Source organism: Lentzea alba (assembly GCF_047445655.1).
Lineage (GTDB): Bacteria > Actinomycetota > Actinomycetes > Mycobacteriales > Pseudonocardiaceae > Lentzea > Lentzea alba_A.
In genome coordinates, this window is sequence record NZ_JAJAEG010000040.1 from 1 (window position 1) to 81689 (window position 81689).

General features: G+C 68.6%; 80 protein-coding genes, 1 tRNA gene and 2 pseudogenes. 39 read left to right on the forward strand and 44 right to left on the reverse strand.

From position 1 onward, the window contains the following. Window positions 1–385: 385 nt before the first annotated feature. The gene (locus tag LFM09_RS42945) at window positions 386–1468 is read right to left on the reverse strand and encodes a nucleotide disphospho-sugar-binding domain-containing protein (protein WP_414102383.1); all 1083 of its coding nucleotides are present in this window, start codon (window positions 1466–1468) and stop codon (window positions 386–388) included. A gap of 97 nt (window positions 1469–1565) precedes the next feature. Between LFM09_RS42945 and LFM09_RS42950 the strand changes: the two genes are divergently transcribed. From LFM09_RS42950 to LFM09_RS42960, 3 genes are read left to right on the forward strand one after another with little or no spacing between them, the layout of a single operon-like run. Continuing rightward, window positions 1566–3473, forward strand: coding sequence for a PEP/pyruvate-binding domain-containing protein (locus LFM09_RS42950; RefSeq protein WP_414102384.1), 1908 nt, complete (start codon window positions 1566–1568; stop codon window positions 3471–3473). Then, window positions 3470–4639, forward strand: coding sequence for an MFS transporter (locus LFM09_RS42955; protein WP_414102385.1), 1170 nt, complete (start codon window positions 3470–3472; stop codon window positions 4637–4639). The genes LFM09_RS42950 and LFM09_RS42955 overlap by 4 nt, the downstream gene beginning before the upstream one ends. After that, complete coding sequence (locus tag LFM09_RS42960) at window positions 4636–5997, forward strand: ATP-grasp domain-containing protein (RefSeq protein ID WP_414102386.1); 1362 nt, start codon at window positions 4636–4638, stop codon at window positions 5995–5997. Before LFM09_RS42955 ends, LFM09_RS42960 begins: the two co-directional genes overlap by 4 nt. A 16-nt stretch (window positions 5998–6013) precedes the next feature. On the opposite strand, the gene LFM09_RS42965 is transcribed toward LFM09_RS42960, so the two are convergent. Next, window positions 6014–6763: a hypothetical protein gene (locus LFM09_RS42965; RefSeq protein WP_414102387.1), complete on the reverse strand. Its 750-nt coding sequence runs from the start codon at window positions 6761–6763 to the stop codon at window positions 6014–6016. A 24-nt stretch (window positions 6764–6787) separates the two neighbouring features. Further along, the gene (locus LFM09_RS42970) at window positions 6788–7912 is read right to left on the reverse strand and encodes a GAF domain-containing protein (protein ID WP_414102388.1); all 1125 of its coding nucleotides are present in this window, start codon (window positions 7910–7912) and stop codon (window positions 6788–6790) included. 118 nt (window positions 7913–8030) lie between these two features. Here LFM09_RS42970 and adh point away from each other — a divergent pair, with 118 nt between their 5' ends. The 4 genes from adh to LFM09_RS42990 are packed head-to-tail and all read left to right on the forward strand — an operon-like array spanning window position 8031 to window position 11601. Beyond that, window positions 8031–9554, forward strand: a complete 1524-nt coding sequence (adh, locus tag LFM09_RS42975) for an aldehyde dehydrogenase (protein ID WP_414102458.1) — start codon at window positions 8031–8033, stop codon at window positions 9552–9554. After that, window positions 9554–9904 carry a DUF779 domain-containing protein gene (locus tag LFM09_RS42980; RefSeq protein WP_414102389.1) on the forward strand — a complete coding sequence of 117 codons (351 nt, stop codon included), beginning with the start codon at window positions 9554–9556 and terminating at the stop codon, window positions 9902–9904. The genes adh and LFM09_RS42980 overlap by 1 nt, the downstream gene beginning before the upstream one ends. 9 nt (window positions 9905–9913) lie before the next feature. Next, window positions 9914–10768 (forward strand): hypothetical protein, encoded by an 855-nt coding sequence (locus LFM09_RS42985; RefSeq protein WP_414102390.1) that lies wholly within the window; start codon window positions 9914–9916, stop codon window positions 10766–10768. After that, on the forward strand, window positions 10765–11601 hold the full coding sequence (locus LFM09_RS42990) for a hypothetical protein (RefSeq protein ID WP_414102391.1): 837 nt from the start codon (window positions 10765–10767) through the stop codon (window positions 11599–11601). Before LFM09_RS42985 ends, LFM09_RS42990 begins: the two co-directional genes overlap by 4 nt. Here the strand turns inward: LFM09_RS42990 and LFM09_RS42995 are convergent. Together LFM09_RS42995 and LFM09_RS43000 are read right to left on the reverse strand one after the other, a co-directional pair. Beyond that, a complete protein-coding gene (locus tag LFM09_RS42995; protein WP_414102392.1) occupies window positions 11589–12170 on the reverse strand; it encodes an acetoacetate decarboxylase family protein in 582 nt (193 codons plus the stop codon). The genes LFM09_RS42990 and LFM09_RS42995 overlap by 13 nt on opposite strands. Before the next feature lie 20 nt (window positions 12171–12190). After that, window positions 12191–12727 carry an RICIN domain-containing protein gene (locus tag LFM09_RS43000; protein ID WP_414102393.1) on the reverse strand — a complete coding sequence of 179 codons (537 nt, stop codon included), beginning with the start codon at window positions 12725–12727 and terminating at the stop codon, window positions 12191–12193. A 188-nt stretch (window positions 12728–12915) separates the two neighbouring features. Here LFM09_RS43000 and LFM09_RS43005 point away from each other — a divergent pair, with 188 nt between their 5' ends. Both LFM09_RS43005 and LFM09_RS43010 read left to right on the forward strand, forming a co-directional pair. After that, window positions 12916–13539, forward strand: coding sequence for a response regulator transcription factor (locus LFM09_RS43005; RefSeq protein ID WP_414102394.1), 624 nt, complete (start codon window positions 12916–12918; stop codon window positions 13537–13539). 38 nt (window positions 13540–13577) lie between these two features. Next, on the forward strand, window positions 13578–14852 hold the full coding sequence (locus LFM09_RS43010) for an alpha/beta hydrolase family protein (protein ID WP_414102395.1): 1275 nt from the start codon (window positions 13578–13580) through the stop codon (window positions 14850–14852). A 69-nt stretch (window positions 14853–14921) separates the two neighbouring features. On the opposite strand, the gene LFM09_RS43015 is transcribed toward LFM09_RS43010, so the two are convergent. Then, entirely contained in the window at window positions 14922–15731 is an 810-nt protein-coding gene (locus LFM09_RS43015; protein WP_414102396.1) for an alpha/beta fold hydrolase, read from the reverse strand. A 58-nt stretch (window positions 15732–15789) separates the two neighbouring features. On the opposite strand from LFM09_RS43015, the gene LFM09_RS43020 reads away from it, so the two are divergent. After that, entirely contained in the window at window positions 15790–16173 is a 384-nt protein-coding gene (locus LFM09_RS43020) for an SgcJ/EcaC family oxidoreductase (protein WP_414102397.1), read from the forward strand. 102 nt (window positions 16174–16275) lie between these two features. Here the strand turns inward: LFM09_RS43020 and LFM09_RS43025 are convergent, their stop codons facing one another. Next, a complete protein-coding gene (locus tag LFM09_RS43025; protein ID WP_414102398.1) occupies window positions 16276–17304 on the reverse strand; it encodes a chitinase in 1029 nt (342 codons plus the stop codon). Window positions 17305–17438: 134 nt separating this feature from the next. On the opposite strand from LFM09_RS43025, the gene LFM09_RS43030 reads away from it, so the two are divergent. After that, window positions 17439–17774: an effector-associated constant component EACC1 gene (locus tag LFM09_RS43030; protein WP_414102399.1), complete on the forward strand. Its 336-nt coding sequence runs from the start codon at window positions 17439–17441 to the stop codon at window positions 17772–17774. Window position 17775: 1 nt separating this feature from the next. Then, window positions 17776–19614 (forward strand): caspase, EACC1-associated type, encoded by a 1839-nt coding sequence (locus LFM09_RS43035; protein WP_414102400.1) that lies wholly within the window; start codon window positions 17776–17778, stop codon window positions 19612–19614. Here the strand turns inward: LFM09_RS43035 and LFM09_RS43040 are convergent. Beyond that, window positions 19611–20552 (reverse strand): SDR family NAD(P)-dependent oxidoreductase, encoded by a 942-nt coding sequence (locus tag LFM09_RS43040; RefSeq protein WP_414102401.1) that lies wholly within the window; start codon window positions 20550–20552, stop codon window positions 19611–19613. The genes LFM09_RS43035 and LFM09_RS43040 overlap by 4 nt on opposite strands. After that, complete coding sequence (locus tag LFM09_RS43045) at window positions 20549–21502, reverse strand: SDR family NAD(P)-dependent oxidoreductase (protein WP_414102402.1); 954 nt, start codon at window positions 21500–21502, stop codon at window positions 20549–20551. Before LFM09_RS43045 ends, LFM09_RS43040 begins: the two co-directional genes overlap by 4 nt. A gap of 113 nt (window positions 21503–21615) precedes the next feature. On the opposite strand from LFM09_RS43045, the gene LFM09_RS43050 reads away from it, so the two are divergent. Beyond that, window positions 21616–22176 (forward strand): TetR/AcrR family transcriptional regulator, encoded by a 561-nt coding sequence (locus tag LFM09_RS43050; protein WP_414102403.1) that lies wholly within the window; start codon window positions 21616–21618, stop codon window positions 22174–22176. On the opposite strand, the gene LFM09_RS43055 is transcribed toward LFM09_RS43050, so the two are convergent. Further along, the gene (locus LFM09_RS43055; RefSeq protein WP_414102404.1) at window positions 22103–22615 is read right to left on the reverse strand and encodes a GbsR/MarR family transcriptional regulator; all 513 of its coding nucleotides are present in this window, start codon (window positions 22613–22615) and stop codon (window positions 22103–22105) included. The two genes, LFM09_RS43050 and LFM09_RS43055, sit on opposite strands and share 74 nt — an antisense overlap. 70 nt (window positions 22616–22685) lie before the next feature. Between LFM09_RS43055 and LFM09_RS43060 the strand changes: the two genes are divergently transcribed. The 3 genes from LFM09_RS43060 to LFM09_RS43070 are packed head-to-tail and all read left to right on the forward strand — an operon-like array spanning window position 22686 to window position 25845. Further along, complete coding sequence (locus LFM09_RS43060) at window positions 22686–23219, forward strand: FAD-dependent oxidoreductase (RefSeq protein ID WP_414102405.1); 534 nt, start codon at window positions 22686–22688, stop codon at window positions 23217–23219. Between the two features lie 11 nt (window positions 23220–23230). Next, window positions 23231–24745 carry an alkaline phosphatase D family protein gene (locus LFM09_RS43065; RefSeq protein WP_414102406.1) on the forward strand — a complete coding sequence of 505 codons (1515 nt, stop codon included), beginning with the start codon at window positions 23231–23233 and terminating at the stop codon, window positions 24743–24745. Continuing rightward, a complete protein-coding gene (locus tag LFM09_RS43070) occupies window positions 24742–25845 on the forward strand; it encodes a hypothetical protein (protein ID WP_414102407.1) in 1104 nt (367 codons plus the stop codon). The genes LFM09_RS43065 and LFM09_RS43070 overlap by 4 nt, the downstream gene beginning before the upstream one ends. A 112-nt stretch (window positions 25846–25957) precedes the next feature. On the opposite strand, the gene LFM09_RS43075 is transcribed toward LFM09_RS43070, so the two are convergent. From LFM09_RS43075 to LFM09_RS43085, 3 genes are all read right to left on the reverse strand, one after another. After that, the gene (locus LFM09_RS43075; protein ID WP_414102459.1) at window positions 25958–26992 is read right to left on the reverse strand and encodes an aldo/keto reductase; all 1035 of its coding nucleotides are present in this window, start codon (window positions 26990–26992) and stop codon (window positions 25958–25960) included. A gap of 34 nt (window positions 26993–27026) precedes the next feature. Further along, window positions 27027–27800 carry a hypothetical protein gene (locus LFM09_RS43080; protein ID WP_414102408.1) on the reverse strand — a complete coding sequence of 258 codons (774 nt, stop codon included), beginning with the start codon at window positions 27798–27800 and terminating at the stop codon, window positions 27027–27029. A gap of 70 nt (window positions 27801–27870) precedes the next feature. Further along, window positions 27871–28284, reverse strand: coding sequence for a hypothetical protein (locus tag LFM09_RS43085; RefSeq protein WP_414102409.1), 414 nt, complete (start codon window positions 28282–28284; stop codon window positions 27871–27873). Window positions 28285–28374: 90 nt separating this feature from the next. Between LFM09_RS43085 and LFM09_RS43090 the strand changes: the two genes are divergently transcribed. Both LFM09_RS43090 and LFM09_RS43095 read left to right on the forward strand, forming a co-directional pair. Next, window positions 28375–28764: a MerR family transcriptional regulator gene (locus LFM09_RS43090; RefSeq protein WP_414102410.1), complete on the forward strand. Its 390-nt coding sequence runs from the start codon at window positions 28375–28377 to the stop codon at window positions 28762–28764. 10 nt (window positions 28765–28774) lie between these two features. Beyond that, a complete protein-coding gene (locus LFM09_RS43095) occupies window positions 28775–29458 on the forward strand; it encodes an MOSC domain-containing protein (RefSeq protein WP_414102411.1) in 684 nt (227 codons plus the stop codon). Here LFM09_RS43095 and LFM09_RS43100 read toward each other — a convergent pair. Then, window positions 29455–29898: a nitroreductase family deazaflavin-dependent oxidoreductase gene (locus tag LFM09_RS43100; protein ID WP_414102412.1), complete on the reverse strand. Its 444-nt coding sequence runs from the start codon at window positions 29896–29898 to the stop codon at window positions 29455–29457. The genes LFM09_RS43095 and LFM09_RS43100 overlap by 4 nt on opposite strands. Window positions 29899–29912: 14 nt before the next feature. Further along, entirely contained in the window at window positions 29913–30362 is a 450-nt protein-coding gene (locus LFM09_RS43105; protein ID WP_414102460.1) for a protein-tyrosine phosphatase family protein, read from the reverse strand. A gap of 112 nt (window positions 30363–30474) precedes the next feature. Between LFM09_RS43105 and LFM09_RS43110 the strand changes: the two genes are divergently transcribed. From LFM09_RS43110 to LFM09_RS43120, 3 genes are read left to right on the forward strand one after another with little or no spacing between them, the layout of a single operon-like run. Next, window positions 30475–30684 (forward strand): hypothetical protein, encoded by a 210-nt coding sequence (locus tag LFM09_RS43110; RefSeq protein WP_414102413.1) that lies wholly within the window; start codon window positions 30475–30477, stop codon window positions 30682–30684. A 7-nt stretch (window positions 30685–30691) separates the two neighbouring features. Continuing rightward, a complete protein-coding gene (locus LFM09_RS43115) occupies window positions 30692–33226 on the forward strand; it encodes a histidine kinase (protein WP_414102414.1) in 2535 nt (844 codons plus the stop codon). Beyond that, a complete protein-coding gene (locus tag LFM09_RS43120) occupies window positions 33223–33876 on the forward strand; it encodes a response regulator (protein WP_414102415.1) in 654 nt (217 codons plus the stop codon). The genes LFM09_RS43115 and LFM09_RS43120 overlap by 4 nt, the downstream gene beginning before the upstream one ends. 383 nt (window positions 33877–34259) lie before the next feature. Here LFM09_RS43120 and LFM09_RS43125 read toward each other — a convergent pair whose 3' ends face one another. Then, window positions 34260–34649: a DUF1304 family protein gene (locus tag LFM09_RS43125; protein WP_414102416.1), complete on the reverse strand. Its 390-nt coding sequence runs from the start codon at window positions 34647–34649 to the stop codon at window positions 34260–34262. Continuing rightward, window positions 34646–35035 (reverse strand): cupin domain-containing protein, encoded by a 390-nt coding sequence (locus tag LFM09_RS43130; RefSeq protein ID WP_414102417.1) that lies wholly within the window; start codon window positions 35033–35035, stop codon window positions 34646–34648. The genes LFM09_RS43125 and LFM09_RS43130 overlap by 4 nt, the downstream gene beginning before the upstream one ends. A gap of 89 nt (window positions 35036–35124) precedes the next feature. Here LFM09_RS43130 and LFM09_RS43135 point away from each other — a divergent pair, with 89 nt between their 5' ends. Further along, on the forward strand, window positions 35125–36126 hold the full coding sequence (locus LFM09_RS43135; protein WP_414102418.1) for a response regulator transcription factor: 1002 nt from the start codon (window positions 35125–35127) through the stop codon (window positions 36124–36126). Window positions 36127–36169: 43 nt separating this feature from the next. Continuing rightward, on the forward strand, window positions 36170–37549 hold the full coding sequence (locus LFM09_RS43140) for an FAD-dependent oxidoreductase (RefSeq protein ID WP_414102419.1): 1380 nt from the start codon (window positions 36170–36172) through the stop codon (window positions 37547–37549). On the opposite strand, the gene LFM09_RS43145 is transcribed toward LFM09_RS43140, so the two are convergent. The 5 genes from LFM09_RS43145 to LFM09_RS43165 all read right to left on the reverse strand — a co-directional run bounded on the left by LFM09_RS43145 (window position 37515) and on the right by LFM09_RS43165 (window position 41025). Continuing rightward, entirely contained in the window at window positions 37515–37985 is a 471-nt protein-coding gene (locus tag LFM09_RS43145) for a hypothetical protein (RefSeq protein ID WP_414102420.1), read from the reverse strand. The two genes, LFM09_RS43140 and LFM09_RS43145, sit on opposite strands and share 35 nt — an antisense overlap. A gap of 182 nt (window positions 37986–38167) precedes the next feature. Further along, the gene (locus LFM09_RS43150; RefSeq protein ID WP_414102421.1) at window positions 38168–39271 is read right to left on the reverse strand and encodes a carboxyl transferase domain-containing protein; all 1104 of its coding nucleotides are present in this window, start codon (window positions 39269–39271) and stop codon (window positions 38168–38170) included. Window positions 39272–39359: 88 nt separating this feature from the next. Next, on the reverse strand, window positions 39360–39929 hold the full coding sequence (locus tag LFM09_RS43155) for a sigma-70 family RNA polymerase sigma factor (RefSeq protein ID WP_414102422.1): 570 nt from the start codon (window positions 39927–39929) through the stop codon (window positions 39360–39362). 149 nt (window positions 39930–40078) lie between these two features. Beyond that, a complete protein-coding gene (locus LFM09_RS43160) occupies window positions 40079–40480 on the reverse strand; it encodes a response regulator transcription factor (protein WP_414102461.1) in 402 nt (133 codons plus the stop codon). A gap of 110 nt (window positions 40481–40590) precedes the next feature. Next, window positions 40591–41025, reverse strand: coding sequence for a VOC family protein (locus tag LFM09_RS43165; protein WP_414102423.1), 435 nt, complete (start codon window positions 41023–41025; stop codon window positions 40591–40593). Between the two features lie 105 nt (window positions 41026–41130). Here LFM09_RS43165 and LFM09_RS43170 point away from each other — a divergent pair, with 105 nt between their 5' ends. Next, a complete protein-coding gene (locus LFM09_RS43170; RefSeq protein WP_414102424.1) occupies window positions 41131–42099 on the forward strand; it encodes a helix-turn-helix transcriptional regulator in 969 nt (322 codons plus the stop codon). Here LFM09_RS43170 and LFM09_RS43175 read toward each other — a convergent pair. Then, a complete protein-coding gene (locus LFM09_RS43175; protein ID WP_414102425.1) occupies window positions 42053–42718 on the reverse strand; it encodes a Clp protease N-terminal domain-containing protein in 666 nt (221 codons plus the stop codon). The two genes, LFM09_RS43170 and LFM09_RS43175, sit on opposite strands and share 47 nt — an antisense overlap. Window positions 42719–42810: 92 nt before the next feature. Between LFM09_RS43175 and LFM09_RS43180 the strand changes: the two genes are divergently transcribed. The 3 genes from LFM09_RS43180 to LFM09_RS43190 all read left to right on the forward strand — a co-directional run bounded on the left by LFM09_RS43180 (window position 42811) and on the right by LFM09_RS43190 (window position 46779). Next, window positions 42811–44571: a serine/threonine-protein kinase gene (locus LFM09_RS43180; protein WP_414102426.1), complete on the forward strand. Its 1761-nt coding sequence runs from the start codon at window positions 42811–42813 to the stop codon at window positions 44569–44571. Then, window positions 44571–45302, forward strand: coding sequence for an SDR family NAD(P)-dependent oxidoreductase (locus tag LFM09_RS43185; protein ID WP_414102427.1), 732 nt, complete (start codon window positions 44571–44573; stop codon window positions 45300–45302). Before LFM09_RS43180 ends, LFM09_RS43185 begins: the two co-directional genes overlap by 1 nt. Window positions 45303–45441: 139 nt before the next feature. After that, a complete protein-coding gene (locus LFM09_RS43190) occupies window positions 45442–46779 on the forward strand; it encodes a glycosyl hydrolase family 18 protein (protein WP_414102428.1) in 1338 nt (445 codons plus the stop codon). Here the strand turns inward: LFM09_RS43190 and LFM09_RS43195 are convergent. Both LFM09_RS43195 and LFM09_RS43200 read right to left on the reverse strand, forming a co-directional pair. Beyond that, window positions 46672–47079 carry a DMT family transporter gene (locus LFM09_RS43195; RefSeq protein ID WP_414102429.1) on the reverse strand — a complete coding sequence of 136 codons (408 nt, stop codon included), beginning with the start codon at window positions 47077–47079 and terminating at the stop codon, window positions 46672–46674. The genes LFM09_RS43190 and LFM09_RS43195 overlap by 108 nt on opposite strands. Then, complete coding sequence (locus LFM09_RS43200; RefSeq protein WP_414102430.1) at window positions 47080–47394, reverse strand: DMT family transporter; 315 nt, start codon at window positions 47392–47394, stop codon at window positions 47080–47082. Between the two features lie 41 nt (window positions 47395–47435). On the opposite strand from LFM09_RS43200, the gene LFM09_RS43205 reads away from it, so the two are divergent. Next, window positions 47436–48326, forward strand: coding sequence for a 5'-nucleotidase (locus tag LFM09_RS43205; protein ID WP_414102431.1), 891 nt, complete (start codon window positions 47436–47438; stop codon window positions 48324–48326). On the opposite strand, the gene LFM09_RS43210 is transcribed toward LFM09_RS43205, so the two are convergent. The 5 genes from LFM09_RS43210 to LFM09_RS43230 all read right to left on the reverse strand — a co-directional run bounded on the left by LFM09_RS43210 (window position 48295) and on the right by LFM09_RS43230 (window position 55875). Next, window positions 48295–48765 carry a hypothetical protein gene (locus tag LFM09_RS43210; RefSeq protein WP_414102432.1) on the reverse strand — a complete coding sequence of 157 codons (471 nt, stop codon included), beginning with the start codon at window positions 48763–48765 and terminating at the stop codon, window positions 48295–48297. The genes LFM09_RS43205 and LFM09_RS43210 overlap by 32 nt on opposite strands. A 3-nt stretch (window positions 48766–48768) precedes the next feature. Then, on the reverse strand, window positions 48769–49485 hold the full coding sequence (locus LFM09_RS43215; protein WP_414102433.1) for a DUF2625 family protein: 717 nt from the start codon (window positions 49483–49485) through the stop codon (window positions 48769–48771). 62 nt (window positions 49486–49547) lie between these two features. Then, window positions 49548–55013, reverse strand: a complete 5466-nt coding sequence (locus tag LFM09_RS43220; protein ID WP_414102434.1) for a carboxyl transferase domain-containing protein — start codon at window positions 55011–55013, stop codon at window positions 49548–49550. 209 nt (window positions 55014–55222) lie between these two features. Further along, window positions 55223–55714 (reverse strand): Gmad2 immunoglobulin-like domain-containing protein, encoded by a 492-nt coding sequence (locus LFM09_RS43225; RefSeq protein WP_414102435.1) that lies wholly within the window; start codon window positions 55712–55714, stop codon window positions 55223–55225. Window positions 55715–55791: 77 nt separating this feature from the next. Continuing rightward, window positions 55792–55875 (reverse strand) — tRNA-Tyr (locus tag LFM09_RS43230). Window positions 55876–56006: 131 nt separating this feature from the next. On the opposite strand from LFM09_RS43230, the gene LFM09_RS43235 reads away from it, so the two are divergent. Both LFM09_RS43235 and LFM09_RS43240 read left to right on the forward strand, forming a co-directional pair. Beyond that, a complete protein-coding gene (locus tag LFM09_RS43235; RefSeq protein WP_414102436.1) occupies window positions 56007–58568 on the forward strand; it encodes an ATP-binding protein in 2562 nt (853 codons plus the stop codon). 51 nt (window positions 58569–58619) lie between these two features. After that, entirely contained in the window at window positions 58620–58898 is a 279-nt protein-coding gene (locus LFM09_RS43240) for a hypothetical protein (RefSeq protein WP_414102437.1), read from the forward strand. On the opposite strand, the gene LFM09_RS43245 is transcribed toward LFM09_RS43240, so the two are convergent. From LFM09_RS43245 to lnt, 3 genes are read right to left on the reverse strand one after another with little or no spacing between them, the layout of a single operon-like run. Then, window positions 58891–59166 (reverse strand): hypothetical protein, encoded by a 276-nt coding sequence (locus LFM09_RS43245; protein WP_414102438.1) that lies wholly within the window; start codon window positions 59164–59166, stop codon window positions 58891–58893. The genes LFM09_RS43240 and LFM09_RS43245 overlap by 8 nt on opposite strands. A 57-nt stretch (window positions 59167–59223) precedes the next feature. Continuing rightward, window positions 59224–59991, reverse strand: coding sequence for a polyprenol monophosphomannose synthase (locus tag LFM09_RS43250; protein WP_414102439.1), 768 nt, complete (start codon window positions 59989–59991; stop codon window positions 59224–59226). Then, window positions 59975–61522, reverse strand: a complete 1548-nt coding sequence (gene lnt / locus LFM09_RS43255; protein WP_414102440.1) for an apolipoprotein N-acyltransferase — start codon at window positions 61520–61522, stop codon at window positions 59975–59977. Before lnt ends, LFM09_RS43250 begins: the two co-directional genes overlap by 17 nt. 37 nt (window positions 61523–61559) lie before the next feature. Between lnt and LFM09_RS43260 the strand changes: the two genes are divergently transcribed. Together LFM09_RS43260 and LFM09_RS43265 are read left to right on the forward strand one after the other, a co-directional pair. Beyond that, window positions 61560–62942 (forward strand): class I adenylate-forming enzyme family protein, encoded by a 1383-nt coding sequence (locus LFM09_RS43260; protein WP_414102441.1) that lies wholly within the window; start codon window positions 61560–61562, stop codon window positions 62940–62942. 27 nt (window positions 62943–62969) lie between these two features. After that, a complete protein-coding gene (locus tag LFM09_RS43265) occupies window positions 62970–63575 on the forward strand; it encodes a TetR/AcrR family transcriptional regulator (RefSeq protein ID WP_414102442.1) in 606 nt (201 codons plus the stop codon). Here LFM09_RS43265 and LFM09_RS43270 read toward each other — a convergent pair. Further along, a complete protein-coding gene (locus tag LFM09_RS43270; RefSeq protein WP_414102443.1) occupies window positions 63479–64732 on the reverse strand; it encodes a hypothetical protein in 1254 nt (417 codons plus the stop codon). The two genes, LFM09_RS43265 and LFM09_RS43270, sit on opposite strands and share 97 nt — an antisense overlap. A 134-nt stretch (window positions 64733–64866) precedes the next feature. On the opposite strand from LFM09_RS43270, the gene LFM09_RS43275 reads away from it, so the two are divergent. Beyond that, complete coding sequence (locus tag LFM09_RS43275) at window positions 64867–65061, forward strand: PspC domain-containing protein (protein WP_414102444.1); 195 nt, start codon at window positions 64867–64869, stop codon at window positions 65059–65061. Window positions 65062–65124: 63 nt separating this feature from the next. Here the strand turns inward: LFM09_RS43275 and LFM09_RS43280 are convergent, their stop codons facing one another. The 5 genes from LFM09_RS43280 to LFM09_RS43300 all read right to left on the reverse strand — a co-directional run bounded on the left by LFM09_RS43280 (window position 65125) and on the right by LFM09_RS43300 (window position 70034). Next, a complete protein-coding gene (locus tag LFM09_RS43280; protein WP_414102445.1) occupies window positions 65125–65286 on the reverse strand; it encodes a hypothetical protein in 162 nt (53 codons plus the stop codon). A gap of 177 nt (window positions 65287–65463) precedes the next feature. Next, window positions 65464–66678: a DUF2201 family putative metallopeptidase gene (locus LFM09_RS43285; protein WP_414102446.1), complete on the reverse strand. Its 1215-nt coding sequence runs from the start codon at window positions 66676–66678 to the stop codon at window positions 65464–65466. Beyond that, window positions 66675–67895 (reverse strand): AAA family ATPase, encoded by a 1221-nt coding sequence (locus LFM09_RS43290; protein ID WP_414102447.1) that lies wholly within the window; start codon window positions 67893–67895, stop codon window positions 66675–66677. Before LFM09_RS43290 ends, LFM09_RS43285 begins: the two co-directional genes overlap by 4 nt. A gap of 29 nt (window positions 67896–67924) precedes the next feature. Further along, window positions 67925–69172: a hypothetical protein gene (locus LFM09_RS43295; RefSeq protein WP_414102448.1), complete on the reverse strand. Its 1248-nt coding sequence runs from the start codon at window positions 69170–69172 to the stop codon at window positions 67925–67927. A gap of 82 nt (window positions 69173–69254) precedes the next feature. Further along, complete coding sequence (locus LFM09_RS43300; protein ID WP_414102449.1) at window positions 69255–70034, reverse strand: hypothetical protein; 780 nt, start codon at window positions 70032–70034, stop codon at window positions 69255–69257. Between the two features lie 266 nt (window positions 70035–70300). Between LFM09_RS43300 and LFM09_RS43305 the strand changes: the two genes are divergently transcribed. From LFM09_RS43305 to LFM09_RS43325, 5 genes are all read left to right on the forward strand, one after another. Continuing rightward, the gene (locus LFM09_RS43305) at window positions 70301–72364 is read left to right on the forward strand and encodes a hypothetical protein (protein WP_414102450.1); all 2064 of its coding nucleotides are present in this window, start codon (window positions 70301–70303) and stop codon (window positions 72362–72364) included. Between the two features lie 74 nt (window positions 72365–72438). Further along, window positions 72439–72993 (forward strand): EF-hand domain-containing protein, encoded by a 555-nt coding sequence (locus LFM09_RS43310; protein ID WP_414102451.1) that lies wholly within the window; start codon window positions 72439–72441, stop codon window positions 72991–72993. Window position 72994: 1 nt separating this feature from the next. Continuing rightward, window positions 72995–73711 carry a GNAT family N-acetyltransferase gene (locus tag LFM09_RS43315; RefSeq protein ID WP_414102452.1) on the forward strand — a complete coding sequence of 239 codons (717 nt, stop codon included), beginning with the start codon at window positions 72995–72997 and terminating at the stop codon, window positions 73709–73711. Window positions 73712–73764: 53 nt separating this feature from the next. Next, window positions 73765–76161 (forward strand): ATP-binding cassette domain-containing protein, encoded by a 2397-nt coding sequence (locus LFM09_RS43320; RefSeq protein WP_414102453.1) that lies wholly within the window; start codon window positions 73765–73767, stop codon window positions 76159–76161. Window positions 76162–76177: 16 nt separating this feature from the next. Continuing rightward, window positions 76178–76735, forward strand: a complete 558-nt coding sequence (locus LFM09_RS43325) for an EF-hand domain-containing protein (protein ID WP_414102454.1) — start codon at window positions 76178–76180, stop codon at window positions 76733–76735. On the opposite strand, the gene LFM09_RS43330 is transcribed toward LFM09_RS43325, so the two are convergent. Further along, window positions 76678–77280, reverse strand: coding sequence for a DUF1062 domain-containing protein (locus LFM09_RS43330; RefSeq protein WP_414102455.1), 603 nt, complete (start codon window positions 77278–77280; stop codon window positions 76678–76680). The two genes, LFM09_RS43325 and LFM09_RS43330, sit on opposite strands and share 58 nt — an antisense overlap. 205 nt (window positions 77281–77485) lie before the next feature. Beyond that, the gene (locus LFM09_RS43335) at window positions 77486–78616 is read right to left on the reverse strand and encodes a Glu/Leu/Phe/Val dehydrogenase dimerization domain-containing protein (RefSeq protein WP_414102456.1); all 1131 of its coding nucleotides are present in this window, start codon (window positions 78614–78616) and stop codon (window positions 77486–77488) included. Between the two features lie 91 nt (window positions 78617–78707). On the opposite strand from LFM09_RS43335, the gene LFM09_RS43340 reads away from it, so the two are divergent. Beyond that, window positions 78708–80204 (forward strand): APC family permease, encoded by a 1497-nt coding sequence (locus LFM09_RS43340; RefSeq protein ID WP_414102457.1) that lies wholly within the window; start codon window positions 78708–78710, stop codon window positions 80202–80204. On the opposite strand, the gene LFM09_RS43345 is transcribed toward LFM09_RS43340, so the two are convergent. From LFM09_RS43345 to LFM09_RS43355, 3 genes and pseudogenes are all read right to left on the reverse strand, one after another. Further along, the gene (locus LFM09_RS43345; protein WP_414102462.1) at window positions 80185–80637 is read right to left on the reverse strand and encodes an RNA-guided endonuclease TnpB family protein; all 453 of its coding nucleotides are present in this window, start codon (window positions 80635–80637) and stop codon (window positions 80185–80187) included. The genes LFM09_RS43340 and LFM09_RS43345 overlap by 20 nt on opposite strands. A 3-nt stretch (window positions 80638–80640) precedes the next feature. Next, window positions 80641–80850: pseudogene (locus LFM09_RS43350) on the reverse strand (transposase); the annotation flags it as partial. Then, window positions 80837–81583 (reverse strand): annotated as a pseudogene (locus LFM09_RS43355) (RNA-guided endonuclease InsQ/TnpB family protein); the annotation flags it as partial. The pseudogenes LFM09_RS43355 and LFM09_RS43350, both read right to left, overlap by 14 nt. Window positions 81584–81689: the final 106 nt, after the last annotated feature.

The following is an 81689-nucleotide window of genomic DNA, read 5'->3' on the forward strand; positions in this document are numbered from 1 at the left end:
TAGTTTCCTTCAACCCGAGTTACACCGCTCGTTTGACACACCCCTTCCCGAACGGGCCGGGTGGGGTGGTCCCGTCACCAAACTACGCAACCGCAAGCCGCCCAACGCAACAGGCGTGCCATCAACCCGCGCATGGCGCTGGCCGGTCTTTGATCAGATTGGCGGGGTCCGGGGCGGAGCCCCGATCTTTGAACAGGACTCGCCGCCCGCAAGGTGACCACCCGCATGGTCGCGTCCCGCAAGACGCGTCCCGCAAGGCGACCACCCGCCCGCCCGCGTCCCACAACCCCGACCATCCGCCGCAACAAAACCACCTACGGACAACAACCCGCCGCCCGCCAACGAAACAGGGGGACGAGCCACGCAAAGAGCGCGCCACCCAACCTCACACCAGCCCCTCCAACCGCCCCACCACAGCAGCCGCATCCGGCATCCCAGCGATCTCCACCGCCACCTCCCCGGCAGCCTCCCGCAACCCTGCATCCGCCAACAGCCGCAAGATCAACGACGCATCCACATCCGCCCCAGAAGCAGAGATCCCAGCCCCACGCCGATCCACAGCCTCAGCCGCAGCAAACCGATCCGACCCGTCCGGCAACACCAACTGCGGCACCCCACAAGCCAACGCCGCCAACGCCGTCCCAGCCCCACCGTGATGAATCACCGCATCGGACGTCCGCACCAACGCATCCCAAGGCATCCACCCACAAGCCGTGACGTTAGAAGGCAACCCACCCAGCGAACTGATGTCCAGATCCCCCATCACCAACACAAACTCCGCCTCAACCGAAGAAGCAGCAGCAACCACCCGATCCAACGTCGACAGCCCACCAACCTTCGGCGGAACCGTCCCCAACGTCACCGCCACCCGAGGCCCAGTACGAGGCGGCACCACCCCAGTCCCGGTGTAGGCACCAGCCCGCAAAGGCCAGCCGCGAGAAAACCCGCCAACCATCGAAGGCGGCGCCACATCCAACGACAGCACCTCCCCCATCGGCACCGACATGTGCTTGGCCATCACCGCATGCAACGGCGCAATCTCGGTGAACCCCAGGTCGTGCCGCACCGCAGGCACACCCAGCAAAGTCGCAGCAGCGGCTGCCGCAGGAAACAGGTACTCGTAGACCACCACGTCCGGCCGCCACGACGACGCGAACGCCGCGAAACTCTCCGCCACCTGATCGTTGACCAGCGCCGCCAGCGCCACAAAGGCCTCGCGGTCCGCAGAGTTCGTGGAAACCGTGCGCTCCATCTCCGCAGGCAGCCGGGAAGCCCCGAGCGAACGGATCGTGCTGCGCCAGTCCACGCCCGGCGCCGGACACGCGAACGGGAGGCCGGCCACCAGCGACTCGGCACCGTCCAGTGAGGCGAAGACGACCTCGTGGCCGAGCGCGCGGGCCGCGCGCGCCAGTGGGATCAGGGGAAAGAGATGGCCGGCGGCGGGAACTCCGCCGAACAAGACGCGCATGACACGGATTGTCACTTCTTGACAGGAAAGAGACAAGGAAAGCGGCCAGCTGAGACGATCTGGTCACGCCACGGAACGCGCGGGTATCTTTCGACGCGTGCAGGAACCCGCGCTCGTCGGTGAACGGCTCACCCTGTCGGCATTCACGCAGCTGTCCGGAACATTGGGCGGCTATCCGTTCGTGAAGGTCGTGGTCGACCGGGAGACCGGACTGACCCACTTCATGGACAGCCGGGAGAACCTCTTTCACGTCAAGTACATCGCGGCGCACGTCCTGCACATGCCGCCCGACGAGCTGGAACGCCGGCTCGACGAGATGAACTTCGAGGTCTACCACCGCGAGGACCGGCGGTTCTGCCTGGGGATCCTCGCCCTCCACGACAGGTTCTTCTCGCTCGAAACGGTCGAAGCGGACACGATGACCGGCGAGATGCTCCAGTTCTTCTACGACGAGGTGCGCAAGAACGTCGACCAGAGCGTGCCGATCCTGCTGAAACCGGCCAACCACCTGCAGGAAAGTCACGTGGCAAAAATCCCCAAAGACACCCTGCCACGCATCCTCAGTTATGAGCTGTTCTCAACTAATGAGTTCGTACCGCTCAACCCCGGCACCGCCGAAGGAAGACTCCGACTCTTTCACACCGACGAGGATTACCAGAACAGCCAGCTCGCGTGGCACGACATCATCGTCATGGCGAAAGTGCCGGATGACATTCCACGTTTGACAGGGGTTGTCAACGCCGAGCACACCACGCCGCTGTCGCACACGAACGTCCTGGCCAGCGGCTGGGGCATCCCGAACGCCATCCAGCTCGGCGCCCTCGAAGACCTCGCGCACCTCAACGGTCGCTGGGTCCGCTACACCGTCGACCCGGACCGGACGAAGATCGGCATCGAGCCGATCGAACGCCCGCACACCGAAGAGCCCTCCTGGCTCTCCACCCGCATCACCATGGACGAGCCGAACCTCAAAGACGACCGGATCGCCAGCCTCGAAGACCTGCGGTGGCGCGACAGCACCAGCTACGGCACGAAGGCAGCGAACCTCGGCGAGCTCAACGAGGTCGCGAAGAACGGCTCCACCCGCTGGCTCGGCTTCTACCGGATCCCGCGCCCGCCCCGCGAGAACCTCCTCCCCTACCTGAAAGCCCTGCTCGGCACCGAGGACCTGGACCAGGGCGCCAGAAACCTGTTCCAGCAACACATCCGCATCCCGCGCGGCATCGCGCTGCCGTTCAGCCTGCACCAGCGGTTCCTGGAGGCGAACCCGCGCATCCAGCAGGCGATCGGCAAGCTCAAGTTCGCCCTCGAGCTCGACGCGCGGCAGACCGACGCCCAGTGCGTCGAGCTGCAGCACCTCATCCGCACCGCGAAGTTCCCGGACGCGCTGATCCGCGAGATCGACGCGGCGATCATCAAGGACCTCGCCGGCGTCGGCACGTTCGTCGTCCGCAGCTCGTCCAACGCCGAGGACCTGGCCGGGTTCTCCGCCGCGGGCATCTACGAGTCGGTCACGCACGTCAGCGACGCACGCGGAATCCTCAGCGGCATCAAGGAGGTCTGGGCGAGCCTCGTCAACACCCGCAGCACGAAGCTGCGCAAGGAGGCCGGCATCAGCCTCGACGACGCCTACATGGGCGTGATCATCCAGGAACAGGTCCCGGCCACCAGCGGCGGCGTCATGGTCACGACCAACCCGTTGAACCGCAAGGACTTCCGCAACGTCTACATCAACGTCGCCACCGAGGTCACCGACGTGGTCGAGGGCGAGGCGCAGCCGTCCCAGTACCTGTTCAACACGGTCGAGGGCGGCGGCCGGACCGTCGCACTGGGACAGTCCGATGCGGATGACAAAGCAAAGGACCAGCTCCAGCGGCTCGCGATCGCCGGACGCCTGCTGCAGTCGCACTTCTCCCCCGACTACACCTTCGGCCAGCCGGTCGACATCGAGTGGGCCGCCGACAGCGACCACGTGCACCTGCTGCAGCTGCGCCCGTACGCATGACGGTCATTCGCCTGTACAAGGGCTATCAGCTGTTCAACGGCCTGCTGCTTTGGCTGCCGATCTTCTACCTGTACCAGCGCGACATCGGGCTCACCGACCAGCAGATCTTCGGCATCCAGGCCATCTACTACGTCGCCTTCTGCCTGCTCGACGTGCCCACCGGCGTGCTCGCGGACCGCTTCGACTACCGCCGGTTCCTGCAGCTCGGCGCCATCACGCTCACCACGGCCAACCTGATCCCGGTCTTCGTGCAGAACTACTGGGGCTTCCTCGCCCACTTCCTGCTGATCGCGCTCGCCTACTCGTTCACCTCCGGCGCCGGCAGCGCGTATCTCTACGAGTACCTGCAACGCACCGGCCACGAAGACCTCTACAAGCAGGCGGAAGGCGGCGCCCGCGCCTACAGCCTGGCGGGCCGGGTCGCCGCCCTCCCCGCCGCCGGTGTGCTGATGCAGTGGCAGTTCACCTCGCCGTACTGGCTCTCCGCCGTCGCAACACTCGTCGCGCTCGGGATCGCCCTCAAGCTTCCGCCACTGCCACCCGGCGAGCACCACCACAAGGAAATCGCCCTCAAGAGAGCCGTCAAAGCCCTCCGAGCCTCCCGCTACCTGGTTCTCCTGATGGTCCAGGGCGTCGCGATCTTCACCCTGGTCCGCATCCTGCAGGCCAACCTGTTCCAGCCCGTCCTCGACGCGAAACACCTGCCGGTGGCGGCGTTCGGCGTGCTCATGGCCGTCACGACGTTGTTCGAGGCACTCGGCGCTGCCCGCCCGAACCTGATCCGCAGAGCCATGTCCGACCTGCGCGCGGTCTTCGTGCTCACCACCGTGATGGCGTTGTGCCTCGCGCTCCTCGCACCGTCCGGGCTCGTGGTCACCGTGGTGTGCCTGTGCGTGTTCTCGCTGGCGACCGGCCTGTCGTTCCCCGTCCAGCGGCAGCTCGTCAACGACGCCATCACGGACCCGCGCAGCCGCGCCACGTTGCTGTCCATCGAGTCGCTGATCGACCGCGCGGTGTGCGCGCTGGTGATCTTCGTGCTCGGCGGCTACCTGGCCAGGGGCGCGATGAACGAGTTCCTGCTCCACGCGGCGGCAGGCACGGTCCTGCTGATGGTCGTCGTCGCGCTGTCGATCCACTTCGTCCGCACGAAGGAGCGCTCCCAGTGACCAAAGCGGCGAGCAAGATCCTCTACCTGTACGTCAAGGGCGGCCCGCCGCCGGAGCACTCCTTCCCGCGCATCGCCGCCCGAGCCGAGCTGCACGTCCTGGCGCTCATGCCGGTTCCCGAACCAGCCCGGGCTTCGTGCACCAGCATCGTCGACGCGCCGGGCGCACCACGCGGCGAGGAACTCGTGGAGTTCGTGGCACAGCACGCGAAGGCGATCGGCGCGGACGCGATCATCACGCTCTCCGAGTTCGGCGTGCTGCTGGTGGCCCACGTCGCGGACCGCCTCGGCCTCGCCGGCGCGGGCCCGAACCTGGTGCGCGCCCGCGACAAACGGCTGATGCGCGAGACGTGGCGGCGAAAAGGCGTGCCGATCCCGGACTTCCGCCGCGTTGAGTCCGAAGTGGACCTCAGCGAGGCGCTCGCCGAGCTGACCCCGCCCGTGCTCCTCAAACCGGCCTGGGGCGCGGGTTCCGTGGCGCAGCTCGTGCTGAACGACCAGAGCGACGTACCGGCAGCATGGGCGGAGGTGGCCGAGGCGCTCAAGCTGGGCAGCCAGGTGGGCATGAACGAGCTCTACGCCCAGGACACCGACGGCGACCTGCTCGTCGAGGAGATCTTCAGCGGCACCACCGACGGCTGGTACCCCGAGCCGGGTCACGGTGACTACGTGAGCGTCGAGGGCATCGTCGCGAACGGCGTCTACCACCCGTTGTGCATCACCGCCCGGCTGCCCGCGATCCCACCGTTCACCGAGGTCGCCAGCACCGCGCCGTGCACCCTCCCGGAACACCTGCAGCGCCGGATCGAGGACGTCTCCAGGGACGCCGTCGACGCCCTGCAGCTCGACACCTGCGGCACCCACACGGAGATCAAGCTCGGCGCGGACGGCTCGCTCACGTTGATCGAGACGGGCGCGCGGTTCGGTGGCGTGATGATCACCAGGGAGATCGAGGAGGTCTTCGGCATCGACCCGATCGCGATGCTCGTCGACCAGCTGCTGGGCCGTGAGGTCTTCTACCCCGCCCAGATGCTCACCACGGCAGGCCGTGCAGCGGCGTCGGTCGCGGTCATCCCCACGAACGCGGCAGGTACTCCTTGGCGCACCCGGCCGTTCTGGCGCCCCAACGACGTCGACTGGGCGAGCATCGTCAGCCCCGGCACCAAGGTCGAGGAGATCCCCGCGTTCTCGATGCCGGTCGGCGAAGAGGTGCCCTCCTACGACCCCAGCGGCGGATCCAGGAACTGGCTGGGACTGTTCGTGGTCACCGCACCCGACGCACGCCGGCTCCACGAAGACTGCAACGCGATTCTGGACGGCCTGGAAGCTGCGCTCAACGCGGTGGACTGCGACGAATGACGGCCTGGCGGAAGCCTCAACTCCGCGGATATCCGTCGGTGACGTCGAGCCCCTCCGGCAGCACGGCGAACAGGTCGACCGGCATCCGCTGCGACACCATCTCGGTGCGGTGCAGGCGTTTCAACCGGTCCTTGGCCACCGCGACCTCCTGCCCGGCCCCCTTCAGCACGAGCACCGGCACGGCGCCCAGCTCGACGTGCCCGCGCACCCGGTCCGCGGTGCCGCGCCCGAACTTCAGCACCTTCCCGTACCGCACCAGGTAAAGCAGGGTCTCCTCGCCGCGAGCACGTTTGAGCAGCTGCACCTCACCGGTCTCGGTGTTGCGCCCCCACGTGCCGTGCGACTTCGTCAACCACCGGAACCCGGTCCACGGCAAGCCGTGCACGTCCGTGGCGAGCACGGTCCAGCCCGGCTGGAAGTACTTCGCGAGCCGGATCTTCACGGTCGTCGCGGCGATGAACTCCGAGTTCTCCCGCCACGTCCCGTCGAGCTCCAGCCGGCGCGCGATCTTCTGCACCGCCGGGTCCGGCACCGACCGTTCGTCCAGGCACACCAGGCACCTCGTGCGCGAGCCGAGCCCGCACGACCGCGCGGTCCCGCACCAGCCGCACTGGTAGATCTGCACCTCGGCGCCACCGGGCCGGTCGTGCAACAGCTTCATCTGATCTGCCACGACCTGCTGGCACGGTGCGCACAGGGCACACCACGCGATCTCGGCGACCTCCTTGCGCGGCAACCGAGTCATGCAGTTGATGCACTGCTTCACGTTGTCCCTCCCCCGTGGGGAAGCCTATTCCAGGGCCCTCCGCAGACGCGAGGAGACGAGGGCCTGACGGGGATCTGTGGCCGGAAGTAGCAGGTGCAGCCGTTCGAGCACCTCGGCGTCCTCACCGCTGTCCGCGAAGGTCAGCAGCGCTTCGACGTCGCCGCGATCCAGCACGCCCTTGCGCACGGCAGCGGCCAGGTCCACCCGTTCCTCCCGGATCACCGGTGCGTCCGAACGGGGCAGCAACTCGCCGCTGTAGTGCCGGGTCGCCCTGCCCGCGTCACCGGCTCTCAGCGCGGTGCGGACGTCGAGGAAATCGCCGCGCACCACCGCGTCCAGCCGATAGGGCCGGGTCAGCAGCACACCACCCAGCTGCGCACGCAGCCGATGCAGCTCCGCGCGGACCGTGGTCGGGTTCCCACGTTCACCATAGAGCAGCAATGCAAGCTGTTCGGCGGTGAGTCCCTTGGGATGCAGCGCAAGCGCGGTCAGCACCTCGGCGTTGCGCAACGTCAACAGCAACGGCCGCCCGTCCAGCTCCGCGTGCAGACCGCCGAGGAAGTTCAACGTCAGCACGTGTCCGCGGGGCACGAGATGCTGCTGCAGGTGGTGTTCGGCGAGCCTGGCCGCGGCCGACACGAGCTGCACGACGGCCGGGTGCATGGTCTTCAACGGCCCGCTGACGTCGACGACCCCCAGCAGCAACCCCGTGTGCGGGTCGTGGATCGGGCTCGCCGCGCACGTCCAGCCGTGATAGGTGCGGACCAGGTGCTCTCGCGAGTGCACCGTGACGGGCTTGTCGGTGGCGAGCGCGGTACCCATCGCGTTCGTGCCGATGACCTCCTCGCTCCACTGCGAGCCCTCGGTGAGGTGGACGCGTTCGGCGCGGTGCCGCACCCCGTTGTCGCCCTCGCACCACATGATGTGCCCGCGCGTGTCCGTGACGATCATGATCGTGTCGTCCATCGCGAGGGTGTGCTTGAGCAGCGGCACGGCCGCTGCCAACGGGTGCGTGCCGCGCAGATCAGCGATCTCGTCTGGCGCGTACACCACCGGTGCCTCGTGCCGGTCCGGGTCGACGCGCGCCGCGAGGGACCGCCGCCACGACTCGGCGATCACCGGCCGTGTTGCTTCGCCGAGGTCCGTCACCACTCCAGGATGACGGTCCTTCTGCCCCAGACCGTTACTCCTTTCGGATGCAACGTCGGTGAAACGTTGCACTACTTAGCGTCGCCATCAGTTCGCAACGATGCGGGAGGGCGAGACGATGGTGCAGTACGCGGCTCCAGGACAACCCGGCAGCGTGGTGACGTACCGCGACCGGTACGACCACTTCATCGGAGGCGAGTACGTCCCGCCCGCCAAGGGCGAGTACTTCGCCAACCCGACCCCGGTCACAGGTGAGGAGTTCACCGAGATCGCCCGCGGCACCGCAGAGGACGTGGACCGCGCGCTGGACGCGGCCCACGGCGCCGCCCGCGCGTGGGGCAGGACCTCCCCCGCCGAGCGCGCAAACGTGCTGAACAAGATCGCCGACCGCATCGAGGCCAACCTCGAAACCCTGGCCGTCGCCGAGACGTGGGAGAACGGCAAGCCGATCCGCGAGACCCTGGCCGCCGATCTGCCGCTCGCGGTCGACCACTTCCGCTACTTCGCGGGCGTGATCCGCGCGCAGGAGGGCGGCATCTCGCAGATCGACGAAGACCTTGTGGCGTACCACTTCCAGGAACCGCTCGGCGTCGTCGGCCAGATCATCCCGTGGAACTTCCCGTTGCTCATGGCCGTGTGGAAGCTCGCCCCGGCGCTGGCAGCGGGCAACGCGGTCGTCCTGAAGCCCGCCGAGCAGACCCCGGCGTCGATCCACGTGCTCATCGAGCTGATCGCCGATCTGATCCCGCCGGGCGTGCTCAACGTGGTCAACGGTTTCGGCGTCGAGGCGGGCAAACCGCTCGCGTCGTCGCGCCGGGTCGCGAAGGTGGCGTTCACCGGCGAGACGACCACCGGCCGGCTGATCATGCAGTACGCCAGCGAGAACATCATCCCGGTGACTCTGGAACTCGGCGGGAAGTCGCCGAACGTGTTCTTCTCCGACGTGGCCGCGGAGCGGGATGCCTTCTACGACAAGGCACTCGAAGGCTTCACGATGTTCGCGTTGAACCAGGGCGAGGTCTGCACGTGCCCGTCGCGGGCGTTGATCCAGTCGTCGATCTACGACCAGTTCCTGGGCGACGCCGTGGAACGGACCCGCGCGGTCAAGCAGGGCCACCCGCTCGACACCGAGACGATGATCGGCGCACAGGCGTCCAACGACCAGTTGGAGAAGATCCTGTCGTACATCGACATCGGCAAGCAGGAAGGCGCCCGCGTCCTCACCGGCGGCGAACGCGCGGACCTCGGCGGCGAGCTGTCCGGCGGTTACTACGTGACGCCAACGGTCTTCGAGGGCGACAACAAGATGCGGATCTTCCAGGAGGAGATCTTCGGCCCGGTCGTCGCCGTGACGTCGTTCGACTCCTACGACGACGCCATGAAGACCGCCAACGACACCCTCTACGGCCTGGGCGCCGGCGTCTGGTCCCGCGACGGCTCCGTGGCCTACCGCGCCGGGCGCGACATCCAGGCGGGCCGCGTGTGGGTGAACAACTACCACGCCTACCCGGCACACGCGGCGTTCGGCGGCTACAAGCAGTCCGGCATCGGCCGCGAGAACCACCGCGTCATGCTCGACCACTACCAGCAGACCAAGAACCTGCTCGTCAGCTACTCCCAGAACGCCCAGGGCTTCTTCTGATGCCCCGCGTGGCACTGACCCCGGAGGCGGCGGAGGTTCTCCGCCGCCTCCGGGCTTCGCACGGCGACCTGATGTTCCACCAGTCCGGCGGCTGCTGCGACGGCTCGGCCCCCATGTGCTACCCCGCCGGGGAGTTCCGCACCGGCTCGTCGGACGTGCATCTCGGGGACCTGGCGGTGGACTCGTTCGTGGTCCCCGTCTGGATGTCCGCGGCTCAGTTCGAGTACTGGAGCCACACGCACCTGACGATCGACGTGGTACCCGGTCGTGGCAGCGGGTTCTCCCTGGAGGCACCCATGGGGGTACGTTTTCTGGTGCGTTCACGTTTGCTGAACGAGGAAGAGCTTTAGCATCTGCGCATGACCGTCCAATGCGGATGCTGCGGAGCCGACATCACGTCTACGGACCGCATCGACTACCGGTTGAACCGCCCGGAGCCGCTCATCGGCGTGCCCAGCGAGCAGCTCGGCGCCCCGACAGGCGGGCTGCTGGTCGGACCGGACGGCGACTCGTACCTCCGTTGTCTCCTGCCGGTTGCGCTGACCGGAGGAACGGAGCTGGTCTTCGGCGCCTGGATGCAGATCAGCAAAGTCGACGCGATGTACGCGCACGCGGTCTGGGACAACGACTCCGAGTACGCGAACTTCCGGGTGTCCGGCACGTTCGCGAACGTCATCCTGCCGTGGGACCTGCTCGGCACCCCGGTCGAGGCCGCCGTGCTCAACGCGGACGAGCTGCCGTACTACACGTCGCACCCGTTGCTGGAGCGCGAGTGGGACCGCGACGAGGTGCTGAGCTGCATCCGGCAGCCCCTGCCGATCCCGGTCAGGGAGACCCTCGGCGAGGTCTGGACCATCGAACGCACCGAGGGAATGCGCTGCGTGGTCGAGGATCGCACGGTCTGGTTCTCCAGCCCCGGCCGCTGGGTCGGCATCGACGTCTACAACGACCGCGCCCAGCGCACGCCCAGCGACTTCCTCGCCGCCGTGATCGACGGCTACCCGTCCGAGGACCACACCGTCGAACACATCGGCGACGAGCTGCGGCACGCGTTCTGGCTCAGCGAGGTCATCGACGGTCACGAGGAGCAGGTGTTCCACGGGCACGTCGTGCGGCCGGGCACCATGCTGTCCGTGCGCTGCGTCCACCGGTACCCGACTGACCGCGCGTGGGCACAGCACGTGCTGAACAGCGTCCGGTACATCGGATCATGACCGCCTGCGCGTGCTGCGGCGCCGAGGTCGAGGAGGCCGGCGCGCTCGATTTGAACCTCGGTCTGCCGCCCGAGCTGGCCGAGGTTCAGGTCGAGCGGCTGGCTGGCGGCAACGTGCTGCGGACCGAGACGGGTGCGTTCGCGCGGTGCGTGCTGCCCGTCGAGCTGACCGGGGACCTGGAGCTGTGGTTCGGCGCCTGGATGCGGATCAGCGAGCCCGACGCTCAGCGCGCGCACGAGGTGTGGGGCGGTCCCGGATATGCGGACCTGCGGCTGACCGGCACGTTCGCGCACGACATCAAGCCGTGGGACGGCCTGGACGGCGCCGAGGTGGTCGCGGAGGTCCGCGAGCCCGACTACCTGCCCGAGTTCGTCCAGCACCCGCTGCTCGGCACGACCTGGGACCGCGACGAGGTGCTGAGCGCGTTCCTGGTGGAGCTGCCGGTGCCGGTCCAGCAGAAGCTGCTCGGCGCGTGGAGCATCGAGCGCACCGCCGGCCTGTCCCCGCACCTGAGCGAGGACGGCCTGCGGTTCGTCGGTCCCGGCCGGACGGTCATCCTCGACATCCGCCGCATGCTCGGCGTAGCACCGGACGCGTTCCTCGACCTGGCACTGAAGGGCGCACCCGAGGGTCAGCGGGAACTCACTCGCAACGGCGTGGAGGTGCGGCACGCGCTGTGGCTCACGACCAGCCCGAACGGTGTACCCCAACACGAGTTCTACGGCCACGTCGTGCGGCCTGGCGACATGCTCATCGTGACGTGCATCCACGACGACCCCGCAGATCACGCGTGGGCGCGGCACGTGCTGAACAGCGTGCGCTACGGGGCCTGACCGAACGTCAGCTGCATGTCCTTCACGGCGAAGCTGACGAGCGGCGTTCGCCCGGTCAGGTCACCGAGCGGCCCGTCGACCGGGAACATCCAGCCCGTGCGGATGAGGCTGACCCGGCCGGACATCCGCGCTCGCGTGCGCACGTCGCGGCCGTCGAGGCGTTGTGCGGTCCAGCCTGCCGCGGTCCACCGGCCCGGCAGCGGCACGCCACCGGTCGCCGCGACGCCCGCGATCGACGAGCCCTGACCGAACCGGGCGAGCTGCTTCGGGATCGCCCACAGCTCGCGGCCGCCCTGACAGGACGCCTCGCTGTCGACCCAGATCTGCGGCACCGACACCGCCACCCGGCCCTCGTCGTGCACGAGGGTGGCGACGAGCAGCTCCTCGTAGGAGAGCACGCCGCCCGGCTCGTACGACACGAACGCGACGGCCACGAAAGCGTTGCCCGCCACCGTGATCACCCGTGCGCCGGACGGCAGGTGGTCTGTTGGCACCAGTCGCCGTGGCACCCGGAAGACGGAGATCACGAGAGAGCCCCGCAGGTGCCACGGCTCAGCTGGATATGCCATGCGACCGACCGTACAACCGATCAGGTGCTCACGAGCGTCCAGTGCTGGTTGTGCTGTCCGGCGCCGAGGCACGTCCACTGCTGGATCAGTGCGCCGTCCTGCCCGCCGGCCGCCTCGACGTCCAGGCACTTGCCGGTGTGGCGGGCGATGATCTGGTAGACGCCGTGGCCGATGTAGCTGAAGCGCCACAGCTGGTTGTGCTGCCCCGCGCCCAGGCACTGCCACTGCTGGACCCGCGCGCCGTCGTGCCCGCCCGCGGCCACGACGTCCAGGCACTTGCCCGTGTGCAGGGCGATGATCTGGTAGTAGCCGTCGGGCATCGCGTTCAGCCGCCACTGCTGGTTGTGCTGCGCGGGACCCAGGCAGGTCCACTGCTGGGTGAGCACGCCGTCCGCCGCCCCGGCGGCGTAGACGTCGAGGCATTTGCCGGTGTGCTCGGCTCTGATGTTGAACCACGGGTTCATCGTTCTGATCGGGTCGGCGCTCACCGGTGCCGTGAACACCACCGCGGCGGCGAGGCTCGCGACCACGGCCACCAGCTTCTTTCTCAGTGACATGTGTTGTCCCCCTTCATGTCCGGCGCCCAAAGCGGGCGGACCGGGCAACCCTCGCGCGAACCGGGCGGCCGCAGAACCAGGCGGGCCTTGCTCCTCGCGTGGAGGCAAACCTCCATGTGCCGCAACGGAACAAGCGTTTCCCGGTATCGGGAGGATCGGGCAGACTCCTGGAGTTGGAGGGGGTCCAAATGATCCGAGTTGTCGTCGGAGATGGGCATTACCTGAGACGTGAGGGGATCTGCCGGTTGCTCGCCGAAGCGGCGGAGACCGAGCTGCTCGCGGTCGCCACCGAACCCGCCGCGCTGCTCGACTCGGTGCGGCTGCGCGGACCCGACGCCGTGCTCACGAGCTTCGACGCGTGTGCGGTGCGGCGAGAGTTCCCGCGCATCGGGGTCGTCGTGCTGGCCCGGCACGAACGACCGGCGCTCGCGCTGTTCGACCACGGCACGGCGGGGCTCGCCTACCTGGTGGAGGACCGGGTCGGCGACTTCGGCGAGGTCGTGACGGCGTTGCGCGAGGTCGTGGCCGGTCGTTCGGTGGTGGATCCGCTGCTCGTGCACCGGGCCCCGATCGCCCGGCTGACCGCCCGGGAGCTCGACGTCGTGCGGCACATGGCGCAGGGACGGACGAACCGGGCGATCGCGGAGGCGCTCACGGTCGCCGAGTCGACCGTCGAGAAGCACGTGAACACGGCTTTTGCGAAGCTCGGGCTGTCCGGTGACCCGAGGCAGCACCGGCGAGTCGCGGCCGTGCTGGCCTATCTGCGTCACCAGGACCGTAACGTCAGGGAAATCCCAAGTTTGCCCGCGTGAGCTGGACCACTAGTAGAGCCGGGCTCACGATTCCCGCCATGAACGTCCTGCTGGCATTCGCACTCGCCGCGAGCGTCGCCACGCCCGCTGCTCCGCTGCCTCCCACGGCGCCGTGCCCGGAGAACGTCCCCGCCGGCACCACCTGTTACGAGGGCCGGGACGCGAACGGCGCGTACTACACGATCGCCGTGCCGAAGAAGTGGAACAAGACCCTGGTCGTGCACTCGCACGGCGGTCCGGACCTGGGCGACCCCACGCCCGAGCGCACCCGTGACGACCTGAACCGCTGGGCCGTCATGGTGAAGGAGGGCTACGCGTGGGCGGGCACCTCGTACCGGCGCGGTGGCTACGGCACGCGGATGGCCGCGGAGGACACCGACAACCTGCGCAAGATGGTCAGCGAGATGCTGAAGCCGCACAAGGTCTACATCCACGGACAGTCGTGGGGCGGCAACGTCGCGGCCAAGACCATCGAGCTGTACAAGGGTTACGACGCCGCGCTGCTCACCAGTGGCGTCATGGCCGGCGGTTCGCGCGGGTACGACTACCGCGTCGACCTGCGCGTGGTCTACCAGTACTACTGCGGCAACCACCCGCGGCCGTCCGAGGTGCAGTACCCGCTGTGGCAGGGCCTGCGCCCCGGTTCCACGATGACGACGGCGGGCCTGCGTTCACGGATCGAGGAATGCCTCGGCACGGCGGGCAACCGCACGCCCGAGCAGCAGCAGAAGCTCAAGGACATCCTCACGGTCACGAAGATCCCCGAGGAGACCCTGAACTCGCACCTGAACTTCGCGACGTTCACGTTCCGCGACATCGTGCACAACCGGCTGGGCGACAAGAACCCGTGGAGCAACGCCGGCGTGAAGTACCAGGGCTCGCACGACGACGTGGCGCTCAACGCCGGTGTGGAACGGTTTTCGGCCGATCCGGAGGCGCGGGCGGCGCTGGCCTACGACAGCGACCTCACGGGCAAGATCGACATCCCGGTGCTGTCCGTGCACGCCATCGGTGACCCGACCGCCTTCGTGGAGCACGAGTCCGCTTATCGGGACACCGTGCTCAAGGCCGGACGTTGGTGGAACCTCGTGCAGACGTTCACGAACGAGGCCACGCACTCCGCTTTCAGCGACTCGGAGTACGCGGCCGCGATGCAGTCGCTGGAGGCGTGGGAGAAGTGGGGGCTGCGCTCCAACCCCTACCTGATCGCGTACAGCTGCCCCGGCCACGACACCAAGTACGGCACGGGCTGCTTCTTCAACCCCGGTTACAAGCCCAACTCCTACGAGTCTCGGGTCGCACCCCGCACGTGACCCGTGTGAGCGAAGCCCGGCCGCACAGTGCCTCCAGGAATTCCTGTGCAGCCGGGCTTCGCGCCTGTTCTACGGCAAGAACTTCCGCACGAGATCCAGCACCGGGCCGGGCGCGTCGACCTGCACGAGATGGCCGGCGCCCGGTATCAGGTGCAGGGCCGCGCCGGGGATCGCGTTCGCCAGCTGTTCGCCCCTGACCGGCGGGATCCACTCGTCGTCCGCGCCCCAGCACACCGTCACCGGGATCGCGATGTCGCCGTACCGGTGCTCTATCTCGTCGGTGAACCTCTGGTCGTTCTGCGCGATCTGCCGGTAGAACGCGGGTTGACCTGCCTCACCGGTCCACGGCCGCACCAGTTCCTCAAGCACCTCAGGAGCCAGCCCGGGACTGCTGGCCGAGCTCACGTACTCACGCACCAGAGCAGCGTGCAGGTTGCCCGGCAACCGTTCGAAGACCGCTGACTGCTCCTGCACGAGCTTGAAGAACGGCGAGCCCCACGGCGCCAGTGCGACCGGGTCGAACAACGCGAGTGCGGCGTATTCCGCGCCGTGCAACAGATGTGCGCGCAGGGAGACGGCACCGCCGAAGTCGTGCGCCACGACGTGAGGCCGGACGAGACCCCACTCGGCCAGCAGATCTGCGAAGATCCGGCCCTGGGCGCTGAGCGAAACGTCCTGCCCCGGCCTCATCTCGGAACGTCCGTAGCCCAGCATGTCCCACACGTACACCTCGTGGTCCGCAGCCAGGTTCGTGGCGATCGCCTGCCACACGTACGAGCTGAACGGCGTGCCGTGCAGGAGCACCACCGGCGGCCCGGCGCCGAGCCTCGCCCAGCGAACCACACCGTCCGGGGTGACGAACTCCTCGGGAAGGTCCATCCTCCCGACGCTACCGGAACTTGACCTCCAGCTTGGTCGAGGTATGAGGATCTTGGGCATGGACACCACTGAGATCGAGAAGCTCGTCGCGACCGTGCAGCACTCCCAGCAGAACGAGCTCCCCGAGGACTTCATCGAGCTCTTCCGGGAAGACGCGATCTGGACCACCGCGCACGGCAAGCGCCTGACCGGCAGAGACGAGATCGCCTCCTTCACCCGCCAGGTCCTGCCCGGCGCCGCGAAGGAGGCGACCGCCACCTACGAGGTGGCACACGTGCTCTTCATCCGCCCGGACGTGGCGGCCGTGAAGATCCGCCAGCGACCGGTCAAGCCCGACGGCACCCCCATCACCGACCAGAACGAGGGATCGCCGCTCTACATACTGTCCAAAGAGGATGGTCAGTGGAGGATCGCGGCCGGGCAGAACACCATCGTGCTCTAGTGGTGTGGCTCGGAACGTTGCCGCGGGAATTCGCGGTCAGACGGGTGCACCGTGGTGCCCTGCTGAGCGTGGATCACCTCGCCAACGTTCCGAGACGCGCCACTAGCGGCCCTGCAGCGACTTCACCTTGTCGCCGAAGGTCCAGTTCTTCGAGCCGTCCCAGTTGATCGACCAGGTCATCAGGCCCTTGAGCTGCCCGTTGAAGCTGTTCCACGCCTGCCCCACCAGCGACGGGTTCATGTAGCCGCCGCCGGCACCGGGTTGCGCGGGCAGGCCGGGCACCTGCTTGTCGTAGGGCACCCGGATCGTGGTGCCCTGCACGACGAGGCCGCGGTTGAGGCACTGGGTCTGCGCGACGAACCCCTGCACGGTCCCGGCCTGGTAGCTGTCGCCGGAGCAGCCGTACATGGAACCGTTGTAGTACTGCATGTTCAGCCACCACAGGCGGCCGTTGTCCGCGTACTTCTTGATGATCGGCAGGTAGGCGCCCCAGATCGAGCCGTAGACGATGCTGCCGCCCGTCACGTACGCGGTCTCCGGCGCCATCGTCAGGCCGAAACCGGACGGCATCGCGGCCAGCACGCCGTCGATGATGCGGATCAGGTTGGCCTGTGAGGCCGACAGCTGGTTGATGTTGCCGCTGCCGACCAGGCCGGTCTCGATGTCGATGTCGATCCCGTCGAAGTTGTACTTCTTCAGGATCGGCACGACGGTGGCGACGAACCGGTTGGCCACGGTGGCCGAGCTCAGGTCGATGCCCGCCGTCGCGCCGCCGATCGACAACAGGATCGTGGCGCCGGCCGCCTTCGCCGCGCACATCTCGGCGGGCGTGGCGACCTTCACGCCGGCGTCCATGCCGTCCTCCCACAGCACCGTGCCGTCGGAGCGGATGACGGGGAACGCCGCGTTGATCACGTTGTAGCCGTGCTGCTTGATGCGGCTGTCGGTGATCGGGGTCCAGCCGAACGGCGGGTGGACCCCGTTCGACGCGCCGTCCCAGTTCTCCCAGTACCCGTGCAGGACCTTGCCGGCCGGGCGGGGCTTGAGGGCGCACGTGTCCGCCGCGTGAGCAGCGGTCGACGGGACCAGTGTCGCAATGAGCAGAAGCAGGGCTGTCAATGCGGAACGCATTCGCTCACCTTTCGCGTTCAGGCGGCGACCCGCTGTCATTCAAGCACGAAATGGTCCAGACCTCTAGCGGCGGACGTAACGCACAGTGCCCGGTCGGCGACACCTCCGGCGAACGTCGCGAACGGAGATGCCCGATGCCCGGCGAGTCACCAGAGACGGTCAAGATCACCGTCGACGGCCACCGCACCAGCACGGAGTCGTTGTGGGACTGGATGCGCTCCGAGCCGGAGCTGCGCGGCCGCCTGAGCGCCGGCACGCTCCCCGGACCGGACGGGGCGATGGGCTCCGGCTTCGAGCTGGTGGTCGAGGCCTCCGCACCGGCGCTGGCAACGCTCGCCAGGTCGATCCCGGCCTGGCTCTCCCAGCGGCACCACGAAGTCACGGTCCACGTCACCACGCCCGACGGACGCGAGGTGTCCTTCACCGCCGACCAGGCCCAGCTCCTGCGCGACGTGCTCGGAATCCGCTGACGTGCGCCTACCCGTTCCCGCGAGCTCCTACGCGGTGCTCATCGGCACCAGCACCTACCGCAACGGCGACCTGGCCGGGTTGCCCGCCGTGCGGCACAACCTCGACGACCTCGCCGCGATCCTCACGGATCCGGACCTCGGCGGGCTGCCCGCCGACCACTGCGTCGTCGTGCCCGACCCCACCGACGTGCGCGCCCTCTACCAGGTGCTCCGGGAGCACGCGGCCCGCGCGACCGACACCCTGCTCGTCTACTTCGCCGGCCACGGCCTCACCGGACCCCGCAACGATCTCTACCTGAGCCTGACCGACACCGACGCCCGCGAACTCCCCGTCAGCGCCCTGGCCTACGACCTGGTCCGCGACGTCATCGCCGACAGCCCCGCCCGCAACAGGGCGGTCATCCTCGACTGCTGCTTCAGCGGCCGCGCCGCCGCGGACATGGCCGGTGAGGAGGCGGTGTACGGCCAGGTCGGCATCGAGGGCACCTACGTGCTGGCCGCGACCTCCGCCAACGCCGTCGCACTCGCTCCGCCGGGCGCCCGGCACACCGCGTTCACCGGCGAACTCCTCCAGCTGCTGAGGTCCGGCGTGCCGGAAGGTCCGGAGTTGCTGACGTTCGGCGTCATCTACCGGCACCTGTTGCACACCACGACGAGCCGCGGCCTGCCCGTTCCCCGGCAGCGCGGGACCGGCACCGCCGACCTGCTGGCGCTCACCCGCAACCCTGCGCACACCGCACACGTGGAAGGCACGGGAGACGCCGGAGCCTTCGCAACGGAGGCACCGCCGATCGACCTCGTCCGCACCGACCCCGATCCTTCAGCGAACTCCGCGAACACGCCGGATCCACCGTCCAACACCGCGAGCAAGCCGACGCTCCCGGCCACTGCGGGCTGGCTGCGCCGACAGCGAACCTGGCACATCGCGGCAGTCGGCCTCGCTGCACTGTGCGCCACGCTGCTGGCACTGGCCGGCTCATCGACGAGCTGGAACGGCACGCCGTGGATCGACGTCGCGGCAGTCGCGCTGACCCAGGGCCTCGGCTCGGTCCTACCCGTGTCGTGGTCAGCGCACCTGACTCTGGCCGGGCGACTGTTCCTCGACCACACCAGCATCACCGGCGGAGTGGCCGCCCTGCTGCCGACGATCGGCTACGCGTCGACGCTCGCCATGCTGGCCTACTTCGCGGGCGACCTGTGGCGCGCCGCCCGTGCGGCTGCAACGGAAGGATCGTTCCTCCGGGGCGGTCGCTCGCTCGACGCCCGCCTCGCCTGGTACTTCATCCTCGGCGCCGTCGCGAGCCTGGTCGCGTTGCCGGTCCTGAGCCTGCTCTCCGCGCGGGCGAACCTCTGGATGATCGCCGTCGGTGTCACGACGACCGCGATCGTCCTCGGCATCGCGGAGAAGGCCGGGCGCAAACAGCGCGACCTGTCCGGCTCCACCGCCAGGGACGGCCTGCTGATCAGCGCCGCCTACTGCGTCACCTCATTGCTCCCCGGCACGTCGTCCCCAGGCTTCGCTCTCGCCGCCGGACTGGTGCTCGGCTTCACCCGAGTCGCCGCGCTCAGGCTCGCCCTGCTGTTCACGCTCGTCTCCAGGGCGTCGATCACGCCGCTCATCCTGTTGACAGCGGGGACCACCGCCAAGGCGAACGCGGGCCCGGCCACGATGCAGATGCTCGTGGGCGCACTGGCCGCGTTCGCCCTGACCTATGGCGCGCTGGCCGTACTTTTCCGCTACGTCCAGCGCCGCTCGCTCTACCCGTTCACCGCCTACCAGCTACTGCTCGCCGGACTGGTGGTCGTCCTGCTCGCGACGGGCACCATCTCGGCGTCCTAGGCCGCCTTGAGCGAGAAGAGCGTCTCCTCGGAGACCTTCCACAACCGCGCGGCCGCTTCCGGGTCCTGCGCGTAGGGAGCCACACCCGAGATCACGCCGCCGGTGTTGGGCAGCGCCTCGTTGCCGTCCTCGAAGTACTTGCCTGACAAGCCTTCGAGCAGCGGCGACGTGGCCACGACCAATGTCGTCGCGGCACCCTGCTCCGGGGTCTTCACCCGGCGCTTGGTCGCGGCGCCGCTGAGCCGGATCCGCTCCTGCAGCTCCTCCGGCGTGAGGTGCCGCTGCAGGTTCGTGGCGATGCTGCCGGGCATCAGCGCGTTCATCGTGATTCCCTCGGCGCCCCAACGCTTACCAGCCTCGACGCCGAACAGGACGTTCGCCGTCTTGGACTGCCCGTAAGCCTCCCAGCGCTCGTAAGGACGGTGCGCGTAGTGGATGTCGTCGAAGTCGACCGAACCCATCAGGTGCGCCGACGAGCTGACGTTCACCACGCGCGCACCCTCGGCGCGCAGCGAGTTGAACAGGCCCAGCGTCAACGTGAAGTGCCCGAAGTGGTTCGTGGCGAACTGGAGCTCCCAGCCCTCCGGCGTGCGCGTGAACGGCGTGGCCATGACACCCGCGTTGTTGATCAGCAGGTGCAGCGGACCGTCCCAGTTGCGCGCGAACGCCTTCACGGACGCCTGCGAGGCCAGGTCCAGCTTCGCCACGGAGATCTTCTTGTTGCCCGTGGCGGCGATCAGCGACGACGCCACGCGCTGCCCGGCGTCGATGTCACGCGCCGCGATGGTCACCGCCGCGCCAGCCGTGGCCAGCGCGCGGACGGTCTCGACGCCGATGCCCGACGCCCCACCCGTGACCACGGCACGACGACCCGTCAGGTCGACACCCTCGACCACGTCCAGCGCGGCCGTCTCGAACCCGTAACCAGTGGTGATCATGCCTGTTCCCCGATCTTCAACGTCTCTTCGGAGACCTTCCACAGCTGTGCCGCGGCCTCCGGGTCGTGTGCGTAGGCGGCGAGGCCGTTGGTCATGCCGGCGGTGTGCGGCAGTGCCTCGTTGCCGTCTTCGAAGTAGAGGCCCGAACGGCCCTCGACCAGCGGCGAGACCGCGAGCACCAGCGTGGTGGCCGCGCCCTGCTCCGGCGTCTTGAGCTGCATCGGCTTGCCGGACGCGCCACGCAGCCGGCGGCGCTCCTCCAGCTCCTCCGGCGTGATGTGCCGCTGCAGGGCCGTCAGGATCCCGCCCGGCATCAGCGCGTTCATCGTGATTCCCTCGGCGCCCCAACGCTTACCGGCCTCGACGCCGAACAGGACGTTCGCGGTCTTCGACTGGCCGTACGCGGCCCAGCGGTCGTACTCGCGGCGCTCGAAGTGGATGTCGTCGAACACCACCGGGCTCGCCAGGTGGCCGGTCGAGCTGACGTTGACCACGCGCGCACCCTCGGCGCGCAGCGAGTCGAACAGGCCCAGCGTCAGCGTGAAGTGCCCGAAGTGGTTCGTGGCGAACTGGAGCTCCCAGCCCTCCGGCGTGCGGGTCAGCGGCGTCGCCATCACACCCGCGTTGTTGATCAGCAGGTGCAGCGGGCCGTCCCAGCCGCGCACGAACTCCTTGACCGACTCCTGCGAGGTCAGCTCCAGCGGAGCGACGAAGATGTTCTTGTTGCCCGTCGCCTCCGCCAACGACGCGGCGACGCGGTTGCCCGCCTCGACGTTGCGGGCCGCGATGGTGACCTCGGCGCCCGCGGCGGCCAGCGCCCGCACGGTCTCGACGCCGATGCCCGACGCCCCACCGGTGACCACGGCGCGACGGCCAGAGAGGTCGACGCCCTCGACTACCTCGAGAGCGGTGGTCTCGAAGCCGAACGGGGTGGTGATGCGCTCACTCATCTGAAATCCCCAACCTCTGTCGTACACTGAAACGGAGGTTCCTCCGGTTCGGGTTCCACCATAAACGGAGGTTCCTCCGGTTAGCAAGTGAGTTGACCCACAGGAGTGAAGAAGTGCGTGCTGACGCTGTCCGCAACCGCGGGTTGCTGCTCGAGGTGGCGCTCGACGCGTTCACCCATGAGAAGGACGTGACGCTCGGCGCCATCGCCAAGAAGGCGGGCGTCGGAATCGGCACCCTGTACCGGCACTTCCCGACCCGCGAGTCGCTGATCGAGGCCGTCTACCGCACCGAGCTGGAGCGCCTCTGCGCCGCCGCACCCGAGCTGCTGGAGACCCACGAGCCGGAAGCGGCGCTGCGGGAGTGGATGGACCTCTTCATCGCCTACATCGCGACGAAGCGCGACCTCAAGGACGCGCTGCAGGCGGTGATCGCCATGGGCGTGAACCCCTTCGAGCACAGCCGCGCCAAGCTGACCGAGGCCATCACGCTGCTGCTCACCCCGCTGGGAGCCACCACCGAACCGCTGGACGTGATGGCGATGCTCGTGGCCGTCGCGCAGTACGCCGACCAGGATCAGGCGAAGCGGATGCTCGACCTCGTCATGGACGGGATCCGTCACGGCGCTGCCCGGACTGCTTCTGATCGAGCTGCTGCCGATCGAACCGCTCGATGAGCCCCGGCACCTCGCTCAGCAGGAACTCGTAGAAGTCCCGCATGTAGACCAGCCTGTCGCGGGCCGGTCCCGGTTCGACCGCCTCGACCCCTGAAGCGACCGCGGACAGGATGTCGTCGATGGGCGCGTGCTGCCTGCCGTACAACGTGGTCCACGCGCGGTCGCGCATCCGGTAGTGCTCACGACGACTGCCGGGCGCCGGCGCCCGCTCGATCAACCCCATCTGCATGATCATCTTGATGGCGCCGGACACCGACCCCGCGCTCGCACCGAGCTCCTCGGTCAGGTCGCCGGCCGTCAGCGACTGCTCGTCGGTGAACAGGAACGCCGCCAGCGTCCGCGCGGCCATCCGCTGCATCCCCGCGCCGACCAGGGTGAGCGCGAGATGCTCTGAGGCTTCTTTTCGGGCTGCCTGCTTGCGCTCTGTCTCGCCCGTCACACCGCACCCGTCCGTCTTCAGAAATTTCTGAACGTTCGCTAGCCTCAATCCTAGGGGGAAGGGGCTGGACATGGCCACTGCACTTGCCAACAGAGCACTGGTCGTGGGCGCTGGGATCGCCGGGCTGGCGACCGCGCTCCGGTTGACCCGCAGCGCCTGGGACGTCGTCGTGCTGGACCACGGCACCCATCATGATCCGGTGCCGCTGCGAGGCCCGGACCGGCACGCCGCACGCCGGTTGGCCGCTCTGCCGCATCCCCTCCACTACGAGACCCGGCACAGCACGGTCACCGCGCTGCACCCGGACCGGTTCGGTGTCACGGTCGCGTTCAACGACCACGACGAGGAGTGGTTCGACATCGTCGTGTGCGCCCAGCCGTGCTGCTCTGCGGAACGATTACCCGGTCTGCGCCTGGAGTCCTGGTCCCGCGACCACGTAGCCCTGCTGTACCGCGCCGTGCGGGCGACCGGGATCCCGCTGAGCGCCGCCGAGCTGCTGGCGGACGCGTTCGACATCTTCCGCGACGACCACACGGCCTTTGCTTGGTGGGAAACCACTCTGAGGCCGCACGCAATTAGGCGGGCCTTTACCCGCGTCCGGTAAGCCTGCGGGTCATGACCACGTTACGGAGACGCACCTTCATCGTGGGCGGCCTCGCGGGAGCGAGCGCCGGGGTCCTCCTCCCCGCACTGGCCAACGCCATCGGCTACCCGTTCACCCTCGGAGTCGCGTCCGGCGAACCGGCGGCCGACGGGTTCGTCATCTGGACCCGCCTCGCCCCCAACCCCCTCAACGCCGACGGCCTCGGCGGCATGCCGAACACCGCCACCGCCGTCGAGTGGCAGGTCGCCACCGACGAACGCTTCACCGCCATCGCCCGCACCGGCACGTTCACGACCCAGCAGGCGAGCGGCCACTCCGTCCACGTCACGCTCACCGGCCTGCAGCCCGGCCGCGAGTACTGGTACCGCTTCCGCACCGGCGGTCACATCTCCCCCGTCGGCCGCGCCCTCACCGCACCGGCCGTCGGCAGCTCGCCCGAGCTGACCATGCTCTTCGCCTCGTGCTCGCACTTCGAGGAGGGCTACTTCACGGCCTACCGGAGGATGGCCGAGGAGAACCCGGACCTGATCCTGCACCTCGGCGACTACATCTACGAAGGCGGCGCCACCACCACGAAGGTCCGCCAGTTCGCGCCCTCCACCGAGATCAGCACGCTGGCCAACTACCGCGTCCGGCACGCCCAGTACAAGACCGACCCGGACCTGCAGGCCGCGCACGCCGCCGCGCCGTGGCTGGTCGTCTGGGACGATCATGAGGTCGAGAACAACTACGCCAACCTCATCCGCAACGACGCGAGCCCGGCCGGTGACTTCAAGGCCCGCCGCGCGGCCGCGTACAAGGCGTACTACGAGCACATGCCGCTGCGCAGCGCCCAAGCGCCGACAGCGGAGAACATGTTGCTGCACCGCAGGGTTCGCTGGGGCAGCCTGGCGACGTTCCACATGCTCGACACCCGCCAGTACCGCCACGACCAGGCGTGCGGAGACGGCACGAAGGTCTGCCCGGCCGCCGACGACCCGGCGCGGTCGCTCACCGGCACGACGCAGGAGACGTGGCTGATCGACGGCCTGCGCCAGAAGCTCGGCACCTGGGACTTCCTGGGCCAGCAGGTGTTCTTCGCGCAACGGCTCGCCGCGGCGGACGGGTCGAAGAGCATGGACGCGTGGGACGGCTACACCGCCAACCGCACGCGCATCCAGAACGCCTGGGACACCAACGGGAACAAGGGCACTGTCGTGCTCACCGGCGACGTGCACCGCAGCTGGGCCGCGAACCTCATGCAGAGCTACCAGTCGCAGAACCGGATCATCGGCACCGAGCTCGTCACCACGTCGATCACGTCCGGCGGTGACGGCAACGCGGCGGACAACTCGTTGAATCCGACGCTGAACCCGCACGTGAAGTACTTCAAGAACCTGCGCGGCTACGTCAAGACCCGCACCAACCCGACCGAGATGCGCGTCGACTTCCGCGCCGTCGACAAGGTCACCGTCCGCGACTACCCGGTGAAGACCGTCGGCAGCTACGTGGTCGAGGCGAACAACCCCGGATTGCAGGCGCCGTGAAGACATTGCTGATCGCCACGCTCTTGCTGGCACCCGCGCCCATGACGTGGTCCACGGTCAACAGCGACTCGACCGGCGACCAGGACAACGCGTCCGTCTCAGCCACCCGCAACGGCTACACGGCCGTCGTGTGGGAGGACGACCGGGACACCACGAACCCCGCCGATGCCGTGCGCTCCGACGTCTGGATCCGGCTCTACAAAGAAGGAACGTCGCTCTACGAGAAGAAGCTGAGCGCCGGCGGCACCGGGAACTGGCGGCACGTCCAGCCCGACGTGTCGCTGCACGAGAACGGCACCGCGGTCGTCGTGTGGTCGGAAGACCCGGACGGCAACGGTTTCTACAACATCGCGCTCCGCACCGTGAGTGTCGCTGGTGCCGTCTCGGGCACCGGCAGGGCCAACGCGAACGCCGACGGCCAGCAGCACTTCCCCACTGTCGCGGCGGACCCGGACACCGGCGGCTTCGCGGTCGCGTGGGAGGACCAGCAGGGCACCAACCCGTCCACCGTGCGGGTGGCCGGGTTCGCATCGCTGACGTCCAAGACCTACGAGGCCCAGGTCAACAACGCCGGCGGCACCCACGCGAAGCCACGTACCGCGATGGGTGCGGCGGGCAACGCGATCGTGGTGTGGGAGGCGGACGGAGGCGTCGCCCGCAAGATCCTCACCCCGGCCGGCGGCGTGAAGCAGGCGCAAACCACGACGGGACAGGGAAAACGTCCCGTCGTGGCAGCCAACTTCAACGGCGACTTCGCGGTGGCGTGGGAGCAGGCCGGGGTGAAGGTCCAGTCCTTCACCGCCGCGGGTGCGAGTCGCGGCAGCGTCGCGAGCACGACCGGCACCGACCCGCAGATCGGCATCGACGAACAACTCGGGGTCGCGGTGACCACGGCTGAGGCCCAGGACGTCTACACGAGCGTCTACAACCCGACGGGACCACCACCGGCCGCCCGGCACGGCAGCTCACGGTCTCGAACGCCACGGGCAGGCAGGACGAGCCCGCTGTCGGCGTCGACCCGTGGGGCCGCGTCACCGTCGTCTACACCGACGACAACGACGGCAACGGGTTCGACCAGATCTACCTCGGAACGGGCCTGACCACCCAGGCGTGGTGATCTAGCGCTGGTCCAGAGGCCGGCGTCGCTGGTGCACGTCCACCAGCGACGCCGGCCTCTGGACCCGCGCTAGATCACCACCCCGGGGTGGTGATCTAGCGCGGGTCCAGAGGCCGGCGTCGCTGGTGCACGTCCACCAGCGACGCCGGCTTCCAGAAGCTCTGCGTGTCGTAGGTGTCGACGCCCGGCGGCACGATCTCGTCGATCCGGTCCAGCACGTCGTCGGTCAACACCAGCGAAGCGGCCTCCAGCAACGACTCCAGCTGCTCCATCGTGCGCGGCCCGGTGATCGCCGAGGTCACCCCCGGATGCGTCGTCGCGAACGCGATCGCCAGCGCCGGCAGCGACACCCCCATCTCATCCGCGAGCTTCGCGAACTGCTCCACCGCGTCGAACTTCGCGGCGTTGCGCGCCAGCGACTCGTCGAACCGGTCCGGGGCCAGGGTCGCCCGGAACGCCTCGCCGCCCGCACCACGCCGGTGCTTGCCCGACAGGAACCCGCCGCCCAGCGGGCTCCACACCAGCACGCCCATCCCGAGCCGCTGCGTGGTCGGCAGCACCGACCGCTCGATCCCCCGCGCCAGCAACGAGTACGGCGGCTGCTCGGTCCGGAACCGCATCAGCCCGCGGTTCAACGCCACGTGGTGGGCCTCGACGATCTCCTCAGCCGGGAACGTCGAGCACCCGAACGCGCGGATCTTCCCGTCCCGCACCAGATCGGTCAGCACCGAGAGCGTTTCCTCGATGTCGGTCGTGTAGTCCGGCCGGTGCACCTGGTACAGGTCGATCCAGTCGGTGCCGAGCCGCCGCAGGCTGTCCTCCACGGCCCGCACGACGTAGCGACGTGAGTTGCCGCTGTTGTTGCGGCCCTCCCCCAGCGGGAAGTGCACCTTCGTGGCGAGCACGACGTCGTCGCGGCGGCCGTTCAGGGCCTTCCCGACGATCTCCTCGGACTCCCCGGCCGAGTACATGTCGGCGGTGTCGACGAAGTTGATGCCCGCGTCGAGTGCGCGGTGGATGATCCGGACGCCCTCTTCGTGGTCGTTGTTGGCAACGCTGCCGAACATCATGGCGCCGAGGCAGTGGTGACTGACCTCGATACCGGTTCCCCCGAGTACGCGATAGCGCATAGTCATGCGGAAAACCTACGAACTAGAGCCGCCTCTAGGTCAAGGGTCGGGTGCGCCGCCTTCCCGCACCCTCGCGCGCGTGGAGCGCGGAACCGGAGAAGGTCTGCACGCCGAACGGAATCGCGCCGAGCCCGGCGGCGATCCAGAGACTCGTGGCGATCGTGGCGTTCCGCTGTGCAGCGACTTCGCCGTTTCGGCTGATGAAGCTCAGTTGCGGAGACGCCGTCGAGTAGATCGTTTGCCCGTAGAAGTAGTCGATCTTGTGATCCACCGCGCGCACGAACTCGACGCCCTGGTCGGTCGTGGTGCCGGAGCCGCTGTCGAGGCGGTAGCTGGACGCGTTGGTCAGCGGTCCCTTGAGCCGAGTCGTCACGGCGGTGGTGGCACACGCGGGATTGCCCCAGAACGTGGTGACGTCCGACCTGGTGCGCGGGGTGGGACTGGGTTCCGGCCCCAACGCCCACGACACCTCCCAGACCAGCGGGAGGTCGACGGTCGTGCGGGTGCGGTCCACCCGGCCGACCGGGTTCTTCGTGTCACTGCGGAACAACACTTGGATGGTGCTCGGGTCACGGCGCACGGCCAGATACCCGCCGTCCAGCGACACGACGAACTGCCGATCAACGGGCGGCAGGCGGAAGGTGAAGTGATCGCCGGGGTACGGCTGGCTCCAGGTGACGGTGTCCGCCAGGGCCGGGCCCTCGACCTGTTGTTCGCCGGTCGTCGACCAGTGGATGGACGGCTTGGCGCCGAGTCCGTTCGGAGTCGTGGCGGTTCCGGCGAGGATCAGCGTCAGAGAGCCGGGCACGGATGCGGGGTCCGCGACGGCCAGCTCGATGAGGATGTCCTGCGCCCAGTACTTGTCCGGGTGAGCGACCTCATCGGCGAAAGGGGGGGCGGTCCCAGTGGGCGTAGTTCGCGGTCATCGTGCATCGGCCGAAGTACAAGGCGTTTCCCGATGCCGGCTGCGGAACGTCGAGCTTGACGTAGTTGTCGGCGGCGAGTTTCTCCTGCGGGATCGGGACGGTCCCCGACTCGTTCAACGCAGAGATGCCTTTGAACAAGCAGAACGCACCGGCAAGCACGATCACCGCGCCCACCACGGGACGCCACGGCATTCGTCGCTCGGTGTCGGCGTCATCCTGTGTCCGGTCTACTTCCACCGGGACGGGCACGCTCAACGCCGTCCCGGGCTTGGCCTGTGCCGCCGGCCTCTTCGCGAGGACGCGCACTGCGGCAAGCAGGACCACAACGGCAACGAGGAGGCTCCTGGGCGATCTTCGCTTCCTCATGTGGCCGCCTCGTGTGCCGATCGACTGTTCCGACCCCACCGACCGACGCACCCGGTGGAAGCCGCCTTTCCGGCACCTATGCTCGGACGCATGAGCTTGAGCATCGGGCAGGTCTCCGAACGCACCGGGCTGAGCGTGCACGCGCTGCGGTTCTACGAGAAGGAGGGCATCCTCGCCAACCAGGTCCACAGAGGACCGGGCGGACGGAGGGTGTACACGCAGCAGGACGTCGACTGGCTGCGCATGTGCATCATGCTGCGCATGTCCGGGATGCCGGTGCCGGAGATCCGCCGCTACACCGAGCTGGTCCGCCAGGGCGACGGCAACGAGCTGCAGCGCCTCGCCATCCTCAAGGAGCACCAGGACCGGGTCCGGCAGCAGATGGACCAGCTGCAGGAGTGCATGGACCTGATCACCCGCAAGGTCGGCATCTACGAGGACTACGTCAATTCGATCGCCGCGAAGGCGGTCGGCCAATAGGCTCGGGCGCATGCCCGTCGTGCTCTCGCTGAACGTCGCCCACAAGACCACCCCGGTCGACTACGCCCGCGCGGGCGTCACCGGCATCGACAAGCGTCCCGTCGACGGACCGCGGGAGGTCCGCGCACCCGGTGCACGCGGCACCGCGGGCAGCGGCATCGCCGGCGACACGATCGGCGACTGGACCGTCCACGGCGGCGACTACCAGGCGGTTTACGGCTACGCCCGCGAAGACCTCGACTGGTGGCAGGGCGAGCTGGGCGTCGACCTGCACAACGGTCAGTTCGGCGAGAACCTGACCACGCAGGGCATCGACCACACGCACGCGCTCGTCGGCGAGCACTGGCGCGTCGGCACGGTGACGCTCGAAGTCACCGGTCCGCGCGTGCCGTGCCGGACGTTTGCTGGCCATCTCGAGCAACACAGCCTCGGCCAGCGCGGGTGGGTCAAGCGGTTCACGCAGGTCGCGCGGCCCGGCGCCTACTTCCGCGTGCTCGAGCCCGGCCGGTTCGCGGCCGGCGACGAGATCACCGTGCTGCACCGGCCGGACCACGACGTCACGGTCGAGCTGTTCTTCCGCGCCGTCACCACGGACGCCGACCTGCTCCCCCGCCTGCTGGTGGCGGGCGACGCGGTGCCGCCCCAGGTGATCGAACTGGTGCACAAGCGCACCACGGTCGAACTCGACTCCTAGCGATCGCGCTCCAGGACGAAGACCGGGATCACTCGGCCGGTCTTCTCCTGGTACTCGGCGTACGCCGGATACGCGGCGACCGCGCGTTCCCACCACTCGGCCTTCTCGGCACCGGTGATCTCACGGGCCGTCATGTCCTGGCGCACGGCTCCGTCCTGGAGCTCCACCCGCGGGTCGGCCTTGATGTTGAAGTACCAGACCGGGTGCCCTGGGGAACCGCCGTTCGAGGCCACGGCGGCGTACCGGCCCTCGTGCTCCACGCGCATCAGCGGGATCTTGCGGAGCTTGCCGCTCTTCGCGCCCAGGGTCGTGAGAAGGACGATGGGCAGGCCTGTGTCCCAGAGCGTGTTCGCCTGCGTGCCGCCTGAACTCTCGTACAGCTCGGCCTGCTCGCGGACCCACTGCACCGGGTGCGGCGCGTACTCACCCTCAAGAGGCATCGTCGTCACCGTTCCTAACGAGCCGGAAACTTCCTGACCCAGCGCTTTTGCCACGGCGTTTCGACCGCGCGGCGGTGGTAATTCGCGCGCGTCCACGCCACGGCCTCGTCCGCCGGCACACCCGCCAGCACGGCCAGGCAAGAGATCACCGTCCCGGTCCGCCCGACGCCGCCACTGCACGCCACCTCGACGCGTTCGCCGGCCAGCGCGCGGGCGTGCAGGGCCCGAATCAGCGTGATCGCGGCGTCATGATCACGCGGAAGGCGGAAATCGGGCCAGTCGATCCAGTCGTGCGGCCACGGCACGTCGACAGGTCGGGGCTGCAGATACACCCCGTACTCCGGGTGCGGCTCCACGAGCTTGCCGTCTCGCAGACCACGCCCCGTCACCACCGCTCCGTCAGGTAGCTCGATCGTCTTCAAGAACCCCGCCCCTAAGAAAACACTGTCCCCAAGTCGTCGCATTGCGCGAATTGTATGAAATTCTGTCATGTCTACTTCGCCGAATTCCTCCATTCGTACTACGCTCGCGAATCGGCTTACCGGCGAGTAGATCGTGTCCGATGGGTGGTGACAGGTGCGACGAGGCACCAGGAACGACGGGCGGTTCACCGGGCTGACGGTCCTTGTGGCGGCAACCGGCTTCGTGCTGTTCCTACCGCCGCTGCTCACCGTCGCGAACGACGGAGGCACCGTCGCGGGAGTGCCCGCGGTGGCCGCCTACCTCTTCGGCGCGTGGCTGGTCGTCATCGCACTGGTCGCCTTCCTCGTCCGCCGGTCGGGCTGAGCTGAGAATGCTCCAGACCTGGTTCCTCGTCGGTGTGTCCGTCGCCTACCTCGGCGTGCTGTTCGCCATCGCGTTCTACGGTGACCGCCGCGCCGACGCCGGCCGCAGCATCGTCGGCCGCGGCACGATCTACGCGCTCTCGCTGGCCGTCTACGCGACGTCCTGGACGTACTACGGCAGCGTGGGCAGGGCGGCGTCCACGGGCGTGGGCTTTCTGTCGATCTACCTCGGCCCGACGATCATGCTAGCGCTCGGCTGGCTGGTGCTGCGGCGGATCATCCACATCAGCCACCGGCACCGCATCACGAGCCTCGCCGACTTCGTGTCCGCCCGCTACGGCAAGAGCGTGCGGCTCGGCGGGCTGATCGCGGCCATCGCCGTCGTCGGTGTCGTGCCGTACATCGCCTTGCAGCTCAAGGCGGTCTCCAACACGTTCGAGATCATCCGCCGCGCGCCGGAGGTCACCCCGTCGTCCGCGCTGGGCCAGGTGCCGCTGCTCGAGGACACCGCGCTGTACGTGGCGTTGCTGCTCGCGGGCTTCACGATCCTGTTCGGCACCAGGCATCTCGACGCGACCGAACGTCACGAGGGCATGGTCACCGCGATCGCGTTCGAGTCGGTCGTGAAGCTGGTGGCGTTCGTCGCGGCCGGCATCACCGTGACCTGGGGTCTCTACAACGGTTTCGGCGACCTCTTCAGCCAGGCGGCGCAGGCCGGGCACACCGCGTTGTTCACGCTCGGCGACTCGACCGGCACCTGGGTGTGGCTGAACGTGTTGTCGCTCTTCGCGATCGTGCTGCTGCCGCGCCAGTGGCAGGTCGGCGTGGTGGAGAACGTCGACGAACGGCACGTCAAGCAGGCCATGTGGATGACGCCCCTGTACATGCTGTTGATCAGCGTGTTCGTGCTGCCGATCGCGGCGGCGGGCCTGCTGCGGTTCGGCGCGGGCGGCGACGCGGACACGTTCGTGCTGACCGTGCCGATGGCGGCGGGCATGGACGCGTTGGCACTGCTGGTGTTCGTCGGCGGCCTGAGCGCGGCGACCGGCATGATCATCGTGGAGACCGTGGCGCTGTCCACCATGGTGTCGAACTCGATCGTCGTGCCGATGCTGCTGCGCCGCAACTACTCCGGCAGGCTCGCGCGGCTGATCCTGATCACCCGGCGCGTGACGATCGTGGCCATCCTGCTGCTCGGCTACGCGTACTTCCGGCTGACCGGCGAGAGCACCGCCCTGGTGTCGATGGGACTCGTGTCGTTCGCCGCGGTCGCGCAGTTCGCACCCGCGATCATCGGCGGCCTGTACTGGAAGGGCGGCACCCGCGACGGCGTCATGGCGGGCCTCGTGGGCGGGTTCGCCGTGTGGACGTACACGTTGCTGCTGCCCAACTTCGCCACCGCGGGCTGGGTGCCGCGCGGGTTCCTCGACGACGGTCCGTTCGGCATCGAGGCACTGCGCCCGGAACACCTGCTCGGCATCACCGGCATGGACAACATCAGCCACGGCATGTTCTGGAGCATGCTCGTCAACGTCGGCTGCTACGTCGTGGTCTCGCTGGCCGGCCGCCCGCAGGCCCGCGAACAGGCCCAGGCGGTGCTGTTCGTCGACGCCCTGCACGACCCGTCCCGGCCGCGGCTGTGGCGCAAGGGCGTCTCCGTGCAGGCACTGCACGAGGTCCTGGTCCGCTCCATGGGCCACCGCGCGGCCGCCAAAGCACTCGACGGCGTCGACCTGGAGTCCACAAAGGACGCCGACCCGGATCTCGTGCACCACGTGGAAACCGTGCTGGCCGGCGCCGTCGGTGCCGCGTCCGCACGGATGATGCTCACCTCCGTCGCCGGAGAGGAACAGCTCGGCGTCGAGGAGGTCATGGAGATGCTCGACGAGGCCTCCCAGGTGGCGGCACTGGAGGAACGCCACCGCCTGGCACGCGAGCTGCACGACTCCGTCTCCCAGGCGTTGTTCTCGATGACCCTGCACACCCGAGCCGTGGAACTCGCGCTGCAGAAACAGGGCGGCGACCCGGACGGCCCGGTCGCCCGCGGCATCACCGAGCTCCGCAGCCTCACCCAGGACGCGCTCGCCGAGATGCGAGCCTCGCTCTTCCAGCTGCGCCCGGACGCCTTGCGCGAGGACGGCCTGGCCGAGGCGATCCGCAAGCAGTCGGCCGCGATCGCCTCCCGTGAAGGCGTCGTCATCGCGGTAGAGGCACCGGGCTACCGGTTGTCCCTGGACGAACGCGCGGAGGAGGAGATGTTCCGCGTGGTCCAGGAGGCCGTGCACAACGCGATCAAGCACGCCGACCCCGCGCGGATCGACATCCTGCTGTTCGAGGACGACGGCGTGGTCATAGAAGTGTCCGATGACGGAACAGGATTCGACCCCGCTACGGTCTCCTCCAGCGGCATGGGCCTCGTGAGCATGCGGGAGCGGATGAAACGGATCGGTGGCGATCTCGTCATCGACAGCAGCCCGGCGGGATCCACCACGGTCCGCGCGGTGCTGCCCTTGGGAACGGCGCAGGCAGGAGAGCAGCGATGAGCACGATCCGGGTGTTCCTCGTCGACGACCACGCGGTGGTGCGACGCGGCATGCGGGCGTTCTTCGAGATGCTGGACGACATCGAGGTCGTGGGCGAGGCGGGCGACGGCCAGGCCGCCCTCGACGAGCTCGCGGTCCGCGCCACCGCCGACGACCTGCCCGACGTCGTGCTCATGGACCTGCTGATGCCCCGCCTGGACGGCATCGGCGCCACGAAGGCGATCAAGCAGCTCTACCCCCAGGTCGAGGTCGTCGCGCTGACCTCGTTCTCCGAAGCCGAACGCGTCCACGTCGCTCTTGAGGCCGGCGCCGCGGGGTACCTGTTGAAGGACGCCGAGGCCGATCAGGTGGGTGCGGCGGTGCGCGCGGCCATGCGGGGTCAGGTGCACCTCGATCCTGCCGTCGCTCGTACGTTGACCCGCTCGTTGGTCGCGCCGCAACGGACCGCTACCGCGCTCACGCCTCGGGAGCGCGAGATTCTGGTGCTGGTGGCGCACGGGAAGTCGAACCGGGACATCGCTGAGGCTCTGGTGATCTCTGAGCGGACCGCGCGCACGCACGTGTCGAACGTGCTCAACAAGCTCGGGCTGGCGTCGCGGACGCAGGCGGCGCTGTGGGCGGTGCGCGAGGGCCTGGTGACCGGGCCGTGACCGGGGGCCGTTGACGGCTCGGTTCGTCGGAGCGGTGGGCGGGCATGCGGATGAGCGGCATCGGGGCGACCGCGCTGGAAAGCGCACTCGGCGTCGCTTTGCCGCTGCGTTCCGGGTGTTCGTGCTCTGCGTGGGGACGGACGCGAGGTCCGGGTTGCACGGCCTGGGCGACCTTCGAGCGGGGCATCGCCGCCGGTCCGTTTCCGCTAGCCCCACCTCGACATCGGACGCCAGACTGCGGCGACTTTGATGCCGCCCCGAAACCGATGGAGTCCTGCCCGCACCCGGTGCGTCCACGGCTTGGATCTGGTCGCGCCGCCGCTCGCCCGACGCCGACCTTCGACGAGTGGTACGGGGCCTGGCTCACCAACAAGCTCACCGCGCTACAGGAATAGCAGCACCACGAGCGGTGGGATGCCTTCCGCTGCAACCCCTCCCCACGCCTGGTTGCGCGGCCTGCTCATCGACAGCTGGTCCGCCACGGCCAGCACCACGCTGCCCAGCACCATGAACAGCGACACGTAGATCACCAGCGTGCGCCCGACCAGTTCCGAGCCTGAGTGGACCGCGACGAGCCCGGCGATCAGGCCGCACGCCAGGAACAGGTTGTAGAAGCCCACCCCGAACGCCCACAACCGGATCGCCGGCACGTCCGAGGCCGGCTGGCGGAACACCGAGTGGTGGACGCGGTGGATCAGGAACGCCTCCCACACCCACACCACCAGGTGCACCAGCGCCGCGACCGCAGCCGCGAGCTGGGACACGACGCTCACAGCGTTACCCCGTGACGCGGCAGGGCCTCCAGCCCGTGCGCGGACAGGTCGCGGAAGAACGCGCCCATCACGTCGCCCACCGCGAAGGCCAGGAACTGGACCGATGGCGTGTGGACGGTGAACGTGTGCGGTGCGTCCGCGGGGATCGTGATGGCGTCGCCCGGCGACAGGTCGTGCAGTTCGCCGTCGAGCAGCACGGCCATGCGTCCGTGCAACACGTAGTAGGCCTTTGGCCACGGGGTGCGGTGTGGTGGCGCGGCCTCGCCTCGGGGCGCGTCCACCTCGAACAGCTCGTAGGCGCCGTCGGTGAGCGACGCCGGAATGCGGACGGTGACTGTTGCGTCGGGCGCGGTCAGTTCCTCGCCCTCGCCTGCGGTGGTCATCATGCCGGGAAGCGTGCGCGCGAGACCGAAGCACGCGTATCCCGGAAAACTGGGATGCCCTCAGAACCGTGCGAAAGCGCATACTTCGAACCGTGTGGGAGGGTCGGGCGCAAGGCGTGCGACGCGACGTGACGGCACTGGCGGGAGCCGGGCTGGACGTCGCGGAGCTGCACGCGGCGGCCATCGCGCTGGTCGACCGGGTGGTTCCGTGCGAGCTCACGTGCTGGGCGTCGATGGACCCCGACTCCGGCGCGATCAGTTCGATGACCAGCGGCGCCAACCGGATCCCGCTGCAGTACGAGCCGATGCTCGCGAGCTGCGAGTACACCCCGGGTGAGCCGCACACGTTCACCGAACTGGCGCGCCGCGGTGACACGGTGGCGCGGCTGGAGGACAAGCGGTCGACGCGGCTCAACGAGGTCTGGCGGCCGTTGGGGCTCAATCACGAGCTGCGCGCGCTGTTCTGGGCCGACGACACGTGCTGGGGTGCGGCGGGAATCGTGCGCACGACCGAATTCAGCGAACGCGAGATGGAGTTCATGGCATCGGTGGCTCCCGCGCTCGGAGCCGCCACCCGCGTCGCGGCGAGGACCGCGGCGCGACGGACCGGCACGCCGGCCATCGTCGTGGTCGCGAAAGACGGGTCTGTGCGTTCGTCGACCGCCGAAGCGGCGTACTGGCGCGAAGAACTCGAACAGGTCGCCAAGGGCCGGTTCGCGGTGATGCTGCGCGCCGCCGCCGCAGGCGCCAGAGCCGGGACGTTCAAGGCCCGCGTCCGCGACGCGCACGGCGGGTGGATCCTGCTGGAAGCGAGCGAACTCCTCAGCGACCAAAGCCACGACGAACGTGACAGCGAAGCCGCGGTGACCATCAGCCGGGCGTCGGGAGCCGAGCTGACGACCCTCCTGCTGAAGGCCTACGGGGTGACCGCCCGCGAGCAGGACATCTGCCACGAGGTCCTGGCCGGACAGTCCACGGCGGAGATCGCGGCACGGCTGACGATCTCGCCGTACACCGTGCAGGACCATCTCAAATCGGTCTTCGCGAAGTTCGGTGTGCGCAGCCGCGCGGAGCTGGTCGCGAAGCTCTCCTGACAGGACTATCGGGGGATCGAATCGGGAGCCTTGCTCTGCAAGCATGAGCGCCATGTACTCCGACCGCGCCCTGGTCATCGGCGCCGGCTTCGCGGGACTGCTGGCGGCCAGGGTGTTGTCCGAGTCGTACGGCGACGTCGTCGTGGTCGAACGCGACGAGATCGCCGCTGAGATCACTTCTGCGAGCACTTCTGCGATCACTTCTGCGAGCACCTCTGGCACCGCCGGCTACCGCGCGGGCATCCCCCAGGCCCACCACCCGCACGCGTTGCTGGCGCGCGGGGCCGACGCGCTGGAAGCCCTCTTCCCCAAGCTCGGCGCGGAACTGCACGCCGCGGGGGCGGTCCAGGCCGACCTCGGCAGCGACTTCATGAGCCGCGCCCCGGCCGGCTGGGCGCCGCGCGACCCCATCGGGCTGAGCGTGCACTCGGTGACGCGCGTGACGATCGAACGGATCATCCGCCGCCGGGTGCTGAAGCTGCCCAACGTGTCCCTTGTGGACGGTGTCACGATCGACGGTCTGCTGCACGACCGCGGCACCGTCACCGGGGTGCACGGCAGGCGCGCCGGCGAACCCTTCACCGACTACGCGGACCTCGTGGTCGACGCGTCGGGCCGCAACAGCAAGCTGGTGTCGTGGCTCGCGGAGCACGGCGTGCACTGCCCGGCACCGATGATCGTCAACGGCCACCTCGCCTACACCTCGCGGCTCTACCACGTGAACCACGACCTGAACTTCGACTGGAAGACCGCCTACGAGATCACCCACGCCCCGGACACCAAACGCGGCGGCGCGGTGTCCTCGGTGGACGGCGACCTGTGGTTCGTCACGCTCTTCGGCGCGGGCGGCGACGTCGCCCCGACGGACGACGACGGCTTCCTCGCCTACGCCACCACCCTGCGGTGCCAGGACATCGCGGAGATCATCAAGACCGCGACCCCGGCGTCGAAGATCTACCGGGTCGGCAACCTGCGCAGCCGCTGGAACCGGTTCCACAAGGTCCCGAACTGGCCGCGCGGCCTGCTCGCGCTCGGCGACTCCGTGCTCTCCCTCAACCCCGTCTACGGCCACGGCATGACCCTCGCCGCACTGAACTGCGCCGACCTCCGAGAGCTCCTCAAGAACCACGACCTGGCCAAGGAACCGCTCGTGTTCCAGCGCGCGGTCGCGAAGACCGGCCAGATCCCGTGGATGTCGGCCACCACGACCGACCTCGGCTGGAGCACCAAGAAGCTGCCGCTGAGCACGAGGTTCGCCCACTGGTACGCGAAGCGGCTGTTCGAGGTCATCCCCGGCAACCAGGAGGTCTACCGGTCGTTCATCCGCGTCTCGCAGATGGTCGACCACCCGGCGAGGCTCTTCCGGCCCGCGGTGCTCATGAGGGTGCTCAGCGGATCGCGCCCTCGGGCCAAAGCACGGTGACCGGCACACCCCGCGACCGCGCGTAAGCCACCACGTCGGCCGTACCGCCGACCCCACGACCGGGCTGGCCGTCCCACACCGCGAGCAACGACTCGGCCTGGTCGACCATCCGCTTGCCCGCCTCCATGTACGCCTCCGGGTCCGGGGTGACGTACGGCAGCTGCACCACCTTGCCGGCCCGCGCCAGCAACCGGTCGTACACCGGCCGGAACTCCTCGGGCAACGACTCCCGGTACTCCAGCGCGGGCAGCACCGCGACGAGCGACCCGCCCGCGTCCAGCACGGCCTGCGCGAACACCGCGTCCGCCCCGTCCGCCAGACAGGAGACCCCCACAACGTCCGCACTGGAAGCAACAGCAGCGCGGATCATCTTGTCGATCTCCGCCTCCAGCTCGGCGGAGAGCCCACGATGTCCGGTGATGGCGAGCTGCGTCATCCACGCAGGATAAGGCCCTGGGGCCGGCGTCGGGGTCTGTGTTCGATGAGAGTCGCGCCTGAGGTGGTTCCTGGTGGTGCGGCCGGACGATGTGCATACCGTGTCGTATGTGGGTCGTCCGGCCGTGCCGCCAGGGGCCGCCTCAGGCCCGGCTATCGCGGACACAGACCCCGACGCCGGTCCTAGAGCGGAATCATGCCGCCTGATCTGCGTTCCCGGGACGACGCCAGCACCTCGACTATTCGCCGTCGGGTGGAACCAGGCGAGATCACCTCGTCGACAACACCCAGCTCCAACGCGCGAGCGACCCCGCCCGCGGCCAGTTCCTGCTCCTGCACCAACGTCCGGCGCAACGCCTCCCGCGACTCGACCGGCTCCGCGGCCAACCGCCCCCGGTGCAGGATCTCCACCGCCGCCGACGCGCCCATCACGGCCACCTCGGCGTCCGGCCACGCGAACACCGCCGTGGCACCGAGCGACCGCGAGTTCATCACGACGTACCCGCCGCCGTAGATCTTGTGCGGCACCACGGTCACCCGCGGCACCGAAGCGGAAGCAAAGGCGTGCAACAACTTCGCACTGCGCCGAGCCGCATCCACAACATCCGCCACCACCACGAGAGGCACCCGCAACGCATCGCACATCCGCACGAACCGCGCGGCCTTCGCAGCGGCAGCACCGTCGAGCTGCCCGTTGTTCGCGACAACTCCGACCGTGTGCCCGCCCATCCGGCCCAACGCGATGACGATGTTCGGCGCAGTCCGAGCCTGCAGCTCGACCGCACACGAGTCGAACATCGCCAACGCCAACTCCCGCGCCGGCAGCAGCTCCGCCAGGAGCATCTCCTGATCCGCCACGGCCGAGTAGTACCCGCGGTCCCCCAGCAACGACGTGACCAGCCGCGCCTGTTCCACTGCCAGCAAGTCGGACGAGCACACGACATCGGCCTCGGACCCGCCCGGCCCCGCGATCACGACGTCCGACAGCACCGGCCCGTAGCCGCCGTCCGCACACGAAGGCCCCAGCACCACGCAGATCTGCGGCACCCGCCCGGACGCCCGCACCATCGCGGCGAACACGTGCCCGACACCGTCCAGCGCGTCGACGCCCTCAGCAAGCCGCACCCCGGCCGAATGCCACAGCCCCAGCACCGGAACGCCTTCGCGCGCCGCGGAATCCACCGCCCACACGATCCGCGCGCAACCGTCGGCCCCGAGCGAACCACCCGAGGACGTCGCGTAAGCGATCACCGCACGACCGAACACATACCCTCGGGCGATCACCACGCCCGAACTGTCCTCTTCAGACAGAAGTCTCAGAGTCCCGCTGTCGCACAACGACTCCAGTCGAACAACTGGGTCACGAAGGTCCATCTCACGCCGCCAGGCACAGATCGGAGGCCGCCAGGTGCGACCGCAACGACCGCAACGCCGAGTGCACGCGGGACTTCACCGTGCCGACCGGGATGCCGAGCACCGCGGACACCTCGTCCGGGCTGCGGCCGTGCAGGTACATGTGCACGACGACCTCGCGCCGGTTCGGTGTCAGCTTCGCCATCGCCTCGGCGAGCGTGATCGAGTCGACGACGCGCGAGATCTCACAGCGTGCCGTGGGAAGGTGGGCCAGCGCGGCGTCCCCCGCCTCCTGCGGGCGGCGGTTGCGGTGCCGGACCCGGTCGACGACGAGGTTGCGCGCGACGGTCACGAGCCACGGTCTGGCCGCCTCGGGGCGGTGCGCGAGACGCGGTGTGCGCCAGGCCCGCAGGAACGTCTCCTGCAGGATGTCCTCGGCGAGGTGCGCGTCGCCGTTCGTCAGCGTGCGCAGGTACTTGTGCACCGAACGGCCGTGCATCCGGTAGATGTCCGCGAGAACCCGGCTGTCGAGCGTATCGGTGGCCGTACCGACGCGAGTTGTTGTCCCGGCGATGGTGCTCACGATGGTCATGTCGCTCGCCTTCCGGGGTGTGGGGTGTGGTGGTTAGAACTGTGCTCCGTGCCACACCCCGTCCGGATCGGTCGGCCGACCGAACCTGCCCGCGTAGTTGCGGAACCCCCGACCGGGACCGAAGTCCGGCCACTCCTACGTCATGTGTCCTACTCCGGAGAAGACCCACCAGAAGGCGCCCTGTGCGCGGCGAGCAACGCGCTGACCAAGAGATCCGAGTAGCCGTCCTTGGCGAGGAACGTGTACGCGCCGGCCGCGATCGCGCTGTCCGCGCACGCGTTGTTCAGACTCATCGCCACGACAGGAATCCCGTGCTGCTGGGCGAAGACCTTGAGCAACGACAGGCCATCCCGTTCCGTGGGCATCAGAACGTCAACGATGGCAACACAAGGCGACGTGGCCTCCGCCAGCCGCACGGCCAGCTCGGCGCTCCCCGCCTCACCGACGACCTCGAACTCCGGGTGCGCCAGCAGAAAAGTCCGCATGGCGCTGCGCACCCGCGCGTCGTCGTCGACGATCAGCACGCGGATGGGCCCTCGCCCGTCGGTCACCTTCAACGGGCCCTCCAACCAGCCGCCACCTACCCCTGGGACATACCACGGGCATCCACGAGAAGTAGACGCCCGTGGATGCCCGTCATTGGAGCGGCGAATGACTGCACTCAGGCGAGACGTTTGTCGCGGTTCTGGCCGCCACCCGACAGAACAGACTCGGCGACGGACAGGTAGTGAGTGTTCGTCATGACTCCGAGGATGTTCCCGAACGGGTCGATCACCGACGCCGTCACGAAACCCTCACCCCGCACACGGGGTTCGTCGTGCGTCTTCGCGCCGAGCTCCTGCAACCGGGCCAGCGTCGCCTCAAGATCGTCCACCGCCCAGAACACGATCTCGCCTCCCGGAGCGTCGGACGGCGTCACCTCGAACCTGCGCGAAACGATCCCCAGCTCGGCCTGGTAGTCGCCGATCCGGAACTCCGCGTACCCCAGCTCCCCGTCCGGAGCGTTCCGCGCGAAGTAGGCCTCAACGCCGAGGAACGACGCGTACCAGTCACGCGCCTCCGCGACGTCGTCAGCGAAGTAGGTCACGGTCGACATGCCACGCAACATGATGATCTTCCTCCAACAACTTTGGGGTGTTGTCATCCAGCTTCGGCCGTAAAGTGCTCATCCACTGAGCACTTTTAACGGGAAGCTCGAAGAATGCGCGCAGACCGACTAGTCGCCACGTTGCTGCTGATGCAGGCCCGGGGCCGGGTGACCGCCAAAGAACTGGCCGAGGAGCTGGAGGTCTCGGTCGCCACCGCCCGCCGCGACCTGGAGGCGCTGTCCACGGCGGGGGTACCCGTGTACCCCCAACCGGGCAGGGGTGGCGGCTGGGCGCTGATCGGCGGTGCCCGCACCGACCTGAGCGGCCTGACCTCGGCGGAGGCTCAGGCGTTGTTCCTGATCGCCGGCCCGGCCGCGTCCGTCGCACCCCAGGTGAAGTCAGCCCTGCGAAAGCTGGTCAGGGCGCTCCCGCAGACGTTCCGCGCCGACGCGGAGGCCGCGGCCGAAGCGGTCGTGATCGACACCGCGGGGTGGGGCGAGGACACCCAGGACCGGCCAGTGCTGGTGTCGGTCCTGCAGAAGGCTGTGGTGGAACGGATCCGCGTCCGGCTCACCTACCAGAAGCGCGGCACCCCGCCGACGGGACGCGTGGTCGACCCGTGGGGACTCGTCGACAAGGACGGCATCTGGTACTTCATCGCGGGTACCGACCAAGGCCAGCGCACCTTCCGGGTCGACCGGATCCTGGGCGCCACCCTCACCGGCACCCCGTCGCAGAAGCCACCGGAGTTCGAGCTCAGGTCGGCGTGGGACTCGGTCGTCACGGCGATCGAGCAGCGGCGCTCGGAGACCGCCTCGGTGATGCTGGTGCCCACCCAGTTCATCAAGGTCTTCCAGCACATGCACGGACGTCACTGCACGGTCCTCGAGGAGATCGGCGACCAGGTCAGGGTCGAGCTGACCGCACCACGTCCGCTCGACATCGCCCGCAACGTCGCCGGGTGGGGCGGCCTGATCACCGTCGAGTCACCGGACGAGGTCGAGGAACACCTGGCCCGCATCGGGGCCGAACTGGTCAGCCGATACCAGCGTGCTTCTCCAGCCGGTCCAACCGAGCCATGATCATCTCCAGGACCTTGGCGGCGTCCGGCACGGCCTGCTGCTGCTTCTTGAGGTGCACGATGCCAGCGAGAGCGCTCAGCACGGCGCGGCGGGCGGACTTGAGCTCCGCACCGAGCTCGCGCAGCTCCTGACCACCCAGGCCGTCCGGCTCGGCGATGATGCCGAGCAGCAGGTGTTCGCAGCCCACGTAGTTGTGCCCCAGGGCGACGGCCTCGGTGACCGCGAGCTCCAGTGCGTTCGCACCGTCGGCGGCGAAACCGGGTTTCTGGTTCACGTCGCCGGGAACGAAGGACGGCAAGCCCTCGGGTTCGATGTCGATCGCCCGCAGGACCTCCAAGGCCAGGTTGGCACCCTCGTCGACGATGCCCTTCAGCATGTGCCCCGTTCCGATCCTGGCGCCCCCGGAGGATCTCGCGGCGATGCGCAACGCGTTCCACGCGCGATCGGTGAACTGCGAGGTGTTCTCACGTCGGAGGTCTTCGACGGTCAGGGCTCGGATCGCGGCGATCCGCTTGACCGAGCCTTCGAGCGCCCGCTGACAGATCGCGGACACCGGAATGTTCAGCTCCTTCACCGTTTCGGCCAGCTCATCGGGCAGGTACACGTTGATTTTCGGCATAACCCCATATGTACCCCCAAGTGGGGTTACAGTCAATCCCGAACGCGGCAACCGTCACACTTGCGAGTGATCAAGGGGACGGGAGCGCGGGCGTGGAGGAGAACGACAACCGGCTGATCGGAAGCCGGTACCGGTTGCGGGAAAAGGTCGGTCAGGGCGCGATGGGCGTCGTCTGGCAGGCCTACGACGAGCAACTGCACCGCATGGTCGCGGCGAAGGAGCTGCTGGCGCTCGACGGCCTGGACGAGGCCAAGATCGAACGCGCCAAAGCCAGGGCCATGCGCGAGGCCCGCCTGGCCGCCCGTCTCGAACACCCGAACGCCATCCGCGTCTACGACGTCGTGGAGGAGGACGGGCGCCCCTGGCTGATCATGGAGTACCTCCCCTCCCGCAGCCTCGCCGCCGTCATCACCGAGCAGGGCTCGCTGCCACCGCGCGAGGTGGCCCGCATCGGTTGCTACACCGCCGCCGCACTGGCCGCCGCGCACCGCCACGGCATCCAGCACCGCGACGTGAAGCCGGGCAACGTGCTGATCGGCGACCAGGAAGTCAAGATCACCGACTTCGGCATCTCCCGCGCCACCGACGACGGCACCGCCACCATGACCGGCACCGTCGGCACCCCGGCGTTCTTCTCCCCCGAGGTCGCACGCGGCGAGGACGCCGGCCTGCCCTCGGACGTGTTCTCCCTCGGCGCCACGCTCTACAACGCCGTCGAGGGCGGGCCGCCGTTCGGGACCGCCGACAACCACATCGCGATGCTCCACCGCGTCGCCAGCGGCTCGATCATGCCGCCGGCCAACGCCGGTCCGCTGCTCGCGCCCGTCCTGTTCCGCCTGCTCGCCAACGAACCGGAGCGCCGGCCGTCCATGGAGGAGGCCGTCCACCTGCTGGCCGCCGTGGTCAACGAGTCGCCGCAGGTCGCCGCGGCGACCGTGGTCATTCCCGCGACGGTCGAGCTGCCGGTCGAGGCCCAGCCGGAGGAGAAGGCCAAGAAGGAGGCCAGTGCGGCCGCGGCCGGGTTGGTGGCGGGTGCCGCCGCTGCCGAGGCCGCCGAGCTGACGGCACCGCCTGCACAGCCCGAACCCGAGCCCGAACCGGTCGCAGAGCCCGAGCCCGAACCAGAGCCCGTCGCGGTCGCCCCCGAGCCCGTCGCCGAAACCCCTGCCCCGCACGAGGAACCCGTGAGGCAGACCCTCACCGCGGTCGGGCAGGCAACCGTCGCCGCGGCAGCTCCGGCCCCGGTCCCACCGGCCCAGTCCGATGAGAACCGCCGCAAGTTCCCGCTCGTCCCGATCGCGATCGTGATCCTCGTGCTGGCTGTGGGCGTCGGCGCGTTCCTGTTGTGGCCCAAGGGAAGTGGCCAGCCGTCCAACAACAACTCCGCCTCCAGCGGCACCTCGAGCCCCACGAGCACGAGCCAGACCCAGCCGCAGAACCAGACTCAGCCGCAGCAGCCGACGGACACCCAGACACAGCCCCCGGCCAACACGCAGACGAACCCGCCGAGCAGCCCGGACCAGGGCCAGCCGCAACCGCCCGCAGGTCCCAAGAACGCACAGGAAGCCATCACGGCGTACTACGCGTTGATCCCGGGCAACCTCGAGGCCGGCTACGCGAGCCTCTCCGACTCGTTCAAAGCCGCCATGGTGCCGAGCTTCCAGGACTACCAGAGGTTCTGGGGCCGGTTCACTTCCGTGCAGCTGTCGAACTTCGGAACAGCAGGCGACAACGCGGTGATCGTGACCGTAACGTACATGCAGGGCGCCAACGCCTCCAACGTCGAGCGCCATCGGTACACGTTCATCCAGCAGAACGGAAAATGGATGATCAACACTCAGAACCCGGCCTGATGCGCGCCCTCGTCACCGGGGCGTCCCGGGGTATCGGCGCCGCGATCGCGCACGCACTGGCGGACAACGGCCACCAGGTCGCCGTCCACTACCGGTCCGCTCCGGAGAAAGCGCTGGAGGTAGCCGAAAAGCTCCCCGGCACCGGCCACGTGACGGTCCACGGCGACCTCGGCGCGAACCAGGCCGAGCAGATCGTCACCGAGACCGTCGAGAAGCTCGGCGGCCTCGACGTCCTCGTCAACAACGCCGGCATCTACTTCCACCACCCCATCGCCACGACCGGCTTCGCGGAGTGGCAGGAGTCCTGGCGCCGCACGATCGAGGTCAACCTGCTGGGCCCGGCCGACCTGATCTGGCACGCCGTGCAGCACATGGGCGAGGGTGCCCGGATCATCAGCGTCGGATCCAGGGGTGCCTACCGGGGTGAACCCGACGCCCCCGCGTACGGCGCGGCGAAGGCCGGTCTGCACGCGATGACCCAGTCACTCGCGCAATCCCTTGCCCCGCAAGGCATCTCCGTCGCCGCGGTGGCGCCGGGATTCGTCCACACCGACATGGTCACCGACTGGCTGAACAGCCCCGAAGGCGACGAGATCCGGAAGCAGAGCCCGTTCAACCGGGTCGGCGAGCCGGAGGAGATCGCGTCGGCCGTCGCGTGGCTGGCGTCGGAGAAGGCGACCTGGGCCAGCGGCTCGATCATCCACCTGAACGGCGCCTCCTACCTGCACTGAGGGTGGTCGCGCTCCCACCAGAAATTCCCCGAACCGGAACCGGAACTGGTTCCGGTTCTTAGTTGATCTTCCCGACTACCGGTCTAGACCACTAACGTCGTCGGCGGGCGTACGACGAAAGTGGAAGGCAACCCCTGCAATGCGTTCACTCCGATCTCGCCTCGGTGCCGCCGGCCTCGCGCTGGCCGCCGCCGCGGCGACACTGACCGTCCTGGCGCCTGCCGCGCAGGCCGCCTATCCCGCCGGTTTCAAGAGCGTCGGCTACATGCCGTCGTGGGCGGGCAACGTCAGCTCGATCCAGTACAGCAAGCTGACGCACATCAACTACTCGTTCGTGCTGCCGAACGCCAACGGCACGCTCCAGGGCGTTCCCGACCCCGGCAAGCTCCAGCAGCTCGTGAGCCTGGGCCACCAGAACAACGTCAAGGTCTCGATCGCCGTCGGTGGCTGGAACGGCGGCAACGACGACAACTTCGAGATCCTGGCGGCCAGCGCCAACGGCCGCACGACGTTCGTGAACGCGCTGATCAACCTGGTCAACCAGTACAACCTCGACGGCGTCGACATGGACTGGGAGTACCCGGATCCGGGCGTCGAGGGTGACAACTACACCCTGCTGATGCGGCAGCTGGGCGACCAGCTGCACAGCCGCGGCAAGCTGCTCACGGCCGCGGTCGTGAGCGAGGGCGGCACGGCGAACGGCGTGCAGCCCGCGGTGTTCGGCATCGTCGACTGGCTGAACATCATGGCCTACGACGGCGGCAGCCCGCACGCCAACTACAACTGGTCGATCAACTCGGTCAACTTCTGGAAGAACCGCGGCCTCCCGGCCAGCAAGGCGGTTCTCGGCGTGCCGTTCTACAGCCGGCCGACCTACATCTCCTACCGCGATCTCGTCGCGCAGGACCCGGCCAACGCCAACCGCGACTGCTACAACGGCAACTGCTACAACGGCCTGCCGACGATCCGCGCGAAGACGACGTGGGCGCTGTCCAACGCCGGCGGCATCATGAACTGGGAGCTCTCCCAGGACACCACCGGTGCCACCAGCCTGCTCAACGCCATCTGGGAGACCGCTTCCGGCGGCAACCCCCCGAACCCGCCCGGTGGCTCGATCACCGGTTTCGGCGGCAAGTGCGTCGACGTGGCGGGTGCGAACGCGACCAACGGCACGGCAGTTCAGCTCTGGACGTGCAACGGCACCAACGCCCAGCAGTGGTCCCGCAACGGCAGCACGTTGCGAGCCTTGGGCAAGTGCCTCGACGCGTCCGGTACCGGCAACGGTGCGGTCACCCAGCTCTGGGACTGCACCGGCGCAGGCAACCAGCAGTGGACCACCGAGGCCAACGGCCAGCTGCGCAACGTGGGCTCAGGGAGATGTCTCGACGCCACCGGCAACAGCTCCGCCGACGGCACCAGGCTTCAGCTCTGGGACTGCGCCGGCACCGCCAACCAGCGGTGGACGCACAACAGCTGAGTCCTGCTCTTTGAGGAACTTCAGCCCGATGACGCAGGCGATGATCCCGGTGAGGAACACGATCTTCCAGACGGAGACCGCTTCCCCACCGGTGATCATCGCCCACGTCACGGTCAGCGCCGCGCCGACACCGACCCACACGGCGTACGCGGTGCCGACTGGGATTCGTTTCATGCCAACGGAAAGCCCGATCATGCTGAGCGTCGCGGCTGCCGTGAAGATGAAGTAGGCACCTCGGGAGAGCGCGGTCGCCCAGACCGCTTCGAGCACGGCACTCGCCAGCAGCACAGCCCAGTACATCTAGCTCACCGCCTTCAGCCCGATCACGCAGCCGACAAGCGCGGCCAGCACCAGGGCTTTCGTCGCCCCGAGCTTCTCCTCTTTTCGCGCCACCGCCACGAGCACCGTGAGCACGGCCCCGACGCCGACCCACACCGCGTACGCCGTGCCGACCGGAATCCCGCGCATCGCCCACGCCAAACCGACGACGCTCAACGTCATCGACAAGGCGAACACCACCGCCGGCCGCGGCCGGCGGAAGCCCTTCGACGCCGCGAGCGCCGTGGCCCACACGGCCTCCAGCACCCCGGACAGCACCAGCACAACCCAGTACATTGGTACGACCGTACCAGAAAAGCGCGGCTACGATCTGTGACGTGGCACCCAGCCTGGAAAACCTGCTGGTCGTCGGCGTCGCGTCGAGCGCGCTGTTCGACCTCTCCGCCTCCGACGCCGTCTTCCAGGCCTCGGGTGAGCAGGCCTACCGCGAGTACCAGGAAGCACACCTCGACGAGCCGTTCGCGCCGGGTGTCGCGTTCCCGTTCATCCGGCGGCTGCTGGCGCTCAACTCATTTGGCCCGCTGGTCGAGGTCATCGTGCTCTCGCGCAACTCCCCCGACACCGGGCTGCGCATCCTCCGGTCAGCGGCGCATCACGGGCTGGGACTCACGCGCGCGATCTTCACGCAGGGGCGGGCGGCGCACGAGTTCATGCCCGCCTTGAACATGTCTTTGTTCTTGTCCGCGCACGAGAAGGACGTGCGCCGAGCTACCGCGGCCGGGCTGCCCGCTGGGCAGGTTTTGAAGTCGTCCTTTCGGGACGACGACGATCCCGCGTTGCGGATCGCGTTCGACTTCGACGGGGTGCTCGCGGATGACGGTGCTGAGCGGATCTATCAATCCGGTGGGCTTGATCAGTTCCAGCAGCACGAGGCGTTGAACGTCGTCACGCCGCTCGACCCCGGGCCGTTGCGGAACTTTCTCGCCGGGATCAACCGGATTCAGCGGGTTGCCGAGGATCGGGTGCGAGTCTCCGTGGTCACCGCTCGGTCGGCGCCGGCTCATGAGCGGGCGATCAACAGCCTCAAGGCCTGGGGACTGACGGTGAACGACGCGTTCTTCCTGGGAGGCTTGAAGAAGGCGCCGATTCTCGACGTGTTGAAGCCGCACATCTTCTTCGACGACCAGCGCGGGCACCTGATCCAGACCGTGCCTTGTGTGCACGTCCCGTTCGGGATCACGAACGCAGAAGGTCGAGCTCCGCAGTGAGTTCCGCCCTCAGGTCGTCGTGGGCCGCCCCGAGGGCGGTGGCCGGATCGGACCAGCGTTCGACCGGGTACAGCCACACCGGGCGGCCGACGATGTCCGGTGGTTCCCAGTCGTAGCGCGGCCAGATGTGGGCGTGCAGGTAGGGATCGGTGTTGCCGAGGATCTCCAGGTTCACACGGCGGAATCCCGGGTCGCGGCGCGCGCAGACGCGTTCCACGGCCTCGCCGAGGACGTCCATGTCGGACAGGAAGTGCAGCCTCCTGCGGCGTGGCAGGTCGGTCAGTCGTTGCACGCCCGGCGTGTCCACCAGCAGGACGCAGTAGCCCGGCAGGAACTGGGCGTCACCGATGTTCGCGAACCCAGCGGTCAGCCGCCGCATCACAGTGGGGTTCTCGCCGCGCAACGACGCCCCGATCCGGTCCCGCTTCCACTCCCCCACGCGTCAGACCTCCCCGAGCGGCCCGGGATCGGCCAGGCCCAGCTGCCGGGCCGACTCCGCGTGGAACGACAGCTGTCCGCCCAACGGCACGGCACTGCGGGTCGTGCCGGCGATGTCGTCCGCCCCTTCCTTCGACCACAGCGGCGGGTACATGGTGATCCCGTCTCGCAGGCCGAGCCGCTCCACCTCCGTCTGCCACGACGGCCAGAACACGGTGGCGTAGTACTTCTCCAGCCCGCCGTCCAGCATCCACATGAGCCACGCGCCGTGCCCGCCGTCGAAGGTCTCCCACTCCAGCGAGTCCGGTGCGAAGTAGACGACCTGCCCCGGCTCGCCCGGCCGGCCGTGCTGCGCACAATCCACGCCGTTCAGCGCGAACGCACCACCCAGCACGTCGTGCGCGAGGATCAGTCCGGCGCGCGGTGCCCAAGCAGGATCGACGACAGCCGGAAACCCGTTGACTTCGGCCAGACTCGGCAGCGCGCCGCCGGACCCGCCGTACACCCGCAACCAGCCGTGGTGGAGCAACAGCCCGCCGCTGTTGAGCGTGACCGCGCCCAGCAACGACCTGACGGTCACCTGCAGCTGCAGCAAAGTCGCGCGGCATTGCCGCGACTCCGGTGGCAGCACCACGCACTCGGTGAGGCCGGCGGCGATCGCCTCCGCCACCACCGGCCAGCCTGGTTCGTCCACATCGGCCAGTTCAGCGATGTCCCGCACGGTGAACCCCCGGAGAGCAAGGAGCCCCGGCCACGTGACCGGGGCTCCCCACAACCTAGCGACTAGCGCGCCAGACCGTCCTCAACGGCCTTGATGATCGCCGGCCGCAGCTCAGCCGCCGAGATGATCGCGTCCACGGACCCGACCTCCACAGCCCGCTGCACACTGTGCACCCGGTCGAACTCGGCGGCCATCTCGTTCAGCTTCTCCGTTCGCACCGACTGCCGCGTAGCAGCCAACTCGGCCGTCAACGCCGCCCGCTCGGCACCGGAAGCCTCAGAGACCGAGGTCTCCAGCTTCTTCACCCGCGGGTCGTTGGCGGTACGCCCGTCGACATCCCGTGCGAACACCACAGCCGCAGCCGGCGCACCACCGATCACCGAAGCGAACGATCCCTCGACGGCCAGCACGGTCATCGACGGGTTCAGGGCCTTCGAGAAGACCACGAACGCGCCACCGTGGTACCGCGAGATCACGCAGAACACGATGGGCCCGCGGAAGTTCACGATCGCCCGGCCGATCTCCGCGCCGTACTCCAGCTGGAGCTCGCGCATCGACTCCGGCGAGCCGTCGAAGCCCGACAGGTTGGCCAGCACCACCAGCGGGCGGTTGCCCGAGGCCGCGTTGATCGCGCGGGCCGCCTTCTTCGACGACTTCGGGAACAGCGTGCCGGCGGTGTAGGTGTCCGGGCCGTCGGTGGGCGGGAAGCCGGTGCGGGCGACGCCGCGCGACTCGATGCCCAGCAGCGTCACGGGGATGCCGCCGAGGTGCACGTCCTGCACGACCGCGGTGTCGGCCTCGGCCATGCCCGCCCACCGCTCCAGCACCTCGTGGTCCTGGTCGCTGAGGGCGCGCATCACCGTGCGGATGTCGAACGGCTTCTTGCGGTCCGGGTTGGACTCCACCGAGAAGATCTCGCCGACCGTCGTGAACGGGCTGTCGCCGACCACGTGCGGGTACGAAGAGACGTCACGCGACGAGGGGTCCGTGGTGGCGACCCGGCGCGGGCCGGGCTCGCCCGGCGCGATGTAGGTGTGCTCGTAGTGGGCCATGAGAACGTCGAACGCCGAGCGCAGGTTCGGGGCCCAGTACTGCGCCTGGCCGTTCGGGCCCATGACGCGGTCGTAGCCGCCGATGCCGTAGTTGTCCTCGGCCGAGACACCGCCGGAGAAGTCCAGCGCCTGCTTGCCGGTCAGCACCATGGCCGAGTCCGGGGTCATGACCAGGATGCCCTTGGTGTGCATGAGCATCGTGGCCTCGGCGTTCCAGTACGGCTGGGCGCCGACGTTGATGCCGTTCACCACGATGTTGATCTCGCCACCGGCCTGGGTGAACTCGACGATCCGCTTCAGAGCCGCGGCGACCCAGTCCATGTTCTCGACGCCGGAGCTCATCGAGATCTTCGCGCCGGATGAGAGCGAGAACCACTCCAGCGGCACCGATAGCGACGAAGCCAGGTCCAGCGCGTGGATCACGCGGGAGCACTCGGGCTCGGCCAGAGCACCCAACGACTTGGTCGGGTCACCCAGCAGCACGACGCGCTTCATGCCCTCGGGGTAGGCCGGGGTCGGCGTGGTCACCACACCGACGACGATGCCCGCCTTGTTGCCACCGCGCGGGCGGTCGACCGGAACCAAGGAGCCGTCGACGAGATCGTGCTCCACGAAGGACCCGCCGTCGCCGACCAGCATGTCGACCAGCTCGTACGGGTAGATCGTGCCGCGCGACTGGGCGCGCAGGACGTTCTGGCGGTAGTCGTCGAGCGGCTGGATCGGCTCGGTCGGCGGCTGCACGAACGAGAACGAGATGCCCGCGCCCGCGTCCTGCGCGATCCGCACACCGATGTCGGTGAGCTCGCCGGAGACGGGGTCCTTGCGGCGCGCCAGGAACAGGACCTCTTCCAGGTCCAGGCCCGTGGTCGTGGGCAGGACACGCGAACCGACCGCGTCCAGGTCCTTTGAGGACAGATCGGTCGGCGGCCACGCGTACAGCACGACGCGGTTGGTGGCGAGGCGAGTCCGGCCACCGGCCTGCGCACGAGCCCGGCGGATACCGTCCAGACAGGTCGCCAGCACGTCCTCGGCGGCGGGCAGCGCGACGATCCGGCCGTCGTCGTCCCGCAGCGGCGTCAGGTCGCGGACCTGACCCAACGCCACCAAACGCTCGTCGGACTTGTTCGACTTGGCCACCGCGCGGAACAGGTAGACGTCCTCGTCCACGGACGGCAGCCGGGTGAGGTCGAACTCGCGCAAGCGCTCCAGCTGCATGCGTTCGGCGATGCGCGGGTGCAGCCCGCGCACCAGCCTCTCCTCGGCGAACCCGTTGGAGGACGGGCGGAACGTGAAGTGGTGGTGCATGGACTCGCCGCGGCGGCCCGCCACCGTGGTGGTGATGCGGGTGATCGTCGGCGGCAGCTGGTGCGCGGCCAGCGCGGCACCGAGACCCGCGGCCAGCTCGTCCTGGTCGGACGGGCCGTCGGCCCAGTTGACGTAGAGGTCCGCGACGACCGCGTTGCCGTTGGCGTGCTTCACCACGTCACCGACGGCGTCCGACAGCGAGGGGAACTCCACCGCGGTCGACACCAGGCGGGTCTGCTCCGGCTCGTTCTCCGCGATGAAGAACGAACCGCTGACGCGCGGGTTCTCCAGCGCCTTCTTGGTGTAGTAGCGGCGGGCCAGCACCTCCAGCAGCGGGGTGTTGTCCGCGCCGGGCTTGCCGATGCGCTGGCCGAGCAGGCGCACCAGCGGTTCGGCCGACGCCACCATCGCGGCGATCCGCTCTTCGCGGTCGGCAGCCTGGGGAGAAGCGTCCAGGTGGATCAGGTGCTTGCGGACCTCGCTGTGCACGCGGGCGCGGTTGCGGCGCACCAACGGCTGCGCGAACCACGTGAACACGACGCTGCGGGCCAGGTCGGCGACGGCCGGGTAGCGGACCTGGGTGGCGGCGACGATGTGCTCCAGCACCAGGCCGACCTGCACCTGCTCCGACTCGACCGGCGGCGCCTCCTGCACCCACTGGCGCAGCAGGGTCGTCGCCACGGCCGCGTCGAACACACCGCGGCGCAGCGCCACGAAGATGCGGAACACGGCCTGCTCCAACGCCGGCGTGCGCTCCAGCTCCGTGATGCCGTAGTGGCTGAGCACGTTCTGCAGGCGGGCGCGGAAGCCCTCGGGCAGTGCCGCGCGGTCCGCGTCCAACGTCTTCAGGTACGTGTGGAAGTGCTCGCGCGGCGAGTGGATGTGGTTCTCCGGCTTGGTCTCCTCGCCGGCCGGGCGGTTGCGCGAGAGGTCGCACAGGTCGGCGAAGATGCCGAGCAGCTTGGCTTCCTCGACGAGCGGGCGCTCCAGCAGGTCGTGCCGCGCGCCCATGTAGTCCGACAGCACCCGCTCGGTGTCCGCGGCCGTGGTGTCGAAGCCCAGCAGCAGGTTCCGCAGGTCGTCGAGACCGCGAGCGACGAGCTCCTCTGGCTGGACGTCCGTGCGCGGCGCGGGCAGTTCCAGCTCGACCGCGGACTCGGACCTCTGCTCCTCGGCGCCACCCGCCGCGTCCTCGACCTCTTCGAGCTTCAGCAACGCGCCACCGGCGGGCACCTGCGTGCCGACGACGACGTTGAGCTCCTTCAACCGCGCACGGAACGGCGCGCGCAGCACGGTCTCCATCTTCATCGCTTCGAGCACGAGGACCGGCGCACCGGCCTCGACCTCGGCGCCGACCTCCAGCGGGGTCGCGACGACCAGCGCGGGCATCGGCGAGCGCAGGACGCCGCCCTCGTCGCGGGTGACGCGGTGGGTGACACCGTCGACCTCGACCTGGTGGACCGGGCCGGAGGTGCCGGTGACGACCCGGAAACGGGTGCCGTTCACGGTGATCTGGCCGACGTGGTGGTCGAACCGCTCGACGTCGACGTCACCGGTGAGCACGGTGTCGGAGTCGGCGGCGGCGACACCCACGCGGTACTTCGCGTTGCCGATGCGGGCGACCTGCACCACGTACGGCTCGCCGCGCAGCACGAACTCCAGCTTGACCGCACCCTCGTGGTTCGTGCGCGGCTGGCCGCCGTGCGCGGACGCCAGCAGCTGGGTGCGGTTGAGCTGCTCCTCGTCCTCGTACACCTCGATGCCGGCGGCGGCCAGCGCGATGGCGGAGTGGCGGTGCGAGATCAGGCCGCCGTCGGCGCGGACCCGGTCGATCCACGACGTGTCGGCCGAGCCGTCGATCACGGCGGGCTCGTCCAGCAGGTCGAGGACGAAGCTCTTGTTGGTCGTGCCGCCCTCGATGATCACGGTCGTCTCGGCCATGGCGCGGCGCAGCTTGCCCAGCGCCTCGTCGCGGTCGCGGCCGTACGCGATGATCTTCGCGATCATCGAGTCGAAGTCGGCGGGGATCTGCGAGCCCTCGGCCACACCGGTGTCCACGCGGACACCGGGGCCGGCGGGCAGCTCCAGCCGGACGATCCTGCCGGGGCACGGCGCGAAGTCGCGGTCCGGGTCCTCGGCGTTCAGGCGAGCCTCGACCGCGTGACCGAGCTCGACGGGCTTGGCGCCCTCCAGCTTGCCGCCGCCCGCGACGTGCAGCTGCGCCTTGACCAGGTCGAAGCTCGTGGTGATCTCGGTGATCGGGTGCTCGACCTGAAGACGGGTGTTGACCTCCAGGAACGCGAAGAGCTTCTCACCGGGGTGGTAGAGGAACTCGACGGTGCACGCGCCGCGGTAGCCGACGGCGTTCGCGAGACGCTCGGCGGAGGCCTTCAGGTCGTCGACCTGCGAGGGCTCCAGCACACAGGAGGCCGACTCCTCGATGATCTTCTGGTTGCGCCGCTGCACCGAGCAGTCGCGCACGCCCAGCGCCCACGCCGTGCCCTGACCGTCGGCGATGACCTGCACCTCGACGTGCCGGGCGCCGGTGACCAGGCGCTCCAGGAACATCACGCCGGAGCCGAACGCGCGCTCGGCCTCCATGCTGGTGCGGTCGAAGTTCTCCTCCAGCTCCGCAGGCGAGGTGATCTTGCGGATACCGCGGCCACCACCGCCGGCGGTCGCCTTCAGCATCAACGGGTAGGTGACCTCCTCAGCCACCTTCAAGGCGTGCTCGAGGTTCTCGACGGCGCCGCGCGACCACGGCGCGACGGGAACCCCAACCTCCTCGGCGATCAGCTTCGAGCCGATCTTGTCACCGAGCTTGCGCATGGCCTCGGCCGACGGGCCGACGAACGTGACCCCGACCTTCTCGCACAGCTCAGCGAACTCGGGAATCTCGGCGACGAAGCCCCAGCCGACCCACGCGGCGTCGGCCTTCGTCTCGACGAGGGCGGTCTCCAGCACCTTCAGGTTGAGGTACGGACGATCAGCCGCCAGGCCGAGGTTGTAGGCGAGGTCGGCCTCCCGGACGAAGGGCGCCGACTTGTCGACATCGGTGTACAGGGCGACGGTCTCGATCCGTTCCCCTGACTCGGCGGCGAGCTCACGGACGGCGTGGATCAGCCGCATAGCGGCTTCCCCGCGGTTGACGATCGCTACACGACTGAACAACGACTTGGCTCCTCGCGGACATAACGACCTCAGCGGCAGTCGCCGCCCAATCGATGTACACACTCTCGTCTACTACCCGGTAGGAAAACCGCTAGATCGAAGCGAGTTGAGCAGCGTGCTTTGTATGAAACCAACAAGGCGCCAGGTCCTCGGCACAGGATCACTTGAGCCCGTGTCCTAACTCACTGCGAGGAGCCACGTCGACCTGGTCAGGCCTGCGGAACCCTGATCACACTCCCCGGACTGATCACGTTGGGGTCGGTGATCACGTGCGGGTTGGCCCGCACGAGCCGCGTGTAGAGGTTGCCGGCGCCGTAGAACTGCGTGGCGATCGCCCACAACGTGTCGCCGGGTTTGACGGTGTACTCCTGGTAGACGCGGTATCCCGGCACGATCCGCGGCCCGTAGACCACGGGCACGATGACCTTGTCGAGCTCCTCGCCGTCCTTCGGCGACACCCAGAACACCTCGACGAAGAGCCGGTCGAGCGCGAACGCCGCCCCCGACACGTCGACGCTGACCTGGAACTGGCCGTGGCCACCCACTCCGTCACCGGCCATGAAGCCTCCGGTGACCTCGTCGTGGCCCTCGTGGATCCGGTAGTTGAACTGCGCCTCGAACGCCCCACCCGCGGTGCCGGCGATCTGGACCTCGGTGCCGACGAGGCCGAGCGGACGTGGCTGCTGCACATCAATGGACATGTCGTCCCCCTTCCACCTCTTGTGTCGTGTGGCGGAAGGGGGTCGTTGCCCGGGGTCACCCCGGTGGCGCAACGTTCTGGTGGTGGAGGACGGAGTCGAACCGCCTTTGCGCGAGGCTCCCGTTTTACAGACGGGCGGGGCTCCACAGCCCCATCTCCACCATTGTGCAAATCAATTTCTTACGCCTCTGAGCTGCGCGAACGACAGAATCATGACGTCCGGACCGAACTCGCTCAACTTATTTTCGCGAAACACGATCCGACCTGAACGCGATATCGGAGTTGTGAAGGTGGTGGGGCGGGGCCGCGAGCTGGCGATGATGCGGACGTGGGTCGCCGCGGAGACCGGCGGGCTGGTGCTGTGCGGCGGCGAGCCCGGCATCGGCAAGACGCGGCTGGCCCAGGAGCTCGCCGGGCACGCGCTCGCGGTCGGTCGTGCGGTCGTGTGGGGGCATTGCGTCGAGACCGAAGGTGCACCGGCGTTCTGGCCGTGGCGCCAGGTTCTCAAGGCTGTCGGTGCCGACCCGGACCTGGTGCTCGCGCACGACGCCGAGGTGCCGCAGGACCGGTTCCGGGTGTTCGACGCGGTCGCGACCGCGGTGGACCGCGACGGGCTGGTGATCATCGTCGAGGACGTCCACTGGGCCGACCAGGCCTCGCTGCTCGTGCTCGCCCACCTCGCGACCAACCTCAGGAACGTGCTGATCTTCGCCACCTTCCGCGACCCGTGCCCGGCGGTCGCGGACCTCATGCGGTCGGCCGTCCGGATCGACCTGCACGGGCTCTCGGCCGACGAGGTCGCCGAGCTGGTCGGCGCGGAACACGCGGCCGAGGTCGCGTCGTTGACCAGCGGAAACCCGTTGTTCGTCACGGAGATCGCCCGCGCGGTCGACGACGGCACGTGGCGGCCGGACCAGCCGCCGCGCAGCGTCCGGGACATCGTCACCGCCCGCCTCGACCGGCTGGGCTCCGAAGCCCGCGACCTGATCAGAACGGCTGCGCTGATCGGCCGCGACTTCGACCCCGACCTCGCCGCCGCGGCGTCCGGCGTGCCGCTCAGCGCGTTGGACGAGGCCGACATGCTGATCGACGCAACCGGTCATCGGTTCGTGCACGCGCTCACTCGGGACGCGGTCGAGGCGAACCTCACGACGGCCGAACGCCGCACGATCCACCGCCGGATCGCCGAAGCGATGGCGGACTCCACGAATTACGCGGACGTGGCAAGGCACTGGATCGGCTGCGGTGCAACAGAAGAGGCTCGCGTGTGGACGATCCGCGCGGCCGAGGACGCGGTCGCTCGCCTCGCCTACGAAGAAGGCGTGCGTCTCTACCGGACGGCGGCGGACCTCGGCGACAGTTGCGAAGTCCAGGTGGCACTGGGCAGAGCGGCCTACTTCGCGGGTGATCTCGCGGCGTGCGTCCAGGCCGCCCAACGCGCCGCCGAACTGGCCACGACTCCGGAACAGATCGCGGAGGCCGCGCTGGTCCTCGAAGCCGCACCGGGCGCCGGCGTCAACGCGGTCGCGACCCCGTTGTGCGACAACGCACTCCGCCAACCCGTCAGCCCTGCGACCCGTGCCCGGCTGCTCGCCCAGCGCAGCCACCTCGCGTTCTACCGAGGCGAACAACACCGCCTCGACCAGCTCAGTCGCGAAGCCCTCGAACTGGCCCGGCACAGCGGCGACGACCGTGCGCTCGCCGAGGCCCTGCACGCACGTCAGGAGGCCTGTCCTGGCCCCAAAGGTCGCGCGGAACGCCTCGGACTGGCCTCGGAGATGATCGACCTCACTCAGCGCACCCGGAGCCCGCGGGGTGCCATGTGGGGATCGCTGTGGCGCGTCCACGTGCTGACCGAGAGCGGCGAACTCGCTGCGGCACAAGAAGAACTGCCCGCTCTCAAGTTGGCCTGCGACCGCGTCGGCGGCGAGGTCGCGCGGTGGCACCTGGAGGTCGTGACCGCGTGCCTCGCCCAGGCGCAGGGCCGGTTCGCCGAAGCGCAGGAGGTCGGGCGCCGCGCCTACGACCGGATGCGGGTCATCGAACGCGAACCCGCGTCGGGCGCGTATTTCGCGCTGCAGTGCGGCCTGGCGACCCACCTCGGCGTGACCGAGGACGGCCTCGCGCTCGCCCGCCACTTCCACGACCCGCCGCCGCGATTCCGGTTGATGTCGAAGCTGACGCGGGCGTTCCTGTTGCTGCGCGCGGGTTTCCGCGAGGAGGCACTGGAGTGGTACCGCCGCAGCGGGCCGATCGGCGAGTGGGACCTGCCGGCGTTCTTCGTCGTGCCGGGCCTGGTGGACGCGGTGCTCGTGACGTCCGGTGTGGGCCTGCTCGACGACCTCGCCCTGATCATGTCGCGGCTGGAGGTCTTCCGCGGTGAGCACGCGGCCGGAAACGGCGTCGCCTACATGGGACCTGTGTCCCTGGCGCTGGGACGCGGCAACCTCGCCCTCGGGCACTTCGAGGAAGCCGCCGCTGATCTCGAACAGGCCGTCGACGAGGCCTCCCAGGCGGGTGCCCCGGCGTTCGCCGCCGAGGCGCGCTGGCACCTCGCGGCGGCGCTCAGAGCGCTGGGTCAGGACGCCGACGCCGTGCAGCGCTCAGCCGACCGCGCCATCCGGGCCCTCGGCATGACCGCCTTCACGACCACCGAACTGAGCAGCCGCGAGCACGAGGTCGCCAGCCTGGTCGCGAAAGGCCTGACCAACCGCGAGATCGCCCGCGAGCTGGTGATCTCCGAACGCACCGCGCAGAACCACGTCCAGCACATCCTGACCAAGCTCGGCTTCCGCACCCGCAGCCAGATCGCGGCGTGGATGAGTACCCGCCCGAGTACTCCGGCGGATGGCTGACCAGCCAGAACTTCCTACCTTCAACGCCAACGTCGAAGGAGGAGGAACACCATGTGGCTCACCATCGCAACCCCGCCCACGAAGTCGCTCGAGCAGCTCGACAAGACGATGGGCGCGGCGTCCCCGGAGGGGCTCAGGGCCCGCTACGCCTGCCAGGCCGACGACGGTTTCCGGATCATCGCGGTCTGGGAGACCAAGGAACACGCCGACCACTTCTTCCGCGAGGTGCTGGGCCCGATCCTGGCCCGCGTCCTCGGCCCGGAGCCGTCCGGCGTGCCCGCCGTGACCGGCATGGAGGTGCTCAGGGAGTACGTGCCCGCACTCAGCTGAGAGCGCGCACGATCCGCAGCACCGTCGCACGGCTCGGCTTCTCACCGGGCTTCAGCAACGCCAGCTCGTCGGCCAGCACGGCTTCGCGGATGTCGGCGTCACGGCCAGGCAGTTCGGCGCGCAGTGCCGCCACCAGGCGACCCCGCAGGGCACGGCCCTCGGGGTCGTCGCCTTCCAGCAACCGCCAGTGGGCGCGCAGGATCCGCGCGGCCACGTCCTCGCCACCGACCGCCCAGAGCAGGCGGATCATCCGGTCGGCGAGGCCCATGGGTTCAAGGCTGAAGTCCGGCGGTTGCGCTCGCAACCGCCGGACATGCCAAACGTGCTACTTCTTCTTGCCGGTGAGCAGCGCCTTGACCTGGTTGCCGCGACGGCGCAGGCCCCACTTCGTCACGCGGATCAGCGCCTCGCGGACGATGTTGCCGCTCATCTTCGACTCGCCGAACTCGCGCTCCAGGAACGTGATCGGCACCTCGCGCACCCGGAAGCCCAGCTCCAGCGTCCGCCACAGCAGGTCGATCTGGAAGCAGTAGCCGGCCGACGCGACCGAGGCGAGGTTCAGCTTGCGCAGGGTGTCCGCGCGGAACGCCCGGTAGCCCCCCGTCATGTCGCGGATGTTCGCGCCCAGCGCGAGCCGCGAGTACAGCGAGCCGCCCAGCGAGAGGAACTTGCGCTGCGCCGGCCAGTTCACGACCTCGCCACCCGGCACCCAGCGCGAGCCCAGCACGAGGTCCGCCTGCGGGAGCGCGTCCAGCAGCCGGTGCAGCTGCTCCGGAGCGTGCGAGCCGTCCGCGTCCATCTCGCAGATGACGCCGTACTCGCGGTCGAGCGCCCACTGGAAGCCCGCGACGTACGCGGCGCCCAGTCCGGCCTTCTCGGTGCGGTGCATCACGTGGACGCGCTCGTCGGCGGCCGCCATCTCGTCGGCGAGCTGGCCGGTGCCATCGGGGCTGCCGTCGTCGACCACCAGCACGTGCACGTCGGGCAGTGCCGTGTGCAGTCTCTTGACGATCTTTCCGATGTTGTCCCGCTCGTTGTAGGTCGGGATCACCACCAGCACCTGCCCGAGTTCCTGGTCAGGCTGCTGCGCCATTCGAGTCCTTCCGTCGTCGGGTGAAGCCCAGCGCCAACGCGACAAGGCCCGCAGCGGTCAGCACCCACTCGGGCCAGGCTCCTAGCCAAGTGGCCAGCGTAGTCTGTGACCGCAGCGGCAGTTCCGCGACCAGGGCATCCGGCACGAAAAGGCCAGTCTTCTGAGTGACGGAACCGTCAGGCTGGACGATGGCGCTGACCCCAGAGGTGGCCGCCACAACCACTGCCCGGCCGTGCTCCACCGCACGCACACGTGACATGGAAAGCTGCTGGTAGGTCATCTCCGTGTACCCGAACGTGGCGTTGTTCGTGGGGATCGCGATGATCGTCGCGCCGGCCGTCACCGTGTCGCGCACCACTGAGTCGAACGCCACTTCGTAACACGTGTCAATCGCGACCTTCGCGGGCCCCATGACGAAACCGTCCGGATCCGAACCAGGCTGGAACACACCCGCACGGTCCACCTCGGACGCGAACAGCCGGAAGAACGACCGCATCGGCATCGTCTCGCCGAACGGTTGCAGCTTGCGCTTCGTGTAGGTGTCGGTCGGCCCCTTGCCGGGCTCCCACAGCACCACCGTGTTGCGAGGCAGCCCGTCGCCCCGGTCGACCACGACCGCACCCACCGCGATCGGCGCCTTGATCGCGTCGGCGGCCGTGTCGATCAACGCGGCGGCGTCGGCATTCCGAAATGGATCGATGTCGGACGAGTTCTCCGGCCAGATCACGATGTCCGGCTGCTTCGCCTCACCGCGCGCGACCGCCGCTGCCAGTTCCATGGTCTTCTTGGCGTGGTTGTCGAGCACCGCGCGGCGTTGGGCGTTGAAGTCGAGGCCCGCGCGCGGAACGTTGCCCTGGATCGCGGCGACGGTCACGGTCCCGGCGGAGGCGTCCACCCCCACCGGCACCACGAACCCGATCACCAGCGGCACCACGAACAGCGGCACGCCGAGCTTCCAGTTCTTCAGCACCCAGAACAGCCCGAACCCGGTCAGCACCACCGCGAACGACACCAGCGGCGCGCCGCCCAGGGACGCGAGCGGCAGGTACCAGCCCTCCGGCTGTCCAAACGCGATCTTGCCCCAGGTGAAGCCACCGAACGGGAACACGCCGCGCAACGCCTCGTCCGCCACCCACAGGCACGCCGCCCACAACGGCCACCCCGGCACCCGAGACGCCCAGGCCATCGCCGCTGTGCCGATGGAGATCATCAGCGCACACGCGAGCGCCAGCGGCAGCCACGCGATCAGCCCGACGAACTCCCCCGTCCACCGCAGCAACGGCACCATGAACCCGAGCCCGAACAGCACGCCGTAGCCGAACCCGGCCCGCGCCCGCCGTTCGTGGATCACGTACGCGAGCAACGCGAACCCGAGCGGTGCCAGGAACCACAGCGGCCGCGGCGGGAAGCTCAGGTAGATCAGCACGCCGCCGGCAGCGGCGAGTGCCATGCGCAACAGCACCGGACGGCTCAACCGGCGTCGGCGAGCGGGCAATTCCGGCGATTCCGGCGCGATGGGGGGTGCGACCACCCGATCAGCGTACGAGGCCCAGGAGTACACAGGACTCATGACCTATGTCGATCTGGTGTTGCAGCACCTGACGACGGAGGGAGACCGCGAGGCGATCGTGGGCGGCGACACCCGCCTCACCCGATCTCAGGCCCGCGACCTGCTGTTCCGCCTTGCAGACGGACTCGTCCAGCGCGGCATCAAGCCCGGCGACGGCGTGGCGGTGTACGTCGGCAACACCCCCGAGGCCGTTCTGCTGAACCTGGCGGTCCACCTGCTCGGCGGCCGGCTGGTCTACGTGCCACCGGAACCCGGCCCCGCCGAGCTCAAAGCCCTCATCGACCGCGCCGAGGTGGCCGAGGTCGTGGTCGATCCGGAGTTCGGCACCCAGATCGACGGCTGGCACCTCCAGGACCTCCCCGGCGATCCCGTCGAACGCACCCCGGCGCCGGACTTCACCACCGTCGCCTACACCGGCGGCACCACCGGGCTGCCCAAGCTCGCGGTGCACCGCCCCAACCGGCTCGCCGCCACGGACGCACGCGCGTCCATGCCTGCGACGAACATGCTGTGCAACACCCTCATCACCCACGGCAGTGGCGCCTCCATGTCGAAGGCCGCACTGATCACCGGGTCGAAGCTGGTGCTGGGCCCGTCGACGTTCGACGCGGACACGTTCGCGCGCCAGGCCCACGACGAGCAGATCACCACGACGATGTTCGTGCCGCCGATGATGTACGAGGTGCTCGACCACCCGGACTGCCCGGGCCCGCAGTTCGGCATGGTCGTCGTCGGGGGCTCGCCGCTCGCGCCGAAACGGCTGCGCCAGGCGATCGAGCGGTGGGGCCCGGTCGTCAACCAGGGCTACGGCATGACCGAGGCACTGGGCATCTCGATGATGCCCGGCGCCGACGTCGACCTCGACCGCCCGGAGACCCTGCGCACGGTCGGCAAGCCCGACCCGGTGATGGAGGTCGAGATCCGCGACGGCGACGTCTGGGTGCGCGGCCCGCACGTGATGGAGGGGTACTGGGGCGAGCCGCCGCTGAGCGAGACCAGCGACGGCTGGTTCGACACCGGCGACGTGGGCTACTTCGACGACGAGGGCTACCTCTACCTCAACGACCGCAGCAAGGACGTGATCGTCACCGGCCGGACCTCGGACAACGTCTACTCACGGCTGCTTGACGACTTCCTCGTCACGCTTCCGGGTATCCGCAGGGCGGCGGCGGTCGCGAAACCCGACGACGCGCTCGGCGAAGTCGTGCACCTGTTTCTTGTCACTGACGGCCAGGAAATCGACTTCGATAAGCTCCGCGGTTCGGTGGTCGACGAACTGGGCGAACTTTACGAGCCTCAAGGCGTCACAATCGTGCCCGAATTGCCTCAGACCAAGGTGGGAAAGGTCGACAAGCGCAAGCTTCGTTCCCTGTTTCGGTAAGGTTCGGAGTAAATCAGGAGGTGACGGATGCCCCGTCCAAGCGTGGAAGCAGAACGCAAGGCGCAGATCCTCGCGTCCACCTGCAAGGTGATCGCGGCAGAGGGCTTCCGCCACCTCCGGGTGTCCGACGTGGCGAAGGACGCCGGCGTGTCCGGCGGCACGGTCCACTACTACTTCGAGACCAAGCGCGAGCTGACCGACGCCGCGTTCGAGCACTGCTTCGAACTGTCCGTCCGGCGCCGCCGCTGGATCCTCGAGTCCGACGAGGCGCCGCTGTCGCGCCTGCGCATGGTCGTCGAGTCGTACCTGCCCGAGGGCGCCGAGACCGTCGAGGCGTGGAAGGTCTGGGCCGAGCTCTGGGTCGAGGCCATCCGCAACCCCGAGCTGCAGGAGCTCAACGAGCGCTTCTACGGCGAGTGGCGCGACATCGTGGCGAGCATCTTCCGCGACGGCCAGGAATCCGGTGACATCCACTCGTCCGGCGACCCGGTCGAGCTGGCGAACATGATGGTGAGCATGCTCGACGGCCTCGCGCTTCAGGTGCTGGCCGGTTCGAAGGCCATGACCGTCGACGCCATGCGCACCACCTGCCTGAGGTTCGTCGACCAGCTCTCCACCGCCACCGTCGGGTAGCTCGCGAGACACACCACCAGCAGCAACGCCACCGGCGTGCGCGTGAAGCCGAGGAACAGCAACCCCTTCGGCACCGGCACGGTCTCCGCGAACCGCTGCGCCTCGCTCAGCAAGAGCCCCGCGAACATCAGGAACAGCACGGTGAGCGGCAGTGTCCAGCCCAGCGCTGCCACGATGATCAGCGCTGCCGCCGAGGTTGTGACGACCCCTGCCGTGAACCACCAGCGGTGCGGCGTGTGCCAGGGTTCCTTGGCGCTGCGGGCCATCAGCCAGTCGCCGAACAGGATCGCGACGCAGCACAACACCAGCACCCGCATCGCCGTCAGCACGCCCTGCCCGTCCGCCTCGTAGGCGATCGGCAGGTAGGCGATCGCGAGCGCGGTCGCAGGCGTGATCGCGAGCGCGCGCGCCACCCGCCTGACCGCCGGCCTCTGCTGCGGACCCGGCCGCATCGCGACCTTGTTCCGCGCCCGATCCGCCTCACCGATCTTGGTCTGCGCGGCCCTGGGGTCGCCTTCCCGTTCCCAGACCGCCCACATCAGCCCGAGGAACACCACGATCCCGAGCACCACCGCGTACCCGGTGAGCTGCCGCGGCCCGTAGATCCAGCCGATCACCCCGACGAGCACGCACAACCCGAGCCTGATCAACGAACCCAGCTCCGGCCGCGCACTCCGCCACTTCTTCTGCGGCCACGAAGTCAGCACGAGCCTGCGCGTCACGAACCACACGCTCGCACCCATCGCGACGGTTGCCAGCCACATCTGCAGTCCGACACCTGGTTGCCTGAGCGTGGCTGTGTTGCCGAACAACAACATCACGGCCGTGATGAGCACGACCGCCGCCGGAACCCTCAGGCGCCCCAACGCCCACAGGTGCGTCCGTGTCCACCGGTCGCGGTTGCGCCAGGCCGATTCGGCCGCGACGAGCACGAGGAACCCGAGCGGTATCGCCGCCAGCGCGCTGTGGGTCAGGTGGGTGACCGCGAGCGCGGCGATCGGCACCGCCCGCGGGTACGGGTCGTCCTTGAGCGTGAGGCTGCGCAGCGGGGACGGGGACCCGGCTGTTTCTTTCGTTCGGAGCCACTGCCAGGCGTGCCAGAGCAGCGGGACGTAGACCGCGACGAATACCGTGTCGACGAGAACGCTGACGCTCATCTCGGCTCCCCAAGGTTCGGGACAACCGTGTGGTCGCAGGTCAGAGCCTCAGGGTTACGGCCTGTAACACGTCCGGGTGAAACCAGGGTTCATCCCCGATGCAACATCTGGACCAACGAGCGCATTGTGGGTATATGACCACGACAGTTGCTTTGAGCCGGCCCAGGACCAACCGGATGATCGCGGGTGTGTGCGCGGGGCTCGCCCAGCGCTGGGGCTGGAAGCCGGGCACCGTCCGTCTTCTGTTCCTGCTGTCCTGCCTTCTGCCCGGACCGCAGTTCGTCATCTACCTCATCCTCTGGGTGATGATGCCCGACCGCGGCTACTGATCACCCCAGCTGGAACGTCGCCCACCCTGCCGATGAGCCCGGCAGGGTGGGCTGTGGCCCGTCTCAAGGGGCGATCAGCTCGCGACAGCCCGGAATCTCGGCGCCACCCGCCTTCTCGTACAGGTTTGCTTCGCTGAGACCGACGCGGGCGTCGTCCCCGGGGCTCCTGTTCGAGGTCCACGGGGTCGCGCGCAGCTGTTCGTTCTCGACGGACAGGATGTCCACGCTGGACCGCAGCGGTTCACCGGTCCCCCGGCGCCACTCAGATGAAGAGCCGGCGCATCCGCGCTGGCCGCTCGTGCAGCCGCGGGCACCATGGCGGTCAGACTCCACGGCCACAGCTCCCACGGCCGAGGCGAACTCGCCGGCTCCGGCAGTTCACCGGTAGGCACGCCTGGTCCGTCAGCCGAGGACGACCACCCGAGCCCATTCGGGCGGTGTGTCCGGGACGTAGTCGGGATCGTCCTCTCCGGACGGACGCTGCCGGGGGAACAGGCCCACCACCGTCCGGCACGGCGGTTTCGTGTCAGGCCAGGGAGTCTGGCCGTCGGTCATGGCGACGACGACGTCGGGCCGGGGATTCGTGCGCAACGCCTTGGTGAAACCGGCTCGCAGGTCCGTGCCGCCACCGCCCACCAACGGGATCCCCTCCGCGCGGCACAGCGGATCGGTGATGTGGGCGGCGGCGTCGCAGGACAGCACCGAGACGAGATCCCGCCGGCCGCCCACAGCGCGGACGATCGCGGCGATCTCGAGGATCGCGCTGCCCAGTTCGGCGTCGCTCACCGATCCGGAGGTGTCGACGATGACGACGACCCGCGGCGGCCGGCGGCGCAGGCTCGGCAGGACGACGCCGGGCAGGCCGGCTGATCTGCGTGAGGGCCTGCCGTAGGTGTAGTCCTCACCCACACCGGCGCTGGACACGGCCGACCGGACCGCGGCTCCCAGCAGTTCCCGCCACTGCTGCGGCGGGTGGAACGCCTCCTCCGCCCACCGCTGCCAGCCCTGCGGGACGTCGCCGGGACTCGCGTTGATGCCCTGAGCCACCCGGAACCGGACCGCATCGCGTTCCTGGTCGGTGAGCCCGTGCGCGCCGTCCGGCCCCAGGTCCCACTCGCGCTCCAGCCCGTCGGCGCCGCTTCCGCAGTCGAGCCAGGCGAACCCGTTCGTGTGCGGTCCGAGCCGGAACTGGCGCAGGTAGTCCTCCATCAGCTGCCCCGCCGACAACGTGAGCAGTTCCGGCCGGACGGCGTCCTCGGGGCACACCAGCCCGTCGCCGAACACGTCGTCGTTGATCTCGCAGTCCGCGGCGATGTTCATCCTCAGCCGCTCGCCCGGCCCGGTCAGCTCGTGCTTCACCGCGAACCGGTCGCCGCGCCCGTGATGGTCGCGCAGCAGATGTGAGACCTCGTGCACCCACACCCCGGCCAGCTCCTCCACCGGGGTGCGGTCGACGAACGCCGGCGAGACGTAGCAGCGCCAGTACCGGTCCACGGCCATCGTCGGCACACGCCGTGATTCCACGACGTGCAACGCGAACAACGCCGTCGCCAGGTACGGCCGGCACCGCACCGCGTGCAACCGGGCAGCGAACAGCTTCTCCTCGTCCATGCTCATGGGCAGGCACCCACACCGGCCGCGGTGCGTGCGACGGCCAGGTCCGCTTGCCGCGACACCGACACGGCCCCGGCGAGCCGGTCGATCGCGGCGGGCACCTGCCAGCCGTCGCGGCGCAGCGCGGCGAGCGTGGCCGCAGGAACGACCACCAGGTCAGGAGCTCCGGTTTCCAGTGCCAGCACCAGCAGTGACCACGCCGCGGTCCAGCGGGCCTCGTCCGGCCGCTTGCGCACCGCCGCCACCACACCGTCGAGCACCACCTGACGCAGGTCGCCACGCTCGGGCAGAACCGCCGCCGCCGGATCCGCCAGCAGCACCTCGGGGTCCGGCAGGTCCATCCGGTCGAGGCTCGCCAGCAACTCCAGGCCCGGCCCGTCTCCCACCGTGCCCCGCACCAGCATCGACAGCACCTCCCGGGAGGTACCCGCCGCGGTCGCGAAAGCGATCAGGCGCAGTGCCATGTCCCAGCTGCGGGGTGACGGCCACGGGCCGCCGCGGCGTGCTTCGTTCTTCGGCAGTTGATGCACGAGATTCGGCCGTCCGACAAGGAGTTCGCACACGGCCCGGCGGGCGAACGTCACGGCGTCGGTCAACCGTCCCGAGTCCAGCCGTGGCAGCGCCGCCCTCGGCCACGTCCCGCCCAGCCCGCGCACCACGACGTCGTGGTCGTAGGTCCACTGCAGATGCACGAACCTGTTGGCCAGCGGCGCACTCAGCTCCCAGCCATCGGCGGCAGAGGAGCGGGGGTTGGCGGCGGCCACGATCCGGACACCCGCCGGAAGCCGAAGCGCACCGACTCGGCGTTCCAGCACGACTCGCAACAACGCTGCCTGCACGGCCGGCGGGGCGGTGGACAGTTCGTCCAGGAACAGCAGACCGCGGCCCTCCCGGACCAGGCGCACGGCCCAGTCAGGCGGGGCCATCGGAACCCCTTGCGTCGCGGGATCGTCGCCGACCACCGGCAGTCCGGCGAAGTCGGAGGGCTCGTGCACGCTGGCGATCACCGTGGTCAGCGGCAGTTCGAGAGCGTCGGCGAGCTGGGTGAGGGCAGCGGTCTTGCCGATCCCCGGCTCACCCCACAGCAACACCGGCAGGTCGGCCGACACGGCCAACGTCAGTGCTTCCAACTGGGTGTCCGCACGCGGCTCGGTGGCCGTGTCGTGCAGCAGGGACAGCAGAGCGGCGGCCGCGTCGAGCGGCCGGGCAGCAACAGACATGTATTTGATCACCTTGAAGTCTGGGAGGTTCAACGAGAGTTCGCGCGCCGCCGACGAGAGCGGCGGCGACTGTCCGGAGTGGACGGAGCAGGGCCGGCTCCGGCGAGTCCTGCGCGGTACAACCCGTGAGCCACCTGGCGGTCCACCGCCATCTCCAGCTCATCGCGCAGTGCGCCGGTGCGCAGGAGGACGTCAGGCCCGAGCAGACCTTCGACGACAGCGAGGGCACCTGCGGTATCACCGTGGTCCAGACGAGCGCGCACGTCCGCGAGACTCTCCGGGCGCCGGTGTGCGGTGTCGATCGCTTGCAGACACGGCAAACCGGTACCGCCCAACGCGACCAGCAGCTCCTCGCGCCGGATCTCGTCGGGGTCGTGGTCCAGCGGTACGAGCACACCGTTCACCACACCGATCCGGTGTGTGGCGCCACGGCAGTCGACGAGGCGCGAACTGCCTGGGGTGTCCGGATCTCGTGACGCCACGGCAGGCCGGTCCGGCAGGAGCGCCGACGCGACGAGCGGGTGCAGCCGATCAGCGTCGATCAGCCCGGCGTGCAGCAGCTCCAGGTCGGGCGGGAGCCACGTCGACGCGTCCGGCAGTTCGACCGCCTCACCCGGCGCGTCCGGGTTCAGCACGATGCGGCGCCGGGAACTGAGTCGCACGGTGACGGGTGCGTCCGCGCGTTCCTCCGCGCGGAGAAGCCTCGCAGCCTCTCCCCTCCACCTGGTCGCGGGATCGGTCTCAGACCGTTCCCGCAGCTCAGATGTCCTGCGTGCGTCCCAGAGGTGGCGGTGCAGGTCGAGGCGGAAACGCGGGCCAGGCCGGGGATGCGGATGTCCGCCCGCCCCGGCCAGGGGACGGGCCGGCTCCCACAGCGCGAGGCTGATCCGTTGCCCGGCATCTGCCCACGCAGGCGGCGTGCGCGCCACGAGGTGGACCGCGCGGCCACCGTGATCCGGCGGAGGATAGCGAGCCAGCGAGACGGTGAGGCCCGGCCGCAACAGGCCGTCGGGACTGATTCTCGGGAAGTGCCAGCGAAGCAGGTCAGGGGCCAGATGACGCAGATCGGCGCGGACCGTCGCCACGAACTGACTGCCATGGGTGCGACCCAGTGCACGCAGGTTCAGATCCACGTCGACCCGCGCAGCCGCGCAGGCCCCCGACCAGTCGCCTGCCGCACGGCGGGCGGTCGCAGACTCGATCATCGACGTCGGCACGGCGAACTCGCGCACGTGCGACCAGAGAGTGAGGCGAGGGTGTCCGTTCAAGGGGTGCATCAGCACTCACCTTTTGTGAACGAGACCCCCGATCTGCTCGAGGAGGTAATCATCGCGACAACGGTAGCAGGCCTCCACGGCTTCAGCGATCATGTTCCGCGGGTATCCCAGCAATCTCTTCGGTGACACTGGTGAACGCTTCTGGCTGCACCCGCAACACACCGCTGAAGGGATGCGTCATTCCCAAGCACAACACACACACGAACGCGAGCACCGCCGCGGTGACACTCATCTGCACAACATGCCGCAACCGAGCGGTGAACCCGATCAGCAACGGGAACACGATCATGCCGACGGCGCCGACGAGCGTGCCGATCAACATGAACTTCCCGGTGTTGTCGAGCCCACCGGCCTGATCCAGCCGGTCCCGCCGCAGATCGGTGATCTCCCGCAACCGCTCCAGCACCCGCTCCCGCGCGCTCTTCACCTGGTCCGGCGTGGCCGGCAGGCCCAGGACCTCGGTGTGCAACGAGTTCAACGTCGACGTGGTCCGCTCGTCGGACTCGCCGTTGGCCAACCGAGGCCATTCCTCGTCCGCCACCAGTTTCGGGTACTCGGTCAGCAACCCGCGGATGTGATCACGTTGCGGCTGCGGCATCACGGCGGTCTGCCAGTACGCGTCGGCGATCGCGGCGGCCTCGCGGGCCGCGTTGTCCTCGGCGGCTCCGTTGTCCTCCCACACGATCACCATGTAGAACGCCAGCGCCACGATGAACAGGCCGCTGATCACCGCGCCGAGGAAGCCGCGTGAGTCCGCGTCGCGGTCGTCGGACTGTTCGTGCGCGCGGGTGCGGCCGAACAGGAGACAGGCGGCGATGGTGACGACCACCGACGCTACGACGATGACGAACGCGGTCCACATGGCTTCCATCTCCCCACAGCGGGACACCGTTTGACCACCAACACCACGCTTCTCGGCGGTCTCCCCCGCCCATCAAGACCAACGGGCGTTGATCAAGCACACAGCTGGTCCACATGGGACCGCTCCCGGAAAAGCCTTGGACACGAACAGGGAAACCGAGGCAGCAACGTCCTCAACGGAGAGTGAGCACCCGATGATCAACCAGCGGTGACAAGGCAGACGAAGCGTGTCAACCTGTGCGCCGGCCCCGACCGGGAAGGCGTCGCATGCGCGTACCGATCCTCATCGCTGTCGTCCTGCTGGTCCCACTGCTCGCACCCGGCCCACCGGTCGCCGCGGCCGAGGTGTGGCGCACCCAGTTCAACGAAGCGGTGCACGGAGACGTCACGGTCATCGGCAACACCGTTCTGACCTGCCCCACGCCCGAGCAGGCCGGGCCGAACCCCAAGTACCCGCCGCAGTCCTGTGTGGACGCGCTCGGCCGCAAGGGCCACGGGCCGGCCGCGCTGAACAACGGCCACCGCATGTCGTGGACCGACGTCGACAACGACCCCACGACGTTCAACTCCTCCAGCGCACGGCTCACCATCCCGAAAAAGGCGACCGTCGCCTACGCCAAACTCGGGTGGGCCGGCAGCGCGACCTGTCACGACGAGACAGCACCGCTCGGAAAGCCGGCTGACCCTGTCACCTTCAACGGCGTCCGCGTCAGTCCGGACAGGTTCGTCATCGACTCGCCGGACGAGATCTCTCACACCGACAACGCCTTCTACAGCGCGGAAGCGGACGTGACCCCGCACGTCACCAGTGGTGTCATGACCGTCGGCAACGTCTGGGCGCCGCAAGGGTTCGACTGCTTCGGCGGCTGGTCGCTGACCGTCGTCTGGAAGTTCGCCGGACCGACGCAGGCGGCTCCGGCGCGACGACACGTTCAGGTGCACGGCGGTCACGTTCGCCTGCCCACGAAACTGCCGGTGCACAAATCCCCGATCACCACCCGGCCCGCGGGCGGTGCGATACGGCTGGGCATCACCGCGTACGAGGGCGACTGGGCCACCGACGGCGACCACATGCTCGTCGACGACACGTCGGTCGCCGGCCGCAACGCCTTCACCTCAGACGCTCAAGGCGCGGTGCAACCCAACTCCCCCAACAACATGAGCGTCGACGCCCACACGTTGACCCTCAAGGAGGACCTCCTCGAACCGGGCACGAGGAGCGTGGAGCTCAAGTTCAAACGGGACGACGACGCGTTTCTGGTCCAGAGCGTCGCGTGGTCGTTCCCACTCCCCGAACTGACCCTGGCCGTGACCCCGGAACAGCCCCCCGCCCACGCCAAGGACACCGTCACCCAGACCGCGAAGGTCACCAACGTCGGTGACGCACCCGCCGCGGACGTGTCGATCTGCGGCCAGAAGATCGGCACGATCGCTCCGCACGCCACCGCGTCCCGCACCTGCACGTCAACGGCCCTGGACGACGACTACCAGACCACCGCCGCCGCAACCGGCACGAGCCTCGCCGGCGACCCGCTCGCCGCACAGGCGACGACGAAGATCGACGTCCTGCACCCGGCGATCAAAGCCACCACAACGACCGAACCGCTCACCGCCGTGCCAGGCCAGCCGGTCAAGTTCACGACGACCGTCACGAACGACGGCGACACACCGCTGTTCGACCTCGACGCGCGCACGTCGGACAACGGATGCAACCCGATGCAACTCCAGCTCGACCCCGGCGCGACCGCCACCGTGGACTGCACGGCCAAGGCGAAGGACGAGAGCGGCACCCTGACCTCCACGGTCACCGCCACCGACAAGATCGGAGGCAAGGTCGAGGCGAGCGCGTCCGTGCAGGTCAGAGTGATCTACCCGAGGCTCACCATCACCGCGCTGTGGTCGAAGGACCGTGCCGAGGACGGCGAGCTCGTCACGGTCACGATCACGGTCGGAAACCCGTCCGATTTCCCGATCAGCGACGTGAAGGTGGAGGGCGAACCGGCCTCGTGCCGCCGCAACTTCCCGGTCCTGCAGCCCCGCGAGCGGATCACGTACACCTGCCAGGTCAGCGCCCCGGTGAATTCCCGGTTGACGGTTACCGGAGCCGGTGCGGGCGCGGCCATCAGCGAGAGCGCCGTCGTCCGAATCGCCTCAGTGACCACGCCGCTGCCACCGGAACCCGAGCCCGCGCCTGACGAACCGGCCCCTCCGCGCCCGGTAGTGCACGTTCACCAGGTGTCGAAACCCGCCGTCGGTGGTGTCGCCGCGGTAATCGGCGTGATCGGCATGGTGATCGTCGCGAGCGCGTTTTCCGGGCTGGGCAAGCGGTAAACCTTGAAAACGTTCCCATTCCTGGTGGGTAAACAGACGTGTTACTCCGGCGCGGAATGCGGTAGAAGGACCTCATGGAGATCACCGCCTTCCTGGACCGCAAGCTGGCCCGCCGGTTCCGCACGTACGACTCCGACGGCGACGGGTTCATCGAGCGGGAGGACTTCACACAGGCGGGCGCGCGCACCACCAAGGCGTTCGGGCTGGCTGACGACGATCCGAAGGCCGTGCGGTTCCACAACACGCTGATCGGGCTGTGGGAGCACCTCTCCTCAGTCACCGACCAGGACCACAACGGGCGCATCAGCGTCGACGAGTACAAGAAAGCTTTCGCGAACGGGCTGCTGGAGACGCCGGAATCGTTCGACGAGGGGTATGTGCCGTTCCTGGACGCAGTGATGGCGGTCGCGGACGAGGACGGCGACGGAAAGCTCACCGTCGAGGAACACATCACGTGGACGGGTGCGCTGATGAACCTGTCCGAAGGGGACGCGCGCGGCATTCACGACCTGTTGTCCGACGAGGACGGACTGTTGTCGACGCAGGCGCTGCTGGACGCGATCCGGGAGTTCTACTTCTCCGAGGATCCCGCGGCGGCCGGCAACTGGCTGCTGGGGTCGTTGGACTGACGTGCTGCTGAAGACGCTGCAGGAGTACGCGGCACGGGCCCAGCCCGCCGCGCACGTCGAGGAGGACGGCGGCTGGTGGTTGCGGCATTCCCCCGGCGACGCCTGGTGGGTGAGCGCGGTGCTGCCGCACGACCGGGAGGACCGGGTCGCGCGCGCCGAGGAGTTCTGCGCCGAACGCGACGCCGGGGTGCGGTTCCAGATCACGCCGGGCGTGTGCGCCGAGGATCTCGACACCCGGCTGGACGGCAGGGGTTACGCGCGGGGTCATGACATGTCCCTGCGGATCGCCTCGACGTCCGAGGTGCTGCGGCAGGCGCACGCCGACGCGGGCGCGGTGACGACCCGGCCGACCGACGCGTGGCTGGCGGCGTGGCAGGCGGTGACCACGCGGGACGTCAGCGCCGAGCGCGACCTGCTGAGCCGGGTCGAGCTGCCCAGCGCCTACGCGTACGCCGAGGTGGACGGGCAGGTGGTGGCCGTCGGGCGGGCCGTGGCCGAACAGGGGTGGGCCGGGGTGTTCGGGATGGCGACGCTGCCCGAAGCCCGTGGTCAGGGCGCCGCACGGGCGGTGCTCGCGGCGTTGGCGTCGTGGGCGGCCGCGCGCGAGGCGAACCACATGTACCTGCAGATGGAGAAGACGAACAACAGCGCGTTCCGGCTGTACGAACGGACGGGGTTCCGCGAGGTCTGCACCTACCACTACCGGATCCGCGCCTAAGTAATCAGGAATCAAGAAGGCACGAGCCGGGGCGCGGAGTTAGGTTTTGCGCCATGACCAGGACAGCAGCCGCGGCGCACGAAGCCGACACCCACGATCTGATCCGCGTGCAGGGCGCGCGCGTCAACAACCTGAAAGACGTCGACGTCGAGATCCCGAAGCGGCGGCTGACGGTCTTCACCGGTGTCTCCGGCTCCGGCAAGAGCTCGCTGGTGTTCGGCACGATCGCCGCGGAGTCGCAGCGGCTGATCAACGAGACCTACAGCGCGTTCATCCAGGGCTTCATGCCGACGCTGCCGCGGCCCGAGGTGTACCTGCTGGAGGGCATCACCACGGCGATCCTCGTCGACCAGCAGCGGATGGGCGCCGACCCGCGCTCCACCGTCGGCACCGCGACCGACGTCAACGCGATGCTGCGGATCCTGTTCAGCAGAATCGGCGCGCCGCACATCGGCGGCCCGCAGGCGTTCTCGTTCAACGTCGCCTCGATCTCCGGCGCGGGTGCCGTGACGATCGAGAAGGGCGGCCAGAAGGTCAAGGAGCGCCGCGAGTTCTCCATCACGGGCGGCATGTGCCCCCGCTGTGAAGGTCGCGGGCAGGTCTCCGACATCGACATGACCGAGGTCTACGACGAGTCGAAGTCGATCCTCGAGGGCGCGATCAAGGTGCCCGGCTACAACGTCGACAACCAGTGGACGGTGCAGACGTTCGCGCAGTCCGGGTTCCTCGACCCGGCCAAGCCGATCCGCAAGTACACCAAGAAGGAACTGCACGACTTCCTCTACAAGGACCCGGTCAAGATCAAGGTCAACGGCATCAACCTGACCTACGAGGGCCTGATCCCGAAGCTGCAGAAGTCCATGCTGTCCAAGGACCGCGAGGCGCTGCAGCCGCACATCCGGGCGTTCGTGGACCGTGCGGCGACGTTCGGCACGTGTCCCGACTGCGACGGCACGCGCCTGACCGAGGCGGCGCGGTCGTCCAAGATCAAGGGCGTGTCGATCGCGGACCTGTGCGACATGCAGATCACCGATCTGGCGGACTGGATCCGGGGGCTGAAGGAGAAGTCCGTCCAGCCGTTGCTGGACAAGCTCGCGCACACGCTGGACTCGTTCGTCGAGATCGGCCTCGGCTACCTGTCGCTGAACCGGCCCGCGGGCACGTTGTCCGGCGGTGAGGCGCAGCGCGTGAAGATGATCCGGCACCTCGGATCGGCGCTGACCGACGTGACGTACGTGTTCGACGAGCCCACGATCGGGCTGCACCCGCACGACATCCAGCGCATGAACAACCTGCTGCTCCGCCTGCGGGACAAGGGCAACACCGTCCTGGTCGTCGAGCACAAGCCCGAGACGATCGCGATCGCGGACCACATCGTCGACCTCGGCCCCGGCGCGGGGCGCAACGGCGGCACCATCTGCTTCGAGGGCTCGCTGGAGGGCCTGCGCAAGAGCGACACCGTGACCGGACGCCACCTGGACGACCGCGCGAAGCTGAAGTCCGAGGTGCGTGCCAAGACGGGCGTGCTGGAGATCCGCGGCGCGTCCAAGAACAACCTGCGCGACGTCGACGTCGACATCCCGCTCGGCGTGCTGACCGTGGTCACGGGTGTGGCGGGCTCCGGCAAGTCGTCGCTGATCCACCAGTCGATGCCGAAGGACTCCGGCGCGATCGTGGTCGACCAGACGCCGATCAAGGGCTCGAGGCGCTCCAACCCCGCCACGTACACCGGGTTGCTGGAGCCGATCCGCAAGGCGTTCGCCAAGGCCAACGGCGTGAAGCCGGCGTTGTTCAGCGCGAACTCCGAGGGCGCGTGCCCGAACTGCAACGGCGCGGGCGTGGTGTTCACCGACCTCGGCATCATGGCGACGATCGAGTCCCCGTGCGACGTCTGCGAGGGCAAGCGGTTCGACCAGGCCGTGCTGGAGTTCAAGTTCGGTGGTCGCGACATCTCCGAGGTGCTGGCGATGCCGGTGTCCGAGGCCGTCGAGTTCTTCGGTGCCGGAGAGGCGAAGACGCCGGCAGCGCACGCGATCCTGGCGCGCCTCAACGACGTCGGCCTCGGCTACCTGTCGCTGGGCCAGCCTTTGACCACGCTGTCCGGCGGCGAGCGGCAGCGGTTGAAGCTCGCCACGCACATGGCCGACAAGGGCGGCATCTACGTGCTGGACGAGCCGACGACCGGCCTGCACCTGGCCGACGTCGAGCAGCTGCTCGGCCTGCTGGACCGGCTCGTCGAGTCGGGCAAGTCGGTCATCGTGATCGAGCACCACCAGGCCGTGATGGCGCACGCCGACTGGATCATCGACCTCGGCCCCGGCGCAGGTCACGACGGCGGCAAGATCGTGTTCGAGGGCACGCCGGCCGACCTGGTGGCCGACCGCTCGACGCTGACCGGCGAGCACCTCGCCGACTACGTGGGTACCCCTGCGCGTCGCAAGAAGCGCTGACGGGTACACAGGGGGCATGGAGATCACGGCTTTCCTGGACCGCAGGCTCACCCGCAGGTTCGAGACCTACGACAGCGACCAGGACGGGTTCATCGAGCGCTCGGACTTCGAGCAGGCCGGTTCGCGGACCGTCGCGGAGTTCGGGCTGAGCGCCGACGACCTGAGGGCGAAGCGGTTGCACGAACACCTGCTGGGTGTGTGGGACCGCCTCTCCGCCGTGACCGACACCAACGACGACGACCGGATCAGCCTCACCGAGTACAAGACGGCGTTCGCGCACCGGTTGCTGGAGCGGCCGGAGTCGTTCGACGACACCTACCTGCCGTTCCTCGACACGCTGATGGCCGTCGCCGATCACGACGGCGACGGCCACCTCGGCGTGGACGAGTACGTGCGGTGGAGCGTGGCGTTGGTGAACATCCCCCCGTCCGCCGCACGTGCCGCCCACGCCCGGCTCGATCACGACGGTGACGGGCTGATCAGCACCGACGATCTGCTGGCCGCGATCAGGGCGTTCTACTTCTCCGAGGACCCGGACGGGCCGGGCGCCTGGTTGTTCGGTCCGTTGGACTGAAAGGAGAAGCCGGCGCGGGCCCTCGCGTCGGCAGCCATCGGCAGGCGGATCCGGCCTGAGTCGACCAGGCGTTTCACCGCCGGTCGGCTCAGGCCGAATCCTTTGGTGAGCAGCTTTTCGACCCGGATCGGGGCCGGGAGCTCGAACCTGACGATGACGTCCAACGTCTTGTCGGCCTTCTCGATGTCGTAGAACGGCAGGTCGGTCTCCAGCTCCCACGTGCCGGTCCAGTCGAGCCTGCGCTGCGCGTGGACCAGTTCGCGCACGATCGCAGGATCGTTGTCCTCGAAGCGCACCAGCCGGTCGTGGTCGAGCGCGGAGACGTGAACCCGTTCGTGGACAGGGATTTTCGACGTGCGGTCGCACCGCTCGCAGCCGATCAGCAACCAGACGTCGAGCTGCTTGCCGTTGGCGTTGACCCGGATCTTGCCGGTGGCGTGGTGCCGCGTGTGTCCGCAGGAGACGCAGGTCTTGACGATGGCGGGAAGTCCGAGCTCGCGAACGACCCACAGCGACTTGTTTTCGGCATGACGAAAAGAACTCATGTGATTCTGTGATCCCCAGGAGTGAGTGGCGTGCGGAAAAACCCGCACCGTCCACACGGGTGCGGGTCAGCTGCTCACGGGGTCAGGACCACATGTCCGCCACAATGACCAACGCCTGGGTTGGCGCGCAACGCAATTTCCGGAGAACCGGGGACCGTGGCGGCACCGGGCTGGCCCTGGTCGGCGCCCACCTGCCGGCCGACTGCTAGAACCTCTGCTCGATCTCCTTCACCGCGTCGGCGGCGATCTGCGCGGCCGCCGAGCGCGGTGACTCGGCGTCGACGATCTTCGCGACCAGTTTGCGCATGTTCGTGCCGATCTTCGCGAACGCGGACTCCGCAGTGGCCTCGATGTCACCGAACAACGTCCACCACCACCAGGAGTTCGTGGCGGAGTTCGCCACGACGTCCGGGATGATCAACGCGTCGATGACCTCTTCGGCCTCCTTGGTGACCGGCATGTTGGCGGCCTCGACGATCAGCTTGGCGCGCACGGACTTCGCGTTGTCCTTGTTGATCGCGTACGACGTCGCCGCCGGGACCAGCACGTCCGCCTCGACGTCGAGCCACTTGTCGCGGTCGAGCTGGAGGTCTTCCGAACGCAGCTTGGTGCGGTCGATGCCGCCGTGCGAATCCCGGGACAGCAAAAGGGTTTCCACGTCGAGCCCGGCAGGGTTGGCTACGACACCATGGACGTCCGCGAGCCCCACGATCTTGACGCCGGCGCGCGCGAGGTAGCGGGCCGTGGCGCCGCCCATCGAACCGAAGCCCTGCACGAACGCGGTGGGGTTGGCCAGGTTCAGGTGCTCGATGCCGGCCAGCGCGGCCTCGGCGACGCCGTAGCCGCCGACGAGCTCGTCCAGGCTGACGCTGTCGACCGTGACCGCAAAGGCGTCCGCGAGGCGTTGGCGGGCCTTCTGCTCGTCGTCCAGCAGCGGGTACACGGCCTGGATCGACGACTGCAGGCCGATCTTCTCGATGGCCGTGTCGATCGTGGACTGCCGGAGGCCGAGGTCCTCCCCCATCGTCCAGAACCGTTCGATGTAAGGGGACATCGCGTAGAGGTACGCCGTGAGGACTTCTTCGGCCCGCGGATCGTAGGGGTCGAAGTCGATGCCACCCTTGGCGCCGCCGAGCGGCACGTAGCGCGCCTCGGGGTCGTAGTTGAGGGCCTCCTTGGCCGTCATGCCCTCGGCCAGTCCGCGCACCTCGTCGAGGGTGCAGCCGGCCCGCATGCGCAGACCACCGCTGCTGACCCCGCGCACGAGCCGGTCGATGACGAGGTAGCCCCGCGCTTGAGTTGCCGGATCGGTCCAGGTGACCTGGAGATAACTCATCGCCTACACCCCTTGACTTCAGCGTATGACCGCGGTCACATGGTCCGTCCAAATAACTGACTGACGGCTCAGTTAACCATCTGGAGGGCCCGTGAGCGAGGTACAGCCTCTCAGCGGCAACTGGCTCAGCGAACGAACACACCTGCGCAAGTCACTCCGCCGGGTGGACGTGACGTTCTACCTGCTCTGCACCCTCGTCGGCCTGGACACGATCGGCAGTGTCGCCGCCAACGGGCCCCAGGGCCTCGTCTGGATGGTGATCCTGGCGGTGGTGTTCTTCCTGCCGTACGGGTTCCTGACGACCGAGCTCGGGACGGCGTTCCCGGTCGAGGGCGGGCCCTACGTGTGGACCAAACTCGCGTTCGGGCGGATGGCGGCCGGCGTGAACCAGGTCCTCTACTGGCTGTCCAACCCGCTGTGGATGGGCGGCACGCTGGCGATCATCGCGGTGACGACGTTCGAGACGTTCTTCCTGGAACTGGGCATGGTCGGCAAGCACGTCGCGGGCCTGGCGTTCATCTGGGTCGGCGTGCTCGCGGTGGCGGCGTCGTTGCGGATCGGCAAGTGGGTGCCGATCGCGGGTGCGTTCGCGCGGATCGTGCTGCTCGGGTTCTTCACCCTGTCCGTGGTCGTCTACGCGATCAAGAACGGCGTACAACCGTTGTCCGGCGGAGATTTCGTGCCCACGTGGGCCGGTTTCGTGGCACTGGTGCCGGTGCTGATCTTCAACTACGTCGGCTTCGAGCTGCCGTCGACCGCCACCGAGGAGATGACCGATCCGCAGAAGACCGTGCCGTTCGCGATCCTGCGTGCGGGCATCGCGTCGTTCCTGCTCTACGGCGGACCGATTCTCGGGATTCTGCTGGTGGTGCCGGCTTCGCAGATCCAGGGGCTGGGCGGGTTCATCGACGCCGCCAAGCAGGTGCTGACCGTGTACGGCGGGTCGGTCGCGGCCGACGGGACCGTGACGCTGACCGGTGCGGGTGCGGTGCTCGGGACCGTCTGCGCGGCCGGGTTGATCATCGGCGTGCTGACTTCCGGGGTGTCGTGGGCGATCGGGGCGCACCGGGCGCAGGCGGTGGCCTGTGCGGACGGTGCCGGGCCCGCGTACCTGGGGCGACTGTCCTCCCGTCACGGCACGCCGATCCGCGTGAACGTCCTTTCCGGACTGCTGGCGTCCGTCGTGCTGGTGACGGCGTTGAACCTGACCGGCGGCAACTCCGAGAAGTACTTCACCGCCGGGTTGGCGCTGGTGATCTCGACGACGTTCATCAGCTACCTGCTGACGTTCCCGTCGATGCTGGTGCTGCGGCGCAAGCTGCCGGACGCGCCACGACCGTTCCGCGCACCTTTCGCTTTGCTGACCACCGTTTTGACGACCGGGCTGGTGGCGTTCACCGTTGTCGTGCTGATCTGGCCGCTGGACCTGCCGTCGGCGTTCGCCGGTGAACGGGCGCAGTACACGTTGTCGCAGGTGGTGCCGTTGCTGATCGTGATCGGCATCGGGTTCCTGTTCTACGCGCTCGGTGCTCCCACGCGGGCGCTGGACCGGGAACTGCAACGGGACTTCACTTCGACATCTGCTTGACTTTGTTCCCCTTTACCAACAAGGGGTTCCCGCGGCTCACGTCGCAGGCTTTCTGCTTCGTCGCCAACCGCCCGCTCGGAGTGTTCCGTTGAGGTCTTACACCGGCTCCACAGACAGTCACCGCCAGCCCGGCGGCCAGGATGTTGCGCGCCGCGTTCACGTCCCGATCATGGATCACGCCGCAACCACACGTCCACGCACGCACGTTCAGCGGCATCGCCGCTGCAAGTGCGCCGCAAGCCGAGCACAGTTTGGACGAGGGAAACCAGCGATCAACGATGATCACTTCCCGCCCGTACCACCTCGCTTTGTACTCCAGCATCTGTCGCCACTGCCGCCAGCCCGCGTCACTGATCGCGCGGGCCAGGCGGTGGTTGCCGACCATGTTGGACACGGCCAGATCCTCGATCACGAGCGCTTGGTTTTCGCGCACGAGCCGAGTAGTGATCTTGTGCAGAAAGTCCGTGCGCCGATCGACGATCCGGGCATGCACACGCGCCACCTTGATACGTGCCTTCGCCCGGTTGCTGCTGTCCTTCTGCTTGCGGCACAACGCCCGCTGAGCTTTCACCANCTTGGTTTTCGCGCACGAGCCGAGTAGTGATCTTGTGCAGAAAGTCCGTGCGCCGATCGACGATCCGGGCATGCACACGCGCCACCTTGATACGTGCCTTCGCCCGGTTGCTGCTGTCCTTCTGCTTGCGGCACAACGCCCGCTGAGCTTTCACCAGCGCCGACCGGTCCCGGCGCTCGTGACGGGGATTGCCGATCTTCTCTCCTGTCGACAGGACCAGCAGGTGATCGAGCCCGACGTCAATCCCCACCGCCGCATCGATAGCCGGCAACCGGCTCACCCCGGGGTCATCGCACAGCAGGGACACGAACCAGCGCCCAGCCGAGTCACGCGACACCGTCACCGTCGATGGCACCGCGCCCTCCGGCAGCGGCCGAGACCACCGGATGTCCAACGGCTCGATCATCTTCGCCAGCGACAGCACCCCGTCACGCCAACGGAACGCCGAACGCGTGTACTCCGCGCAGGCACGCGACCTCTTCCGCGACTTGAATCGCGGAAACCGAGCCCGCTTGGCAAAAAAGTGAGAGAACGCCATCTGCAGATGCCGCAAGGCCTGCTGCAGCGGCACCGACGAGACGTCGTTGAGGAATGCCAGCTCCTCGGTGCGTTTCCACGTGGTCAACAAGGCCGACGTAGCCCCGTAACCGACCCGTTCCCCACGCAGCGTCCACGCTTCCGCACGGGCCTGCAACGCCAAGTTGTACACCTTGCGGACACAGCCGAACGTGCGCGACAACTCCGCCGCCTGCGCCTCCGTCGGATAGAAACGGAACTTGAACGCCCGCTTCACCTGTCCGCCCATGTCCAGAAGCTATCAGTCCACTGTGGAACTCGGCGCGGCCGGGTAGCGGACGCAGTCGTCGAGGGTGTGTCAAACGAGCGGTGTAACTCGGGTTGAAGGAAACTAC

Coding starts and splice junctions, on each gene's coding strand:
- LFM09_RS42945 (WP_414102383.1), bottom strand. CDS start 1,468: ATGCGCGTCTTGTTCGGCGGAGTTCCCGCCGCCGGCCATCTCTTTCCC.
- LFM09_RS43200 (WP_414102430.1), bottom strand. CDS start 47,394: ATGTACTGGGTTGTGCTGGTGCTGTCCGGGGTGCTGGAGGCCGTGTGG.
- LFM09_RS43310 (WP_414102451.1), top strand. CDS start 72,439: ATGGAGATCACCGCCTTCCTGGACCGCAAGCTGGCCCGCCGGTTCCGC.
- LFM09_RS43175 (WP_414102425.1), bottom strand. CDS start 42,718: ATGCCGAAAATCAACGTGTACCTGCCCGATGAGCTGGCCGAAACGGTG.
- LFM09_RS43015 (WP_414102396.1), bottom strand. CDS start 15,731: ATGGACCTTCCCGAGGAGTTCGTCACCCCGGACGGTGTGGTTCGCTGG.
- LFM09_RS43100 (WP_414102412.1), bottom strand. CDS start 29,898: ATGCCTCTTGAGGGTGAGTACGCGCCGCACCCGGTGCAGTGGGTCCGC.
- LFM09_RS43075 (WP_414102459.1), bottom strand. CDS start 26,992: ATGCGCTATCGCGTACTCGGGGGAACCGGTATCGAGGTCAGTCACCAC.
- LFM09_RS43335 (WP_414102456.1), bottom strand. CDS start 78,616: ATGAGTTATCTCCAGGTCACCTGGACCGATCCGGCAACTCAAGCGCGG.
- LFM09_RS43000 (WP_414102393.1), bottom strand. CDS start 12,727: ATGTCACTGAGAAAGAAGCTGGTGGCCGTGGTCGCGAGCCTCGCCGCC.
- LFM09_RS43010 (WP_414102395.1), top strand. CDS start 13,578: ATGAACGTCCTGCTGGCATTCGCACTCGCCGCGAGCGTCGCCACGCCC.
- LFM09_RS43005 (WP_414102394.1), top strand. CDS start 12,916: ATGATCCGAGTTGTCGTCGGAGATGGGCATTACCTGAGACGTGAGGGG.
- LFM09_RS43300 (WP_414102449.1), bottom strand. CDS start 70,034: ATGTGGACCGCGTTCGTCATCGTCGTAGCGTCGGTGGTCGTCACCATC.
- LFM09_RS43270 (WP_414102443.1), bottom strand. CDS start 64,732: ATGAGCGTCAGCGTTCTCGTCGACACGGTATTCGTCGCGGTCTACGTC.
- LFM09_RS42955 (WP_414102385.1), top strand. CDS start 3,470: ATGACGGTCATTCGCCTGTACAAGGGCTATCAGCTGTTCAACGGCCTG.
- LFM09_RS43195 (WP_414102429.1), bottom strand. CDS start 47,079: ATGTACTGGGCTGTGCTGCTGGCGAGTGCCGTGCTCGAAGCGGTCTGG.
- LFM09_RS43295 (WP_414102448.1), bottom strand. CDS start 69,172: ATGCACCCCTTGAACGGACACCCTCGCCTCACTCTCTGGTCGCACGTG.
- LFM09_RS43225 (WP_414102435.1), bottom strand. CDS start 55,714: ATGTCCATTGATGTGCAGCAGCCACGTCCGCTCGGCCTCGTCGGCACC.
- LFM09_RS43105 (WP_414102460.1), bottom strand. CDS start 30,362: ATGCGACGACTTGGGGACAGTGTTTTCTTAGGGGCGGGGTTCTTGAAG.
- LFM09_RS43095 (WP_414102411.1), top strand. CDS start 28,775: ATGCCCGTCGTGCTCTCGCTGAACGTCGCCCACAAGACCACCCCGGTC.
- LFM09_RS43275 (WP_414102444.1), top strand. CDS start 64,867: ATGACCACGACAGTTGCTTTGAGCCGGCCCAGGACCAACCGGATGATC.
- LFM09_RS43045 (WP_414102402.1), bottom strand. CDS start 21,502: ATGAGTGAGCGCATCACCACCCCGTTCGGCTTCGAGACCACCGCTCTC.
- LFM09_RS43090 (WP_414102410.1), top strand. CDS start 28,375: ATGAGCTTGAGCATCGGGCAGGTCTCCGAACGCACCGGGCTGAGCGTG.
- LFM09_RS42990 (WP_414102391.1), top strand. CDS start 10,765: ATGACCGCCTGCGCGTGCTGCGGCGCCGAGGTCGAGGAGGCCGGCGCG.
- LFM09_RS43145 (WP_414102420.1), bottom strand. CDS start 37,985: ATGACGCAGCTCGCCATCACCGGACATCGTGGGCTCTCCGCCGAGCTG.
- LFM09_RS42980 (WP_414102389.1), top strand. CDS start 9,554: ATGCCCCGCGTGGCACTGACCCCGGAGGCGGCGGAGGTTCTCCGCCGC.
- LFM09_RS43120 (WP_414102415.1), top strand. CDS start 33,223: ATGAGCACGATCCGGGTGTTCCTCGTCGACGACCACGCGGTGGTGCGA.
- LFM09_RS43185 (WP_414102427.1), top strand. CDS start 44,571: ATGCGCGCCCTCGTCACCGGGGCGTCCCGGGGTATCGGCGCCGCGATC.
- LFM09_RS42995 (WP_414102392.1), bottom strand. CDS start 12,170: ATGGCATATCCAGCTGAGCCGTGGCACCTGCGGGGCTCTCTCGTGATC.
- LFM09_RS43140 (WP_414102419.1), top strand. CDS start 36,170: ATGAGCGCCATGTACTCCGACCGCGCCCTGGTCATCGGCGCCGGCTTC.
- LFM09_RS43065 (WP_414102406.1), top strand. CDS start 23,231: ATGACCACGTTACGGAGACGCACCTTCATCGTGGGCGGCCTCGCGGGA.
- LFM09_RS43290 (WP_414102447.1), bottom strand. CDS start 67,895: ATGTCTGTTGCTGCCCGGCCGCTCGACGCGGCCGCCGCTCTGCTGTCC.
- LFM09_RS43330 (WP_414102455.1), bottom strand. CDS start 77,280: ATGAGTTCTTTTCGTCATGCCGAAAACAAGTCGCTGTGGGTCGTTCGC.
- LFM09_RS43325 (WP_414102454.1), top strand. CDS start 76,178: ATGGAGATCACGGCTTTCCTGGACCGCAGGCTCACCCGCAGGTTCGAG.
- LFM09_RS43250 (WP_414102439.1), bottom strand. CDS start 59,991: ATGGCGCAGCAGCCTGACCAGGAACTCGGGCAGGTGCTGGTGGTGATC.
- LFM09_RS43265 (WP_414102442.1), top strand. CDS start 62,970: ATGCCCCGTCCAAGCGTGGAAGCAGAACGCAAGGCGCAGATCCTCGCG.
- LFM09_RS43285 (WP_414102446.1), bottom strand. CDS start 66,678: ATGAGCATGGACGAGGAGAAGCTGTTCGCTGCCCGGTTGCACGCGGTG.
- LFM09_RS43320 (WP_414102453.1), top strand. CDS start 73,765: ATGACCAGGACAGCAGCCGCGGCGCACGAAGCCGACACCCACGATCTG.
- LFM09_RS43130 (WP_414102417.1), bottom strand. CDS start 35,035: ATGATGACCACCGCAGGCGAGGGCGAGGAACTGACCGCGCCCGACGCA.
- LFM09_RS43060 (WP_414102405.1), top strand. CDS start 22,686: ATGGCCACTGCACTTGCCAACAGAGCACTGGTCGTGGGCGCTGGGATC.
- LFM09_RS43260 (WP_414102441.1), top strand. CDS start 61,560: ATGACCTATGTCGATCTGGTGTTGCAGCACCTGACGACGGAGGGAGAC.
- LFM09_RS43305 (WP_414102450.1), top strand. CDS start 70,301: ATGCGCGTACCGATCCTCATCGCTGTCGTCCTGCTGGTCCCACTGCTC.
- LFM09_RS43190 (WP_414102428.1), top strand. CDS start 45,442: ATGCGTTCACTCCGATCTCGCCTCGGTGCCGCCGGCCTCGCGCTGGCC.
- LFM09_RS43115 (WP_414102414.1), top strand. CDS start 30,692: ATGCTCCAGACCTGGTTCCTCGTCGGTGTGTCCGTCGCCTACCTCGGC.
- LFM09_RS43020 (WP_414102397.1), top strand. CDS start 15,790: ATGGACACCACTGAGATCGAGAAGCTCGTCGCGACCGTGCAGCACTCC.
- LFM09_RS43170 (WP_414102424.1), top strand. CDS start 41,131: ATGCGCGCAGACCGACTAGTCGCCACGTTGCTGCTGATGCAGGCCCGG.
- LFM09_RS43085 (WP_414102409.1), bottom strand. CDS start 28,284: ATGAGGAAGCGAAGATCGCCCAGGAGCCTCCTCGTTGCCGTTGTGGTC.
- LFM09_RS43245 (WP_414102438.1), bottom strand. CDS start 59,166: ATGGGCCTCGCCGACCGGATGATCCGCCTGCTCTGGGCGGTCGGTGGC.
- adh (WP_414102458.1), top strand. CDS start 8,031: ATGGTGCAGTACGCGGCTCCAGGACAACCCGGCAGCGTGGTGACGTAC.
- LFM09_RS43030 (WP_414102399.1), top strand. CDS start 17,439: ATGCCCGGCGAGTCACCAGAGACGGTCAAGATCACCGTCGACGGCCAC.
- LFM09_RS43155 (WP_414102422.1), bottom strand. CDS start 39,929: ATGACCATCGTGAGCACCATCGCCGGGACAACAACTCGCGTCGGTACG.
- LFM09_RS42985 (WP_414102390.1), top strand. CDS start 9,914: ATGACCGTCCAATGCGGATGCTGCGGAGCCGACATCACGTCTACGGAC.
- LFM09_RS43040 (WP_414102401.1), bottom strand. CDS start 20,552: ATGATCACCACTGGTTACGGGTTCGAGACGGCCGCGCTGGACGTGGTC.
- LFM09_RS43025 (WP_414102398.1), bottom strand. CDS start 17,304: ATGCGTTCCGCATTGACAGCCCTGCTTCTGCTCATTGCGACACTGGTC.
- LFM09_RS43240 (WP_414102437.1), top strand. CDS start 58,620: ATGTGGCTCACCATCGCAACCCCGCCCACGAAGTCGCTCGAGCAGCTC.
- LFM09_RS43165 (WP_414102423.1), bottom strand. CDS start 41,025: ATGTCGACCGTGACCTACTTCGCTGACGACGTCGCGGAGGCGCGTGAC.